The 115,343-nt window shown below is 49.8% G+C and carries 109 protein-coding genes, 1 tRNA gene, 1 pseudogene and 1 other annotated feature (1 of these 112 only partly in view); of the genes and pseudogenes, 19 read left to right on the top strand and 92 right to left on the bottom strand.

Going from position 1 to position 115,343, the window contains the following annotated elements; genetic code table 11:
* Nucleotides 1–384: 384 nt before the first annotated feature.
* From rpiB to rho, 13 genes are all read right to left on the bottom strand, one after another.
* Nucleotides 385–843 carry a ribose 5-phosphate isomerase B gene (gene rpiB / locus B5F29_RS00775; RefSeq protein ID WP_087152768.1) on the bottom strand — a complete coding sequence of 153 codons (459 nt, stop codon included), beginning with the start codon at nt 841–843 and terminating at the stop codon, nt 385–387.
* Between the two features lie 98 nt (nt 844–941).
* Nucleotides 942–3,026: a glutamine synthetase III family protein gene (locus tag B5F29_RS00770; RefSeq protein ID WP_087152767.1), complete on the bottom strand. Its 2,085-nt coding sequence runs from the start codon at nt 3,024–3,026 to the stop codon at nt 942–944.
* A 153-nt stretch (nt 3,027–3,179) separates the two neighbouring features.
* The gene (locus tag B5F29_RS00765; protein ID WP_087152766.1) at nt 3,180–4,076 is read right to left on the bottom strand and encodes a diacylglycerol/lipid kinase family protein; all 897 of its coding nucleotides are present in this window, start codon (nt 4,074–4,076) and stop codon (nt 3,180–3,182) included.
* A gap of 18 nt (nt 4,077–4,094) precedes the next feature.
* Complete coding sequence (locus tag B5F29_RS00760) at nt 4,095–4,595, bottom strand: COG2426 family protein (RefSeq protein ID WP_087152765.1); 501 nt, start codon at nt 4,593–4,595, stop codon at nt 4,095–4,097.
* Between the two features lie 48 nt (nt 4,596–4,643).
* On the bottom strand, nt 4,644–5,711 hold the full coding sequence (gene hisC / locus B5F29_RS00755; protein WP_087152764.1) for a histidinol-phosphate transaminase: 1,068 nt from the start codon (nt 5,709–5,711) through the stop codon (nt 4,644–4,646).
* A gap of 27 nt (nt 5,712–5,738) precedes the next feature.
* Nucleotides 5,739–6,632 carry a DUF2156 domain-containing protein gene (locus tag B5F29_RS00750; RefSeq protein WP_087152763.1) on the bottom strand — a complete coding sequence of 298 codons (894 nt, stop codon included), beginning with the start codon at nt 6,630–6,632 and terminating at the stop codon, nt 5,739–5,741.
* Nucleotides 6,633–6,650: 18 nt separating this feature from the next.
* Nucleotides 6,651–7,568 carry a nucleotidyltransferase family protein gene (locus B5F29_RS00745; RefSeq protein WP_087152762.1) on the bottom strand — a complete coding sequence of 306 codons (918 nt, stop codon included), beginning with the start codon at nt 7,566–7,568 and terminating at the stop codon, nt 6,651–6,653.
* 22 nt (nt 7,569–7,590) lie between these two features.
* Nucleotides 7,591–8,925, bottom strand: a complete 1,335-nt coding sequence (glmM, locus tag B5F29_RS00740; protein ID WP_087152761.1) for a phosphoglucosamine mutase — start codon at nt 8,923–8,925, stop codon at nt 7,591–7,593.
* A 13-nt stretch (nt 8,926–8,938) separates the two neighbouring features.
* Nucleotides 8,939–10,012, bottom strand: a complete 1,074-nt coding sequence (gene prfA / locus B5F29_RS00735; protein ID WP_087152760.1) for a peptide chain release factor 1 — start codon at nt 10,010–10,012, stop codon at nt 8,939–8,941.
* Nucleotides 10,013–10,032: 20 nt separating this feature from the next.
* The gene (gene prmC, locus B5F29_RS00730; RefSeq protein ID WP_087152759.1) at nt 10,033–10,863 is read right to left on the bottom strand and encodes a peptide chain release factor N(5)-glutamine methyltransferase; all 831 of its coding nucleotides are present in this window, start codon (nt 10,861–10,863) and stop codon (nt 10,033–10,035) included.
* Nucleotides 10,860–11,792 (bottom strand): DUF1385 domain-containing protein, encoded by a 933-nt coding sequence (locus B5F29_RS00725; RefSeq protein ID WP_087152758.1) that lies wholly within the window; start codon nt 11,790–11,792, stop codon nt 10,860–10,862. The genes prmC and B5F29_RS00725 overlap by 4 nt, the downstream gene beginning before the upstream one ends.
* A gap of 124 nt (nt 11,793–11,916) precedes the next feature.
* Nucleotides 11,917–12,120 carry a 50S ribosomal protein L31 gene (gene rpmE, locus B5F29_RS00720; protein ID WP_087152757.1) on the bottom strand — a complete coding sequence of 68 codons (204 nt, stop codon included), beginning with the start codon at nt 12,118–12,120 and terminating at the stop codon, nt 11,917–11,919.
* Nucleotides 12,121–12,352: 232 nt separating this feature from the next.
* Nucleotides 12,353–13,681: a transcription termination factor Rho gene (gene rho, locus B5F29_RS00715; protein ID WP_087153053.1), complete on the bottom strand. Its 1,329-nt coding sequence runs from the start codon at nt 13,679–13,681 to the stop codon at nt 12,353–12,355.
* Between the two features lie 264 nt (nt 13,682–13,945).
* Here rho and B5F29_RS00710 point away from each other — a divergent pair, with 264 nt between their 5' ends.
* The gene (locus tag B5F29_RS00710; protein WP_087152756.1) at nt 13,946–14,878 is read left to right on the top strand and encodes a TIGR01212 family radical SAM protein; all 933 of its coding nucleotides are present in this window, start codon (nt 13,946–13,948) and stop codon (nt 14,876–14,878) included.
* A gap of 16 nt (nt 14,879–14,894) precedes the next feature.
* Nucleotides 14,895–15,407, top strand: coding sequence for a DUF4364 family protein (locus B5F29_RS00705; protein WP_087152755.1), 513 nt, complete (start codon nt 14,895–14,897; stop codon nt 15,405–15,407).
* Here B5F29_RS00705 and ytvI read toward each other — a convergent pair.
* From ytvI to B5F29_RS00665, 8 genes are all read right to left on the bottom strand, one after another.
* On the bottom strand, nt 15,402–16,559 hold the full coding sequence (gene ytvI, locus B5F29_RS00700; protein WP_162608323.1) for a sporulation integral membrane protein YtvI: 1,158 nt from the start codon (nt 16,557–16,559) through the stop codon (nt 15,402–15,404). The genes B5F29_RS00705 and ytvI overlap by 6 nt on opposite strands.
* Before the next feature lie 2 nt (nt 16,560–16,561).
* Complete coding sequence (yihA, locus tag B5F29_RS00695) at nt 16,562–17,152, bottom strand: ribosome biogenesis GTP-binding protein YihA/YsxC (protein WP_087152753.1); 591 nt, start codon at nt 17,150–17,152, stop codon at nt 16,562–16,564.
* 12 nt (nt 17,153–17,164) lie between these two features.
* Nucleotides 17,165–19,480, bottom strand: coding sequence for an endopeptidase La (lon, locus tag B5F29_RS00690; RefSeq protein ID WP_087152752.1), 2,316 nt, complete (start codon nt 19,478–19,480; stop codon nt 17,165–17,167).
* Between the two features lie 46 nt (nt 19,481–19,526).
* The gene (clpX, locus tag B5F29_RS00685; protein WP_087152751.1) at nt 19,527–20,750 is read right to left on the bottom strand and encodes an ATP-dependent Clp protease ATP-binding subunit ClpX; all 1,224 of its coding nucleotides are present in this window, start codon (nt 20,748–20,750) and stop codon (nt 19,527–19,529) included.
* A gap of 18 nt (nt 20,751–20,768) precedes the next feature.
* Nucleotides 20,769–21,350 carry an ATP-dependent Clp endopeptidase proteolytic subunit ClpP gene (gene clpP, locus B5F29_RS00680; RefSeq protein ID WP_087152750.1) on the bottom strand — a complete coding sequence of 194 codons (582 nt, stop codon included), beginning with the start codon at nt 21,348–21,350 and terminating at the stop codon, nt 20,769–20,771.
* Nucleotides 21,351–21,424: 74 nt separating this feature from the next.
* Nucleotides 21,425–22,711 carry a trigger factor gene (gene tig, locus B5F29_RS00675; RefSeq protein WP_087152749.1) on the bottom strand — a complete coding sequence of 429 codons (1,287 nt, stop codon included), beginning with the start codon at nt 22,709–22,711 and terminating at the stop codon, nt 21,425–21,427.
* 171 nt (nt 22,712–22,882) lie between these two features.
* Nucleotides 22,883–23,104, bottom strand: coding sequence for an alpha/beta-type small acid-soluble spore protein (locus B5F29_RS00670; RefSeq protein WP_242955543.1), 222 nt, complete (start codon nt 23,102–23,104; stop codon nt 22,883–22,885).
* A gap of 75 nt (nt 23,105–23,179) precedes the next feature.
* Nucleotides 23,180–23,737 carry a DJ-1 family glyoxalase III gene (locus B5F29_RS00665; protein ID WP_087152748.1) on the bottom strand — a complete coding sequence of 186 codons (558 nt, stop codon included), beginning with the start codon at nt 23,735–23,737 and terminating at the stop codon, nt 23,180–23,182.
* Between the two features lie 144 nt (nt 23,738–23,881).
* Between B5F29_RS00665 and B5F29_RS00660 the strand changes: the two genes are divergently transcribed.
* Nucleotides 23,882–24,331 carry a CYTH domain-containing protein gene (locus B5F29_RS00660; protein WP_087152747.1) on the top strand — a complete coding sequence of 150 codons (450 nt, stop codon included), beginning with the start codon at nt 23,882–23,884 and terminating at the stop codon, nt 24,329–24,331.
* Here the strand turns inward: B5F29_RS00660 and B5F29_RS16375 are convergent.
* Entirely contained in the window at nt 24,317–24,466 is a 150-nt protein-coding gene (locus B5F29_RS16375) for a hypothetical protein (RefSeq protein WP_162608322.1), read from the bottom strand. The two genes, B5F29_RS00660 and B5F29_RS16375, sit on opposite strands and share 15 nt — an antisense overlap.
* Nucleotides 24,467–24,623: 157 nt before the next feature.
* On the opposite strand from B5F29_RS16375, the gene B5F29_RS00655 reads away from it, so the two are divergent.
* Nucleotides 24,624–24,968 carry an XRE family transcriptional regulator gene (locus tag B5F29_RS00655; RefSeq protein WP_087152746.1) on the top strand — a complete coding sequence of 115 codons (345 nt, stop codon included), beginning with the start codon at nt 24,624–24,626 and terminating at the stop codon, nt 24,966–24,968.
* A gap of 34 nt (nt 24,969–25,002) precedes the next feature.
* On the opposite strand, the gene B5F29_RS00650 is transcribed toward B5F29_RS00655, so the two are convergent.
* From B5F29_RS00650 to B5F29_RS00625, 7 genes are all read right to left on the bottom strand, one after another.
* Entirely contained in the window at nt 25,003–26,472 is a 1,470-nt protein-coding gene (locus B5F29_RS00650) for an alpha-amylase (protein WP_087152745.1), read from the bottom strand.
* Nucleotides 26,465–27,541 carry an HD domain-containing phosphohydrolase gene (locus tag B5F29_RS00645; RefSeq protein WP_330397502.1) on the bottom strand — a complete coding sequence of 359 codons (1,077 nt, stop codon included), beginning with the start codon at nt 27,539–27,541 and terminating at the stop codon, nt 26,465–26,467. The genes B5F29_RS00650 and B5F29_RS00645 overlap by 8 nt, the downstream gene beginning before the upstream one ends.
* A 29-nt stretch (nt 27,542–27,570) precedes the next feature.
* A complete protein-coding gene (locus B5F29_RS00640) occupies nt 27,571–27,819 on the bottom strand; it encodes a kinase (RefSeq protein WP_087152744.1) in 249 nt (82 codons plus the stop codon).
* A 34-nt stretch (nt 27,820–27,853) separates the two neighbouring features.
* Nucleotides 27,854–28,696, bottom strand: coding sequence for a DUF368 domain-containing protein (locus tag B5F29_RS00635; RefSeq protein ID WP_242955542.1), 843 nt, complete (start codon nt 28,694–28,696; stop codon nt 27,854–27,856).
* Nucleotides 28,697–28,865: 169 nt separating this feature from the next.
* Nucleotides 28,866–29,558, bottom strand: coding sequence for a carboxymuconolactone decarboxylase family protein (locus B5F29_RS00630; protein WP_087152743.1), 693 nt, complete (start codon nt 29,556–29,558; stop codon nt 28,866–28,868).
* A gap of 152 nt (nt 29,559–29,710) precedes the next feature.
* Nucleotides 29,711–29,869 (bottom strand): hypothetical protein, encoded by a 159-nt coding sequence (locus B5F29_RS16370; RefSeq protein ID WP_162608321.1) that lies wholly within the window; start codon nt 29,867–29,869, stop codon nt 29,711–29,713.
* A gap of 3 nt (nt 29,870–29,872) precedes the next feature.
* Nucleotides 29,873–30,361: a hypothetical protein gene (locus B5F29_RS00625; RefSeq protein WP_275532910.1), complete on the bottom strand. Its 489-nt coding sequence runs from the start codon at nt 30,359–30,361 to the stop codon at nt 29,873–29,875.
* A 123-nt stretch (nt 30,362–30,484) separates the two neighbouring features.
* Here B5F29_RS00625 and B5F29_RS00620 point away from each other — a divergent pair, with 123 nt between their 5' ends.
* From B5F29_RS00620 to B5F29_RS00605, 3 genes are all read left to right on the top strand, one after another.
* On the top strand, nt 30,485–30,934 hold the full coding sequence (locus tag B5F29_RS00620; protein WP_087152741.1) for a helix-turn-helix transcriptional regulator: 450 nt from the start codon (nt 30,485–30,487) through the stop codon (nt 30,932–30,934).
* A gap of 295 nt (nt 30,935–31,229) precedes the next feature.
* Nucleotides 31,230–32,276, top strand: a complete 1,047-nt coding sequence (locus B5F29_RS00610; protein ID WP_087152740.1) for a Fic family protein — start codon at nt 31,230–31,232, stop codon at nt 32,274–32,276.
* Between the two features lie 286 nt (nt 32,277–32,562).
* Complete coding sequence (locus tag B5F29_RS00605) at nt 32,563–33,729, top strand: protein kinase family protein (RefSeq protein ID WP_087152739.1); 1,167 nt, start codon at nt 32,563–32,565, stop codon at nt 33,727–33,729.
* 48 nt (nt 33,730–33,777) lie between these two features.
* On the opposite strand, the pseudogene B5F29_RS00600 reads toward B5F29_RS00605, so the two are convergent.
* The 4 genes and pseudogenes from B5F29_RS00600 to B5F29_RS00580 form a co-directional block, all read right to left on the bottom strand.
* Nucleotides 33,778–34,329: pseudogene (locus B5F29_RS00600) on the bottom strand (helix-turn-helix domain-containing protein); the annotation flags it as partial.
* Nucleotides 34,330–34,816: 487 nt separating this feature from the next.
* Nucleotides 34,817–35,974 carry a 23S rRNA (uracil(1939)-C(5))-methyltransferase RlmD gene (rlmD, locus tag B5F29_RS00590; protein ID WP_087152737.1) on the bottom strand — a complete coding sequence of 386 codons (1,158 nt, stop codon included), beginning with the start codon at nt 35,972–35,974 and terminating at the stop codon, nt 34,817–34,819.
* Nucleotides 35,975–37,195, bottom strand: coding sequence for a tyrosine--tRNA ligase (gene tyrS / locus B5F29_RS00585; protein WP_087152736.1), 1,221 nt, complete (start codon nt 37,193–37,195; stop codon nt 35,975–35,977). It lies immediately after the preceding gene.
* Between the two features lie 74 nt (nt 37,196–37,269).
* Nucleotides 37,270–37,523 (bottom strand) — a binding site (T-box leader).
* Between the two features lie 51 nt (nt 37,524–37,574).
* Nucleotides 37,575–38,615, bottom strand: coding sequence for a dipeptidase (locus tag B5F29_RS00580; RefSeq protein ID WP_162608320.1), 1,041 nt, complete (start codon nt 38,613–38,615; stop codon nt 37,575–37,577).
* 93 nt (nt 38,616–38,708) lie between these two features.
* Here B5F29_RS00580 and B5F29_RS00575 point away from each other — a divergent pair, with 93 nt between their 5' ends.
* Nucleotides 38,709–39,347 (top strand): gamma-glutamyl-gamma-aminobutyrate hydrolase family protein, encoded by a 639-nt coding sequence (locus B5F29_RS00575; RefSeq protein ID WP_087152734.1) that lies wholly within the window; start codon nt 38,709–38,711, stop codon nt 39,345–39,347.
* Here the strand turns inward: B5F29_RS00575 and B5F29_RS00570 are convergent.
* The 4 genes from B5F29_RS00570 to B5F29_RS00555 form a co-directional block, all read right to left on the bottom strand.
* Nucleotides 39,319–39,828 carry a shikimate kinase gene (locus B5F29_RS00570; RefSeq protein WP_242955541.1) on the bottom strand — a complete coding sequence of 170 codons (510 nt, stop codon included), beginning with the start codon at nt 39,826–39,828 and terminating at the stop codon, nt 39,319–39,321. The two genes, B5F29_RS00575 and B5F29_RS00570, sit on opposite strands and share 29 nt — an antisense overlap.
* Entirely contained in the window at nt 39,821–40,537 is a 717-nt protein-coding gene (deoD, locus tag B5F29_RS00565) for a purine-nucleoside phosphorylase (protein WP_087153048.1), read from the bottom strand. The genes B5F29_RS00570 and deoD overlap by 8 nt, the downstream gene beginning before the upstream one ends.
* Before the next feature lie 73 nt (nt 40,538–40,610).
* Nucleotides 40,611–41,789, bottom strand: coding sequence for an aldo/keto reductase (locus tag B5F29_RS00560; protein WP_087152733.1), 1,179 nt, complete (start codon nt 41,787–41,789; stop codon nt 40,611–40,613).
* Nucleotides 41,790–42,369: 580 nt separating this feature from the next.
* Nucleotides 42,370–43,893 carry an ASKHA domain-containing protein gene (locus tag B5F29_RS00555; protein WP_087152732.1) on the bottom strand — a complete coding sequence of 508 codons (1,524 nt, stop codon included), beginning with the start codon at nt 43,891–43,893 and terminating at the stop codon, nt 42,370–42,372.
* Nucleotides 43,894–44,016: 123 nt separating this feature from the next.
* On the opposite strand from B5F29_RS00555, the gene B5F29_RS00550 reads away from it, so the two are divergent.
* Nucleotides 44,017–44,931 carry an AAA family ATPase gene (locus B5F29_RS00550; RefSeq protein WP_087152731.1) on the top strand — a complete coding sequence of 305 codons (915 nt, stop codon included), beginning with the start codon at nt 44,017–44,019 and terminating at the stop codon, nt 44,929–44,931.
* A 5-nt stretch (nt 44,932–44,936) separates the two neighbouring features.
* Nucleotides 44,937–46,634 carry a hypothetical protein gene (locus B5F29_RS00545; protein ID WP_087152730.1) on the top strand — a complete coding sequence of 566 codons (1,698 nt, stop codon included), beginning with the start codon at nt 44,937–44,939 and terminating at the stop codon, nt 46,632–46,634.
* On the opposite strand, the gene B5F29_RS00540 is transcribed toward B5F29_RS00545, so the two are convergent.
* The 9 genes from B5F29_RS00540 to B5F29_RS00500 form a co-directional block, all read right to left on the bottom strand.
* Nucleotides 46,631–49,177, bottom strand: a complete 2,547-nt coding sequence (locus B5F29_RS00540; protein WP_162608319.1) for a hybrid sensor histidine kinase/response regulator — start codon at nt 49,175–49,177, stop codon at nt 46,631–46,633. The two genes, B5F29_RS00545 and B5F29_RS00540, sit on opposite strands and share 4 nt — an antisense overlap.
* 19 nt (nt 49,178–49,196) lie before the next feature.
* Nucleotides 49,197–50,246: a galactose ABC transporter substrate-binding protein gene (locus tag B5F29_RS00535; protein ID WP_442911265.1), complete on the bottom strand. Its 1,050-nt coding sequence runs from the start codon at nt 50,244–50,246 to the stop codon at nt 49,197–49,199.
* 4 nt (nt 50,247–50,250) lie between these two features.
* Nucleotides 50,251–51,225 carry a sugar ABC transporter substrate-binding protein gene (locus B5F29_RS00530; protein WP_087152727.1) on the bottom strand — a complete coding sequence of 325 codons (975 nt, stop codon included), beginning with the start codon at nt 51,223–51,225 and terminating at the stop codon, nt 50,251–50,253.
* Between the two features lies 1 nt (nt 51,226).
* Nucleotides 51,227–53,062 carry a histidine kinase gene (locus B5F29_RS00525; RefSeq protein WP_242955540.1) on the bottom strand — a complete coding sequence of 612 codons (1,836 nt, stop codon included), beginning with the start codon at nt 53,060–53,062 and terminating at the stop codon, nt 51,227–51,229.
* Entirely contained in the window at nt 53,043–54,653 is a 1,611-nt protein-coding gene (locus B5F29_RS00520) for a response regulator transcription factor (RefSeq protein ID WP_087152725.1), read from the bottom strand. Before B5F29_RS00520 ends, B5F29_RS00525 begins: the two co-directional genes overlap by 20 nt.
* A gap of 113 nt (nt 54,654–54,766) precedes the next feature.
* Nucleotides 54,767–56,422 carry a galactose/methyl galactoside ABC transporter permease MglC gene (locus B5F29_RS00515; RefSeq protein ID WP_087152724.1) on the bottom strand — a complete coding sequence of 552 codons (1,656 nt, stop codon included), beginning with the start codon at nt 56,420–56,422 and terminating at the stop codon, nt 54,767–54,769.
* An 18-nt stretch (nt 56,423–56,440) separates the two neighbouring features.
* Complete coding sequence (locus tag B5F29_RS00510; RefSeq protein WP_087152723.1) at nt 56,441–57,949, bottom strand: sugar ABC transporter ATP-binding protein; 1,509 nt, start codon at nt 57,947–57,949, stop codon at nt 56,441–56,443.
* A gap of 109 nt (nt 57,950–58,058) precedes the next feature.
* The gene (locus B5F29_RS00505) at nt 58,059–59,390 is read right to left on the bottom strand and encodes a substrate-binding domain-containing protein (RefSeq protein WP_087152722.1); all 1,332 of its coding nucleotides are present in this window, start codon (nt 59,388–59,390) and stop codon (nt 58,059–58,061) included.
* Between the two features lie 132 nt (nt 59,391–59,522).
* A complete protein-coding gene (locus B5F29_RS00500; protein ID WP_087152721.1) occupies nt 59,523–61,019 on the bottom strand; it encodes a WD40/YVTN/BNR-like repeat-containing protein in 1,497 nt (498 codons plus the stop codon).
* A 133-nt stretch (nt 61,020–61,152) separates the two neighbouring features.
* On the opposite strand from B5F29_RS00500, the gene B5F29_RS16945 reads away from it, so the two are divergent.
* On the top strand, nt 61,153–61,278 hold the full coding sequence (locus B5F29_RS16945; RefSeq protein WP_275532903.1) for a hypothetical protein: 126 nt from the start codon (nt 61,153–61,155) through the stop codon (nt 61,276–61,278).
* Nucleotides 61,279–61,408: 130 nt separating this feature from the next.
* Here B5F29_RS16945 and B5F29_RS00490 read toward each other — a convergent pair whose 3' ends face one another.
* The 7 genes from B5F29_RS00490 to B5F29_RS00460 all read right to left on the bottom strand — a co-directional run bounded on the left by B5F29_RS00490 (nt 61,409) and on the right by B5F29_RS00460 (nt 69,210).
* Nucleotides 61,409–61,867 carry a nucleotidyl transferase AbiEii/AbiGii toxin family protein gene (locus B5F29_RS00490; protein WP_191429498.1) on the bottom strand — a complete coding sequence of 153 codons (459 nt, stop codon included), beginning with the start codon at nt 61,865–61,867 and terminating at the stop codon, nt 61,409–61,411.
* A complete protein-coding gene (locus B5F29_RS00485; protein ID WP_087152719.1) occupies nt 61,864–62,511 on the bottom strand; it encodes a type IV toxin-antitoxin system AbiEi family antitoxin domain-containing protein in 648 nt (215 codons plus the stop codon). The genes B5F29_RS00490 and B5F29_RS00485 overlap by 4 nt, the downstream gene beginning before the upstream one ends.
* A gap of 66 nt (nt 62,512–62,577) precedes the next feature.
* On the bottom strand, nt 62,578–63,972 hold the full coding sequence (rlmD, locus tag B5F29_RS00480) for a 23S rRNA (uracil(1939)-C(5))-methyltransferase RlmD (RefSeq protein WP_087152718.1): 1,395 nt from the start codon (nt 63,970–63,972) through the stop codon (nt 62,578–62,580).
* A 107-nt stretch (nt 63,973–64,079) separates the two neighbouring features.
* The gene (locus tag B5F29_RS00475) at nt 64,080–64,367 is read right to left on the bottom strand and encodes a DUF4366 domain-containing protein (RefSeq protein WP_087152717.1); all 288 of its coding nucleotides are present in this window, start codon (nt 64,365–64,367) and stop codon (nt 64,080–64,082) included.
* Nucleotides 64,368–64,428: 61 nt separating this feature from the next.
* Nucleotides 64,429–66,654 (bottom strand): DNA helicase PcrA, encoded by a 2,226-nt coding sequence (pcrA, locus tag B5F29_RS00470; RefSeq protein ID WP_087152716.1) that lies wholly within the window; start codon nt 66,652–66,654, stop codon nt 64,429–64,431.
* Between the two features lie 106 nt (nt 66,655–66,760).
* On the bottom strand, nt 66,761–68,149 hold the full coding sequence (locus tag B5F29_RS00465; protein ID WP_087152715.1) for an MFS transporter: 1,389 nt from the start codon (nt 68,147–68,149) through the stop codon (nt 66,761–66,763).
* A gap of 50 nt (nt 68,150–68,199) precedes the next feature.
* A complete protein-coding gene (locus B5F29_RS00460) occupies nt 68,200–69,210 on the bottom strand; it encodes a uroporphyrinogen decarboxylase family protein (RefSeq protein ID WP_087152714.1) in 1,011 nt (336 codons plus the stop codon).
* 275 nt (nt 69,211–69,485) lie between these two features.
* Here B5F29_RS00460 and B5F29_RS00455 point away from each other — a divergent pair, with 275 nt between their 5' ends.
* On the top strand, nt 69,486–69,716 hold the full coding sequence (locus tag B5F29_RS00455; RefSeq protein WP_087152713.1) for a hypothetical protein: 231 nt from the start codon (nt 69,486–69,488) through the stop codon (nt 69,714–69,716).
* 41 nt (nt 69,717–69,757) lie between these two features.
* Here the strand turns inward: B5F29_RS00455 and B5F29_RS00450 are convergent, their stop codons facing one another.
* Nucleotides 69,758–71,497 carry an aryl-sulfate sulfotransferase gene (locus tag B5F29_RS00450; RefSeq protein WP_087152712.1) on the bottom strand — a complete coding sequence of 580 codons (1,740 nt, stop codon included), beginning with the start codon at nt 71,495–71,497 and terminating at the stop codon, nt 69,758–69,760.
* Between the two features lie 246 nt (nt 71,498–71,743).
* Here B5F29_RS00450 and B5F29_RS00445 point away from each other — a divergent pair, with 246 nt between their 5' ends.
* Nucleotides 71,744–72,760, top strand: a complete 1,017-nt coding sequence (locus B5F29_RS00445) for an ABC transporter substrate-binding protein (protein WP_087152711.1) — start codon at nt 71,744–71,746, stop codon at nt 72,758–72,760.
* A gap of 138 nt (nt 72,761–72,898) precedes the next feature.
* Complete coding sequence (locus B5F29_RS00440; protein WP_087152710.1) at nt 72,899–73,984, top strand: NAD(P)H-dependent flavin oxidoreductase; 1,086 nt, start codon at nt 72,899–72,901, stop codon at nt 73,982–73,984.
* A 4-nt stretch (nt 73,985–73,988) separates the two neighbouring features.
* Here B5F29_RS00440 and B5F29_RS00435 read toward each other — a convergent pair whose 3' ends face one another.
* The 5 genes from B5F29_RS00435 to B5F29_RS00415 all read right to left on the bottom strand — a co-directional run bounded on the left by B5F29_RS00435 (nt 73,989) and on the right by B5F29_RS00415 (nt 79,783).
* Complete coding sequence (locus B5F29_RS00435; RefSeq protein WP_087152709.1) at nt 73,989–75,785, bottom strand: ABC-F family ATP-binding cassette domain-containing protein; 1,797 nt, start codon at nt 75,783–75,785, stop codon at nt 73,989–73,991.
* On the bottom strand, nt 75,782–78,277 hold the full coding sequence (locus B5F29_RS00430; protein ID WP_087152708.1) for a hypothetical protein: 2,496 nt from the start codon (nt 78,275–78,277) through the stop codon (nt 75,782–75,784). Before B5F29_RS00430 ends, B5F29_RS00435 begins: the two co-directional genes overlap by 4 nt.
* 13 nt (nt 78,278–78,290) lie before the next feature.
* Nucleotides 78,291–79,148 (bottom strand): DegV family protein, encoded by an 858-nt coding sequence (locus tag B5F29_RS00425; RefSeq protein WP_087152707.1) that lies wholly within the window; start codon nt 79,146–79,148, stop codon nt 78,291–78,293.
* A gap of 15 nt (nt 79,149–79,163) precedes the next feature.
* Entirely contained in the window at nt 79,164–79,577 is a 414-nt protein-coding gene (locus B5F29_RS00420) for a hypothetical protein (protein ID WP_087152706.1), read from the bottom strand.
* 134 nt (nt 79,578–79,711) lie between these two features.
* Nucleotides 79,712–79,783: transfer RNA gene (locus tag B5F29_RS00415), tRNA-Glu, on the bottom strand.
* Nucleotides 79,784–79,911: 128 nt separating this feature from the next.
* Between B5F29_RS00415 and B5F29_RS00410 the strand changes: the two genes are divergently transcribed.
* Nucleotides 79,912–80,268, top strand: a complete 357-nt coding sequence (locus tag B5F29_RS00410) for a SpoVA/SpoVAEb family sporulation membrane protein (protein WP_087152705.1) — start codon at nt 79,912–79,914, stop codon at nt 80,266–80,268.
* Between the two features lie 101 nt (nt 80,269–80,369).
* Here B5F29_RS00410 and B5F29_RS00405 read toward each other — a convergent pair whose 3' ends face one another.
* Nucleotides 80,370–80,870 carry a QueT transporter family protein gene (locus B5F29_RS00405; RefSeq protein WP_087152704.1) on the bottom strand — a complete coding sequence of 167 codons (501 nt, stop codon included), beginning with the start codon at nt 80,868–80,870 and terminating at the stop codon, nt 80,370–80,372.
* A 295-nt stretch (nt 80,871–81,165) separates the two neighbouring features.
* Here B5F29_RS00405 and B5F29_RS00400 point away from each other — a divergent pair, with 295 nt between their 5' ends.
* Nucleotides 81,166–81,900 carry a phosphatase PAP2 family protein gene (locus B5F29_RS00400; RefSeq protein ID WP_143449096.1) on the top strand — a complete coding sequence of 245 codons (735 nt, stop codon included), beginning with the start codon at nt 81,166–81,168 and terminating at the stop codon, nt 81,898–81,900.
* Here B5F29_RS00400 and B5F29_RS00395 read toward each other — a convergent pair.
* Genes B5F29_RS00395 through sfsA form a run of 4 tightly spaced genes read right to left on the bottom strand, consistent with a single transcriptional unit; the run spans nt 81,793 to nt 85,735 of the window.
* Nucleotides 81,793–82,812, bottom strand: a complete 1,020-nt coding sequence (locus B5F29_RS00395) for a glycosyltransferase family 2 protein (protein WP_087152703.1) — start codon at nt 82,810–82,812, stop codon at nt 81,793–81,795. The genes B5F29_RS00400 and B5F29_RS00395 overlap by 108 nt on opposite strands.
* A 1-nt stretch (nt 82,813) precedes the next feature.
* Nucleotides 82,814–83,980, bottom strand: coding sequence for a UDP-galactopyranose mutase (gene glf / locus B5F29_RS00390; RefSeq protein WP_242955538.1), 1,167 nt, complete (start codon nt 83,978–83,980; stop codon nt 82,814–82,816).
* Entirely contained in the window at nt 83,955–85,043 is a 1,089-nt protein-coding gene (mutY, locus tag B5F29_RS00385; protein ID WP_087152701.1) for an A/G-specific adenine glycosylase, read from the bottom strand. The genes glf and mutY overlap by 26 nt, the downstream gene beginning before the upstream one ends.
* Nucleotides 85,040–85,735, bottom strand: a complete 696-nt coding sequence (gene sfsA / locus B5F29_RS00380) for a DNA/RNA nuclease SfsA (RefSeq protein WP_087152700.1) — start codon at nt 85,733–85,735, stop codon at nt 85,040–85,042. The genes mutY and sfsA overlap by 4 nt, the downstream gene beginning before the upstream one ends.
* A 100-nt stretch (nt 85,736–85,835) precedes the next feature.
* Between sfsA and B5F29_RS00375 the strand changes: the two genes are divergently transcribed.
* On the top strand, nt 85,836–86,462 hold the full coding sequence (locus B5F29_RS00375) for an HAD family hydrolase (RefSeq protein WP_087152699.1): 627 nt from the start codon (nt 85,836–85,838) through the stop codon (nt 86,460–86,462).
* Here B5F29_RS00375 and B5F29_RS00370 read toward each other — a convergent pair.
* Nucleotides 86,449–87,324, bottom strand: a complete 876-nt coding sequence (locus B5F29_RS00370) for an amidohydrolase family protein (protein ID WP_242955537.1) — start codon at nt 87,322–87,324, stop codon at nt 86,449–86,451. The two genes, B5F29_RS00375 and B5F29_RS00370, sit on opposite strands and share 14 nt — an antisense overlap.
* Nucleotides 87,325–87,365: 41 nt before the next feature.
* On the bottom strand, nt 87,366–88,487 hold the full coding sequence (locus B5F29_RS00365) for a M23 family metallopeptidase (protein ID WP_242955536.1): 1,122 nt from the start codon (nt 88,485–88,487) through the stop codon (nt 87,366–87,368).
* 174 nt (nt 88,488–88,661) lie between these two features.
* Between B5F29_RS00365 and B5F29_RS00360 the strand changes: the two genes are divergently transcribed.
* Nucleotides 88,662–88,862, top strand: a complete 201-nt coding sequence (locus B5F29_RS00360; protein WP_087152698.1) for a cold-shock protein — start codon at nt 88,662–88,664, stop codon at nt 88,860–88,862.
* A 142-nt stretch (nt 88,863–89,004) separates the two neighbouring features.
* Here B5F29_RS00360 and B5F29_RS00355 read toward each other — a convergent pair whose 3' ends face one another.
* From B5F29_RS00355 to B5F29_RS00235, 25 genes are all read right to left on the bottom strand, one after another.
* On the bottom strand, nt 89,005–90,294 hold the full coding sequence (locus tag B5F29_RS00355) for a sensor histidine kinase (RefSeq protein ID WP_087152697.1): 1,290 nt from the start codon (nt 90,292–90,294) through the stop codon (nt 89,005–89,007).
* Entirely contained in the window at nt 90,284–90,997 is a 714-nt protein-coding gene (locus tag B5F29_RS00350; RefSeq protein ID WP_087152696.1) for a response regulator transcription factor, read from the bottom strand. Before B5F29_RS00350 ends, B5F29_RS00355 begins: the two co-directional genes overlap by 11 nt.
* Before the next feature lie 65 nt (nt 90,998–91,062).
* Nucleotides 91,063–92,355 carry an ABC transporter permease gene (locus B5F29_RS00345; protein ID WP_087152695.1) on the bottom strand — a complete coding sequence of 431 codons (1,293 nt, stop codon included), beginning with the start codon at nt 92,353–92,355 and terminating at the stop codon, nt 91,063–91,065.
* Nucleotides 92,349–93,056: an ABC transporter ATP-binding protein gene (locus B5F29_RS00340; protein WP_330397500.1), complete on the bottom strand. Its 708-nt coding sequence runs from the start codon at nt 93,054–93,056 to the stop codon at nt 92,349–92,351. Before B5F29_RS00340 ends, B5F29_RS00345 begins: the two co-directional genes overlap by 7 nt.
* Complete coding sequence (locus B5F29_RS00335; protein WP_087152694.1) at nt 93,053–94,510, bottom strand: efflux RND transporter periplasmic adaptor subunit; 1,458 nt, start codon at nt 94,508–94,510, stop codon at nt 93,053–93,055. The genes B5F29_RS00340 and B5F29_RS00335 overlap by 4 nt, the downstream gene beginning before the upstream one ends.
* Nucleotides 94,511–94,675: 165 nt before the next feature.
* The gene (locus B5F29_RS00330) at nt 94,676–95,806 is read right to left on the bottom strand and encodes an N-acetylmuramoyl-L-alanine amidase (RefSeq protein ID WP_242955535.1); all 1,131 of its coding nucleotides are present in this window, start codon (nt 95,804–95,806) and stop codon (nt 94,676–94,678) included.
* A gap of 5 nt (nt 95,807–95,811) precedes the next feature.
* A complete protein-coding gene (locus B5F29_RS00325) occupies nt 95,812–96,231 on the bottom strand; it encodes a DUF3783 domain-containing protein (protein ID WP_087152693.1) in 420 nt (139 codons plus the stop codon).
* 412 nt (nt 96,232–96,643) lie between these two features.
* On the bottom strand, nt 96,644–98,074 hold the full coding sequence (gene gatB, locus B5F29_RS00320; RefSeq protein WP_087152692.1) for an Asp-tRNA(Asn)/Glu-tRNA(Gln) amidotransferase subunit GatB: 1,431 nt from the start codon (nt 98,072–98,074) through the stop codon (nt 96,644–96,646).
* Between the two features lie 15 nt (nt 98,075–98,089).
* A complete protein-coding gene (gatA, locus tag B5F29_RS00315; protein WP_087152691.1) occupies nt 98,090–99,559 on the bottom strand; it encodes an Asp-tRNA(Asn)/Glu-tRNA(Gln) amidotransferase subunit GatA in 1,470 nt (489 codons plus the stop codon).
* A gap of 13 nt (nt 99,560–99,572) precedes the next feature.
* The gene (gene gatC, locus B5F29_RS00310; protein WP_087152690.1) at nt 99,573–99,866 is read right to left on the bottom strand and encodes an Asp-tRNA(Asn)/Glu-tRNA(Gln) amidotransferase subunit GatC; all 294 of its coding nucleotides are present in this window, start codon (nt 99,864–99,866) and stop codon (nt 99,573–99,575) included.
* A 65-nt stretch (nt 99,867–99,931) separates the two neighbouring features.
* Nucleotides 99,932–101,263: an aspartate--tRNA(Asn) ligase gene (gene aspS / locus B5F29_RS00305; RefSeq protein ID WP_087152689.1), complete on the bottom strand. Its 1,332-nt coding sequence runs from the start codon at nt 101,261–101,263 to the stop codon at nt 99,932–99,934.
* 64 nt (nt 101,264–101,327) lie between these two features.
* Entirely contained in the window at nt 101,328–101,525 is a 198-nt protein-coding gene (locus tag B5F29_RS00300) for a hypothetical protein (RefSeq protein WP_087152688.1), read from the bottom strand.
* A gap of 120 nt (nt 101,526–101,645) precedes the next feature.
* The gene (tagD, locus tag B5F29_RS00295; RefSeq protein ID WP_087152687.1) at nt 101,646–102,041 is read right to left on the bottom strand and encodes a glycerol-3-phosphate cytidylyltransferase; all 396 of its coding nucleotides are present in this window, start codon (nt 102,039–102,041) and stop codon (nt 101,646–101,648) included.
* A 15-nt stretch (nt 102,042–102,056) separates the two neighbouring features.
* A complete protein-coding gene (locus B5F29_RS00290) occupies nt 102,057–104,108 on the bottom strand; it encodes a glycosyltransferase family 39 protein (RefSeq protein ID WP_087152686.1) in 2,052 nt (683 codons plus the stop codon).
* Between the two features lie 10 nt (nt 104,109–104,118).
* On the bottom strand, nt 104,119–104,970 hold the full coding sequence (dapF, locus tag B5F29_RS00285) for a diaminopimelate epimerase (protein ID WP_087152685.1): 852 nt from the start codon (nt 104,968–104,970) through the stop codon (nt 104,119–104,121).
* A gap of 79 nt (nt 104,971–105,049) precedes the next feature.
* Nucleotides 105,050–105,598 carry an ANTAR domain-containing response regulator gene (locus B5F29_RS00280; RefSeq protein ID WP_087152684.1) on the bottom strand — a complete coding sequence of 183 codons (549 nt, stop codon included), beginning with the start codon at nt 105,596–105,598 and terminating at the stop codon, nt 105,050–105,052.
* A 42-nt stretch (nt 105,599–105,640) separates the two neighbouring features.
* Nucleotides 105,641–106,972: a type I glutamate--ammonia ligase gene (gene glnA / locus B5F29_RS00275; RefSeq protein WP_087152683.1), complete on the bottom strand. Its 1,332-nt coding sequence runs from the start codon at nt 106,970–106,972 to the stop codon at nt 105,641–105,643.
* Between the two features lie 364 nt (nt 106,973–107,336).
* The gene (locus B5F29_RS00270; RefSeq protein WP_087152682.1) at nt 107,337–108,974 is read right to left on the bottom strand and encodes a DUF6020 family protein; all 1,638 of its coding nucleotides are present in this window, start codon (nt 108,972–108,974) and stop codon (nt 107,337–107,339) included.
* Complete coding sequence (locus tag B5F29_RS00265; protein WP_087152681.1) at nt 108,946–109,911, bottom strand: glycosyltransferase family 2 protein; 966 nt, start codon at nt 109,909–109,911, stop codon at nt 108,946–108,948. The genes B5F29_RS00270 and B5F29_RS00265 overlap by 29 nt, the downstream gene beginning before the upstream one ends.
* 64 nt (nt 109,912–109,975) lie before the next feature.
* Entirely contained in the window at nt 109,976–110,836 is an 861-nt protein-coding gene (locus B5F29_RS00260; protein ID WP_087152680.1) for a YitT family protein, read from the bottom strand.
* A gap of 59 nt (nt 110,837–110,895) precedes the next feature.
* Nucleotides 110,896–111,588, bottom strand: a complete 693-nt coding sequence (locus tag B5F29_RS00255; RefSeq protein WP_087152679.1) for an LrgB family protein — start codon at nt 111,586–111,588, stop codon at nt 110,896–110,898.
* Complete coding sequence (locus B5F29_RS00250) at nt 111,585–111,944, bottom strand: CidA/LrgA family protein (protein ID WP_087152678.1); 360 nt, start codon at nt 111,942–111,944, stop codon at nt 111,585–111,587. Before B5F29_RS00250 ends, B5F29_RS00255 begins: the two co-directional genes overlap by 4 nt.
* On the bottom strand, nt 111,941–112,396 hold the full coding sequence (locus B5F29_RS00245; RefSeq protein WP_242955534.1) for a threonine/serine exporter family protein: 456 nt from the start codon (nt 112,394–112,396) through the stop codon (nt 111,941–111,943). The genes B5F29_RS00250 and B5F29_RS00245 overlap by 4 nt, the downstream gene beginning before the upstream one ends.
* Nucleotides 112,393–113,175, bottom strand: coding sequence for a threonine/serine exporter family protein (locus B5F29_RS00240; protein ID WP_087152677.1), 783 nt, complete (start codon nt 113,173–113,175; stop codon nt 112,393–112,395). The genes B5F29_RS00245 and B5F29_RS00240 overlap by 4 nt, the downstream gene beginning before the upstream one ends.
* 139 nt (nt 113,176–113,314) lie before the next feature.
* Complete coding sequence (locus B5F29_RS00235) at nt 113,315–114,310, bottom strand: LCP family protein (protein ID WP_087152676.1); 996 nt, start codon at nt 114,308–114,310, stop codon at nt 113,315–113,317.
* Between the two features lie 156 nt (nt 114,311–114,466).
* Here B5F29_RS00235 and B5F29_RS00230 point away from each other — a divergent pair, with 156 nt between their 5' ends.
* Nucleotides 114,467–115,234, top strand: coding sequence for a polysaccharide deacetylase family protein (locus B5F29_RS00230; RefSeq protein ID WP_087152675.1), 768 nt, complete (start codon nt 114,467–114,469; stop codon nt 115,232–115,234).
* Nucleotide 115,235: 1 nt separating this feature from the next.
* Here the strand turns inward: B5F29_RS00230 and B5F29_RS00225 are convergent, their stop codons facing one another.
* Nucleotides 115,236–115,343, bottom strand: the end of a protein-coding gene (locus tag B5F29_RS00225; RefSeq protein WP_087152674.1) for a DUF6020 family protein. The gene runs 1,794 nt beyond the window's last position; 108 of the gene's 1,902 nt are visible here — the last part of the coding sequence; the start codon falls outside the window, past its right edge; the stop codon is at nt 115,236–115,238.

The raw sequence follows: 115,343 nt of genomic DNA, 5'->3' as shown, positions 1-115,343 counted from the left end.
ATACTCATTCCGGGATCATTGTCAACTCTTTTCCAGGATTCCGTAAAATATTCGGTTTTTTCTTTATTTCCTTTATATTTTTCACTTTTCGGCGTTCATAATTTGTTCATGTATCTTTTAAAAAAGGTTCACCGACTGCACAAAATTCCTTCAAATCTCTTTCATATAATAATATCATCAAGAAGCCAATCAGTTATATTTCAATAAACTTTTTCATAATAATGCCGGGTGGGCAGCACCCGGCATCCTCCCTTTCTAATCATATAACCGCCTTTGAATTATCAAAGGAACCACATGCCGGGGCAAATGCCCCGGCATGCTGACTTTTCAGTGATTTACCAACAACAGTCCAGGGCGGCACGCCGTCCTGGACTGTTAAGATCTTTATTCTGTCCTGCTGTATTTCGCTTCGATGTCGCAGATCTTCTGCACACGCTCCGCGTGCCGGCCTCCCTCGAACTCAGTATTGAAGAAAGCGTCCAGAATCATCTTCGCGAGTTCATTGCCCACTACGCGCGCTCCCATGGCAATAATCTGGGATGCGTTGTGCTTCGCCGTCATCATGGCTGAATAAGGCTCGCTGCACACGGCCGCACGGATTCCCGGCACTTTATTGGCCGCCAGGGAAATGCCGATTCCTGTCCCGCAGAGAAGCACACCTTTTTCCACTTCTCCGGCTTTGATCGCCTCCGCCACTTTCAGCCCCTGATCCGGATAATCCACTCGTTTCGCAGCGTCATACGCGCCGTAGTCCACGCACTCATATCCTTTGGACTCCATATACTCCATCAGTTCCTTTTTCAGTTCGATCGCTGTATGATCGCAGCCAAAACCAACTTTCATGTCATTACCCTCCGAAAATTCACCGTTCGTTTGTTACAGTATAGCAAATCAGGGCAATAAGTGCAAGAGAGGTCCGGTTCCATAATATACGGCTGCGATTAAACCTCAAACATCAGCTCGCCGTAGGTCGGCACCGGCCAGAACTCTCTGTCCACGATGGTTTCCAGTTTATCCACCGGGGTTCTTAGTTTCGCCATAGCCGGAAGCACTTTCTCATGGTAATCTTTCGCGGTCTCGGCTTCGTCGGTGATTTTCTTCAGATCTTCCATCGCTTTCTGAGTCTCGGCCAGCAGGGCGCTGGACTCCATCAGAATCGCTTCCTGCGCGGAAGTGTCCGCGGACGGGCATGCGCTTTTAACCGTACTCATGGAAGACGCCACGCGGTTTACGAAGGAGATGACCGACGGAATATAAAGTTTTGCCGCCATATCAACCATGGTGCGTGCTTCGATATTGATCAGGCCCGCATACTCATCCAGCTTGATTTCTTTTCTGGCTTCCAGTTCTCTTCTGGTCATAACGCCCAGTTTTTCGAACATTTCTACTGTAGAATCGCTCACATATGCAGGAATGGCATCTACCACGCTCTTTACATTGGGAAGTCCTCTTCTGGCGGCTTCTTCCACCCATTCGTCCGAATATCCGTTGCCGTTGAAGACGATATCCTTGTTCTCTTTCATAGTCTTATAGATATAATCAACCGCCGCTTTCTCAAAATCTTCCGCCCCTTCCAGCACATCGCAGGCTTTGTTGAAGGCTTCGGCCATCATGGAGTTCATCACGGTGTTGGCGTCTCCGATGGACACGGAAGAAGCCACCATGCGGAATTCAAAACGGTTTCCGGTAAACGCGAACGGCGACGTACGGTTCCGGTCTGTAGGATCCTTCGGGATCACCGGCAGCGTGCTCACACCCAGATCCAGAGGCTCTACTTTGGCGCAGGGCAGCTCATCGAAAGGCACGCCGTTCACGATCGCGTCCACGATTTCTCCTACCTGGTCGCCCATATAGATCGAAATGATTGCGGGCGGAGCCTCGTTGGCTCCCAGACGATGGTCGTTGCCGGCATTGGACGCCGCCGCGCGCAGCAGCAGGGAATGTTTCTTCACCGCTTCCATCAGGCAGGCCAGCACGCACAGGAACTGCAGGTTCTTATTTGGTTCTTTGCCCGGCTTGAACAGGTTCACGCCGTCATCCGTTCCCAGAGACCAGTTGTTATGTTTTCCGGAACCGTTGACGCCCGCGAACGGCTTCTCATTAAGCAGGCATGCGAGGCCGTGCTTGGTCGCTGTACTCTTCAGCACATCCATCACCAGATAGTTGCTGTCCAGAGCCGCGTCGGACGGGGCAAAAATCGGGGCGATCTCATGCTGGGCCGGCGCCACCTCGTTATGCTGTGTTTTCACCGTGATGCCCAATTTCCAGAGCTGCTCATCCACATCCGCCATAAAGTCTGCCACATTGGTTTTCAGCGGCCCGAAATACTGGTCTTCCATCTCCTGACCTTTCGGAGCAGGAGCGCCGAACAGGGTGCGTCCCGCATAGATCAGGTCCGGTCTCTCCAGGTACTTTTCACGGCTGACAATAAAGTATTCCTGCTCGGGACCCACGTAGGATCTTACTTTTTTCGCCTTGTCGTTGCCGAACATCTTTACGAAGCGGACCCCCGCCTTACTCACCGCATCCACGGATTTCAGCAGAGGAGTCTTGGTGTCCAGAGAATCACCGGTATAAGAACAGAATGCGGTCGGGATACAGAGGATACCGTCCTTCACATAAGCCGGCGATCCCACATCCCACGCGGTATAGCCTCTGGCGCTGCAGGTGGCCCGAAGTCCTCCGGACGGGAAAGAGGAGGCGTCCGGCTCGCCCATCATCAGATCTTTTCCCGAAAAGCTGTTCTCGATCTTGCCCCCCTGAGGGATATCCGCGAAAGAATCATGCTTCTCCGCGCCGATGCTCACAATATACGGCTGAAAAATATGGGTATAATGGGTTGCTCCTTTTTCGATGGCCCACTCTTTCATTGCTTTCGCCACAATGTCTGCCAGTTCCAGCGTGATCTCGCCGCCGTCCTCCATCAGCTTCAGCATCTGCTTGTAGGTAACCTCCGGAAGGCGTTCTTTCATGACCGCTTCATTAAACACGTCTTGTCCGAATACTTCTGCTACGTTTACACTCATAAACCATTCCATCCTTTCCCCGAAAAATAAGAAGGCGCTCCACCTGTCAGTGGAACGCCTTCGTTCTTCGCTAATATAAATATGAAATTGATGTATATAAAATACACGATCATTGCAAAAAATGCAAGCATTTTAAAAATTTTCGTGATTTTTTCAAGGATTCACGCGAATTTCCAGAGCTTTTTGATGATTCTGTATAACTGCTTCCTGCCAGTCGCCTCCGTATTCTCCGTCCAGCGTCCAGGGCACCGGTTCCTCGGCCGTCACTTCCAGACAGGCTGTGCGGAACGAGCACATGTATTTCAGATTCATTTCTTTTAAAAGAATCGCCCCCAGAATCTCCTGCAGCTCTGCCGCATTCTGCGGCCTGCGGATAAAAGTCACCTCAAATACACCGTCGTCAAAATGCACTCTCCTGCCTATAATATTTTTGAAACCGCCCACAGATCGGGAATTAGTCACCATACCGAAGATAAAATCTCCCTCCTCAGTGACTTCCTGACTTTTCAGCCGAATATGGTAAGAAGGGATGTTAGTCAGCCGCTTTACCCCTTCCAGCAGATAAGCCATATGCCCGAGGACGTTTTTCATATCCTGCGAAGTCGAATAGGATACATCCGTAAAGACACCGAACGCCGCAATATAGACAAAATACTCGCTGTTGAAAGTCCCGATATCCACCGGATAGTTCTGCCCTTCCACAGCGATCCTGGCCGCGCTCTCCATGTTTCTGGGGATCCTCAGGCTGCGGGCAAAATCATTGACTGTTCCCGCGGGAATATAGCCGACAGGAATCTTTTTCTCCCTCTGCATCATTCCCTGAACCACCTCGTCCAATGTACCGTCCCCGCCGCTGCAGACTACCAGGTCATATCCGTCCGGCAGCCCGCGGATCTGTTCCACCGCGTCTCTGCACGCGCGCGTAGGATGCACCGTCATCTCATATCCCGCGTCCGAAAACACCTGCAGAATTCCGAAGAGCTTTGTTCGGATCAGCCCTCTTCCGGAACAGGGATTATAGATGAAAAACAGCCTTTTTGTCTGTCCCATAAGAAACACCTCGTCTGATTAATGAATCAGCGCCCCCAAAAGTCCGTATGATACAATCGACATGATAATTGTCGCGATAAAAATTCCCAGTATGATCGCAGGGAATGCTTTACGGAAACGAATGCCCAGAAGAGACGCTATCAGCGCCCCCGTCCACGCTCCGGTTCCCGGAAGCGGCACACCTACGAACAGCGCCAGGCCCCAGAACTCATACCTTTCAATCTGCTCGCTCTTACCCAGAGCGCGTGACTCCAGCTTTTCCACCATAGGACGAAACAGCCTCATCTTTTTGAGCCGATTAAAAATCGGGGTGATCAGCAGCAGAATAAAGGGCACCGGTATAATATTGCCAATTACACAGTACCAGATGGCCCTGACAATCGGGATGTTCAGAAGAGACGCCGCCAGAAGCCCTCCTCTCAGTTCCAGAATAGGCACCATGGAGATGACAAAGACAATCATCTCCTTGGAGATCTTTCCTCCCAGAACCTCCATAAACCATGTAACTAAACCTTCCATATATTCTTCCTTTCTTCTGTATATCCGGCCGCCATGACGGCGCCGTTTCTATTTTCCTCTGTGAGACAGATAATTTCGCAGAAAGCCGTATAAAACTTCCATCTGCTGGTCTGTTCCCACCGTAATCCTCAGATAATCATCGATTCGCGGCTTTGCGAAGTAACGCACATAGATCCCTGCTTCTTTCAACGCCTGAAAAAGATCCGCAGCCCTGTGTTCCGGATGGGCTGCAAACAGAAAATTCGCCATGGAATCTGTACAGACGAATCCCATCTCCCCCAGGATCTTTTTTGCGCGTTCTCTTGTCTCCCGGATGCGTGCCGTGGTTTCCTCAAAATACGCCCTGTCCCTGACCGCCTCCGCGCCGCACCTCAGGGCAAGACGGCTCATTGTATAGGAATTAAAAGAATATTTCACATCTTCCAGATACCGGATCAGCTTCGGCGAGCCCACCGCGAATCCGATCCTCATACCGGCCATAGAACGGGATTTTGAAAAGGTCTGCACTACCAGCAGGTTTTCATATTTCTCTGTTAAAGGCATCGCCGATTCTGCGCCAAAGTCCACATAGGCTTCATCCACGATCACCACCGCGTCCTGATTGTGACGTATAATATCCTCCACATCTTCAAGACCCATGAAAAGTCCGGTAGGCGCATTAGGATTAGGAAAAACAACGCCTCCATTTTCCCCGTAATAATCTTCCTTCACAATACGGAACCTCTCGTCCAGAGGGCACACCTCATAGGGAATCCGAAATTCTTCCGCCCACACCGGATAGAAAGAATAGGTAATATCCGGGAAAAGAATCGGTTTTTCCGAATTAAAGAAAGCCAGAAACGCCATGGCCAGCACATCATCTGATCCTACGCCCACAAAAATCTGTTCTGTTTTTACCCGATATGTTTCCGCCAGTGCTTCTTTCAGTGTACACGCCGCAGGATCCGGATAGAGCCGCAGTTCTTCCGGATCGAACCTCTCCAGAATCCGGCCCACTCCGGGAGCCGGCGGGTACGGATTTTCATTGGTGTTCAGCTTGATGATATCCTGTCTCTTCGGCTGCTCCCCCGGAGTATACGGGGTCACTTTCCGCACGTTCTCTTCCCATGCTCCCATATTCTTTTCTCTCCTTTATCCTCGCCGTCACGCCAGCGTGACGATCCCTTTCTCCACCATAAATACCGGCCGGTAAGACAGCTTTGCCTTGCGAAGGCCCTCGTCTCCCGTATCATCCTCCCGGTTCACATACGGATACGCCGATACCTCATGCTCCAGGAACTGCTGATTAATCATCGTATAGGCGCCTCTTATATCCGAGTACGCCTTCTCGATATGCACCACAAATGTATCGCTGCAGACAGGCTCGCCCATGGTAAACGCCACGATCTCCCCTCCTGCCCGCAGCGCGCCGCCTTTCAGCTCCAGTTCTTTGAACAGGCGAAGAGAATTCAGCGCCACGCACATTTCTTTGTTTTTATTCGGATCGCCTTCACAGCCGTTGAACTCTCTCCATCTCAACGCCATCTGAAAACATTCCTCCACATTGTCATCCGTAATCGGCTCGTAAGACCAGTCCGGATATAATGCCTTAAACTGATTCAGATGGTTTTTCTTTCCATGATATTTCTTCCCGGACAGATTGATCAGCTTTTCCGTCTCATACACGTAATCTGCATCGTTTCTGGAATACTCAACTTTAAATTTCCCCGGAAAAAGAGACTCGATCTCCTGAAATTCCGCTTCGCTCACTGCATGGAGCTGGAAAGGATATCCTTTTTCCCGGCTGTCCTCCAGTAAAAGTTCCATCACCGCCCCGGGATCCCCTTTCCCTATAGGATACGTGTAAGAATATCTTCCATCAAATTCACTGCGGAACACCGCGGTATCCAGGATCTCGGCCCAGGTCAGATTGTAAAATCTGGCCCAGAGATAGATGTTCGCGAACGTACGCTCGCATCCCCTGGATTTTCTCGCCTGAAAATGGCGCAGGATCGTTTCCCGGTCTTCAAGTTCCGGTCTCTTAAACGGAATCTCCATGTTCTCCTCTTTCCTCTTTTAACCAAACAGTTTCTCTCTGTAGACGCCGGCGTCAATCAGCTCACGGAAAGACCGTACGACCGCGGGTTTGTCTTCCTTATAAGTCACGCCGAACCATTTGTCCCGGGATTCCAGAACCGTCACATTCGCTTTCTGTTCCTGGATCAGTCCGTCCACGATGGTCGGGATCAGATACTCTCCCTTCATCGGATCTGACAGATTTTTCAGGAACTCTGCAAATCCGTTTTCCAGCACTTCGAAAATTTCCGGAGTAAATCCCCACATGTTCATGGATACCGGACAGTCTGCCGCCACAGAGGTCAGACGCCCGTCTTCCCCCTTCACTGCCGCCCCTTCCGGGGTCTTTACAATATTTTTCGTCTCAGTTACTTTCGTCAGATGGCCGTCTTCATTCACGCTGCAGATTCCCCGGGTCACGCCGCCGTTCTCACTGAGAGTATTGCCCAGCTGGAACCCCGCCATGCAGAAATCCATCTTCCCGCAGGCCGGATGTTCCCCGGCAAGATAATCGTGCACTTTTACAAAAGCTTCTTTTCCGTAATAATCATCCGCATTGATCACTGCAAACGGCTCCTGAACCAGATCTTTGCAGCAGAGAATCGCCTGACCGGTTCCCCAGGGTTTGGTCCTTCCCTCCGGTCTTTGGAAACCTGCCGGAAGATCGTCCAGCTCCTGAAATGCGTATGCGGTCTCGACGATCTTCTCCATCCGGTTTCCGATGATCTCCCGGAAATCTTTTTCCAGATCCTTTCGAATAATGAACACAACTTTGTCAAATCCGGCCTGAATTGCGTCATATACCGAATAATCCATAATGATCTCGCCGGAAGGTCCTACCGGCTCCAGCTGTTTGATGCCGCCGCCAAAACGGCTTCCGATCCCGGCCGCCATGACGACCAATGTAGTTTTTCTCATGGTTTCCTCCTGATTATCTCTTTTACATCACGCTTTTCATTACGTTGATGACTTCAGATACATATTCTTTGCAGAGTTTCTGAGTCGTTGCCTCTACCATCACTCTGAGCAGAGGTTCTGTACCGCTCTCCCGCACCAGAATCCGGCCGTCCGTGCCCAGTGCTTCTTCTACTTTATGGATGGCTTCGACCACTGCCGGGTGCTCCAGAACTGCTTTTTTGTCCGTCACGCGCAGATTTTCCAGCAGCTGGGGATATATAGTCACTTCTGACGCCAGGGTCCCAAGAGTCGTCTTTTTCTCCAGCAGCACCTCCATGATCTTAAGAGACGTCAGGATGCCGTCTCCCGTCGTGGCATGTTTGCTGAAAATAATATGCCCGGACTGCTCGCCTCCCAGCAGATAACCATTCTCCATCATATTTTCAAATACGTATTTATCTCCCACCCTGGTCTTCTGATAACTCAGTCCTTCCCGGTCGCAGGCTTTGTAAAGACCGATGTTGGACATGACCGTCGTCACGATCATATTGTCCTTCAGCTGGCCCAGTTCTTTCATGTATTTTCCGCAGATATACAGGATCAGATCGCCGTCTACCACATTGCCGTGTTCATCCACGGCCAGGCAGCGGTCCGCGTCTCCGTCATAGGCAAATCCCACGTCCAGACCTTTTTCTTTCACCAGCTGCTGCAGCGCCCCGATATGGGTAGAACCGCAGTTCAGATTGATATTGGTTCCGTCCGGTTCGTTGTGAATCACATACGTTTTTGCCCCCAGAGCGTCAAACACACTTTTGGCGATGGACGAAGCGCTGCCGTTGGAACAGTCCAGACCAACTCTCATGTTCTTGAAAGAACGTGTAGGCAATGAGATCAGATAACCGATGTAACGGTTTCTTCCCGCCGAAAAATCCACGGTACGCCCGATGTTCTCGCGCACTGCCAGAGGCAGTTCTTCTGTCTTCCCGTCGATATAGGCCTCGATCTGCTCCTCCACGGAGGCCTCCAGCTTGTAGCCCATGCTGTTGATCACCTTGATGCCATTGTCATAAAACGGATTATGGCTGGCGGAAATCATGATCCCGCAGTCAAATCCTTCCGTGCGCACTACATAGGATACGCTGGGGGTCGTCGTCACATGCAGCAGATACACGTCTGCCCCGGATGCGGTAAGTCCCGCCACCAGAGAATACTCAAACATATAGCTGGATCTTCTGGTGTCTTTGCCGATAACGACCTGCGCTTTGTGATCCCGTCCATAGTACCATCCCAGGAACCGTCCCACTTTAAAAGCATGTTCCACGGTCAGCGATACATTGGCTTCTCCCCGGAAGCCGTCCGTTCCAAAATACTTTCCCATCTTTCCAATCCTCTCAATTCTCTCCCATTTTTGCCAGCTTCGCCGCCTGATCCGCCGCAATGCAGGCGTCAATAATTTCCTGAATATCTCCGTCCATAATCTTGTCCAGTTTATACAGGGTAAGATTAATCCGGTGATCCGTCACCCGTCCCTGCGGGAAATTGTAAGTACGGATCTTCTCGGAGCGGTCGCCCGTGCCGATCTGACTTCTCCTGGCTTCCGCCTCCGCATCGTGCGCCTTCTGGCACTCGATATCATAGAGTTTTGCCCTCAGCAGGGCAAATGCCTTTGCCTTGTTCTGCAGCTGGGACTTTTCCGTCTGACTGTATACTACAATCCCCGTAGGGTAATGAGTCAGACGCACAGCCGAATCAGTGGTGTTGACGCACTGGCCGCCGTTTCCGGAAGCACGCATCACATCGATCCGGATGTCCTTTTCATCAATATGCACATCTACTTCTTCCGCCTCCGGCATCACTGCCACCGTGATCGTGGATGTATGGATCCGTCCGCCGGACTCTGTCTCCGGCACACGCTGTACGCGGTGCACGCCGGACTCATATTTCATCACCGAGTACGCTCCCTGGCCGCTGATCATAAAAGTCACGCTCTTCATCCCGCCGATCCCGATCTCATCCGCTTCCATCAGTTCCACTTTCCAGCGTCTGGACTCGGCATAATGAACATACATCCGGTAGATCTCCGCCGCAAAAAGAGCCGCCTCGTCGCCGCCAGCCCCGGCGCGTATCTCCACGATGACGTTTTTGTCGTCGTTTGGATCCTTGGGAAGCAGCAGAATCTTCAGTTTCTGCTCCAGATCGGCCATCCGCTTCTTCGCGTCGGAGAGTTCTTCTTTCAGCATCTCTCTCATTTCTTCCTCGGATTCTTCCTCCAGCATGGCCAGACTGTCGCTCTCTGTCTCCCTGCATTTTTTATATTCTGTATAAGTATCCACCAGCGGCTGCAGATCCGACTGTTCTTTCATCAATGTCCGGAAACGCTTCTGGTCATTGACTACGGACGGTTCTGTCAGCTCGTTCGTAATCTCCTCGTACCTGCGTACCAGGTCTTCCAGTTTATCAAACATGTGTTACTCCTCCATCTATTCTATGAACGCAGGATGCCGCATACCACACGGTCCAGACCGGCAAGATCCTGCACGATTCTAACCTCGTCAAAAGCCGGAACCAGAAGCCCGGCCACCGCTTCTCCCTGATCAAAGCCGATCTCCAGGAAAATCCGCCCTCTGTCTTTCAGATACTTCGGACTCTGTGCGGCAATCTTTCTGTAAAAATACAGCCCGTCTTCTCCGCCGTCCAGAGCCATACGGGGTTCATGGTCCCTGACTTCTTCCATCAAAACATCCACTTCCCGACTGGCAATATAGGGCGGATTCGAGACAATACAATCGTATTTTCCCGAAACCGGTTCAAACAGGTCTCCCTGCACAAAGGAAGCTTCCACCCCCAGCCGGCGGGCATTCTCTCCCGCCACCTGAAGCGCTTTCTCCGACAGATCTGTTCCGGTGCCTTCCAGACCGGCGCACAGCTTCAGAAGGCTCAGCAGGATACACCCGGATCCGGTGCACACATCCAGCACGCGCATGCCGGAGCCAAGCGCCCGAAGCGCCTCTTCCACAAGGATTTCCGTATCCTGCCGGGGGATCAGTACATTTTCATCTACAAAAAAGGAGAGCCCCATAAATTCCTGGCTGCCGGTCAGATACTGCAGCGGGATATGGGCGCTTCTCTTCCGGATCAAGGTCCGGTATAACTGTTTCTCCTGCGGCAGCACCTCCTTTTCCGGGCGGAGAAAGTACTCATTCTTTGTACAGTGCGCCGCGTATTCCAACAGATACCAGGCGTCCAGGTCCCACTCCGGGATTCCCGCCGCCTGAAGAGCCTCCCGCCCTTCTCTTAACAGCCCGGATAACGTCATACCGTTTCATCCTCTCCCAGAAAACTCTTCCAGTCGAATACCGCTTCCACGGCGGCGATCGCCACCTGGATCATGGAATCATCCGGCTCACGGGTCGTCAGCATCTGCATCCCCTTCCCGGGCAGGCTCAAAAGTTTCACCAGCGGATTTTCACTCTTTCCCGCCAGACGGATAAATTCGTAAGACACTCCCGCGATCACCGGCACCAGCAGGATACGGAAAACCACGCGCAGCACCGGTGAATCCACACGGATAAAGATAAAGAAAATAATGCTGATAATCATAACGATAAACAGAAAACTGGTCCCGCATCTGGCATGATAGCGGGAACTCTTCCGTACGTTTTCCACATTCAGCTCCAGGCCATGCTCAATACAGTTGATGCTTTTGTGTTCCGCCCCATGATACATGTATACTCTGCGTATATCCTTCATCGAAGAGATCAGCACCACATAGAGCACAAAAATTCCCAGCCGGATCACACCCTCCAGCACAGCCAGAAGAGTATCGGAAGGCACATACCTTCGAAAAAAATCAGAAATAAAATAGGGAAGCAGCATAAATATCGCCACCGCCATCACGATGGAGAAAGCCACAGTGCATCCCATCACCACTTTTTCCGCTTTTTCACCAAATGTTTTCTGGAGAAATTCTTCGAATTTTCCCGGTTCCTGATCCTCGTCGTCATCATAAAAGCCGGCAGAGAACGTCAGAGTCTGCATGCCGAGGACCAGGGAATCTATAAAATTGACCACACCCCGAATCAGTGGCAGCTTCGCCCAATGCCTGCCGCCGGCGATACCTTCATACTCGTCCGTATGCACCTCGATTTCCCCGTCCGGTTTACGGACAGCCACCGAGTAACGGCTCTGGTTCTTCATCATGATTCCTTCCAGTACCGCCTGACCGCCGATTCCTGATGGTTTCAAATTCTCACATCCTTTTATACAGTTCAGGGCGGCGCATCTTCCTTTCCCGCCGTCCTGAACTGTTAATCTTTATTGTAAAAATAGGTTGAGATTAGTCCTAACCTCAACCTTACTTTTAGCAAGCCTATTTGCTGACACCGTATTTACGATTGAATTTATCAATACGTCCGCGGGCAGTTGCAACCTTCTGCTGTCCTGTATAGAACGGATGACACTTGGAGCAGATCTCCACGTGGATGTCCTGCTTCGTGGATCCGGTTACAAACGTGTTGCCACAGTTGCAGGTCACAGTTGCCTGATAATAATTCGGATGGATTCCTTCTTTCATATTCTATTCACCTCTCTCATATATTGTGAACTTCCGGCTCTTTGCCGATTTCCGGCCAATGCCGCTCCGATGTTTCCACGGCAAGATATCCCGGACTATCCCTGCAAGTCCCTGCAGTTCTTTTGACAGATACTCTTAAAAAGTCTGTCCGGCACCTTCGCGCCCAGTTTCAACGTTAGCTTCATGATTATACCACAGGGCAATCATGGATGCAAGATATTTTAGAAATTCTTTAGAAAAAGCGCATACGTTTCACACTCTGTATAAACTCTTCGTTGGTTTTGGTCTTGGTGAACAGATTCAGAATATTTTCCACAGCCTCATCCGCCTTCATTCCGTTCAGGGCTTTTCGTATGTTATCCATGGCCTGCTGCTCTTCCGGCGTCAGCAAAAGATCATCCCGGCGGGTGCTGGATTTCTGAATGTCAATGGCGGGAAACACCCTTTTCTCTGACAGTTTCCGGTCGAGAACCAGTTCCATATTACCCGTTCCTTTAAATTCCTCGAAGATCACGTCGTCCATCTTGCTTCCTGTATCCACCAGCGCCGTAGCCAGCACGGTCAGACTGCCGCCTTCTCTCATCTTCCTGGCCGCGCCGAAGAAGCGTTTGGGCATATGCAGCGCCGCCGGATCCAGACCTCCGGACAAAGTACGTCCGCTGGGCGGCACCGTAAGATTGTATGCCCGCGCCAGACGCGTGATGCTGTCCAGAAGGATCACCACGTCTTTTCCGCCTTCCACCAGACGTTTTGCCCTCTCGATGACCATCTCGGAGACTCTCTTGTGGTGTTCCGGCAGTTCATCGAAGGTAGAATAGATGACTTCTACATGCTTTCCTTCGATGGCCTCCCTGATATCCGTTACTTCTTCCGGTCTCTCGTCAATCAGCAGGATAATCAGATACATATCCGGATGATTCCTCGTAATGGACTTGGCCACATCCTTCAGAAGCGTGGTCTTTCCGGCCTTGGGCGGCGATACGATCATGCCTCTCTGTCCTTTTCCCACCGGTGAAATCTCGTCCACAATACGCATGGCGATGCTCCCGCCCGGCCGCTCCAGACGAATTCTTTCATTGGGAAAAATCGGCGTCAGATCTTCAAAATTAGGTCTTCGGGTATTGGCTTCCGGATGTTGTCCGTTGATGCTTTTCACATAGAGCAGCGCGCTGAATTTTTCCTTCTCCGTCTTGACCTTTGTATTTCCCGTCACAATATCCCCGGTCTTCAGATTAAACCGGCGGATCTGTGACGGCGATACATATACGTCATTTTCTCCCGGCAGATAATTGGCGCTCCGGATAAATCCAAATCCGTCCGCCATGACCTCAATAATTCCATGAGCCGTCTGTCCGCTGTCCAGCTGTTCCATATCGGACACGCTTTTTCCATTCTCACTGGCCTGGGCCTTGATCGTCTCCGCCGCGGCCGTCTTCTCGTCTTCCGCGAGCATTGCCTGAATCACCGCCTCTTTACGCATGGCGGAGGTCCCTTTTATTCCCCTGCTCTTTGCCACGTCGCGCAGCACCGCCAGGGACAAGGACTCATACTTTTCTTTCATGTTTTCGCTCATATTTCCTCCTGTTACTGTTTCCTCTGGATGGACACGTCCGCCGCCTGTGCAGACATTTCTGTTCTGATATTTGCCTGTCCGCCCGGCAGTTGTCCGTACTTTTGATATAAATCACTGGGGAATCTCTGCCGGATCCGGCAGAATGCTCTCTGATTTGTCTATAGTATACACGCTTTCCCCCTAATTGAAAAGCAGAATTTTGCAAAAAAGCCTCTGCTTGATTTTCCGCCTTCACTATGATAGATTGAAGATATGAAATTCTGGAATGACAAACCTTACCATTCACTGGACTATGAACTGAAAAATCGTTTTGGAGAAAAGGTATACCGCCTCGCGCTGAACGGCGGCATGACCTGCCCCAACCGTGACGGCCGCGTAGGATACGGCGGCTGCATCTTCTGCAGCGGCGGCGGTTCCGGAGAATTTGCCGCCGATCCGGCTCTGTCTGTTCGCGAACAGATCGAAGAAGGAAAAAAACGGCTGGCGAAGAAACGGCCTGTTCAGACTTATATCGCCTATTTTCAGGCTTTCACCAACACATACGCCCCCGTTCCCTATCTGCGCGCTTTATTTACCGAAGCGATCTCCTGCCCGGAAATCGCCGTACTGTCTGCGGCCACCCGTCCGGACTGCCTGCCCGATGATGTGATGGATCTGCTCGCAGAATTAAACCAGGTCAAACCGGTATGGATCGAGCTGGGACTGCAGACCATGCATGAAGATACCGCGAAACGCATCCGGCGCGGGTATAGTCTCTCCGTCTTTGAAGACGCCGTGCACCGGCTGCGCCGGACCGGAATCGAGGTGATCGTTCACGTTATCCTGGGGCTCCCCGGCGAGGATGTCTCACAGATGCTGGAAACTATAGATTACCTGAACCGCCTGGACATCCAGGGTATAAAACTTCATCTGCTGCATATTCTGAAAGGAACAGATCTGGCAGAACAGTATATACAGAAACCATTTCCGGTCTTTACCATGGATGAATATGTAAAAATGACAGTGGCCTGCGTGGAAAGACTGCGCCAGGATATCGTCATCCACCGGCTGACCGGGGACGGACCGAAAGATCTGCTGATCGCTCCCCTGTGGAGCAGCGCCAAACGCCAGGTACTCAACAACATCCACCGGGAATTCCGCCTGCAGGACACCTGGCAGGGCAAAAAATACGGTCAAGACTTATAAAGGAGGCAGAAGTTTTATGGCTGACACACAGACACTTTACAAACTGATTGTCCTGAAAATGTTGGATCAGGCGGACGCGCCGCTTTCCAACTCTCAGATCTCCGAGTTTATCCTGGGGAAAGAGTACACCAATTATTTTACACTCCAGCAGATCCTTTCCGAGCTGGACGAGTCCGGACTGGTCACCGTCTCATCTATGCGCAACACGTCTCTTTACCGGATCACGGATCCGGGACGGGATACCCTGGAATATTTCGGTGACAAGATTTCCGGAGCCATCTGCCAGGAGATCCGGTCTTATCTGAAAGAAAAAGAGGTGGAGATCCGTGATTCTCTCTCCACCACTGCAGATTATTTTCCCGGCGCCCACAGCGGCTATCTGGCCAGATGCCAGGTGCGGGAACAGGATTCTACTCTGATCGACCTGACTCTCTCCGTTCCTTCCGAAGAACAGGCGCAGGCTGTATGCGCCCACTGGAAGGATAAAAGCCAGGAGATCTATGCTTACGTTATGCAGAATCTTCTATGAAGAACGATCCCTTCTCCATTCGCAGACGGTCTCCAGAAGTTCTTTGAAGTTGCGGATCACATTTTCAAACGCCCCCGCTTCATATAACTGGATCAGTATCAGCCCTACCGGGATCGCTATAATCATACCTATGATTCCGTATATCCGGTATCCGATAAAAATCAGGAACAGCGTGGTCAGCGTATCGATGCCCACACTGTCACCTACCATCTTGGGCTGAATCAGCTGTCTGGTGAACTGAGTCACCCCGTATAGGATCAGCAGTCCTGCCGCTCGCGGAAGCCCTCCGCTGAGCGCGCAGTAAAGCGCCCAGGGCAGCAATACCGTTCCCGTCCCCAGCATGGGCAGAAAGTCCAGCAAGGAAATGGCCAGAGCCAGAAGCACGGCATAATCCACTCTCAGAATCAAAAGTCCCGCCAGCATCAATATAAATACTACGCCCATGATCTTAAACTGCGCGCGGAAATAACCTCCCACTGCCGATTTCAAGTTACTCCAGATCATGCACAGATGTTTCCGGTCCTCTTCCGAGACGAGGATACGCCCGATTTTCTGGATCCGTTCTCTTTCCGCAATGAAAAAATACGCGAACAGGAGAACAAATATAAAGGATATCAACAGAGACGGAATGTTTCTGGCGGCATTTCCCGCCGCTTCCACAGTGCCTCCGCCCAGACTCCCCGCGAACCGGCTCAGACTTTCAGAAAGACTTCCCATGACGCTTTCAATATTCTGCTGTGTTTCCGGCGACAGTCTTCCCGCAAACTTCTCCAGATTTTCACCGATCCGCCCGAACCCTTCCATCATTGCCTGATAATACTGCGGCAGACGTTTTATCAGGGCGGCGGATTCCCTGACCAGCCAGCGCGCCGCTCCGTAGCAGGCCAGGACGATCAGAAAAATAGATCCTGCCATAATCGCCATGGAACTGTGTCTCCGTACAATATGCAGCCGTTTCTCCAGAAACTGCACCAGCGGATTGGCGATCTGCGCGATGATCCACCCCACGATCACCGGCATGAAAAAGCGTATCGCCGGCGGTCCCGCAAAGACCAACAGTAATACTTTAACCAGGAAAAAACCGATATTTACCAGATTTCTGCGGATTCTCGCGCCTGGCGGTTCCTGACTTTCCCGCAGGTTTTCGCTCATGGCTATGCCTCCTTTGTCACATCTTCGATCAGTTCCCATATCTCATCACGCCCCTGCCTGGTCTCCGCAGAAAACGGAATCATTTTCGTACCCGGTTTCACTTCCAGCCCTTCTTTCAGAATCTTCAGCTGTCTGGACACCTGACTCCGCTTGATCTTGTCCAGCTTCGTGGCTATAATAACCGGCTCGTATCCCTGATACAGTATCCACTGATACATGGTGCGGTCATTTTCCGACGGAGCATGGCGGATGTCCACCAGCAGGAAGACTGCCTTCAGCTGACGCGATCCATGAAGGTAGCGTTCGATCATCCTGCCCCATTTTTCCCGGACCTCTTCGCTTACCTTGGCGTAGCCGTACCCGGGAAGATCCACCAGATACAGCATATCGTTGACATTATAATAATTGATCGTCTGCGTCTTCCCCGGCTGGGAAGAAGTCCTGGCCAGAGATTTCCGGTTCAAAAGCCCGTTGATCAGAGAAGACTTTCCCACGTTGGACTTCCCTGCGAACGCCACTTCCGGGCTGGACGATTCCGGTATCCTGCTGCTGATTCCGCATACCGTCTCCAGTTCCGCTTTCTTTATGATCATATTGTATCTCCTTTATTCTGCAAATGCATTGGCTATCACTTCATCCATCGTCTCTGCATAAACCAGTTCCAGGCCTCCCGTGATCTCTCTGGATAATTCCTCGATATCCCGGCGGTTTTTTTTCGGCACAATAACTTTTTTCATGCCGGCGTTTTTTGCGGCCAGAAGTTTTTCTTTCAATCCTCCGACCGGGAGTACGCGTCCCCTGAGAGTCACTTCTCCCGTCATGGCCACATCGGCCCTCACCGGTTTTTCCAGCATAGCCGAGAGCATGGCCGTCGCCATGGTGATTCCCGCGGACGGCCCGTCTTTCGGCACCGCTCCCTCCGGAATATGAATATGGATATCATGCTCCTGGAAGAATTCTCTGCCCAGATCATATCGGTCCGCGATGGAACGGATATAACTGATTCCGGCTTTTGCCGATTCCTGCATCACGTCTCCCAGCTGTCCGGTCAGCTCAAAATTCCCTTTCCCGGGCATCAGATTCACTTCGATCTCCAGAGTATCTCCTCCTACGCTGGTCCAGGCCAGGCCTCGCACGATACCGATCTCATCATTCTCATTGCGCTCCTGATAGTCATAAAGCGGCTTTCCCAGGTACTTCCCCAGATTGCGTTCTGTCACACGCACCTTCCGGCGTCCTTTTTCCAGGATCTCCCGGTCTGCCTTCCGGCACAGGGCGGCCAGGCGCCGTTCCAGGCCGCGCACGCCGGCCTCTCTGGTATACTGGCGGATCAGGATCCCCATGGCCTTGTCGCTGATCTGAAACTGTTCTTTTTTCAGGCCATGTCTTTCTCTCTGTTTGGGAAGCAGATGGTCTTTGGCTATATGCATCTTTTCATTTTCCGTATAACTGCTGATCTCAATCACTTCCATGCGGTCCAGGAGAGGACGCGGGATCGTCTGAATATCGTTGGCAGTGGTCAGGAACAGGACTTCCGACAGATCTACCGGCAGTTCCACATAATGGTCCCTGAAATGTGAATTCTGTTCGCTGTCCAGCACCTCCAGAAGAGCTGAAAAAGTGTCGCCCCGGTAATCCGTGCTGATCTTGTCAATCTCGTCCAGCACCATCAGAGGGTTTTTCACTCCCGCCTGACGGATGCCAGCCACAATCCTTCCCGGCATGGCGCCGATATATGTGCGGCGGTGTCCGCGGATCTCCGCCTCGTCGCGGACTCCGCCCAGACAGATGCGGATATATTTTTTATTCATCGCATGAGCGATGGAGCGGGCGATCGATGTCTTGCCGGTACCAGGCGGGCCCACCAGGCACAAAATCGGACTTTCTCCCCGGTTCAGCATTCCCCGCACAGCCAGAAATTCCAGTACGCGTTCCTTCACCTTCTCCAGACCGTAATGCTCTGATTCCAGAATTTCTCTGGCCTTTTCCAGATCCAGACAGTCCTCGCTGCGCTTATCCCACGGCAGTTCCAGAAGCGTCTCAATATACCCGCGGATCACCGAAGCCTCTGCAGAATTCATCCCGGCGTTCACAAACCTCCGGATCTCCTTCTCGATCCGGTCTTTCACCTCCTGGGATGCTTCCAGTTCCGAGACTGCTTTGCGGAACTGGGCAGCCTCCGCTCCGGGACCGTCTTCTCCCAGTTCCTCCCGGATCACTTTCATCTGCTCTCTCAGCAAATACTCTTTCTGTTGTTTGTCGACCCGCGCCTTGACTTTTTCCTGAATCCCTCTCCGGAAATGCTCGATCTCTATCTCGTTGTTCAGCATGATGCAGAGCGCTTCATAGCAGGCAGAAAGATCCGATGTCTCCAGAAGTTTCTGCTGCTGCTCCCAGCCAAACGGGGTATGTATCATCACCTGTACCATAAGGCGTTCCAGGTTCGGCGCATCCAGCACCTGCCGTGCCAGATCCTTTCCGACTTTCCCGCTGGTTTCGCAGTATTTTTGAAAGATCTCTTTCAGGTTGCGGTACATAGCTTCTTTTCCTTCCGGGGGAAGGTCTCCGAATCCTTCCGTTTCCACGCCGGCCACATCCGCTTCCAGGTAGTCTCCCTCTTCCAGAGACACAAGTTTCGCCCGTTCCAGTCCTTCCACCAGTACGCGGAGGATGTTGTGGGGCATCTTGACAATCTGTTTTACTTCCGCGACAGTGCCCATGACAAACAGATCCTCCCTGGCGGGATTCTCGGTCTCCGGACTTTTCTGCGTGACGATGAAGAGCCTCTGTCCCTGTTTCAGCGCCTGTTCCACCGCTTTCACAGAACGGGAACGGCTGACGTCAAAATGTGTGATCATTTCCGGAAGAATCGTCATTCCCCGCAGCGCCACCGCGGGGATTCTCTGTTCTGCTTTTTCCATTCTCTCTCCTGTCTGAAAAAGGGGCCGTCAACAGGCCCCTTTTCTCTTACTTTCTTGTTATCACTGGTTCGCCGGTACCTTCCACAGCTTCTCGCGTAATGGTACAATTTTTGATACTGTTGTCTGACGGAATCGTAAACATCAGATCCATCATAGTCTCTTCCATAATCGAACGAAGCCCTCTCGCCCCGGTCTTTCTCTTCAGGGTCTTTTCCGCTATGGCTTCCACAGCTTCCCTGTCGAATTTCAGATCCACGCCGTCAAGCTCGAACAGTTTCTGATACTGGCGCACGATGGAGTTCTTCGGTTCCAGCAGGATCCTTACCATGTCATCCCGCGTCAGAGGATCCAGCGATACGGAAATCGGAACGCGTCCCATGAACTCCGGAATCATACCATATTTGATGAAGTCTTCCGGCAGCGCGTTGCGGAGCAGTTCTCCGACATTTTCTCTGCGCCGTTCCCTGATATCCGCATTGAACCCGATGGACTTGCGGTCCATGCGTGTCTCAATAATCTTATCCAGCCCCTCAAAGGCCCCTCCGCAGATAAACAGGATATTTGTCGTATCGATCTGAAGAAGTTCCTGATGAGGATGCTTTCTGCCTCCCTGCGGCGGCACAGAAGCCACCGTTCCCTCCAGAATCTTTAAAAGAGCCTGCTGTACTCCTTCTCCTGACACATCCCTTGTAATAGACGGATTTTCTGATTTACGGGTAATCTTGTCAATCTCATCGATATAAATGATACCCTTCTGCGCCCGTTCAATATCGTAATCGGCCGCCTGGATGATCTTGAGCAGGATGTTCTCCACATCCTCCCCCACATATCCTGCTTCCGTCAGTGTCGTCGCATCCGCGATGGCAAACGGCACATTCAGAATCTTGGCCAAAGTCTGGGCCAGCAGCGTCTTTCCCGAACCGGTAGGTCCCAGAAGCAGGATGTTGCTCTTCTGGAGTTCCACATCCAGATCCTGGCCTGCCAGAATTCTTTTATAATGATTATATACCGCTACGGACAATACCTTCTTGGCATTCTCCTGTCCGATCACATAGTCATCCAGAAACCGCTTAATCTCCTCCGGTTTCAAAAGATTGATCTCTTCCGGCTCGCTCTCTTCTTCCTCCGTGCCCAGCTCCTCTTCAATAATCTCCGAGCAGAGTTCCACGCACTCGTCGCAGATATAGACTCCATTCGGACCTTTCAGAAGTTTCAGAACCTGACTTTCTGATTTGCCGCAAAAAGAACATCTGATTTCATTTCTTGCCATGCTGTTTTCTTTTCTCCCTTAATGTCCTGCGATCACCTGATCGATCAGCCCATAAGCCATCGCCTCTTCCGCAGTCATATAATTGTCGCGGTCCGTATCTTTCTCGATCACTTCCAGGGGCTGCCCGGTCCGCTCTGCCAGTATACTGTTCAGTTTCTCTTTTGTTCGCAGGATATGCTTCGCGGCAATCTCGATCTCCGTAGCCTGCCCCTGGGCTCCTCCCAGCGGCTGATGGATCATAATCTCCGCGTTGGGGAGCGCGAAACGCTTTCCCTTTGCTCCTCCTGCCAGCAGGAACGCGCCCATGCTGGCCGCCATGCCGATACAGATCGTGGATACATCGCATTTAATATAATTCATAGTGTCAAAAATCGCCATCCCGGCAGTCACGGAGCCGCCCGGACTGTTGATATACAGATGGATATCTTTTCCCGGATCCTCAGACTCCAGGAAAAGCAGCTGAGCCACTACCAGACTCGCCGTCGTCTCATTCACCTCTTCCCCGAGGAAAATGATCCTCTCTTTCAACAGTCGGGAATAAATATCGTAACTTCTCTCTCCTCTGCTCGTCTGCTCGATGACGTAAGGTACTAATGCCATATATGTTCTCCTCCTTCCGGGAATAAAAGGGCACAGCCAACCCGCCATGCCCTCAAATACTGCCTTCGCGTGAATTAAGCCTCTGCTGCCGCTTCTGTCACCAGGTCAATCGCTTTCTGGATCGCGAGATCTTTCTTGATTTCTTCCTTCTGGGAATCATCAAGAAGCTCTTTTACCTTCTCGATTTCCATCTTGTAGGTTTCTGCCATCCGATTCATCTCGGCTTCCATATCTTCTTCCGTTATCTCGATATTTTCCGCATCCGCCACTGCTTCCAGAACCAGTCTGCTCTGAATGTTCTTCAGCGCTCTCGGCTTCATCTGCTCCAGATACTGCTCCTCGGTCATACCCGTATACTGGAAATAAACCGGAAGAGACAGGCCCTGCGCCTGCAGTCTGCGCGCGAAATCATCCATCAGCTGTTCTGCCTGATACTCTACCATGGCGTCCGGGATCTCCATCTGAGCATTCTCAATGATCTTCTCGATCACTGCGTCTTCTTTCACCCGTTTTGCCTCTTCTTCTTTATCTTTCAGAAGTCTTGCCCGGATATCATCCTTATATTCGTCCAGAGTATCAAATTCAGATACTTCCTGTGCAAATTCATCGTCTGCTTCCGGAAGCTCTTTTACCTTGATACCGTTTACTCTGCATTTAAATACGGCAGCTTTACCGGCAAGATCCGCCTGACCGTATTCTTCGGGGAAGGTTACGTTCACATCCAGTTCTTTGCCGATCTCCGCGCCGACCAGCTGGTCTTCAAATCCCGGAATAAAGGTATTGGAACCGATGGTCAGATCATAGTTCTCTCCCTTGCCGCCTTCAAACGCCTCTCCATCCACAAATCCTTCAAAATCCAGAGAGACAATATCTCCTTTCTCCACCGGGCGGTCGTCTACCGTGATGGTTCTGGAATTTGCTTCTCTCTCTTTATTGATCTCTGCGCTGATCTCTTCGTCCGTCACTTCTACGGGAGCCTTCTCCACCTGCACTCCTTTATATTCTCCCAGCGTCACAGCCGGTTTCACCGCAACCGTCGCTGCGAAAATGAAAGGTTTTCCGCTCTCCATCTGCACGACTTCCAGCTGCGGGCGGGATACGATCTCCTCGCCGCACTCTTCTACTGCCTGCGCGTATTCTCCCGGAAGCATCTCGTCGATCGCGTCATTGTAAAAAATTTCTTTTCCATACATCTTCTCGATCAGCTGACGCGGCGCTTTGCCCTTCCGGAACCCAGGAATATTGATGCTTTTTCTGTTTTTCTGATATGCGGTCTGAATCGCTTTCTCTACTTTTTCGGCGGGAACTTCCACCGTAAGTTTTGCCATGTTCTTTTCCAGTTTTTCTACCTGTACACTCATTGTCTCGAAAATATCCTCCTTGTATTTATATATAAGTATATCCTTATTTACATACTCGTAGACATTTTGAAAGTATAACACAAAAAACCAAGGCTGTCTAGGCTTTTCCCGCAAATATACCGCGTTCCCGGCCCAGACAGCCCTTGGATGAAATTTCTTCTTATCTTATCTTTACTGACCGGAAGACATCTGCTGTTCCTGCTTCATGATCATCTTTTTGACCATCTCTCCGCCGATGGAACCTGCCTGCTTGCTGGTCAGATCGCCGTTGTAACCGTCTTTTAACGGAACGCCCAGTTCGCTGGCGACTTCCTCTTTAAAACGGTTCATGGCAGCTTTTGCTTCCGGCACAGCCATGCTGCTGCTTCCGGAACTGCTGTTCTGATTCGTCATGCTGTTCACCTCCATGCTCCTATTATCCGCTAAAACGCAGAGAACATGCTGGAAGTTTCTGCCTGAAACAAATCTTCAGTTTTCATGGCCGTAAATAATACTCTTTTTCACTTCCGCCGCTTTTTCTTTCGATACCAGCTGCTCCACCAGCGCCAGCGCAAACGGGATCGCTGTTCCCATCCCCCGGCTGGTAGTCACGCCGCCGTCAGCAGCCACTTTTGCCCGGGTCACATTAGCGCCCTCCAAACGGTCTTCAAATCCAGGATAGCAGACGGCGTCTCTTCCTTTCAGGATACCCAGATCTCCCAGGATGCTGGGCGCGGCGCAGATCGCAGCCACTTTTTTCCCGGATTCATGGAACCGGAGAAGCAGATCTGTCAGTTCTTTGCATTCGCCCAGATGGAGCGTGCCCGGCATGCCTCCCGGCAGCACCAGCATCTCTGTGTTTTTGAAATCCAGCTCCTTCATGCGCGCATCCGCTTCCACACGGATGCCATGGCTTCCCGTCACCATCTTCTCATCCGTAATCGACACCGCAGACACTTCCACTCCTGCTCTGCGCAGTATGTCTACCACTGTCAGCCCCTCAATCTCTTCAAATCCGTCTGCAAGAAACACACATACACGGCTCATATTCTACGCCTCCTTTTCTGCTTTGCGTTCCATTCTTTGCCTATGCGTACAGTGTATCACTTTTAAAAAAGTTGTGCTATACTAATTGCGGAATATGATACTAAAAAATTTTGTTTTTTCAGCCAGTCATATAAGGAGGCCTTTATGAAATCTTATGAAATCGAACGCAAATTTCTGGTAAAAGCACTGCCGGAAAATCTGGATTCTTTCCCTTCCAGCCAGATCGAACAGGGATATCTGTGCACGGAACCCGTTGTCCGCATCCGCAGACAGGACGAGGAATACTGGCTCACTTATAAATCGAAAGGACTTATGGTCCGCGAAGAATACAATCTCCCTCTGACCGGAGAGGCTTATGAACACCTGAAGTCCAAGACCGACGGAAAACTGATTTCCAAACAGCGTTACCGGATTCCTTATCAGGGATATATGATCGAACTGGATCTTTTTTCTTCTCCCCTTCCGGATCTGATCCTGGCGGAAGTGGAATTTCCTTCTGAAGAGGAAGCGCTTCAATTCCGGAAACCGGACTGGTTCGGAGATGACGTAACTTCTTCCCCCGAATATCACAACAGCAATCTAAGTAAACTTTGACTTCTTTTTGATCTCTTCCAGCATCTCTTCCGGACTTTTCGCATCCGGCGGTCTTCTGACACGTACGAACTTCAGGCGCAGAAGCCGCAGCCGGATGCGCATTTCAAAATATATGCCTTTCCACCGGTGTTTCATATAATCCCCCTTGCACTTGTGTCTTCATATATTGACATTTCATTATCTATTTTATACTTTTATCCTAACTATATGCAATAAAATTCTCCTATTTGTTTCATCCTAACATAAAAAACTGAGTAATTGTTATAATAAAGCGACATTGGAGGGGTGAAACATGGGGGACAATAAGATTCCGGAGGCCTTGAAAGAGCTTCGTATCCAGAATGGCATGACTCAGGCTCAGTTCAGCAAAAAACTAAATATTGCCCGCCAGACGTATTCCGCATACGAACGCGGCGTCCGCACCCCTGACCTGGATCTGGTCAAAAATGTGGCAGAATTGTACGATGTCTCTCTGGACTGGCTGGTTTTAGGCAAAAGAGATACGGATCCCTTCGCGTCTCTTCCGGAGGACGCCGGCAGACTGTGCCGTACATTTTATGCGCTTCCTCCGGAAAGCCAGAGAGAAGCGCTGGATTTTATAGATTTCCTGGAGCAGAAAAGCAGGACGGAACCGTAAGCACCCGGCATTCCATCCTGCTTTTTCTATTTTTCTATGTTTCTATACATAATGTCTTCCATGCGTTTTCAAACACCCATACAGACACAGAACCGTCTCCCACACAGAATTCTGCCCAGCCGTCCGTTCCCACCGTCACAGTTCCGGAGATTCTGCCCGCCGCGTCAGCCATGTGTTTTCCCGCATGCTGTATTCCCATATACATGCGTTTCTTTCCGGCCGTACTGTCTGTAAGCAGCACGGCAATACCGGAGTCCGGATAGTCCGTATCTCCTTCCCTGGTAAAGCCCACAACCGAAGGATGGTCGAAATACAGGTTCTCTTTTCCGTAAGCATATTTCTCCCGTATCTTTATAAAGCGCGCCAGTCCGGGAACCGCTCCTATACCGTCACGAGCGATGCCGTAATAGTCTCCGTAAAACACACAGGGCGTTCCCGCGGCACGCAGCAGGATCAGCGCATAGGCAGCCGGCTTAAACCATGCCGGGATGAAAGAATACAGAGCCTGCCCCGGCTGCGTATCATGATTGTCCACAAAAGTCACTGCATGTTCAGGATCCGTTCCGGTCAGCGTATTCTCATACAACCTGCTCATATCGTAATTTCCATTGGAAGCAGCGGCTTCCAGGAAATGAAAATGCAGCGGCACATCGAACAGACTGAGACTGTGCTCCAGGACTTCCAGATATTCCGTCAGCTTTTTCAGATCCCTGGACCAGTATTCCCCCACGGCAAACAAGTCTCTCCCCGCATGCGCGCGCATACATTTCAGCCATTCCCGGTAAAAATCAAAACCGATGTGTTTTACGGCGTCCAGCCGAAAACCATCCATATGTACCGTATCCAGATACCATTTTCCCCAGTCTGCTGTCTCCTTCACCACTTCCGGCTGGTCCGTATCCAGGTCTGCTCCCATAAGGTAATCATAATTGCCGTTCTCATCGTCAATCTTGCGTTCCCAGTTTTTTCCCGCAAAGCGAAAGATTCCTTTGCGTTTCGCGCCTTCATCCCAGTCTGTTCCGCTGAAATGGGAAGCGTTCCACCGAAAAGCGGAATATTTTCCTGCCCTGCCCGGGAAATCAAAGCGGGTCCAGGCTGTGATCTGCCGTTCTTCTCCTATGTCTTTATTCCGGTCTGTATTCAGGCATTCCTCCGCCATCACCGTCTCCGTCCCGTCCGCTCCCATCCGATGATTCAGGACAATGTCGGCTAAGACCTGAATTCCCTGATTCTGCAGCGCCCGAACAGCTTCCAGGTACTCGTCCTTAGTCCCATATTTTGTTCGGGCGGATCCCTTCTGGTCAAATTCACCCAAGTCATAGACGTCGTATACATCGTAACCGACACTTCCGGAGCCTGCGGCGCCCTTGTAAGCCGGAGGCAGCCATACCATGTTGATTCCCGCTTTCTTCAGGCTTTCCGCCCGGGTTGAGCATCTTTTCCAGAGCGTACCGTTTTCCGGCAGATACCATTCAAAATACTGCATCATCGTCACATTATCCATTTTCTGTCACGTCCTTTACATACAAAGCGCGAAGATCTTTTTCCACACTCATAAACTGTTCTAAAAGAAGCGGATTAAAGGCTCCGCATTCTCCGTTTTGTATCATCCGGACGGCGGTATCCGCGCCATAGGCGTCTTTGTATACTCTGCGGCTTACCAGCGCGTCGTACACATCCGCGATGGAGACGATCTGGGCCCATATAGTATTCTCATCTCCTTTCAGTCCGTCCGGATAACCGTTCCCGTCCCATCTTTCATGATGATGACGGGCTATATCGTAAGCATATTGATACGCTTCCTGATCCTTCAGCTGCGGGATCCGCTCCAGGAGCTCCGCCCCTCTCAGAGTATGCGTCTTCATAATCTCATACTCCTCCGGCGTCAGTTTCCCCGGCTTATTCAAAATCGCGTCCGGTATAGCCACTTTTCCCACATCATGCATGATTGATGCCAGCGCTATCTGCTCTACAGTTTCTTCCGACAGTCCCTGTCCCAGTTCTGTATAGAGCAGCAAATGCCTGGTAATATCATGAATCCGGCGTACATGGGAGCCGGACTCGCCGCTCCGGAATTCAATGGTGGTAGCCAGAGCCTCGATGAGCCCCACATTCAGATCAATAATTCTTCTTGCCTGAGCCAGTATCTCTGTCTGCTGTTCTTCTACTTTATGTTTCAGTCTCTTTCTTGCCTGGAACAATTCGATGACAGAATTGATTCGTCTTTCTACTATATACGGAACCACCGGCTTATGGATCACATCCATAACTCCCAGAGAATAGGCCCGCTGAAGCGTACTGCCTTCTGTCTCCGCCGTAATGAGAAATACAGGCATCCACTCTGTCCACCCCATCATCTTTAATTTTTCCAGAACTTCCATCCCGTCCATAACCGGCATGACCACATCCAGCAAGACCGCGCAGATACTGTCTTTATACCTGATCAGCTTCTCCATGGCCTCCTGTCCGTTCTCTGCCTCCAGGATCCGGTAGTCCCCGGAAAAAATATTGTCCAGAAGCATCCGGTTGATCTCATTGTCATCTACGATCAACATCATCTCTGTTTTATTCACTTTCCTGCCTCCTGTTCTGGGTCTTGTCTTTAATGCCAGTCTTTCATAATTTCCAGCATTTCCGACTCATAATCCCCCAGAATCTCCTCCTGACGGCCTCCGTGCCGCAGATTGGTCTCCACTCCCCACTCGCCGTCATAAAACTCCCAGATATGGTATGGAACTCCGCGGTATTCAAAATCGATGCTGCCGCATCCGTCCTCTTCGGACATTGTATAACGCCATCCCCGCTCTTTTACAAACGCGAGGACCCTGGACAGACGTCCGTTCTCTTCCATAAAATATTTCCTCCTTTGCACAACACGCAGGGCATCAGCCCTGCGTGGAAATTTTACTGTTAAAATGATCCAGCGCCAGCGCGGCCGCAAATCCCGCCGCGATGCACACGGTATTCACCGCAGCTGCGGCAAAAGAGCCGGCGAAACCGGAAAACGGCACCGTCATAACCGTAGCGCCGATCACAATACCGATGATCCCATGAAACACCAGCGCATAATGCTTCTTCATCATAGTATCAACAAACTTTGCCAGAGCGACCACTGTGAGCACAGCCCCGATACCCGCAGGGATCAGGATTGTCAGATTCAGACTCCCCAGTCCGTCCACAAAGGGAGCGTACAGTCCCATCGGCATCAGAAGCGTGGAAAAACTCATCCCCGGCACGATAACGCTGAGCGCCATGCAAAATCCGCAGAAAAGGTACCATCTTTTACTGGGTACAATCGACACGGAAAAAATCTCCAAAGACGCCAGCAGAAAAACAATCCCTGCGAAACACGCCAGAAGCGCCGTCATACACCCTTTCGGTTTTCCTTTCTCTCCCGCTTCACGGAACAAAGACGGAAGCATCCCTGCGATCAGTCCCACAAAGAGACAGACTGACTGGTTCGGATATGCTTCCAGGAAAAAGGACAGTATCCTGGCCACTCCGAGGAAACCTGCCGCAGCTCCTGCCAGAATCGGCACCAGCAGAGGAAGATGGGTTTTAAACTTTCCAAACGGATCAGACAGAACCTCCATGACCGGTTTATAAATTCCAAACGCCACACACAGCACGCCGCCCGAAATCCCCGGCAGTACCGCTCCCACTCCCAGCAGCACGCCCTGCAGGACACGGAGAGCAAACATCAAAGTTCCTGTTTTATTTTCTCTCATATAGATTCCTTTCTTCATTTTATGCAGAAATAACACGCCTATTATAGCCTGAAACCTTTGGAAGCGCAACCGGAGGATCCTTAATAATGTGTTAAAAAAGCATAAAAATCCCTCTGCGTCTACTAATCTATATCCATAGTATTCCGCAGAGGGCTTTTTTCATGTTATTTTATTTTTGTGTTTCCGCCGCTTTATTGACGCAGGCGATGGCATTCAGACTGCGGGGATATCCTATGTACGGCAGACACTGGGACACGACGCGGATAAGGAAATCCTTATCGTTCCCGACCTTCATATTTCCTCCCGCATGGGAGGTAAGCTGCGGCTCGCATCCGCCCTGCGCGGCCAGGAAGCAGAAAGTAATCATCTCCCTCTGCGCATAGCTGAGCCCGGTCCTGGTATAATAATCTCCGAAACAGTTCGCCGCAAGCCAGCGGTTGATATGGCCTTTTTTCCATGCGTCTTTCATGACGTCGCCAAAAATGTCTACCTGCGCCTGGGCGCCTTTTTCCAGCCGGTTCTCCATGGTAGTGGTCGTCTGTCCTTCCAGCGGCAGCTTCACGCCCCGTTCTGTCAGGATCTCGTTCGTCGCGTTCAGGAACGGAAGCACCCTGCCGATTCCCAGATAATCAACAGCCTGGTAGACAATCTCTTTTACCATCACCGGGGTCAAGCCCTGATCCAGCGCGCGCGGAAGCGCCAGACGGAATTCATCCACTCCCTGGCACCCTAAAAGAGCAGCCAGGATCGCCATATTGCGGGTCACGTCATCCAGCTGCTGCCCTTCCTCATTCACGACTTCTTCAAATGCAAAGTGTTCAAACCGTTCTGCAAATTCCGGGTCTGTCTCACGATAGTTCATACTAAATACCTCCTGATGTTCTCATTTACTGGTTTTAGTATACTACCACGTCTTCTGCCTGTAAAATACCCATATTTCATCGTTTATCATGCCTGGACAGTATTTTTACCCGGATATTTTACAAAGAGTATCCGGTCCGCTCATGATGTTTATTATAGGGGAATTTCGCCACAGCAGCACGGATGCGTTTGCAGCGCGCCCTTCAGCGTCTTCGTATATTTGGGCGGCGTATAGGACATATCGTCAATCGGGAAATACGGTTCCTCGTCAAGATCCCACTGGGAACGGTACACATCGATAATATCCTCCACATTTCACTCGAGAGTCACTATATTGCGGGTATGGCCGGACGCCTTATAGTCAATCAGCGCCTGTTTGCCGCGGAAGTCATGATTCCAGTTAATGCAATATCCCAGTCCCAGCTCAATAGGATTAAAATAATAGTGTTCGATATTGAACTCGTCATAGGCTGTTCCGCAGAAATCAAACGATTCCAGCTGGCCTTCAAATCCTCCGCCGTCAAAGGCAGAGTTATACTCGTTTTCAAAGGTTTTGCGCTGCCATTCCTGGAAACCTTTATCCGTCATGGACGCGCTCATAAAGTGCTCGGAAGCCTGCGGATAGCCGCCTTCGTTGTGATTCATGCAGTAGCAGTGGAAGCCGATTTCCCGGATGCCGTATTTGTTGCCTACTTCGATCAGCTTTTTATAGACGTCCAGCATGTCTTCCACCTCGCCCTGGACCTCAAAGCCCAGATTCCCGGCCATACCGGACCGCAGGATACGTACATCATGCCCTGCGATAGACAGCAGCCCCTACTATTCCTGGAAAATGTTAAGAAAACGGGCAAAAATGAAAGCTTACTTTGCTAGATTTAGTTTCATCTTCCGGTTATAATTATTTAAAAAATGAAGGAGATGAAAATTATGAGTTTAGGAAGCGGTCTTTATAACGCCCGTAAAAAGAGCGGATTATCACAGGAAGCTGTTGCCGAAAAGCTGGGCGTAAGCAGACAAACAATTTCAAAATGGGAGCTTGATGAAACACTTCCAGACATACGCCAATCAAAAAAATTATCTCAACTTTATCATCTCACGCTGGATGAATTGATAGATTTTGATATTGACCAAAAAGAAATTGAAGAAGCTATCGAAAATATTAGTGATGAAAAACAGCAGAAAATTGATTGGACAAGTGTTTGGGGAAAGAAGTACCCAGTTCTTACAACCTATCAAAAAACAGTAGCAATTAGTGATTATGCAACTAAAATACAAAACCTGCTTGATAGTTTGAAAATGCAGTATGGCTACAATGATTTAGACGCTATGTTAGTATTAAAAGACATTTTAGCGCATACGTGGAACAGCAAAAAATAGCAGAGCCAGCTGCGTCAGTCAACTGTCAAGATTTATCTGTGTTCACAACTCCTGTCAGAATCAGATTGCAGATATCAGTCCCGGCCGTACTTTTCGTACTGCTGGTTTTCCAGCTTCTGATGTTCCTCACAGAAACTGTCGTCCGTCGCCTTGAGACAGCCGGGGCCTTTTGTTTATATAATGCCAGAATATTTTTCCTTAATAGTGCAATACTAATAAGGGAACTTCCCCTTACCCGATTGAATTTTCCCTTATTTTGTGATATATTTTAAGGGAAAATCTCGGAGGTGAGGTTATGCGAACATTTAATTATTCTGAGATAAAAAACCAAAAGTGGGATTCTGATATTCTCGGCCTGATTGCAGCAATCTATAAAGAAGCAGGCAAACAGGAACTGTATCTGAAACAGTGCCCGCAGGAACTGGAAAAACTCGTTGAAATTGCCAAGATACAGAGTACTGAGGCCTCCAATGCCATAGAAGGCATTGTGACCACGAATACACGAATCAAGCAGCTTGTTGAGGAAAAAACAATGCCCAGGAACCGCGATGAACAGGAAATCGCAGGTTATCGTGATGTGCTGAATATCATCCATGAAGGTTTTGATGCTATTCCAATCACGCAGAACTATATCCTGCAGCTTCATAAAATTCTCTACAGTCATATGAATAACCCTATGGCGGGCAGAACCAAGAGTGTGCAGAACTATATCAGCGCCACCTACCCGGATGGTCATGTAGAAACCCTCTTTACGCCTCTCGCACCCTACGAAACACCGGAGGCACTGGACAGAATCTGCGAGGAATATAATCGTGTCATTGGCAATATGGAAGTTGAACCGCTGATTGTTATTCCGATTTTCATTCACGATTTCCTGTGCATCCATCCGTTTAATGACGGCAACGGCAGAATGAGCCGCCTGTTGACCACGCTTCTGCTCTATAGAAATGGATTCTATGTGGGAAAATACATCTCCCTGGAGGCGAAAATCGCAAAGAACAAAGATTTGTATTACGATGCTCTCGGTCAAACGCAGATCGGATGGCGCGAAGGAACGGATGACCCTATTCCGTTTATCAAATATCTGCTGGGCACTATCCTTGCTGCATACCATGACTTCGAAGACCGCTTTGCTCTGGTAGAAACAAAACTGTCGGCACTGGAAACGGTACGCCGAGCTTCAATGAATAAAATCGGGCGTTTTACGAAGCAGGATATCCGTGAACTTTGTCCTTCTCTGAGCGTCAGTTCCGTAGAGGGGGCGCTACGTAAACTGGTAGCATCCGGTGAACTGAAACGAGAAGGCAAGGGAAAGAATATCTGCTATTACAGATTGAAGTGATTCCCTCAATAAAACCTATATTCCCTTAAATATAGAGAGTGTTTAAGGAAATTTGTATGATAATAAGATTAAGCATCTATCACAAGGTAGGTGCTTTTCTTATACCCATTTTTAGTTTTCTTTGGCGGAAGCCCTGACGAATTCTCCGATGGAGCAGTCATAAAGACAAAACAGCGCCGGACGCAGAGGCTATACAACCCCCGCGCCCGGCGTTTTGGAGTAATTGTCGATTATTAAGTTGCATGATATAATACTGCAAAACAAGGTTGGAAGCGGTGAAACTCACATGAATATTGAAAATTATATTGAATCACAGTATAGAGAATTATTAGCATGTAGTCAAATAAATGCGGAATACTCCGATTTATATAAACCATTTAAGAATCAAAAACTTCGAGAAATCCTTATGACCTTACATCATGATTTGATCGGGCTTTTTAGAACAATGAATGAAAGGTTGCCAACAGGGGAATATGAAGCTCACTTTTGGGCAGAACCAAGCAGAGATTTAATTAAGAGAATTGATATAATATTTAGCTTATTTAGTTCACTAAAAGGAACTCCTTTAGCATTTCAAATTGACTCATACTATTTAGATTTACTTACACGTTGTCGAGATTTTCTTAGTTCCAGTGGCGGAAGTTCATTACCACCCCATATGGCAAAAGTGGACTTATACTATACACTTCCCATTTTTATGCCACTTAACAGCATAACAATTTCACATAAACAACAAGACTTTACATTTGAGTTGAAACTGATTGGAAGCGGTTCTTATGCCAATGTTTACAAATATAAGGACACATTTTATAATCGCCCTTTCATTTTGAAACGTGCAAAAAAGGAACTTACCAATAAAGAGATCGCTCGTTTCAAACGAGAATTTGATGTAATGAATGAACTATCTTCTCCATACATACTTGAGGTTTATTGCTACAATCCAGACAAAAATGAATATATTATGGAATATATGGATTATACACTGGATGAATATGTTACTGCTCATAACTCGAAACTGACAATTATACAACGAAAAGGTATTGCTCAACAAATATTACGCGCTTTTGATTATCTTCATTCAAAAGGACATCTGCATCGTGATATAAGCCCTAAAAATATTTTAATAAAGGAATATGACGATACCCTTGTGGTTAAACTTTCAGATTTTGGGCTTGTAAAAATTCCGGATAGTACATTAACAACAGTTAATACGGAGTTCAAGGGATATTTTAACGATCCTGCACTTGTCGTAGAGGGGTTTGATACTTATGGCATCGTTCACGAAACTTATGCCCTTACCAGAGTTATTTATTTTGTGATGACAGGCAAAACTAATACAGAAAAAATTTCCAATCCGAATTTACGAACTTTTGTTGAGAGGGGGTTGAACCCGGATAAAACAAAAAGATTTCAAAATATTCGTGACATGATTTTAGCCTTTAAAGCTATATAAAAACAACGCCGCAAAGTCAGCGTCGGTCATGGTGTCCAGCTTGGCAAGGGTCTGGCGGGTCATTTCCTTTCGCTTCCGTTCCGGTTGCTGTGCCGCCTTGCCCTCCGCAGGGGGTGGGGGAATGGATAGGAATGGAATGGGTATTTGATGGATCAGTAATTGATTTTTCTTTACTTGATATATCTTTATTTATTTGCATTGGATTTCCCGATACCAGGTTTTCCGACGTTGGATTATCCGATGTTGGATTTTCCAACACCGGGTTTCCAATCCCAGCTGTTCTTTCTCCGCTGCCTCTGGCCGGAGTCGCGGCTGTTCGTAGATGGTATAAACCATGTCGGCCATCTTGCCCTTGCCGTCCCGGTTCTGCTGGCGGGTGATATACCCGGCCTTTTCCAGTTCCCACACCGCCGTCCGTATGGCGTCGATGCTTTCCCGGTTGATAAGGGACAAACCTTTCAGCGTATAGTCCCAATCTTCCGGCAGGGACAGCATTTGCGAAAGCAGGCCCTTGGCTTTCAGGGACAGGTCTTTGTTCCGCAGGTGATGGTTGGACATCACCGCGTAGCCCCGGTTTTTCTCCACACGAAAAACTGCCATCTCGTCGTCAACTCCTTTCACTTGGAATAGAACCACGTCATAAGCGGTGAGCTTGCCCGGCTGGTAGGGACACTCTGAATACACGCAAAACTGATACTTCCAGTCGGGACGGTAGAAACGGCAATCGCCGCAACCCTCCGACGCTCCGGCGTCGCCGCTGTCGTAGTGGTCGAAGCCGGGCTTGCCTTGCATGAAGCTTTTAAAGGCGCGATCGCTGCCGGATGTAAAATACATGGCATCGCCTCCTTTCTGGTTTTGGGCGCAAAAAAAGCCGCAGACTTTTTCAAAATCTGCGGCTGGGCCTATGAGAAAAGGACACCGCTTGCACGATGTCCTTTCTCGTCAACTATTCAATTTTTTGTGTTCCCACACTCCATATCAATGACTACCGAAACGGTGATATAGTCCTCAATACGCTTATTACGGTATTTATCACCCTCTGCGTCAAACACCACATGACGGGAAAAGTGCCTAAATCTAAGGATTTCTACAAGGTTTCTCTTTGTAGCAACACTATCGTCTCCACATGCCCGCAAAAAGGAAACATATCCACCGGCTGGATCGTTTCCACCCGGTAATCTCCTTTCAGCATTTTCAGATCCCTGGCCTGGGTCTCCGGATTACAGGAGATATAGATGATCTTTTTCGGCTTCAGGACCAGCAGCGATTTTAAAAACGCTTCGCTGCTCCCGCTCCGGGGCGGATCCATGAATACCACATCCACCGGCTCTTCCCGGTCCGCCATGCCTTCCAGGAACATGCCCGCGTCGCCCTGCACAAAACGGATATTGTCCATATGATTGCGCACGGCATTCCGGGCGGCGTCCCGGACTGCCTCTTTGTTCAGCTCCACTCCGATAACTTCTCTGGCGGTCTTCGCCGCCACCATGCCGATGGTCCCGATCCCGCAATAGGCGTCCACAACCCGGTCTCTCTTGTTCAGTCTCGCCAGCGTCATGGCCGTCTTATACAGTCTTTCCGTCTGCGCGGCGTTCACCTGGTAAAATGAAGTCGGCGAAATGCGGAAACTGCAGCCGCAGAGCACATCCTCGATATACCCTTTCCCGTAGATCGGTATATTGCGCTCACCAAGCACCATACTCGTCCGCCTTTCATTGACGTTCAGCACCACGGTAGTGATCTCCGGATGTACGGCGCGCAGAGCTTTCACAAAATTATTCTTGGACGGGAACACCGGTGTGCGCACTACCAGAACCACCATAATCTGTCCGGTAGCCGCGGCAGTGCGCACCATTACATGGCGCAGCAGCCCAAAATCCGTATCCTCGTCATAAACCCGAATCCGGAAAGATTTCAGCAGTCCCCGGATCGTGACTATGATCTCGTCCGCTTTTTCATTTTCAATCTGACAGGCATTCACAGGGACAACCCGGTGCGTTCCTTCCTGATAAATACCGGAGATAACTTCGCCGTTTCTCTTTCTGGAAAATACTGCATGAACTTTATTCCGGTAATGGTACGGCGTTTCCGCTCCCAGGATCGGGCGCACCTCGCCCATGTTGCCCAGCAGCTTCTTCACCAGCTTTTCCTTTTCGCGAAGCTGCTGTTCATAGGGCATCCCCTGATAATCGCATCCGCCGCATTTCTTTGCGAGAGGACATGGCGGTATTTTTTCAGAAGGCATCTATTTTACAACCACTTTCTTGAAATTTTTCTTTCCGCGTTTTACCACAATACCTGCTTTCAGCTGATCCAGCGTGTAACTTGCTGCAATGTCTGTCACTTTCTCCCCGTCCACGCTCACGCCGCCCTGCTGCACATTTCTGCGGGCCTCCGAACGGGACGCGCAGAGACCGGATTTGTGTACGATCGTCAGGATATCCGCCTTTCCGTCCTGGAGATCATCCATAGAAAGTTCAGCGGTCGGCATCTCTGCCGCGTCTCCGCTTCCGAACAGAGCGCGCGCGCTGTCCTGAGCTTTCTTCGCTTCTTCTTCGCTGTGCACCAGCTTGGTCAGTTCATAAGCCAGGATCTCTTTTGCCTGGTTCAGCTGGCTGCCTTCCCAGTGAGACATTTCGTCGATCTGCTCCAGCGGAAGAAAGGTGAGCATGCGCAGGCACTTGATCACATCCGCGTCGTCCACATTTCTCCAGTACTGGTAAAAATCATACGGACTCGTCTTTTCCGGGTCCAGCCACACGGCGCCCTTGGCCGTCTTGCCCATCTTGCTCCCTTCCGAATTCAGAAGCAGCGTGATCGTCATGGCGTGCGCGTCTTTGCCCAGCTTCCTGCGGATCAGCTCCGTACCGCCCAGCATGTTCGCCCACTGGTCGTCCCCGCCGAACTGCATATTGCAGCCGTATTTTTCATACAGCATCAGGAAATCATAGCTCTGCATGATCATATAGTTGAATTCCAGGAACGTAAGTCCGCGTTCCATACGTTTCTTATAGCACTCATGGGTAAGCATCCGGTTCACGCTGAAGTGCACTCCTACATCCCTGAGCATTTCAATATAATTCAGATTCATCAGCCAGTCCGCATTGTTGACCATCAGCGCTTTGCCGTCGGAGAAATCAATGAATTTGCTCATCTGCTTTTTGAAACACTCGCAGTTGTGCTGAATCGTCTCCACCGTCATCATCTGCCGCAGATCGCTTCTGCCGGAAGGATCTCCCACCATCGCGGTACCGCCTCCGATCAGCGCAATCGGTTTGTTTCCCGCCATCTGCAGACGCTTCATCAGACAGAGCGCCATAAAATGTCCTACATGAAGGCTGTCCGCCGTAGGATCAAACCCGATATAGAAAGTGGCTTTCCCTTCGTTTACCATTTTCCGGATCTCTTCTTCGTTGGTCACCTGGGCGATCAGGCCCCGGGCTACCAGTTCGTCATATACCTGCATCTTCTCTGCTCCTTTTCTTTCTAAAAACTGCTGGCCGGGGCTTCCACGCAATCACAAAAAAGCTCCCATCCTCTTAAAAGGACGAGAGCCAGATCCCGTGTTACCACCTTTTTTCACGGCACGCTCACGCCTGCCGCCTTACCAGGTACGCCATGATACCCTGCACGATAACGGGTGCGTCCGTCTCCTCCTACTTGCCGCACGCGCGCTGCGGTTTCAGAGGGAAGCTCCAAGAGGTATTCATGATTCCTTTTCTCCGCGCCTCTCATCGACCGGCTGCTTTCTGTGGATTCCGGGAATCACTACTTATTCTTTTCATCGCCTGTAGGTCATAGAGCCATTGTAAAGAAAACAAATCTGAATGTCAAGACTTTTCTGATTATTTTGGAAGCACCTGACGAAAATACCGGATCCAGTTTCCTCCTATCACTCCTTTGACATCCTCTTCCGACATGCCCCTCTGCAGGAGCGCCGCGGTCAGTTCCGGCACATGGCAGTGGCTGACCAGACAGTCATTGTGGTTTTTTTTCTGCGTTCCGCCGTCTCTCGCGTCGTCATACGCGTCGCAGAAGTCAAATCCGTATCCCACTTTGTCCGCTCCTACCAGTCCCGCCATATATTCCAGATGGCTGCAGAGCCAGTCCAGAGCTTCCTCTCCCTGTCCCTTTCCCACCAGAAAACGGCAGCCGTTCAGACCTATCACGCCTCTCTGCGCCGCCAGTTTTTTCATCTGCTCATCAGTCAGATTCCGATAATTGAAGTAAATGGTCCGGCTGTTGGAATGCGTCGCCGCGAACGGCTTTGACGCCACTGCGCATACATCTTCAAAACCGTCGTCGTTCAGATGACTGATGTCCAGAAACATACCCAGATCTTCCATCCGGCGCACGGCTTCCACTCCTTCATCCGTCAGGCCTCCCGGAACAGGGATTCTTTTTGACGCCACGCAGCATCCGCTGGCCAGCGCGTTTCTCCTGCTCCAGGTCAGGGAAGCGCCTCTTACTCCGGCTTCCCACAGTGTCCGGAGCAAATGAAAATCTGTCCCGACAAAATCCATTCCCTCCAGATATAACAACACTCCGATCCGGTCTTCTTCCAGAGCCCGATCCAGATCCCTTACATTTTTCACCAGCAGAAATTCTTCATTCTGATCCAGTTCCTCCAGCAGGACGCCGATCTGATCCATGGCCTTCCTGAGTCCCATTTCGGGCAAATATTCATTTTCCAGGTATACCGATGAAACGACCAGATTGAATCCGCCTTCTCTCAGTTCATCCAGATAATGGCGCCGGAGCGCCTCCCTTTCTCCGTTATTCACGTGGAGCAGCAGTTCTCCTGCCAGGTCCAGATGCGCATCTGCGACCGGGCAGGCCTGATGAAGTTTTCTGGCCTGTTCCATATACTGTTCCTGAATCTGCATATCCATCCTCCTCCATGGCGGCGCACATTTTTTCTGCGGCCGGAATACAATACTTTAAGTTCACATTTCAGACCGGTAGGTCCATGAAAATATATGCGTGTTCTGATAGCGGGTATCCCCGATCTTACGAAAAATTATGAAAATGCGCTTCGCCTGGCGGGCGTCGAAACACAGGTAAGCCTTTCCCCCGTCTCTGTATCTCTGTTCGATGCTCTGCTGCTGCCCGGAGGCGGGGATGTGGATCCGGCATTCTTCGGAGAAGAGAACCGGGGCTCGCTCCACATCGATCCTGCCCTGGATCAGGCGCAGTTCACTTTGCTGGACGCATTCATCCGCCTGAATCGTCCGGTGCTCGGCATCTGCCGGGGCATGCAGCTTCTGAATGTTTATTTCGGCGGCACAATTCAGCAGGATCTGCCCTCATCTGCCCTCCATGCCTGGAACAGTGAGGACCGCCGACATACGGTGACCTGTCTGCCCGGTTCCGCGCTTTACCGGCTCTATGGACCATCCTGTCTGGTCAACAGTGCCCATCATCAGGGCCTGGGACGCACGGGAAGCAATCTGAGGATTACCCAGACGGCGCCTGACGGAGTGGCGGAAGCCGTGGAGCATATGAAAAAACCCGTCCTCGGCGTGCAATGGCATCCCGAGAGGACGGGGTTCTCTTTCCGGCAGCCGGGCCTGGCCGACGGCGAACTGCTCATTCGCTATTTTTTAACGCTGTCGTGATCTTTTTTACGATTCCACGAATGTCCAGATCTTCTTCGTCAACGATGATGTGCGCGTATTTCTCATAAAACGGAGCCCTCATCTGCATCAGATCCTGCAGCGTCTGTCCCGGTTTCAGTACCACGCCTCTCTGGTGAAGATCCCCCAGGCGATCCTGGAGCTGTTCACAGGGCAGACGCAGATAAACGACGGTGGAGATGTCCCTGAGATGTTCCATGGCCTCTTTCCCGAAAACCGCGCTGCCGCCGGTGGCAATCACTGACCGGCTGACCTCAAGTCCGGCATTGACCCGATTCTCTATTTCCAGAAATCCGTCGCCGCCGTATTCCTCGATCAGCTCGTGAAGCAGTTTTCCGGTCTGTTCCTGAATCTCCAGATCGGAATCCAGGAAACGGTAACCCAGCACCTTCGCCAGCACCACGCCCACGGTGCTTTTCCCCACTCCCGGCATCCCGATCAGCGTAATATTATCTTTACTCACGGACAGCTGCCTCCAGAGCAACTTTCATCATGTTGGTAAACGCGTTCTGCCTCTCTTTCGCGGTAGTCTCTTCCTTCGTGACAGCAGAATCGGAGATGGTCAGCAGGCAGGCAGCCTTCTTGCCCAGCACCTTCGCATTGTGGAACAGAGCAAAGCTTTCCATTTCCACGCAGAGACAGTTCTTTTCTTTCCGGTAGAACTCATATCCCGGCTGTCCCGGTTCACAGTAAAACGCGTCGCTGGAATGGATTCTTCCCAGAGTCACCGGAATCCCCAGACGCTTTCCCGCATCCTGGATCGAATAGTTCAGTCCCGCATCCGGATACTGTATCTCCTCTGTGTCTCCGCTCTGGCAGAGCGCATAGGAGGAACGGCTGTAGGCGCTGTCTGCCAGAATCAGATCGTAAAGCTTCAGCTTTTCATCGTACGCGCCGGCTGAGCCGATCCGGATAATGCTGTCTACATCATAGAATTTGTAAAGCTCATAGGAATAAATCCCGATGGACGGCATCCCCATGCCGCTGGCCATGACGCTGACCGGCCTCCCCTGATAAGTTCCAGTATAAGCAAGCATATTCCGCACCTGGTTTACCAGCTTGATATCTTCCAGAAAATGCTCTGCTACGAATTTTGCCCGAAGCGGATCTCCCGGCATCAGGACGCATTTGGCAAACTGCCCTTTTTCCGCTGAATTGTGTGGTGTCGACATATCCATTACCTCTCTTCCCTTTTGTATTTTGATTTTATTTTCAGGGATAACCCCGTTTCTGTCAATGTATTTTTCACCAGATTTTCAGAATACGTACCAGCGCAGACAACGCTTTGTAGCGCAGATCTTCCAGTTCCGCAGCGGCGGCTTTCAGCTCCTTCCGTATCTCGATCTTCTGGGGACAATGCCTTTCGCATTTCCCGCACCGGATACACTTGGACGCCGGATTCTGATTTTTACGGAATGCCGTGGTCATCAGATATTCCTTTTTCCCCACCCTGGGCCTCTCGGTATACATTTCGTTATAACAGCGGAAGGTTCCCGGGATATCGATCCCCTGCGGACACGGCATGCAATAGCCGCACGCGGTACAGCCCACTTTGATCTTACGGTTAATTTCCCTTTTAACTTCCTCCAGAAATTTGCGGTCTTCTTCTGTCATCATCCCGACTCTGGCCTCATCGGCGGTTTTTATATTCTCGCGCACCATTCCCAGAGAATTCATGCCGGACAGCACCACTGTCACTTCCCTCTGATCCCAGAGCCACCGGAACGCCCACTGGGCCGGTGTACTGTCCGGAGACTTTTCCCGGAAAAGCTTCTTTGCTTCTTCCGGAAGAAGTTCCACCAGTTTTCCTCCCCTCAGCGGTTCCATGATTATCACCGGTATCCCCTTGGTTCCGGCATATTCAAGGCCTGCTCTTCCCGCCTGGGTATGCTCGTCCATATAATTGTATTGTATCTGGCAGAAATCCCAGTCATAGGCGTCCAGAACTTCTTTAAAATGTTCCGTATTTCCATGATACGAAAATCCGATATTGCGAATCTGTCCCGCCGCCCTTTTCTCGGCGATCCATTCCTCTACGCCCTTCTCTTTCAGACGTTCCCAGGTATCCGCGTCATTCAGCATGTGCATCAGATAATAATCCACATAGTCCGTCTGCAGACGGGACAGCTGTTCCTGAAAGCAGCGCTCCAGCCCGGCCTTCGACTTGATCAGATAATGAGGCAGTTTTGTGGCAATGTATACCTGCTCCCGGCAATTATTTCTTTTCAGGATCTCCCCCAGCGCCGCTTCACTTCCTCCGTAGACGTAGGCAGTATCGAAATAATTCACGCCGCTTCGGATCGCTTCCATGATCTCAGCTTCTGTTTTGTCCAGGTCAATTTTCCCGTTCTTTTTCGTAAAACGTAAGCATCCGTATCCCAGGACAGACAGCCTGGTTCCCTTCCGGTCGGTTCTGTACTGCATGGCAGCCCCCTTTCCGCAGTTTCTTTTCTGGAATTCAGTGTATCAAATGCGCCTTCATCCGTCAAATTTCAGATAATTAATTTTTTTTCAAAAAATATGTTGACAAATATAATTATCATGCTATAATAAACTCATAAAACAAAGAGAAAACAAAAAAGAAAAATCCCGAGGATGAGGAGCATGTAAAGGAGGAGAGTCCAATCAAAACTTAACGTTCCACCCCATAGTATATCAGAAAGGAAGGTACAGACCACCGAACATATTTACTTATCCATAAAAAACTAAATATAGATAAAAATATAATATAAGAATATTACCACATAGGATGTTGGTAAAACAGAAGATGTTTTTGAGAAGGTAAAGGAACAATACCTTGTTAATAAAAAACCACATGGACCGGTATACAAACCGGAGAACGCCTTATATCCATCGCGGATGGACAGAAGGGCAAAAAGAAATCCGTAAGGATTCATAAAATATAGATGAAAGATTATGAGGTTTAAAGTCCATTGGAAATAACAGTACAATAGGCGGTATAAGAATTTTTAGAACAGATTCTTGTACCGCCTTTTTCATATGCTTAAACCCCCGGAATACCATTTTTTCTCAGTTTTTCAACCACAGACGGGTATCTGGAGAGGTCCGTATGCGGCAAAGCCCGCGCGGCTCCCATCAGTTGGATAAAATCTTCCACTTCCCCGAACTGCACATATTCCATCCTGTCCAGAATATCTGCCGCCTCTGCCAGATACTCTTTATGGAGAAGCATTTCATACGCTCCTTTCAGAGAGGTATTTCCGGCCGAGATCAGGCGGCTGCGGTCCAGATCCGGGTAAAGACCGATCGCGACTGCCGACTCTTTGTCAATATATGCCCCGAAAGCACCTGCCACCTGGAACTCTCCCACGTCCTGCATGGACAGTCCTATCAGGTTCATCATATATTCCACCATGGTGGCGGCAGCAGCCTTGGTACTCAGGAATTCATCCAGGTCACACTGATAGAAATACAGCGACGGAGCATACTCCACCGCGTATTCGCCCTCTCTTTCCACAATCCGGTCCGAGGCCTCCGGCACAAAACGTCCCCGGATATCCACCCAGCCATGCAGGAAAAGCTCCGCGATCAGGTCCACGATCCCCGAACCGCAGATCCCTTTCGCTTCTCCGCCGCCGATCACGTCGCATATAAACTGCCGGCCGTCCATCCGTACATGCTGTACCGCGCCTGTCCGGGCGCACATGCCCGTCTTCACGCTTCCGCCTTCCAGGGCCGGTCCGGCCGCTCCGGCTCCGCAGAGAAGAAATTCCCGGTTGCCGACGACCAGCTCTCCGTTGGTACCAATATCCAGAAAGACGCAGATCTCCTCCTTCCGCGCAATCCCGGACGCGATAATCCCGCTGATAATATCTCCTCCCAGATAATTTGCCCTGCCGGGATAGCAGTAAACATATCCGTGAAACGGAAAACCCAATTCCTCTGCCGGGAGAAAATCCGGACGATCCGCCCGCACCGCATAAGGCGCAGAGAAGACTCCAAACGGATCCATGCCGATCAGGAAATGAATCATGGTCATGTTTCCCGCCACAGTCATAGCCGTACAGGCTTCCGGAGGAATTCCGGTCTGTCTTTGCAGATCTGCGAACGCATCCGTAAAAGTGTCTATCGTGGCCTGACGGATCTCGTCCAGATGCTCCGGATGGTCTTTCGTATAGAAAATTCTCGTCAGAATGTCTCCCCCAAATGCCGTCTGCCGGTTATACACGCTGGATGAGGCCAGAATCTCACCTGTGCAGAGGTCTATCATCTGCACGGCCACAGTGGTGCTGCCCAGATCTGCACACATACCGTAATGAGCTGCGGAAGTATCTCCTTTTTCCATCTTTATCACTTCCCAGCGGCCGCCATTCCATCCAAGAGACACCGTAAGCCTCCAGTCTGCTTCTTCACATATGGGATACAGCATACGCAGGATTCTGCACGGCATATACACTTCCCCATAATCCGCACGCAGCGCGCGCAGGATCCGTTCCTGAGAAGACGCCGCATCCTCTCTGGAAGGCTCTTTCAGTTCCAGATATATCTTTCTGCTCAATCCGTCCATAGGCTTCCTCCTGTATATTATGCTACCATTATAAAGGAAAATATGCCGCGGCAAAAGTTTTTCTTTTGTTTTCTCCTGCGGGTGCTATAATATTTTCAGAATTACCGTGAAGGAGGGTTCATCTTGCTGGATTTTCTGAAAGAGGAAGGAGTATCCCCGACGCTGATCCGGGAACTGTCAGAATTTCGCGCTTCCTATGACGTACCGGAGGAAGCGCGCCGTCGACTGTCTCCTCCCCGTTATTTTTATTACGGTCCCGATCTCTGGGAAGAGGCTTTATCAGCCCTGCTCTGCGGCGAAAATCTGCTCCTGACCGGTCCAAAGGCCACCGGGAAAAATGTATTCGCGGAAAATCTGGCGGCGGCATTCGGACGCCCCGTGTGGAATATTTCTCTGAGCATCCATTCGGACGCCGCTTCCCTGGTAGGCTCTGATACTTTCCGAAACGGAGAAGTAGTTTTCCGGGAAGGTCCGGTGAGCAGATGCGCCCGTCTTGGCGGTTTCGGGGTATTGGATGAAATCAATATGGCGAAAAATGAAGCCCTGGCAGTTCTTCACGAAACGCTGGATTACCGCAGGTGCATCGATATTCCCGGATACGACCAGATACGGCTTCACCCGGCTTCGCGTTTTATCGCTACCATGAACTACGGCTATGCCGGAACGAGAGAACTGAACGAGGCTCTGGCTTCCCGCTTTGTCGTGATCGAGATGCCTCTTATCTCCGATGAATATCTGCAAAAGCTCCTGCGCCGGGAATTCCCTTCTCTCTCCGATCTCTGGAACCGGCAGTTCTCCGAGCTTTTCCAGGAGCTTCAGAAAAAATGCGCCAGCGGGGAAATCTCTGCCAAAGCGCTGGATCTGAGGGGGCTTATCGCTTCTGTCCGCCTGATCCGGAAAGGTCTGCCCGCCGTAAGGGCCTTGCGCCTTGGCATTGTAAACAAAATCTTTGATTCTTATGAACGTCAGCTGGTCAGCGACCTGATCCGGTCAAGAATTCCTCAGGATCTGGACAAAACCTCAGTTTTCATGGAGTGAGTATCATGCTGCATGCTTCAGAAGCCGAAGAACGAAGAGCGAAAAACATCATATGGAACGCGGCCGGAGACTATGATTTTACTCCGGATTTTCTTTCCTTCACACCGGAAGGAGCGGCAGACCTCTATCTGAACTGTATCATCGGAGCGGTTCACCGCTATTATGATTATCGTCCGCTTAAGGATCTCTTCGTGCGGATCGGACAGCTGCCGGATGCGGCCCTGTATGAAGGGCTTTTGTGGTTCGGGCTTGCCCACAGCGTTTATCCCGCCGCGAAAGAGGACCGTCCCGTACTGGAGACGCTGCGGCTGGAATACGCCAGAGACGTCGTATCCCATTCCCGTCCTTACTGGGACCAGGAGCTTTTGGAACGTCTCCAGACCGCATACTGCGCGGGACTGCTGGGACAGACTGCCAGACTCCGTCGCCGGGAAAAGCGCATTATGGAAGCGGTACTTTTCAGTCCCTCTCTGGACTCCCGCGCCATAGCGGATCAGATGGTTCATATTCTTAAGGAATTCTTCCGCTGCCGTCTTCCGGAACTGCACGAAGCGAGATCGCACCGCGTCCTTCCCTTCCGCCTGGTCATAGCGGCGCTGCATGGCCGCCCGGCCTTCGTCACCCGCGTCCATTCTGAGGAAGATGGCGGCGGTATGCATGCTCCTGTCACGCTGACTCTTCCGGTGCTCCTGGTCAGATCCGGAAAGCAGACCCTTCGCTCCTGGCTGGAAACAAACTTCGGCATATCTGTCTATACTTCACAGGAGCAGGAAGAACTGGAGCGCATGCTCTGTACAGAAGGCCACCGTTCCTGCCATCTGCATGTAACCCGCGGGGAATACCGGCGCACCTCCTCGAAAGCTCAGAATTCCTTCCGCCAGGCCATGCTGTTCCAGAAGGAGAGAAATCTTTCCTTCCACCATGCGCATCTGGCAGATCACATGACCGCCATATCCCGCATGACCGACCAGATCCGCAATGTGCTGCTGTTTGACGACGGAGAACAGCTTTACCGGGCGCGCAGCGGACGGTTAATAGCCGCACGGGTGTGGCGCGGTATCCGACTTCACGATGAAAAGATCTTCGCCGGTACAACTCCCTGTGAAAAAGGGAATCTCTCCATAGATATCCTGCTGGATGCATCCGCTTCGCAGATGGACCGCCAGGAACGCATTGCCGCACAGGGGTTTATCATCGCGGAAAGCCTGACCCGGTGCCGTCTGCCTGTCCGTGTCTGTTCATACTGCTCTGTGAACGGCTGTACAGTCCTCCGTATTTTCCGGGATTATGAGAATCCCCAGGATAACAAAAGAATTTTCGAATATTGTTCCGCAGGATGGAACCGGGACGGTCTCGCTATCCGGATTACGGGATACCGGCTGCTGAATTCTGGTTATGAAAACCGGCTGCTGATCGTTCTGTCGGACTGCAGTCCCAATGACGACCACCGGTACTCTTCCCGAAAAGGACCGATTCCTTTTTCGTACGACTATGGGGGAACGCACGGCATCCGGGACGCCGCCGCGGAAGTCAGCCGGCTGCGCCGTCAGAATGTAGGTGTTCTCGCCGTCTGTACCGGGCATGAAAAAGATCTCCCCGCTGCCAGAGAGATCTATGGCAATGACGTGGCATGGGCCGGAACAGAAGAACAGATGGCCGATGCAGTGACTTACCTGATCCGCGAAAAACTGCGCAGGCTCTAATTCCGCCCTCTCTGTTCCAGATCCACATAAACCGCCAGTACTTTCTGTAATTCCTGAAAATCTATAGGTTTCGCAATATGCGCGTTCATACCGGCTTCTGTAGTTCTGGCGATATCTTCGGCAAATACATTGGCTGTGACGGCAATAATCGGTACCGTCCCGGCGTCCTCTCTGTCCATGGAGCGGATCGTCCTGGCCGCTTCGCAGCCGTCCATAACCGGCATCTGCATATCCATCAGGACCGCGTCGATCCTGCCCGGTTCCTGAGCCGCAAAGACATCTACGGCTTCCTGTCCGTTCCACGCTTCCAGCACTTTTGCTCCAAGCATTTTCAGGCACTCTCCGGCCACTTCCATGTTAATCTCGTTGTCTTCCGCCAGCAGAATCGTTTTTCCCTCCAGGCTGAATGTTCCTCCTTCTTCCTGTTTTTCTTCCGCCGGTCTTTCTTCCTCGTCCAGATTCTGCAGCGGAATCGTCACCGTAAATGTGCTCCCCTCTCCCAGGGCGCTCTGTACCGTGATCTCTCCGCTCATCTGCTGGACAATCGTCTTCACGATAGGCATTCCAAGCCCGGTTCCGGACACTTTTCGGGAAAAGAAAGAGGCTTCGCGGGCAAACGGCTCGAAGATACGTTCCTGAAACTCCTCCGACATGCCGATCCCCGTATCGCTGACTACGATCTGGTATTTGCTGTGTCCGGTCTTGTGATTGATCTCTTTGACCGACAGACATATCTTCGCCCCTTCACTGCTGTATTTCAAAGCGTTGGATATAAGGTTGTTGACGATCTGTCCCAGACGCGCCGCGTCGCAAAGCACCATCCTGCGTTCCACCTGGTACTCTTCTGCCAGCGTCTTGTTTTCTTCTCTTGCCTGATCACGGAAAATGGCTGCCGTCTCCCGGATACATGAGCAGATGTCCATAGGCGCATAGTCCAGGACGCCGCCCTTTCCATGCTCCAGACGTGACATATCCAGAACATCATTGACCAGAGTAAGCATCTGCTTTCCGGATCTTTCGATCTTCTCCAGATATTCTTCCACCGTTTCCCGGTCATTATCTTCTCTTCTGGCCAGCTTCGCCAGACCGATGATCGCATTCAGCGGCGTGCGCATATCGTGGGAAGCGTTGCTGAAAAACATGGTTTTCTGCTGTACCGTCTGTCTGGACGCGGCCAGTGCGTTCTGAAGCAGCGCATGCTGCTGAAGTTCCCGGCGTTTGTCGCGGTCAATTTCGCGAAAAGCCAGAATCACTTCATTTACGTGCGCTCCTTCATTGTAAAGTACCTGAATATTTACCCATTTATATTCACCTCCGAAATTTCTCTGATAATCCCCGCCAAAATCATAGACTCCATCCCGGATCAGCCTGCGGATATTATCGATGGAAAGGTTTTCCTCAAATTTTTCATGTGTCGTTTCATCTACCACCTCTTTTACCACATCCAGAAGATGCCGGTAAGAGCCGGAGTCCCCCAGGGCTTCTTTTACATCGGCTGATCCTTTTACCGTTATATAAGTCTCATTATTCAGGTCAATCCGATAAATCGCGTAATACGAATCTCCAAGAATCTGAAGCGTCTGAGCGATCTGATCCGCCTTCCTGTCGCTGAAATAACCGCTGAGCATGATAGAACCGGCGATCACCGCGAGAACCGCGCAGATCACCCCCAGCGCCAGAACAATACCGTCCCATCCATCCTGAAGAATCACCGCAAGAGGCATGGAAATCACAGAAAGCCATCCATTGCTCATCTCATAATAGTATACGCTCCATTTTCTTCCATCCGGTCCGGTGATCGTCGCATCATGAGACACCATTTCCCCCTGACGGATACTGGTGACCAGCTCCCCAAGATATGTCCCTCCGGCCTCCTCTACTATATCTTCTTCTCCGGAAATGTACATAAGATGATTCTGTGAATCGAACAGCAGGTAGATACTTGACTCCGGAAGCGACGCCTTGTTTTTATGAGTATGAAAATTTTCCATCAGAATGTCAAACGCCAGCACATCTCCTTTTTCATTCAGCGCTTTCGCCAGAGTGACGATCTTTTTGCCTGTGATAGCGTCCTCGTAGACATCCGTATAGACTACATGCTCTTTTTCTTCCTCTGCTTTCCGGTACCACTGGGTATCCCGGTAATCATACTCTTCGTCTCCCTCCCAGGAAACAGCCGCAACGATCTTTCCGTCCACCACCGCATAGGGATCGATAATAAAAGCGCCCAGGGTTTCTTCTACCTGCTCGGAATATCCTTCCATCCAGCGTTGAATCTCTTCTTCGGACGCTCCTTTTGTCATGCTCTCCCGCAGAGAAGAAGCTCCTACCGAAAGCAGCATGGAATATACGCTGATGCGGTTCTCTTCCTCTGCCGCATAACTCTCCGCCAGGTTCATTCCCATCTCATTGGCATTCTTCAGCAGTTTTTCTCTTACAAGGAAGATCCCCCACCCCAGCAGCAGCACGAACGACAGGAAAAGCAGCAGTTTCAGAAAAAACGGCACCTTTTTCCGGTAAATAATTCCCGTATATTGTTTCATACTTTCCCTCCGTGGCCCGTCATGGGGTATTGCTGCGGGCAATAAATTCGTCTGCATTTTCTTCCGTTACTTTGGCGTACGGCAGATAAATACAGCGTTCTTTCTGAAATTCCAGCTCTTCCATGCCGTCTCCGGTAATCAGCGCCCAGCAAAGTTCCGCCATGGCCTTTGCCTGCCCTTCTTTGTCATTATACACAGTTCCGGCCAGTTCCGAATCCATGACCGCCTCCAGCCCCGCATCCGTGCCGTCTATCCCGAAGAAAACCGGAAGCGCGGTTTCTGTATAATTCAGCTTTTTATAAGCGTCCATTGCCCCCAGCGCCATATCATCATTGTTGGAAAGAACAAGTTCTATCTGATTGGGATACTGCCCGATCAGCTGTTCCATCCGGTTCTCTGCCTGGGCGCGGTTCCAGTTGGCGATCTGGTAACTCAGTTTTTCCAGTTCAATACCGCTGTCAGTCAAGGTCTTCACCGCAGTCTCCGTACGGATGATGGCATCCTGGTGGCCGGGCTCCCCTTCCAGCACTACATACTGGATTTTTCCGTCTCTGTTCCGGTCTGTCTGGCTGTTATTCTTTATCATATCGGCCGCCAGTTCTCCCTGCATGACCCCGGATTCTTCCGCGTCCGCGCCGACATAATAAATCTGGTCCCACTGCATCAGATCTTCCGCCACAGGTTCTCTGTTAAAAAATATGATGGGCACTTCATGTTCCCTGGCCATATCAATAATCTCCGAAGGATCCGCCCGGTCCACCAGATTCACGCAGAGCACATCACAGCCTGCATTGATAAGCTCTTTCACCTGATCGTCCTGAGTGCGCTGTACTCCCGCCGCGTCCCGTACCATAACCACCGTGTCCATATCCTCATTCTGCATCTCTTTAAGCTGCTCCTTAAAGCTGTCCAGAAGTTCATTAAGAAATGTATCGCTCTGATTATAATACGCCACCCCAATATAACTTTTGTCCGGAACGTCCGGCTGCTCTTCCCCGCAGGCGCAAAGCAAAAATGCGCTTCCCAGCAAAACGGTCCAGACCGCGCCCAATTTATTCATACTCGCCATCCCCCTACTGACTCATTGTAAAAAGAATTTCCTGATTTTCTTCCGAAAACAGTGTTTCTCTGCGAATCACCGTATAGAGAACCTCTCTGCTCTCCTCCTTGTGGAAAAAATGCTCCAGACTATCCGCAATTTCACTCATGCTCTGATAGCCTACGTTAAATTCATCCGGCACCACCAGACATTCTACCACACCGGTATCCAGATAATACGCAGCCTGAGTCGAATGTGCGATTCCATACACGACCGCCCCATGCAGCCCATGTTCGGAAGCGCGCTCCCCGGCCGCTGTCAGGCTGCCGTCATCAAGCGCTGCCACAAAATCCACTCTTGCCTGGGATTCCAGATAATCTGCTCCTCCGTCGTCAAAGTTCCCGGACACAAACCACTCAAGATTTATCCCTGTATTTTTTAAAGTATCACAGAATCCGTCGACGCGAAGAGCCGTCATCTCCGCATCCATGGTCTGAGAGAGGATTCCTACCGTCTTTCCTTCCAGATTTCCGCTGTAATCCTCCAGTATCTTTTCCGCCAGAGCCGCTCCCATAGCATAGTTGTCCGGCCCCGTCACAGGAAGAGCAGAGCCCTCGCCGGTTCCGGACAGCGGGCTCTCCACCAGCATAACCGGAACACGTTTTCTCACTCTTTTCAGCATCTCTTCCGCCCCGCTGTCCGGAACCGGCTGTACAATGACCGCGTCCGCCCCGCTGTCTATCTCATTTTTGATCAGCGCTTCCTCTTCCTCCAGCGAGAGCACGCTTTCTGTAGCGGCAATCACAACTTCAATTCCCCGGTCCTCCGCGGCCATCCTGACCCCATACTTGAATGCCGCCCATCCTGAATTATCCGAGTCACAGACGATCACAGACACTTTTGCCCTCGCGTCCCGGTTCCGTTCGCCCAGCATAAGTGCCGCCAGGACAAGAACCATGAACCCCATGACTACTTCCGAGGCAATAAAAAATTTATTATTGTTTTTCATCCTAATCTTCCCCGCCAAACGAATGTCCCCTTTCCAGCGCCAGCGTGTCTTCCTCTGTATACGGCACCGCCGGAATACGAATGGTAACTTTGGTTCCCTCATCCGGCTCGCTCTCCACGGTCAGGCCATATTCTTTTCCAAAATAGATCTGGATCCGCCGGTTGACATTCACAAGTCCTACGCCTGATCCCCGTTTGCGGATGCGGTTGCTGTCGGTAAGCACAAGGCCGGCTTCTTCTTTCGACATGCCGATGCCGTTGTCTGTCACGGAAAGCAGGATCTCGCCGCCCTCCATTTTTCCTTCCACTCTTATCTCTCCGCAGTCATCCATCTCTCCGACGCCGTAACTTATGGAATTCTCCAGAATCGGCTGCAAAATCAATTTCACGGTACAGTAAGCGTACAGTTCAGGAGCCACGTCAAATTCCACGGAAAAGGTATTCTTATACCGAATTTTCTGTATATTCATATAGCTCTGCGCATGCTGAAGTTCGTCTTTGATACTGATAATCGTGCGTCCCTTGGAAAGACTGATCCGGAACAGACGGGCCAGCTGAGAGATCATAAATACCGCGTCGTCGTTGCGTTCTCCCTCTATCATCCAGGTGATAGATTCCAGTGTGTTGTACAGAAAATGCGGGTTAATCTGACTCTGCAGCGCATCCAGTTCGCTTTTTCTCCTTTCGTTCTGTTCCAGAACAATTTTCTTCATGAGATTTTCTATCTGCTCATAAGATTTCTGGATGGACAGACCCAGATGCCGGATCTCCTGCGGCCCTCCGATGTAGATCTCCGGTTTCTCTCCGGCTTCATACTCTTTTACCGAATCATTCAATTTCAGGATAGGCCTGGAGATTCCCACGGAAACAATGCGGTTGACGACCGCCAGCATCATGGCCATCAGCAGCATCAGCATAATGATGAAATATCTCATATTAATCATTCCGTAGGTAAACGCCGAATACGGAATCACTCCCACCAGCTTCCAGCCGGTATAACTGATCGTGTTCACCACGACTTTCCTGGCTTCTCCCTCAAAGGTCTCGTCATAAATGCCATCTCTGTATCCCGCCGCCGCGGCGCTGTTCTCGCTGCTGATTCCGTCGCTGATCTGTATCCTGCGCGGATGATAGATAATCTCGCCATTGCTGTCGCAGAGATAATAATACTGGCCGTTGTCAAAATTATTGATCTGATCCAGCATCCGTGAAATGACAGAATAGTCCATATCAACCAGGAGAACACCCAGTTCTGTTTTTCCTCCATTTGTGATCTCCACCGCGCGGCTCAGGGAGATCACCCAATAATAACGAAAAGTATTATCATCAAACAAATTCTGTATATGAGGCGTGGAAAAATGCATATTCTCCACCTCGTCCATCGCCTGTATATACCAGCCCTGTCCGGTAACATTCAGATTCTTTTTCTGTGTCGCGACCGGTTCTGCCGCCACCAGATTCCCGGACTGATCATAAAGGGCAATACTTTGCAGGTTATCCTGATTAGCCTCATAAAGGAGATTGATCCTGCTCTGGATATCCTCTCCATAACTGGAAAAATCATTCTCCTTGATCAGATGGTAATATGCCGTATCCGATATCTGCCGCATATCTACCAGATAGTCTTCCAGTGTCTCCCCGGTCTGCTCCAGCATCCTCTGCGTGCTCTGGACCGTCTCCTGCCGTGTGGACGTTGAGAAACGGATATACAGCGCAATTCCCAGAATCAGCATGATGGAAATCGAGATCACCGAAAAACTGATCGTAATCGTGGATAATATTCCTCTTGGGCCCGGGGTTTTGAAATATTTCAGATATTTAACTTTCACTTGCCGCATGCTCCGTTCTATATTTTGAAGGGGATACTCCAAAACGCCTTTTGAACACATAACTGAAATAATTAGGGTCTGTATAACCGACTTCTTTCGCTATCATATAGCTTTTTTCATTGGTTTCCAGCAGCCGTCTGGCCGCCTGATCCATTCGGTAATCTGTCAGGTAACTGATAAATGAGTTCCCGGTTTCCTTCTTGAATATCGTAGAAAAATACGAATTGGACACTCCCAGTTCCTCACACATGCTGTCCAGCGACAATTCTGCCTCCATATAATGGCTGCGGACATATTCCTGCGCCTTCTGTACGAATGTTTTCGTCGACTTGTTCCGTGTGCTGATCAAATATTCCCGGAAAGAAAGACAGAGTTCCGTAAACCATTTTCTCAGAGAGTCCGGCTCCATCTCCAGCAGCTTTCCGTATAATTCCCGCATATCCCCGGAAAACGCGCTTACAGTAATATCATGGTTAGAAGCAAAACGGTACATCACGCTCACCAGCTCCATTACAGCGATATGATGCTGCTGCAGAGATTTGGCGGCCTGGAACAGACGGCTTATATATCTGTCGGCTTCCTGCTTCACCTCTTCTTCAGAATTGAAGCGGATCATCTTAAGCAGCCGGGACAGTTCCGCATCATTAGGCATCTCAAACTCCCCCATCTCCTGAGGCGCTATTTCTTTGATGTTAATGGCTCTGACCGCCCCGTAAAGCGCCCGGTAAGAGACTGCCTCCCTGGCGCTGTTATAGGACTGGGACAAATCCAGGACATCAGAACAGACACAGCCGACTCCCACTGTAACCACCGCGTCAATCATACGGCGGGCATATCTGCAGAACCGGTCGCATTCGTCTGTCAGTTCGGATATCTCGTTTTCATTGGAAAGCTGCGCGATCATGACTGTATTTCCAAGATAGGAAAAACATTTCACCTTCCATCTCTCAGCCAGATATTCTTTCGCCTGCTTCTGCACTGAAATAGCGAGCAGCACCGGATTCATATTCTTCGACACCTGCGTGGAAGATGTATGAATAACCAGGCAGCAGTAAAACGGGCCTGTAAAAGTAATCTGATAATCTGCCAGATATTTTTCAACTTCGTTTTCGTGAATCCTGCCCTCTATCAAAGTAGAATAAAAATTGGTCTTTAAAAACGGCAGAGATTCCATATAATAGTTCTTCAAAATCTCCGCGTTTCTTTTTTCGCTGATCTCCTGGTCTAGTTTTATCTTCAACTGTGTAAATACATTGGTCAGTTCCACAGAATTGACCGGTTTCAGTATATATTCCTCAACCTCCAGGTGAACAGCTTCTTTCGCGTATTCAAATTCGTCAAACCCGGTAAAAATCAATATCTTTGTAGCCGGATATCCGGACTTTATACGTTTCGCCAGTTCCATGCCGTCCATATACGGCATCTTAATATCTGTCATGACCACATCCGGCTGATACTCTTCCATCATCTCCAGAGCCTTTACTCCGTTATCCGCATAACCTATTACGGAAAATCCAAGTCCTTCCCAGTTTATTTTCTTTTTGATGACCTGAAGCACCTCTTCTTCATCATCCACCAAAAGAACTGTATATTTTTCCATCTCTTGTCTCCATACTTCATGCTGTACGATTTTTGGCTTTTCTGCTATTATAACAAAAAAAATCCACTCTGTCTGCTTTCCGGCAGAACAGAAGTGGATTTTCTGATACAGTCTTATTTCTTCTGAACGTATTTCAGACAGTCAAGCGTTACGGCTACCAGGATGATGATACCGGAGAATACGAACTGCAGGTTCGTATCGATACCAAGGATGGTCAGGGAGTAGGTCAGTGCGGTGAAGATCAGCACGCCGACTACCACGCCGGAGATCTTACCGATACCACCGGTAAAGGATACGCCGCCTACCACGCAGGCTGCAATCGCGTCCGTCTCCCAGCCCTGTCCATATGCGGCAGAACCGGAACCAACCATTCTCGCGCACTCCAGCCAGGAACCGAAACCGTACAGGATACCTGCCAGAACGAAAGCGCCTACCGTCACTGCGAATACAGAGATACCGGAAACCGCCGCCGCTTCCGCATTGCCGCCCACTGCGTACAGGTTCTTTCCGAATGTGGTCTTGTTCCAGATGAACCATACGATCGCGACTGCAGCTACCGCCCAGAGAATGATCGTCGGGAATCCGTTTACTCTCGGAATAATCATCGACGGAATCGATGTCTCGATCGCACCGAAGGACACACCTTTCGTCGCATAGGTGATCAGACCGAAGATCATCAGCATGTTTGCCATCGTGGAGATGAACGGATGCATCTTGAACTTGGCCGTAAAGAACCCGGCAATGGATGTAAAGAATGTACACAGTACAATACACATAAACAGAGCAAAGGCCATTCTCAGCGGGATGGGCCATCCGGTGAAATCAAAGATATGCCCGAAGACGCCGCCGGTATTGACGCCCTGATGCATGATGATCGTAGCTGTCGTCATACCCATACCTACCATACGGCCGATGGAAAGGTCCGTACCTGCAAGCAGGATCAGGCCCGCCACACCGAGAGCCAGGAACATTCTCGGCGATGCCTGCTGAAGGATATTCAGCACATTGTTGTAGGTCAGAAGCGGAGTACCCTTCACCACCGGAGTAATGATACACAGAGCGATGAAGATAAGGATAATCGCTATGTACAGACCGTTCTGCAGAAGGAAACTTCTGCGGTTAAAGGTATATTTATAGTTCTCCCATTTCTGGGACATAGTCTGGCCAAAAGTGAATTTTGACATCCGGAGCAGGTCAATCAGGTGATATTTATGGGCAAATGCCGCATGCCTTCTGTCTTTGATCTCCTGAAAATCTTTCTGAAGTTCCATCTTGGCATCAAACTGACGATTTTTATATACATAATTTTCGTCTTTGATCTCCTGATGATCCGAAAGTTTGGAAAGCGCAGCCTGATGCTCTTTCTGGAGATCCGCCATACTCTTCTGGTATTTTTGTCTGGCCAGTTCTTTCTCGTATTTGGCGCTTTCATTTACCGGTTCATAGTATTCTTTGTCAAAGTGTTCTTTGATATAATTCTCTGCATCTGCAATCAGCTTGGAGATTTCTTCTTTATTTTTGCTTTCAACCTCTTTTGCTTTTGCAAGTTCTCCCTGAAGTTTTGCAATCGCCGCGCTGTTCTCTTCCTTGCTCCGGCTTTTGTCACGTTTCAGAGAATCAATTTTGTTCTGAAGGGAAACGACTTTATCCGTACCGTCCACCCTCAGGGCATTGATTTTTTCCTGGATTCCACCTACATAATCGTCTATCGGCTTACGCAGTTCCATCTCCCGCTCGGCCGTAAGAATCTTTTCATTTCCTATTGCCATATCTATCGTTCTCCCTCATTATAGGTATTTTGCACTGAGTCTTAAAAGCTCTTCCTGATTGGTTTCTTTTGTATTTACGATTCCGGAAAGATGCCCGTTGGACATGACGCCGATACGGTTCGTGATTCCCAGTATCTCCGGCATCTCGGAAGACACAACGATAATGGTCTTCCCCTGCTTTGCCATTTCAATAATCAGTTCATAGATCTCGTACTTGGCCCCCACGTCGATTCCTCGCGTCGGTTCATCCATCATAAAGATCTGCGGCTCACGCTCCAGCCATTTTCCAAAGATCACTTTCTGCTGATTTCCTCCGGAAAGACTGGTAATCATGTCCTCCGGCCCCATACATTTGGTGTGCATAACTTTGATCTCTTTTGTCGTTGCCTTTGTCATCTTTGTATCAGAGAGGGCCGGACCGGTTTTATAATGATTCAGATTGGCAATCGTCGTATTAAAAGTAAGATTGCCTTTCAGGAAAAGACCGTTTGCCTTCCGTTCCTCCGTAATCATGGCAAATCCATGTTCCATGGCTTCTTTGGCGCTGTTGAAATTCATCAGCCGGTTATTAAAATACACACGGCCGGCCGCTCTGGTACGCACGCCGAAGATCGTCTCCAGAAGCTCGGTACGTCCGGCTCCTACCAGACCGTAAAGGCCGAAAATCTCGCCTTCCCTTACATCGAAGGAAATATCCTGCAAATGAGGCTCGAACTTTGTGGACAAATGCTGAACGGACAGAACCACATCGCCGGGCTTGTTGTCTACCGGCGGGAAACGGTTTTCAAGAGAACGGCCTACCATGGCGGCGATCAGTTCGTTCATATTTGTGTCTTTCGCACTCTTTGTCATGACCAGATTACCGTCACGGAGCACGGAAATCTCATCGCAGATCTCGAAAATCTCATCCATCTTATGAGAAATGTAGATCAGCGCAATTCCCTGGTCTTTCAGCATTCTCATCATTTCGAAGAGCTTGTTTACCTCCTGGACGGTCAGAGATGAAGTCGGCTCATCGAGAACGATCACCTTTGAATTATAAGAGATTGCCTTTGCGATCTCACACATCTGACGCTGCGATACAGACATTTTCCGCATGGGCTGTGTCAGATCCACCGTCATTCCAAGCCTTCTGAAAAGCTCGGAAGCTTCTTTTTTCATTCTGCCCTCGTCCACGATCCCCAGTGAATTCTTCGGATAACGTCCGAGAAACAGGTTGTCAATTACATTCCGTTCCAGACACTGGTTCAGTTCCTGATGCACCATGGCAATACCGTTCTCCAGGGCATCTTTTGGTCCGGAAAAGTTCACTTCCTTCCCGTCAAGGAAGATCGTACCCTCGTCTTTCTGGTAGGTTCCAAAAAGACATTTCATCATCGTTGATTTGCCGGCGCCGTTCTCACCCATCAGCCCCATAACCGTGCCTTTTTTCACATCCAGGTTGATGTGGTCCAGCACCCGGTTCCGGCCGAAGGACTTACACATACCGCGTATCGACAAGACAACGTCATCCCTCTTATCTGCCATTCTATCTACTCCTGTATTAAAGATTAAAACTCCGAATAGATTATTAGGGAGAATTTCTTCTCCCCAATAATCCGTCATTATATATGTGTCTTTCTGTTATAAACTGATTTTACTGGCTAAGAAGTGTCGTATAAGAAGTTGCATTGTCTGTCTTAACCATGTTGATCGCGAATGCATCATACTGGCTCGGATTTCCAAGACGGTTGGTAATGTTGGACTCGGTCTGTCCGTCACCGCCGATGTATTCTACATTCAGGTTCAGAAGATCGTCGTAGTTCTGCAGAAGCGGCTGATAGGTAGCGCTCAGGAAGTTATCTGCTGCATTGTAGATGTTCAGCCATACGTTCTTGGTCGGATGAGCCTCTGCATCCAGCTGGTTGGATACCGGAGCGTAAACCACTGTGGAATCCAGGAAATCCTGATAGTTGTCAGCGGTAACTGCTACGTTCAGTGCGTAGTAGGAGCGCTCGTCTGCGTTGTAGGTAAACACATCGCTGCTCAGCACGTTGCCTGCTTCGTCCGGAGTGCCGATACCGGTATCGATATCAACGCCGTCCAGCGCATTACGAAGTACACGAAGGGTCAGGTAAGCCTGTACGTCTGCATGCTGGCTGATAGTTCCGCCGTAGCCTTCTGCGATTGCTGCCACTGCGTCGCTGTTTGCGTCATAACCAAAGGTCGGCACGCTGTTGTCTTTGGACCATGCGTTGAACATGGACATTCCCATACCATCATTGTTAGATACGACTACATCGATCTGATCGCCGAAGGATGCAGACCAGGTATTGATTGCGTTACCTGCGGTAGCCGCGTCCCAGGTAGCTCCCGCGGAGTTCTTCATCTCCTGAGAAGCAAGCTCACGAACCGTATAAGTCTGTCCGTTCACTTCAATCGTTCCATCCTGTACGACAGAAGAAGATCCGTCTGTGTTGGTTCCAACCGGCTCGCTGTTGATGCTTCCATCTGCGTCTACGCCGGTGCCAAGTGCGGAACGAACGCCTCTGGTACGTGCGATGGAATCGTTGTGTCCGATATCGCCGATCGCCAGAACATAGCCGATGATGCCGTCGCCGTTGCGGTCGATGCTGTCAATGTTTGCCTCAATATAATCCAGTACCATGGTTCCCTGAAGTTCTGCACCCTGATTTGCGTCAAATCCTACATAATAGGTGTTCTCGTTGAAATTCAGAGCAGCCATATCCAGTTCGCCGGTAGAGCTGTTGGACGGCTGGCGGTTAAACCATACCAGCGGCTTGTCCGCATTTGCCACCTCTCCGCTGGATGCGCTGTCGGCTGCCGCCGCGTCAGTGCTCTCTTCTGCAGCATCCGTACTCTCCGTAGCGGTATCTGCACTGTCTGTAGAAGTAGTGCTGGATCCGCAGGCAACTGCTGATACTGCAAGTACGCCTGCCATAGCCATTACTGCAAGTTTCCTTTTCATAATTCCTTATCCTCCTTTTGTCTCCTTTTTTGTGGATATAGACAGTATAAGGGATGCCCCCTAAATAATATATAGAATATTTTTCTTTTTTCATTGAAATTTTAAAGATAATTTTATATATATTAACCAAGATTATCCTGTTGTTGTCCCTGCATAATTCCACGTTTTTCCAAAATCCGACGACCGGAACAGGACGCCGTCCTTTCCTCCCGCGTCCGGCACTGCCAGGACTGTCAGCACATCTCCTGCCTTTTCAGGCATATAAAGATAATCATAGTCTTCCGTGCCATAACCATATTCTTCCGCGATCTTGGGAAGTTCTTCTTCAGAGAGTCCTGGCATCTGCATTTGTGTATAGGTAACTCCTCCGTCCGTAGTCACATACAGTCTGGAATACGACTGGGACGCGCCGGTCAGACCGGCGACGCCGAACTCTTCATCATAGAATATCAGCCCTTCCGTCACCCCGAGCTGTCCGCCGAAAGGATCCGCGTTGACAGTCGTCCAGGATGCCCCGCCGTCTTTGGACCCTTCCAGGGCATATGTCCTGCTGCCCAGGGCCGCGTCCGTCACGACCAGACGCCACCCGACGGTATCGTTCAGGAAGAAATACATGGATCCGTCCGTATTGTCTGTGATCCAGCTGTCCGATGCGATGGCGTTCTCTGCCTGTTCCTGCGCCTGCTGCGCGTTCAGTTCCTCCTGGCCGGTGTATTCAGGTTCCATCATATAGCGGACCGGCGTCACCTCACCTGCCTCGGGAATATGCAGAGACACCTCATATCCTGTCACTTCGCCGCCGTCCCACATGGGAGGGGTTTCCCCTGTTCCGCTTTCCTGCCCGTCTCCATCCGCGTCTCCCGGAAGATACTCAAGCCCTTCTGATGAGGAGAAGGACCGCCGCCCCAAATATAATATTTCATAGTTCTCACCGCCGCGTTCTGACGTCCACGCTTTTACCTGTTCCTCCCAGGGCGCCTTCTGCAGGATTCTCAGCATCGGATCCAGACGCATGCCGTCTTCATAAGACGCGTCTGCCCGGCCGTCCGTCCAGACAGTCATGTTCCCGCTTCCGCTGTAATCCACCAGATAGGTCCTGGTCTCACCATTGTCGTCTCTTCCATATAAGAAAGCGTAGATGGATGTGACCGTCCCTGTTTCGTCAAAAGACATCTGATATTCATTGGAAATGTACAATTCCTCCGGAAGATCCAGAGCCGAATCCAGATCCGCAAGAATTCCTTCCACGCCATCCTGGAAAACATTATTGTGTTCCAGCGTCACTGTCTTTCTCCGCATCCATTCGTCTACTTTCCAGGACAGCGCTCCGTTATAAGGAATCGCCGAGTAGATGATGCCTCCTCCAAACAGCGCCGCAGCCGCAACAGCAAAAATAACTTCCGCCCACAGAATACCCTTTCTGCAGCCAGCATCCGGGGATTCTTTTCTGACACGCCTCCGGGCAATCAGCCATAACACGATACATGCCAGGAACACCAGCGCCGCCGGAAACATCAGCAGAAAATGTCTTCTGATGCCGCCGTACCGGCACAGATGCCAGGTCTGATACAATAAAAACACATAGCAAACCAGACTGATCTTTCCACAGATCCTGTATATATTTTTCATATGTCCTCCTTTTCCATTTATTTTACTTTTTCTGCTGAAAGAATACAACCGTCTTATTATTCATTGATATCATTAACCATTCCTTAACAAATTCTTGCTATTCTCTAAAAAAAGTAGCAGGAGGCGCATTACAATGATCCGTATTTTAATTGCGGAAGATGATAAAGATCTGAATCAGACAGTCTGCCGCCATCTGAATGCCGGGGCTATCATCTGGGCATCGACGACTAGCCTATGGAATATCAATGCACACTGGTAAGGGGAAAACGTAAAGAACGCTGGCAGGGTGAGATCCGGCTCATCCACTATTCCGGCACCTGTTATGAAGCAGAGATCACAGGCCGCGGCACGTATTTCCATGTGATCGCGGGGAAACACCGCTATGGGAACTATAATTTATACTCAATTTCGCGAGGTGTAATCTTATCGCCAGTTGTAATATCCAGCTTTAAAGGCACTGCCATAGGAGGATAATTTGCAGACAACGCAACTCGATAGCCCGCATATTCATCACCTTCTCGTATTTTTCCAATACTTTTGAAGGTAAATACGACATCATCCTCAAGATCAATTTCAATAATCTCCTTTACCATCTTTTGAATCGTTTCTTCACTCACGGGATAGCGCTTAATCGTTGCATCCATATCCATAGTTGCTCTGGAAGCCAAACCTACCATTGATGCAATCAGGAAGCCTCCTTTAATGATGAAATTATTCTGATACGCGGAGACGGATACCCGTTCCAAAAATCTCTCCAGCATATAATTTTGCAGCACAAGCTGTGCAGATATGTTCTTCTCTTTCGCAATCTTTTTTATCACTGATTTTAACTGCATTGCATTCTTCACAGCAGCACCTCCAGATAAGCTCTAAGCCTTTCTTCCACTCTCAGCAAGCGCGCATATTCAGAAAGCAGCGGAATATTTTTCTTTTTACCTGCCGTATATCGCTTAAATGCTTCTGAAATCACTTGTATATCGGTATGATTCCTTGGTCTCAAAATATCACATAATGTTTTTTCCGCGCCATACGCTCTTACCGTATTGCCTCCTGGTGTCTTTAAGGCCTCTATTCCAAGGCTGTATAATGATTCCTTGGCACTGCTGCACAAAATTCCTTCTGATTTAGGGCCAGAGAGATTATAGGTTTGTGGAAACGTCATATGATAATTCCCTGGTGTCCTATCTGTTAAATCACATAAAAACAGTGCCGTATTAAGTGAAAAAATTCCTTTCTTATAACGGCTCTGAAGATTAACAAATTCATCTTCCCAGCATTCCGGCAGAATATAAACACCGCGTGACACACGCTCCAAACTGCCTTTATCAGCTAAATATTTCAAACATCCTCGTGAAATACCGGCATTGGTAATCATCTCTGTTGTTACAACACCATTATTTTTCTGTGCCAATCGCAAAATCTCCTGTGAAACTCCCGTATGAATCACCTCTTTTTTGACTTTTATGCTTATTATTTTATAAAATCCAAGCATAAAAGTCAATATTGATCACCACAGTTTGCAAGTGACAAATTTTTGTTCACTTAATCTATCCCAAACCTATGAAGCATCTGCGTTTTCCTCTCCAATGCCGCAGCGCGTCAAAAGCGCCACCACCTCGCAGTTCCCTGTCCATGGAAACATGTCCACGCAGCACGCTCTCTCCATCCGGTACCCGTTTTCCTGCAGCAGTTCCAGATCCCGTGCCAGGCTGGTGGGCTTGCAGGAGATGTAGACCATACGGTCCACACCGTAATCAACGATCTTTTTCAAAGCTTTCGGGTGAACGCCGTCCCGGGGAGGATCCAGTACGATAAAGTCAGGACGTTCTTCGATGGAATCCAGCATCTTCAGCACATCCCCGGCGATAAATTCACAGTTTGACAGTCCGTTCAGGCGGGCGTTCTCCTTCGCCGCCTCCACCGCCTCTTCCACAATCTCCACTCCGATCACTTTTTTTGCCACCGGCGCCAGGATCTGGGCAATGGTGCCCGTTCCGCTGTACAGGTCAAAGATGGTCTGGTTCTTTGTATCGCCGATATAGGATCTGGCTGTCTCATAGAGCACTTCCGCCCCCAGAGAGTTGGTCTGAAAGAAAGAAAACGGAGTGATCCGGAAACGGAGTCCCAACAGCTCTTCGTAAAAGAAATCCTGTCCCCAGAGTATCTCCGTACCGTCGTTCTGGATCACGTCGGCAAGGCTGTCATTTTTCGTGTGCAGGAGTCCGGCCAATTTCCCTTTCAGAGGCAAAGAAAGCATCCGTTCTTTCCACCCTTCCAGGTCTGCCTGTATCTGTGTGCTGGTCACCAGATCTGCCAGAATCTCGCCGGTCCGCGCCGCCTTCCGCACCAGCAGGTGGCGCAGATACCCTTCATGCCGCATCTTGTGATAATACGGCAGGCCCTGCTCCTGAAAATATGCCAGCGTCCCCGACAGGATCTTTCGGAAATCTTCGTCCACGATCTGACAGCCGTCCACTGTCACAATATCATAGAAACTGCCTTTTTTATGCATCCCCAAAGCCAGCGATCCGTCTTTGTACGCGTCCCCGAAAGAAAATTCCATCTTATTGCGGTATTCATATTTTCGGGGACTGCCTTTGATCGCTTCAAACACATACTCATATTCATATGCCTGCACCGCGTCGTCCAGCAGTTCTTTAACCTGCCCTGCTTTCAGTCTTAGCTGTTCTTCATAAGAAAGCGTCTGCCAGACACATCCTCCGCACTCTGTGAAATGTTTGCAGAAAGGTTCACATTCCACAGAAGAACGCTCCAGAACTTCCAGAACGCGCGCTTCCGCCTTTCCTCCACGGATCTTTGTGATCTGGCAGCGGAGTCTCTGTCCCGGGATGCCGTTTTTTACGGTCACGGTCTTTCCTTCCGCTTCTATCCTTCCTTTGTTGGGAAATGTGGTTTTCTTCACCACTCCTTCAATAATCTGCCCTTTTTTCATATACTCTCCTCAGCTTGCTGTAAAAAAACAGCGGAGCCCGGCACGCAGCCCTGGTTCCGCTGTCTTTCACAGTCCCTTACTCTGCTCTGATTCCTTTCCTGCGGAAATTACTCTGCAGTCTTGTCCTCTTCTTCGTCTTCTGCTTCTTCCTCATCGTCAAAGAAGTCATCGTCAAAATCATCGTCGAACTCTTCATCAAAGTCCTCCAGATAATCCGGAGTAAAGAAGCGGTATACGGCATATGCGATACCCGCCACTGCAAGTACGGCGCCGATCGCGATGAGAACCCACATCAGTACGTTCTGCTTTTTCTCCTCTTCCTTCTTGATATGAAGCAATTCTCCCAGCATCTCATTCGTCTTCGCTGCGTTTAAAAAGTCTTCTACACGGTTCATAGCGGATACCTCTTTTCTGTATAAAATCTTATTTTAGTATACCATATTTCATGATAAATTACTATAGCGTTTCAATTTTTTTCAATTTTGCAAAGGAAGCGAACATCCTTTTGATCCCTGCCTTGTCAAAATCCACTTTGACCTCGTAGTCGCGTCCTCCTTCGACAATCTCCAGAACAGTCCCCTGACCGAATTTTATATGGCTCACCCGGTCTCCCACTCCATAGTCCAGGCTGTCCGCCTTGACTACTTTGAACTGTCTGGGATCGAAGGTCTTCGTCCGGAATGCTTCCCTCGCTTTCTCGTAGACCTGGTCCCGTTTGTCGACCGGAGCCTGCTCTTTGTGCTTTTCCGGAAGGCTGCCTCTCTCCAGCAGATTTTCCGGAATCTCTCTGACAAACCGGGATACCGCATTACAGTGATTCTCTCCGCGCACCATCCGGAATCTGGCGGAAGTCAAAATCAGGTCTTTCATGGCGCGGGTAATCCCCACATAACAGAGTCTCCGTTCTTCCTCGATCTCTTCTTCCGTATCTGCCGCGATAGACATGTAGCTGGGGAAGATACCGTCTTCCATACCCGCCAGATAAACTCTGGGAAATTCCAGCCCTTTCGCGCTGTGCAGCGTCATCAGGAGCACCCGGTTGTCATCCGCTTCCAGACTGTCAATATCCGCCACCAGCGCCACCTCTTCCAGAAATCCGCTGAGTTCGGGATGTTCGGTGCCTTCTTCATATGTAACGATCTTGGTAATCAGCTCATCGATGTTTTCCAGCCGCGCGTCCGCCTCTTCTGTATCTTCCATCTCCAGTTCTCTGGCATATCCGGTTTTATCCAGGATCTCTTCCATCAGCTCTTTCAGTGAAAGATCCCCCAGCTTCAGACGCATTTCATGGATCAGATGAACAAAAGGCTGGATCTTCAAAAGCGCGCGTCCTATCCCGGGTATCTCCGGCGCTTCTTCCAGAGCCTCAAAAAAGCTGATCCCGCGGCTCTGGGCAAACGCGTCCACTTTATTTAAAGTCGCCGCTCCGATCCCCCGCTTCGGCACATTGATGATCCTGCGCACGGCAAGATCGTCCCTGCCATTATCGATGGTCTTTAAGTAAGCCAGCAAGTCCTTGATCTCCTTGCGGGAGTAGAAATTGATCCCGCCCACCAGGCGGTAGGGAATATTGGCCATAAGAAATTTTTCCTCAAAAAGGCGCGACTGGGCGTTGGTACGGTACAGGATGGCAAAATCCCGGTATTCCGTCCCCGGCTCCTGCATTTTTCTGCGTATATCGCCTGCTATGAACTCGGCTTCATCATAGGCGGTGTTAAACTGATGAAACTCGACAGGCGTTCCTTTCTCATTTTCGGTCCAGAGCGTTTTCTCTTTTCTTCCCTTGTTATGCGAAATCACGCCGTTGGCCGCGTCCAGAATGGTGCCCGTGGAACGGTAATTCTGCTCCAGGCGGATCACCGCGGCGTCCGGGAACGTCTTTTCAAAACTCAGGATATTTTCTATATTCGCCCCGCGGAACTTATAGATGGACTGGTCGTCATCGCCCACCACGCACAGATTCCGGTATTTTCCGGCCAGAATACTGATCAGTTTAAACTGTACCGTATTGGTATCCTGATACTCGTCCACCATAATATAACGGAAACGGTTCTGATAGTATTCCAGCACATCCGGGCACACGGTAAACAGATCTACCGTCTTTACAATCAGGTCGTCAAAATCCAGCGCGTTATTTTTCTGCAGTTCTTTCTGATACTCCAGATACACCTGCGCGATCTTCTCCCGGCGGAAATCTCCCCTGGCATCCATTTCTACTTCCTTCGGCGACAGATATTCGTCCTTCGCGCGGGAAATCACGTTCAGGAGCATCCGCTCCTTGTACATCTTCGGATCCAGTTCCAGGCGGCGGCACACATCTTTTACCACCGACTTCTGGTCTTCCGTATCATAGATCGTGAAATTATTGGAAAATCCCAGACGGTCAATATATCTGCGGAGGATGCGTACACAGGCAGAGTGAAACGTGCTCACCCAGACGCTCTCCGAACCGAAACCTACTATTTTGTCCACTCTCTCCCTCATCTCGCCGGCCGCCTTGTTGGTAAACGTGATCGCCAGGATATTCCAGGGGTTGACCCCGCAGTCCTCGATCAAATGGGCAATGCGGTGGGTCAGCACCCTTGTCTTGCCCGATCCGGCCCCTGCCAGGATCAAAAGCGGTCCCTCTGTGCAGAGTACCGCTTCCTGCTGCTCTTTATTCAAAAGTTCCAGACTGTTCATCCAGATTCTCCTTCTCCATGATTTTAAAAGCCCCGGAAAAGCTTCGCTTCTCCGAGGCTGCTACTCATGGAATTATATCACAGGAACAAATGTTTGACAACTCGTTTTACGCGCGGCGCGCGTCAATCTCCGCACGATACTGTTCTACCTTTTCTCTGGTAATCTTGAATCCGAAAAGCAGAATTACCGCCGACAGGAGCAGCGCACAGGCCGGGATGATCATGAAGCCTAAGCAGATGCCTTTCTGCAGTTCCACCGTCGCCTGGGACGCGTCCATACCGGGCGTAAAATGTGCGATGGCCAGGCAGGCAGAAATACTGATGCCGCGAAGCATGACACCCACCTTCAAAGGCACATTCTGGAGTCCGCTGATCCAGCCGGTAGCGTTCTTCCCGGTCTTCCATTCAGAGTAGATGATCGTATCTGAGTACAGGGCCGGCGTACATGCGTACGCGATGCCGTATCCCAGCTGCGCCAGGGACATCAGGAACACCACCAGCCATACGTTCGTATAGAGGAAATTTGCCGCAATCATGACTGCCGCCATCAGGATAAAGGTACCGATCGTGCCGGTCCTGGTAGAGAATTTCTTTGCCACAGATTTCGCCAGATAAGATCCCACCACGCAGAAAATGTTTGAGATCAGGATATAAGTGGTAAGAAGTCCCGCGTCTTTTGCAACATAGGTGAAATAATACATGGCGATACCGGATACGATAAAGTTAAACGCCCATTTGGACAGATCCGCGATCATCAGCGCGATCAGCGGCGGATTCTGCAGAAGCGCCCGCACCAGGTCCATACCGCTGGTCTTCGTCGTATCTTTTTTCGTCTCCTGGACATCCTCGGTGCTGACTTCTTCATATCCGTCAAACATCTTGAAATGAGCAAAATACAGAACCACCATTACCCAGGCCAGCACGAAAGCCACCGCCCCGTACTGGTTTGTCTCTCCGACGATACCGGCAAATACCGATGCCAGCGGAACACCTACATATGAGAAAATGATCTTGGAAAAGTTCGCCCATGCCGCTCTGGTGGAAGACAGCTGCGCACGGTCATCCGGCGTGGCTCCTGCCACGGAAATCATGGACACATTGGCGACATATGGAAAATTCCACACCACATGGCTTGCGATCGCCGCAACGGTGACAATCACCGCGGAAACAATCCCATTTCCGATCTTGATAAACTGGAACGCGTACAGGAACGGCACAATCCACGGCAGCAGAACCAGCCAGGAGCGGTAACGTCCCCATTTCTTCGGCTTGATACTGTTCAGGATCGCCCCGTAGATCCAGGACAGGCAGGCATCCACCGTACTGGATATGGTCGTGATCGCCGTAACGATTCCCAGATCGAACGACGCCAGATTCGTAAGGAAGAAATTGAAGAAGTAACTCTCCACATTGCTCATCAGAGTAAATCCGCAGTCCCCGACTCCGTAGAACAGCTTCAATGCTTTGCTCAACGGTTTTTTACTATTATTGCTCATAACCCTCTCCTTCTTTTGGTACGGGGCCCCCGCAGGAGCCCCCGATCATTTTAAACCCCGTATACTTTCTTGTTGTACTTGTCGATCTCATCATTGATGATGGGATCCACGTGTTTGTACAGGCATCCCGGTCCGCCGTAAGTGATGCACGGGATAAAATGTCCGCCCGGCGCATAGGTCTCGCAGACTCTTCTTGCCTCCGTACGGATCTCTTCTTCTGTAGAATCCGCTCTGTCAACAACAGACGCATCGATGCCGCCCATCAGCGTCATCTTGCCGTTCACCTGCTTCTGGATCTTTACAATATCATTCTCCGGAAGCGCCCCCTGCCAGATGTTGATGCCGATTTCCACCATATCGTCAATAATCGGCTCCAGGAAAGAGTCCGCATGGTGCATGACAAGAACGCCTTTCTCATTCATATAACTGTACATTTTCTGATAATGCGGTTTGATAAACTCTCTCCAGGTATCCGGGCTGATAAACATCGACCTCTTGGAGCCCCAGTCATCATGAGAAATAACCACATCCGGCTTCAGATAATCTACGGACATTTTCATAAACTGATAACGATATTCACCGATCGCATCGATCAATTCGTGCATAGCCTCCGGCTCCAGCAGAAAATTCATCAGCATATCTTCAAATCCCATCAGGAAATGCAGACGCTCAAACAGGCCTGTCGGAAGATATCCCATCAGAATCTTGCCCTCCGCTCTGTACTCTTCCGCCTGTTTGATATATGGCTCCCACAGAGCCGGATCGGAGCATTCTTTTACAATATCCGGAATTTTCAGATAATCCTTCCATTCTGTGATGTCCGGAATTACCTTGTTGGCTTCAGTTACATGAGGCATAGCCGCAACCTGTCCTTCCGGCCAGAGAATCTCCGTGCCAAAACGGTCCTTTGTAGGCGGCATACCCGGATGCCGGTCTCCTCTGATGTATTTCAGAACCGGGTTCATGTTCAGAAACGCCAGTCCCTCATACTGCTTCATCAGTCTGTCCGGATGTCCATCCGGTTTTACGGTCTCAAAAAAATTCTCTTTTACAGATAACATACCTCTCTCCTCCTTTTCGGGCATGGCTGTCCTCTTCCTACCTTTTGTAGCGGTTTCCATGCCTCTTTGTATTTCAGTATAATTCTATTTTCTGTCCTTGTAAATCCGGCAGTGAATTCCATTCTCTTCTATTCAATTTCTACTTTTTGTACAGGTATGAATAGTCAGAATTAACAAAAGAAGTTATCTGTAGTATAATGGTTTTCAGAACAGACTCAGACCATTTAAACAATTCAGCCCGCCGCCTGCGGGAATAAAAAGAAAGGAAAAAATTTATGCATCAAAAACTCAAACGCATCCTGGCACTTTCCGCTGTCCTGATCATCGCCGTTCTCTATCTGATCACTTTTATTCTGGCATTTACCGGACAGGACGGCTCGAGAAAAATGCTGACCGCGGCCTTCGCAGCCACTGTTATTCTCCCTGTTCTGCTGTATATATACATGTGGCTGTACCGCACTTTTGGCAAACAGGACAATCAAAAAGACGATGATACCCCGGCATAACAATAGGGCCGCTGCAAAACTGCAGCGGCCCCGCTGTATCTTTACTCCGCAAACCAGAAGCCTATAAAATCTCCTTTCATCACCCGATAGGTCTGCAGTGTACATTCATATGAATATTCACGAATTAATGTTCCATCCTGGGTATATTCGCCAAACACCATGCTGCAGCCGCTGTTGACCACATAATTATCTCCCACAGGCGTTACATTTGATACGATACTGGAGTACGGCACGTCGAAGCTGTCCACCAGCTCATAAGTACGGGCATTCTCATCTACCAGATAAAAATATACGTGTGAGTATTTAGAATCATCCAGCAGAGCAGTTCCCACACTGTCCGGAAGATCCGGCTCATAACTGTCTCTGGTACTCAAGCTCCAGTAATTGTTGTCGAACAGCCTGAGATAATACTGTCCTTCCTCGAGCCCTTCATTCCCGGCGTACTCAACGGTATGCTGTCCATACTGGGGAGTGAAATCGCCCACCTTTGTGTAACTGTACGATTCGTATGGCGTATCTTTCCAGAAATTCTCATCTCCGATCAGATAGTCCAGTTCCTTGCTCCCATGGATATCACGGACTTTGATAATTGTGGACGTCTCTCTGGAACTGACGATCACACTGTCGTCTTCTTCCATATACTGCACGGTATTCAGATGAATCCAGTCTTTTTTCCCCGCCAGCCATTTAAACTCATCGTCCAGCCCGATTACATGGGCATAATTCTCGTAATATTCCGGAAGAACATCTTTGAAATCAATCAGCTCCGTCACTTCTCCTGTCACCAGATCCACTTCCAGCAGCAGATCTTCCACATCTGTACTTTCATATTCGCTGGCCAGCACTACCAGGCTGTTATCCCCCGAAAACACCATATCATGATGCATTTCATAACCATCCAGCGCATAAGTCTGCGTCACCTGTCCCAGACGATTAAAGCGGGCGATCTTATAAGCAGACGCACAGGTCAGCATCTCCCCTTCGTACCAGAGCATCCGGTCCAGTCCATATCCCTCCAGCACCATCTCATACCGCATGATACCGGAATTATCATAGAAAAAGGCATATCCTGTATAACCGCCCGTACGGATCGTATAGAAAAGGCCTTCCGTCTGTCCGCCTGCCGCTTCCCCGTCCGTATACTCCAGTTTTGTAGCATATCCCGACTGAGGCTCCGGCATTGTAATCGTAAACTCTGCCGTATTCTGCACCCTTCCGTATTTTCCGAGCACTTCCAGCGTCACATGGTTCGTCTCTCCCGGCACCAGACCGATCATCAGGAATTCATGCATCCGGGAAAATTCCCTGTCCCCGTTATTTGCCACTGCCGTATAATCCGGTATACTTTCGTCATCCACATGAATCGTATATCGGATCTGGCTGGCCCAGTCCGTGGTAAAATACAGATACAGACCATTGCTCCCGGTTCCGAAAGGATTCAGCACGGCCAGAGGGCTTTCCAGCGTAAAGCTGCCATTCTCCCCCGCCTGTACCAGGGCTGCCGCAATTCTTTGCTGCACTGTTTCCTCATAGTATGTAAATCCCTCGTCTTCAATCTCATCCGGCAGCAAGCTGATCACATTTATATCAGATTCCACATCCGCTTCGTAGGCAGACACCCCGTACTCTTCATCAGACATCAGCAAATCCCCGGTCTCCACTTCCCAGGAATCCCTGATACTTGTTTCCGCTGACAAAAAATAATGTGTAAACGCCGCCACTCCTGCCGCAATTGCCAGCAGGATCACCAGAAGTCCAATCAATACATACCTTTTTTTCATAAGTTCCTCCATTTACATATGGTATATTTAGATTTCAGGTCTTCCAAATCTCAGGAACCATTTTATAGCATCCTTTTCTTTCTGTCCATCCATAGTTCTCATTTTTCTTAAATTTTATTAAAAATTAATTAAGTTTGTTTACATGCGTTTATATTTCGGTAATATTTACAGTTTGTCATCTCATTCTCACTCTTCCCTGCTTTTCGCATATAGTATAAGGAACACAGCAAACGCAGGGAGAATCATATGAAAAAGCGAATCACCGCATGTATAGGCACAGCGGTTCTAGGTCTGTGCCTCCTGACAGGCTGTTCAGACAGCAATGGAAACGTTTCGGTTTCCTCAGGGCTCACGAAAGTCACGCTTAACGAAGTAGCTCACTCCATCTTCTACGCCCCCCAGTATGTAGCCATTGAAAACGGATATTTTGAAGAAGAAGGAATCGACCTGGATCTGGTCACCGGTTTCGGCGCGGATAAAGTAGCGACCGCTGTCATCTCCGGAGAAGCCGATATCGGTTTCATGGGCAGCGAATCCTCCATTTACATTTACGGACAGAGCCCCGACGACTATATCGTCAATTTCGCGCAGCTTACTCAGCGGGCCGGCAATTTTCTCGTGTCCCGGGAACCTATGGATGACTTCCGGTGGGAAGACCTGAAAGGGGCCTATGTACTTGGGGGAAGAAAAGGCGGAATGCCTCAGATGGTCTTCGAATTTATCCTGAAAAAGAACGGCATCGACCCGGCCGCGGACCTGACTATCGACCAGGGTATTGATTTCGGCTCCACGGCAGCGGCTTTCTCCGGCGGACAGGGTGAATTTACCGTAGAATTCGAGCCCTCCGCGACCGCGCTGGAACAGGAAGGGGCCGGATATGTAGTGGCCTCTCTGGGCGAAGCCTCCGGATACGTTCCCTACACCGCTTACAGCGCAAAACAGAGCTATATAGACGAACATCCGGAAATCCTGCAGGCATTTACCAACGCACTCCAGAAGGGGATGGAATATGTGCAGACGCATACTCCTGAGGAGATCGCCAAAGTGATCCAGCCGCAGTTTGAAGAAACGGACCTGGAAACCATCACCACCATTGTCACCAGGTACTACGATCAGGATACCTGGAAAGACAATCTGATCTTCGAAAAAGACAGCTTTGACCTTCTGCAGAACATCCTTCAGGAAGCCGGAGAACTTCCGGAATGGACGCCTTACGAGGACCTGGTCACGACACAGTTTGCCGAAGAAGCCGTGTCGGATTAGATTACGTCATTTTTCTCACCATTTTATGTAGTTTTTTATACTAGATATATTGACATTTCCCATACGGCACCCTATAATTATTTTGATTTTCAAAATAATTATAGGGTGTTTGCCCGGAAAGGGACTGGATTTTACTATATGAATATCAAACCTTTGCAGATAGGAGAAAAAACCGCTGCTCTCCCCCTGATTCAGGGCGGCATGGGAGTGGGTGTCAGTCTGTCCGGCCTGGCCGGAGCAGTCGCGCGCGAAGGCGGCATAGGCGTCATCTCCACCGCGCAGATCGGATTCCGAGAACCGGATTTTCCCGATAATTCAAAAGAAGCGAATCTCAGAGCCATGGTCAGCGAACTGAAACAGGCAAAAAAAATTGCCGCAAAAGCAGACGGCTCCTGCGACGGACTGATCGGCTATAATATCATGACAGCCACCAGGGATTATCCTGACTATGTAAAGGCGGCGGCAAAGGCGGGCGCCGATGTGATCATCTCCGGCGCCGGCCTTCCGGTGGATATGCCGGAATATGTAAAAGGGACCGATACAAAGATCGCTCCCATCGTTTCTTCCGAAAAAGCCGCCCGCATTATCCTCAAAATGTGGGACCGCCATTATAAGCGCACCGCGGATTTTCTGATCATCGAGGGGCCCCACGCCGGCGGACATCTGGGCTTCTCCAATGAAGAATTAAGTCATATAGGCGAAAAGGGATTCGACTTCTCTTATGACCTGGAGATTCAGAAAATCATCGCCTGCGTACGAGGATATGAGGAAAAATTTCAGACCTCGATTCCTGTCATCCTGGCCGGCGGCATCATGAACGCTCCGCAGGTCCGTCACGCCTTTTCTCTGGGCGCAGACGGCGTTCAGGTGGCGACGCCTTTCGTGACCACAGAAGAATGCGATGCCTCTGAAGCGTTTAAACAGGCGTACGTAAATGCGCGCGCGGAGGATATCGAGATCATCAAAAGTCCCGTAGGCATGCCCGCCAGAGCCATCCGCAACGCTTTTCTGGAAAAGATGAAACTGGGCCGGGAAAACATTACCAAATGCTACCGCTGTCTGGAAAAATGCAATCCCAAAGAAGCACCATACTGCATCACCCAGGCTCTGATCCGTTCCGTACAGGGCGATGTGGAAAACGGCCTGATATTCTGCGGAGACAATGTTCAGTATCTGGACCGGATCTCCACGGTATCCCAGGTGATCCGGGGACTCTTCGCCTGACAAATTAAGACTGCTCTGCGATCCGGTCCGCCAGATCGCAGAGATATACATACCGTTCCATTTTTTCTTCCAAAAGACGCTCCTGTTCTTCTTTCTCCTCCGTAAGCTGATTGAGTCTCACAAAATCTGTGGCAGACGCTTCCATCTGTTTTTCCAGCTCCGCAATCTTTTCCTCAATGCCGGCGATCACTTCTTCGATCGTTTCATAATCCTTCTGTTCCTGCCAGGTGAATTTCAGCTTTCTGGTTCTTACTTTTTCCGTCTTTTCCCCGACGGCTTTCACCTTTTTCCCTGCTGAAACTTCAGAACCAGCCTCCGCTCGGCGGCTTTCCAGATAATCCGAATAACCGCCTTCGTACTGCCGAAGTTTTCCCCGGCCCTCAAAGGCGAACAGACGGTCTGCTGTTTTGTCCAGGAAATACCGGTCATGGGATACCACGATCAGAATCCCCGGAAAATGCTCCAGATATTCTTCCAGAATTGCCAGCGTCTGAATATCCAGGTCATTGGTGGGTTCGTCCAGAATCAGGATATTCGGCGCTTCCATCAATACCTTCAGCAGATACAGGCGCCTTTTCTCTCCTCCGGACAATTTCCCGATCAGAGAATGCTGCAGCGCTCCGTCAAAAAGAAACCGTTCCAGCATTCCCGACGCAGAAACCATTCCCTCTTCCGTACGCACGTACTCCGCCGTATCGCGAATATAATCAATTACTTTCTGCCGGGAATCCAGAGTCTCATTTTCCTGTGAAAAATATCCGATCCTGACCGTCGGTCCCAGAATCACTTCTCCCTGATCCGGCTTTTCCAGACCCATGATCATCTTCATCAAGGTCGTCTTGCCGCATCCGTTCGGCCCCACAAAACCGATCCGATCCTGTTTCCGGAATGCGTAGCTGAAATCGTCTATCAGAGTTTTCTCTCCGAAGCTCTTGAAAATATGCTTCAGCTCCAGTGTCTTTTTCCCCAGCCGGGAAGCCACGGTGCCGATCTGCACTTTCCCGTCCTTCTCCGGCGCCTTTGTATTTTCTTTCAGTTCCTCATACCGCTGGATATGTGCCTTCTGTTTGGTAGAACGGGCCCTGGCTCCCCTGCGCATCCATTCCAGCTCCATGCGGAGGATATTTTTATTCTTGCGGTAGGTAGCCAGCTCCAGATCCTCCCTCGCCGCCTTGGCCTCCAGAAATCCCGCAAAATTGGTCTGATAATTATATAATTTCCCTTTATCAATCTCCACAATCCGACTGCACACCCGGTCAAGGAAATACCGGTCGTGCGTCACCATGACCAGAGCTCCTTTTCTCTGTGCCAGCATACGTTCCAGCCAGAGCACCATATCAATATTCAGATGGTTCGTGGGCTCGTCCAGAAGCAGAATATCGCTGGGAGCCAGCAGCGCCGCCGCCAGTGCCGCCGTCTTGCGCTGTCCGCCGGACAGATGATCCAGAAGTTCCTCTCCGTTTCCGAATCCCAGACGTTCCAGAACAGATTTGATATCGCCCTCTGCGCTCCACCCGTTTTTCTCCTCTCCGTATTTCTGCATATATTCATACACAGTCATCCCGGAAGGATATTCCGGATTCTGAGGCAGGAAACGGATACAGATCCGATTCCCTTTTATCACCTCTCCCTCGTCCGGTTCTTCTGTTCCGGCCAGGACACGCAAAAGGGTGGACTTGCCGGTACCGTTGATACCGACAATGCCCACCTTGTCTGTGTCCTCCAGACTGAAATCTGCCTCTTCCAGCAATTTCCTGTCCGTAAAAGTTTTACTGATTCCTTTTGCTGTCAATATATTCATGATACTTCAAAATCTTCTTCCCGTAAAATACGATTGCCGAACTCATCCACATTTTTCTTGGCTATCTTCTCAAACAAATGCCGTACATTCCGTTTCTCCGCATGGGAGATCGCCCCGTCCACAATATCCTTGACTTCCGCCACAGACACCATATGATCCAGAGTCTGACGGCTGCCGATCCGGTCATAAAGTGCCAGCACGCCAAATTCGTCAAACGTGCAGTTAAGCTCCAGCGCATAAGACTTCGCAAACGCGATCAGTTCGTCATTGGTAAAGACCGGGATGTCAATGGTATGATCGAACTTCGACGAAAAATTCTTATTCTTATAGAAGATCTTCTGAATTGCCTCTGCCGAATCTTCCAGGATAATCAAGAGCCCGCCGGTGTCTCCTTCCATGGCAAGGCTCAGAGCCACCAGCGCCGAATCCGAAAGAGCCCCCGCATTTTCAATAATCAGCGCCCCTCCCTTTACTTTTCCGAGAACTTCCTGTACGTCTTTGGTATTCAGATTCCGTCCGCTGATCTTGGCGAGTTTCTTTCCTTCGATCCGGTTCTGCTTCTGCAGGGCTTTCACGATATCGATAGCCAGCGTCGTCTTGCCGTTTCCTCTCTTTCCGGTAATCACCAGATTGCCGTTAGATGAATTTTTCCGGTTCGGTCGTACATTGCCTTTAAAGAGTTCTGCCAGCTGGCCGCTCATGCCTTTCACTGAAGTGAAATAGGCGAACAGCCGGGCCTGCTCTTTTGTCAGGTGTCCTGCGTTCACTGCCATTTCCGACACTTCTGTAGCCAGAGACTTTTCCAGTTCCTGAATCATATTCATGGCCGCGGTATCGCCGGACACTCTGTTTTTTTTATGTCTGGCATAACTGTCTCCATCCGGACGGCGCGTTTTCGTTTCCTCCGGCAGCTTCAGTTCTTCCAGGGTAATTCCCTCTTCTTCCAGCGACGGTTCTATCTGCGGCAGAGGCTCTTCCGGTTTTCCCGATCCTTCTTTCTTCTGCCGGCTCTCTTCATCGATTTCGTCCAGAATTTCTTTCACATCCCGGGGCAGACGGCTGGTATCTCCCGCTATCAATTTCATCAGTTCGGCAGTTTCCTGTCTCACCTTTTCTCTGCGGGCTTTGACCAGACCGGCTTCCGCCTCGATCTTCGCCTCTGTCTCCGCTTTTTTATTTTCCCACTCCGCAAGAACGTCCTCAATGGTCATCTGTCCGGCCGGCTGCTCCGGTTCCGGTTTCTCTATCGGTTCCACTTCCGGCGCTTCCAGATCCGGCACTATGAGGTCTTCCGGCTCTTGTGTTTCCGGCTCCGCAGGCGATGTCTCCAGGGTCAGTTCCTCCAGCTTGATCTCCGGCTCCGCAGGCGGTGTCTCCAGGGTCAACTCTTCCAGTTCGATCTCCGGCTCTGCAGGCGGTGTCTCCAGGGTCAACTCTTCCAGTTCGATCTCCGGCTCTGCTTCCTCTACCTCTGTCTGCAGCTCTCCCTCGGGTTCTTCCCGTTCCGGCTCCACAGGCAGCGCTTCCAGGGTCAGTTCCTCCAGTTCGATCTCCGGTTCCGCTTCCTCCTCTGCCTTCAGCTCCCCCTCGGCTTCTTCCGTTTCTGGCCCAACAGGCTCTTCCAAAATCAGTTCCTCCAGCCTGATCTCCGGCTCCGCTTCCTCTCTCTCTGTCTGCGGTACCTCTTCTTTCTTCGAAGGCGTCTCCGGCTCCGGAAGAGTCAGCGGCGGGATCTCTATCGTCGAATCCGACTGCAGCAGCTCATCCAGATTTGCCGCCAGCTCTGCCTGCAGATTAACGGTGCTGAATTTATCTGTATTATAAGTAGGCACCCCCTGCTCCTCAAAATCATCCTCGTGGATATCCGCCGCTCCCGAATTGCCCAGCATGCGGTCATACTGAGCCTGCTGGGCAGCCGTCAGAGGTTCAAACTGCATCTTCAGTTCCATGGCTTTTGCAACGTATTCGCCTTCACTGAACCAGAGTATCAGTTCATCGCATTCCCTGACGCATTCTTCTGTCATGCCTGCCTTGGCATAGCACTCTGCCAGTTCGTAGGCCCATTTTTCCTGATACTCATGCGCCTTGTATTCGCGGAGAATCTTGATCTGGTCCTCAATCTTGGAGCCTCTCTCCCGGTATATCTGATATTTCAGGATATACCGGCTCTGATCGTGAGGCGCCAGCTTGACAAATTCCCGATATAAGGAAATCGCGTCTTCAAAGTTGTGCATCTTCGTAGCGGTCTCTGTCATCTTATAGAGCAGCATACGTCCTACCGGGGCACGGTCATACGCGATATTCAGGATCTCCATGCAGTCCTCGTATCGTTCCAGCTCTTCATAAATCTCAGCCACAATGTAGAGCATGCTCAGATTCTTTACTCTGCGCCAGTCAATAGTGTCAGCGATCTTCGCCGCTGTTTTATAATCTTTCTTTTTAACCAGTTTCTCAATCTGTTCCGCCTTCAGACGGTATTCGTATTTATCCAATGGAATCCATCCCCTATTCTACAACTTTTGAACAGGCGATGGCTAAAGAACCATCACCAATATGACATGCCACGCTCAGAGACAGTTCGTCAACAAGAATCTCTCCGACTCCCGGGAACTCAGCCTCCACTTCCTTTTTAAATTCCATGGCTGCCTCCTGATTATTTGTATGCGCGATCGCGAGACGCATACGGCACCCTGTAAAACGGGTATCCATGTCTTTGTGCATCGCGTCCAGCATTACCTGCTTTGCCGCATGCATCGTCCTTACTTTTGCAAAACTGTCCAGACGCTCTCCCTGAATCTGCAGTACAGGCTTAAGGCGCAGCACTGTACCCAGTGCGGCCACTGCCGGCGTGATCCTTCCGCCTTTTCTCAAATATTTCAGAGTAGTCACCGTAATGTAGATACTGGACTGGAGCGCTTCCTCTTCCAGGATCTGCCGGACCTGCGCCGCGCTCTTTCCATCGGCGATCAATTTCTGCGCATCCATGACGGCATGCACCATCGTCACGGATACTCTCTGGTTATTCACCACTTCTACTTTACCGTCATAATCCTCTGCGAGCATCTTCGCCGTCTGGCAGCTTCCGCTCAAGCCGCTGGACATAGGAATATGAACAATCTCATCGTACTCTCCCAGCACTTTGTCCCACAATGCCGTAACCGATTCCGGAGACGGCTGTGAAGTGGACACATCCGCGTCCTGTTTTAAATATTCATAAAACTCTGGCGGAAAGAGATCTATCCCGTCCAGATGTTCTTTCCCGTTGATTAAAAAAGGCATGGGAAGCACAAAGATCCCCATCTCTTTTGCTCTTTCCTGACTGATTCCGCTGTTGCTGTCCGTCACAATCGCTATCTTACTCAATGTCATTCCCTCATCTTATAATTTTTCCCAGCAAAAAAAGCAGTGATAATGTTCATGGCTCTCTGCCGGTACAAAGTTTTCCGCGCCGCAGTAGGAGCATATCACTCTTTTCATGCCTGACGGAATACTCGTCTCATAATCTCCCCTCATTCCTATGCGGGAAGGTTTTCCTTTTGAGTACGCAGCCTCATAGGTACAGGACTTTCTCCTTGTATCCGGCTGCAGCTCCGGAACTTCCGGTTCCTGTTTCTTACGTTTTACTCTGGGCCTATTAGGAATCGCCGATGCTTTCGGCTTTCTCCTGCCCGCCGCACGTTCTCTGGCCGCCATTCTTTTTGCCGGGTCCTGTTCCCTGCTCTTTTTTCTGTCCGCATTTTTTACATAAAACACTACGTATAATACCAGAACAATGATAATAATCTCAATCATAAACGGCCTCTTTTGTATCGGATTTACAGGTTTACATATTCTGTCTCATTATAGCAAAACAATACTCAGAAAACAAGAGTGCGGACATACGAAAAAGCCAGAAAACTTTTGGAAAGCTTTCTGGCTCTGTTCAGCAGTCGATAGGGGAATCGAACCCCTGTTTCCGCCGTGAGAGGGCGGCGTCTTAACCGCTTGACCAATCGACCGTATTTTGTGTGCTCGCGCCGAGCACTTTTATAAAATACCATAGCTCTTTGGAAATTGCAAGCACTTTTTTTATTTTTTGCATATTTTTTTTCCGGCAGGGGATTCTGTTAATGTAAGGGGGTATTTTATGGATTATATCAACACATTCTGGATCGGCGGACTGATCTGCGCCCTGGTACAGATTCTTATGGAGAAAACCAAACTCATGCCTGGCAGGATCATGGTTCTTCTCGTATGCAGCGGTGTCGTGCTGAGTGCCGCGGGAATCTACGCTCCTTTTCAGGAATATGCGAAAGCGGGCGCCAGCGTGCCCCTGCTCGGCTTTGGAAACATTTTATGGGAAGGCGTCAAAAAAGCCATAGACGCGGAAGGTTTTCTGGGGATCTTCAAAGGCGGCTTTACTGCCGGCGCAGCCGGCATCTGCGCCGCTCTTGTTTTTTCTTATCTGTCCAGTTTCCTTTTTGAGTCGAAGATGAAGCGCTGACAGATCCGGCAAATGTCAAAAAACGCCCGTGTGAAATCCATTCCTGTGATTCCACACGGGCGGCCGCTGTTTTCAGCGGATCCATTCTCCGCATACGTTCATCAATATGCGCCCTGATTCTTCTTAAAAATCATGGTGCCGGATTTTTCCAGCGCTCTGAGAAGCACGCTTCCCAGCACGCCTACCGCTATGATCTCTCCGATCCCCACTGTCAGCATCATAAATGGGATGGGAAGATTGGTGCCATATCCGTAACGCAGGACAAAAGGCACGATCAACACATTGGCCAGAATCGGCGGGATCAATATGAGAACTTTATTTCTCCTCAGATAATATGATCCGACTGCTCCGATCAACGTGGCGATACTTCCTCCGATCACATCCAGCAGGACAGATCCTCCAAGGATGTTAGAAAGCAGGCATCCCGCGAATAGTCCCGGCACTGCTGCCGGCGTGAAAAACGGCAGGATCACCAGCGCCTCCGCAATACGAACCTGAATCTCTCCATAGCTGATCGGTGCGAAAGCGATGCAGAGCACCGTGTAAGCGGCTGCGATCACCGCTGCCTGAGCGAGGAATAGTGTCTTGTTTCTTGTTTTCATATGCAATTGTCTCCTTTAGTTTTGTTTTACGAGTGGAAGGTCTCGAACACTCGATTCATTTAACGCCGGGAATCGGCGGCGCAAGCCCGGAAAGACCTTGGTTTTGTGGGTTTTGCAGCGTGGTAGAGTATATCACAGCCATTTTGGCAAGTCAACTGTATTTTACATATATTGAAAGTCAATATTGTATCCATATTCAGAATTTTTTAAGAATTCTTCGGATTTCTCCCTATTGTATTCCTGAAAATCCTGTGCTATTATGGCGCAGAAATAAGAAAACAGAAGGAGGGTAACTATGCGTCAGAAACTCAGAATATTTTTATCTCGCCATCCGCATATATGGACAACTCTCTATCTTCCTCTCTATCTGGGATGTTTTATGTATCTGGAAGGGAAGGAAGCCCGCCCATACCATGTTATCCATTTTCCGCTGGATCAGATGATTCCGTTTTGTGAATACTTCATCATCCCGTATTTCCTGTGGTTTTTGTATGTTGCGGTCGTATTCGTCTGGCTTTTTTTCAAAGACCGGAAAAACTATTATAAATATATCGTATTTCTTTATACAGGCATGACTGTTTTCCTGATCGCCTCCGCCCTGTATCCGAACGGCCATCTGCTCAGGCCCACGGAATTCGACCGGGACAACATTTTTATCCGGATGGTATGCTTCCTTTATCAGGCAGATACATCGACCAATATTCTGCCCAGCATCCACGTATTCAATTCCATTGCCGCTCATCTGGCAGTCGTGCATACGCCGGGGCTGGCAAAAAACAAATGGACAGTCCGAGGGTCACGGTTTTTAGCCGTAACCATCATCCTGTCCACGGTATTTTTAAAACAGCATTCCTGCATCGACGTCTTTACCGGTATCCTGCTTGGAATGTTTATGAACGATCTTGTCTATCGTTCCGGCATGTTAGTTAAAGCCCATGACTTTATTGGCAAGCTTATAGGCAAAGACCGAAACCTTTCTCCCACCTTTTCCGGGAAGATTCATGGCGCGGCCGAAGATGCCGAAATATAATTTGTAATAAAGACCTGCATCCTTATTCTTAAGGTACTGCCACAGGTCTTTTTTCTTTTGCAGACTTTCCTCTGTACCGGAACGGATCAGCATGATGGACGAAACAGTCATCATGATATCCAGATAACTCACCATATATTTACGCAGCTTAGTATTCTGGATCGCCCGCAGATCATACTGGTCAATCATAATTTTATTGACCTTGATCTGCTGGTCCACCCTGCCGATCATAACCTGCTCATTGACAGACTGGTCCGCGCGGCCGATAAAATAATGGTACAGATCCGTGTCCATATAATATAAAGTCTTGACGTAAGGCAGCGGATAATACACAAAAATATTGTCTACATAAAAAGTATGTTTCGGAAGTTCCAGCCCGCAGCTCTGAAGCATCTCTGTACGATAGATTACGGAATGCATCAGAATGTACTGTCCCAGATGGAAATGTTTTACATCTCCCCAGGTAAACACCTGTTCCACCGGAAAAGCTGTCGTATAACGTATCGTACGCTTGTGTTTAACGCCTTGTTTATCATAGACATAATTACAGATCACCATATCGACGGCATCTCCGGCCCGCACCAGTTCTCCCAGCTTTTTCAGCACTTTCTGGTAGCTCTCTGCGTCCAGCCAGTCGTCGCTGTCCACCACCTTGAAATACACGCCGGTAGAATTTTTAAGTCCTGTATTGACCGCCTCCCCGTGGCCGCCGTTCTCCTGATGCACCACTTTGACGATAGTGGGATATTTGGCGGCGTATTCGTCCGCGATCTGGGGCGTGCGGTCTTTCGTGGAGCCGTCGTCCACGATGATAATCTCCACTTCTTCTCCGCCCGGGAGCAGGGATTCAATACAGTTTCTCATATATGCTTCCGAATTGTAGCAGGGGACCGCTATCGATAATAACTTCATCTTACACCTCTTGTTTTATTTTCTCTGTTAGTTCCAGCGCTTTCATCACCATGGCATCGATGTTGTAATACTTATATTCTGCCAGACGTCCCAACAGCCATACGTTAGGAATCTTTTCCGTCAGCGCGCGGTATTTTTCATACAATGCCTGGTTCGCTTCATTGGCAATGGAGTAATAAGGGATCTCGCCCTCCGCCCCGGTATACGCAAACGGATACTCTCTCACAATCGTCGTTCCCGGAGCTTTCTGTCCGGTCAGATACTTGAACTCTGTAATGCGGGTGAAATCTTCGCTTACTGTATAGTTTACCACACTATGTCCCTGATAATCCTTCTGATCCAGATACTCGAAATCAAATCTCAAAGACCGATAAGGAAGGCGTCCAAAGCAGCAATTAAACAATTCATCCACCGGACCGGTATAGATCACTTCTCCGCAGAACGGCTCTCCATCCAGAATCACCTGGTCCTCTTCGAACCGGATGCGGCTGCGGGCGTCCACGCCGGTCTCCACCCTGATCTTCGGATGGTCCAGCATCTTTTCAAACATGGGAGTATACCCATGCAGAGGCATTCCCTGCCATGGTTCCTGAAAATACCGGTTATCATAAGAGATCACCACCGGCACCCGTCCGGTCACGGCCGGATCGATCTCTTCCGGAGTCTGCCCCCACTGTTTCATCGTATAATGCAGGAAGATGTTTTCATAGACATAATCCGCGATCTGACGGATCTCGGGATCTTCCTGCTCCCGAAGCTTTAAGATCGGCACACGGCTTCCCATGCCGAAAGTCTCTATCAGCTTTTTCTCCAGGGTGTCCGCTTTTTCTTTTTCATATACCATATGAAGCGTATTCAGATTAAAGGGCACCGGAATCAGCTTTCCATATACATTCGCCACCACTTCATGGCCAAATGCATACCAGTCGGTAAATCTGGACAGATAATCATATGCCTTCTTTTCTTTCGTATGGAATATGTGGGGACCATATTTATGGATCAGTATTCCATGCTCGTCCGGCTCGTCGTAGCAGTTTCCTCCGATATGGTCTCTCTGTTCCAGCACCAGCACGCTGCGTCCGCTTTCTGCCAGCTCTCTGGCAGCTACACTGCCGGCAACGCCGGCTCCTATGATCACACTGTCAAACATCTTTTCTTCCTTCCTCATATTTTTCCTGTCCCAGCACAATGTCCATATACCGCACATATGCGGCAAACGCTGCCGGGATCGGATATTTTTCTTCTGTCTCTCCGGCATCTATAAAGAACAGGCCGTTTTTATCCATATTCTCCGACTCTTCCAGACTGACCGCGTATCCGGTCATCCTCCATTCCACATGACTGAAGATATGTTTCTCCGGAGCCAGGGGAAGGATCCGGATAGGAGAAAATCCCCACTCCCTAAGTTTTAAGAGTACTTCTTCGTCATTAAGAGCGCCTTCCAGATTCGGAAGTTCATAAAGACCTGCCAGCAGACCTTTTCCGGGACGTTTCCGGATCGCTACCCGGTTCCCTTCCCTTAAGACCAGCACCGTCCTGTTCTCCACACGACGCTCTTTCTTTGCCTTCTTCCTGGGAAGCTCGTCCACGATTCCTTTTTCTTTTGCCTTGCAGCAAAAGCTCAGCGGGCATTCGCCGCACTTTGCCTTCCCGTTGGGGACGCAGACAATGGCGCCAATCTCTATAAGCGCCTGATTAAAGTCTCCGGCCCGGTCTTCAGGAATGATCTTCCGCAATTCTTCTTCAAAAGCATGCTTCACGCTCTGGCTTAAAATGTCGTCATAACTGGCCTGAAGCCGGGACAACACCCGAAGCACATTTCCGTCCACCGCAGGCGTGCAGATGCCGAAAGCAATGGAGCTGACCGCGCCCGCCGTATAGTGCCCGATTCCAGGAAGTTCCAGCAGTTTCTTATAATCTGCCGGGAATTCTCCATCGTATTTATCTGCGACCACACGCGCCGCTTTCTGCATATTGCGGACACGGTTGTAATATCCCAGTCCTTCCCACAGCTTCAGCAGCTCATCCTCCGGACACTCTGCAAGAGCATGCACATCCGGCAAAGCCTTTACAAACCGTTCAAAATATGGTTTTACCGCTTCCACGCGGGTCTGCTGCAGCATAATCTCTGATACCCAGACCCGGTAAGGACTGATCTCCTCCCTCCAGGGAAGAATACGGGCATGTTCATCATACCATGAAAGCAGCGGTTTTACAATGTATTCCATCATTCGTTTTTCTCTCCAAGCCTTACTTCCACCGGCCGGTCCGCCTGTATGGACTCCGGCGTCACCAGACAGTCCACTGCACGTATCTCTACACCGGCATTCCCGGCCGCCCGAAGCGCCTCCCCGAACTCCGGATGGGTCCGGTCATTCGGTTCCAGATATCGGATTCCCTTCATCTGGACGACAAATAAAATCCCTGCCCGGTATCCTTCTTCCCGACAGCGGATCAGTTCTTCCACATGTTTCACACCTCTTTCAGTCGGCGCGTCAGGGAAGCGGGCCACGCCTTCCTCCTCCAGAGTCACTCCTTTCACCTCCAGAAACATGCTGCTGTTTTCATTCTCCAGATAAAGGTCAAAACGGGAATTCCCGTAACGGGTTTCCGGACGGATCACCTGCGGATTTTCAAACAAATGCCCGGAACGGATCCATTCTTCCGCCACTTTATTGGGGATCTGGGAATCTATATTCACGACCCGGCCTTCTTTTTCCACCGCGATCAGATCCAGCGCCGTCTTCCGGGACGGGCTTTCATTTCTCTGCACCCAGATACGCGTCTCCGGTATCAGCAGCTCCCGGCATCGCCCGGTATTCTTTACATGGCAGACTTCTTCGCCCTGTTCTGTCCTCACCCGAGCCACAAACCGGTTGGGCCGGGACAGAAATACTGCCTCTTCTATTCTATCATATCTCATATTTTATCCTTTTCTCTTGCGTCAGATTCACGGCCGTGCTATGTTAGATAAAGCGGTTCCGTCCGCATTCTATTTTTACATTCAGGAGGATCATACAAATATGAAACCAGACGGTATTATCTTGGATATAGACGGTACTCTGTGGAATTCCACCGGGATTGTGGCAGACGCCTGGAACGATGTGGTGGATCCCCGTCCCGATGTCCCGGTCCATTTCACCCCGCAGCAGCTTCAGCAGCTCTTCGGAAAGACGCTGCCCCATATTGCCGATCTTTGTTTTCCTTTCCTGGAGCCGGAGCAGCGCTATCCGCTGATCGAGGCCTGCTGCGAAAGAGAACATGAATTTCTCCGGGAGTCCCGTCAGAATATTCTCTATCCGGACGTGGCCGAGACCATACGCAGCCTGTCAAAAACCACGTCTCTTTTTATCGTCAGCAACTGTCAGTCCGGCTATATTGAGCTGTTTCTGGAAAAGACCGGCCTGGGCCCCTGTATCCGGGATTTTGAATGCCCCGGCCATACCGGCCTGGAAAAAGGTCCGAATATCCGTCTTGTAGCCGACCGCAATCATCTGGAACACCCTGTATATGTAGGCGACACTTCCGGGGATCAGCAGGCGTGCGCCGCGGCCGGGGTTCCGTTCTGCTACGCATCCTATGGATTCGGACAGGTTGAAGATCCGGACTATACCATCGACCGGTTCTCAGATCTGCTTACGATCTTTTAAATCTCAGACGAATCTGCTCTTCCGCTTCACACAGCAGTCCGTCCGGCACACCGGCCTGGTGCAGATAAGCATGCTCATCCAGGGTTCCAGTTCCATGGGGCACCAGGTATGCTCCTGCGTCACTGCCCAGGCCGATACACGCGCCCAGTTCTGCAGCTTTTCTGACCCGTTTCATCTGTCCGTCCAGATTTTTCCTTATCTCTTCATCCGGAAACCGGCCGCATCCCAGCAGATTTCCTATAGGCGAAAAAGTAGGAATCCATACCGTACGGCTTTCTGACAGCAGCAAAAGCGTCTCATCCTCCATAAAAGCACCGTGCTCCAGGCTGTCCACCTCTGCGCGGATCGCGTACCGGCAGGTCTCATTCCCATTGCAGTGGGCCATAACCGCCATTCCCGCGTCATGAGCCGTTCCGATCATATATTGTATCTCTTCCTCAGTCAGTCCTTCTTCCGTCAATGTGCCTGCATGGGCAAAATCCAGAAGTCCGCTGACCATAATTTTGATAAAATCAGCGCCCTCTTCTTTTGCTTTTCCGACCAGTTCCCGGTACTCCCGGCGGCTGTCAAAAGGGAAACCCACAATCCCGCCGTAATGTCCTCTTTTATGAATCGCGAAAAGAGGCGTCCGATAGTCGATCCCGTACTCTCCCGCAAGTTCTTTTGCCAATGCAGACGCGCCGCGCGCGTCGCCTCCGTCGCGTACAAATGTTATCCCTGCGTCCTGATACGCTTTGAGATGTTTTCGGACCGCCTCCTCACATACTCCGTCTTTATGGAGCGCCACCGCATTTTTATAATTGACGCCGTCCATGATCACATGGGCATGACATTCTCCCAGCATATCTATCACCTCTGCCATTCAATATAACACTTCCGGCAGGAAAAGTAAAACTTTCACATTCAGGGATACATGGAAAAATCCACCGTCCGCTCATAAGCTGCCGCGTCCGGGTCTTTAAAAAGATAGATCCGCCTCCATTCTTTTGTTTCCGCGTTGCGCTCTGTCTCTGAACGGTTCCGGTACAGGAACCGCACGATCTGATAGCAGTCGATCCAGATCTCGTTGTTCCCCTCCTTTTGAGATTCATCAAAAATCAGCTGCATTCCAAAATGCAGATGCGTCGTATCGATATTATTGGTATCTTCTTCGGTGCTGTACCCTGTATGTCCCATATATCCGATCACATCTCCTGCCAGCACCACAGAGCCCTCTTTCAGTTCCGGCTGATAGGGAAATCCCTGTCGCAGATGGGCATAATAATAGTACCGTTTTTTATCAAAACTGCGGATTCCGATCCTCCATCCTCCGTACTGGTTCCAGCCCAATGCCTCCACATAACCGGACTCCACATTAATAATCGGAGTTCCTGTCTGCCCCATCATGTCATGTCCCAGGTGATTTCTTTTGTATCCGTAGGTTCTGGACACTCCGAAATCGTCATAGTCGCTGTACGGAAATCCTTTCGCGATGGGATGAAAGGCCTTCAATCCGTATTTTTTCACCCAGTTCTTTTTCCCGTCTTTTCCTTCTGCCGGTTCTTCGATCTCAAACTCCCCGACCATGCCGCCCAGGACGGCTTCATACGCTTCTTTATAATATGGAAAATACTCCAGTCCCGACGTCATCTGTTCCAGCGACTCTCCCCGACTGATCTTATCTTCCAGTTCCGTCAGCAGACTCAGGACTTTTCGGTCGTCATCAAAATTTCCCCCTGTGTGCGCCGCGGTCCATGCCAGAAGGTCCACCCATCCCACATGCGCGTCCGTACCGTAAGTGTCCCTGTCGTATTCGTAGGCCTCGGACATGGCGAACTCCGACACCTGGAAATCCACCCAGCGTATGTAATCTTCTTCCTTCTCTTCGGTATCCTCTTCCTCGTCCGTATTCTCCGATCGTTCTTCCTGCGTCTCTGGAACAGCCTGCGCGGCAGTCTTTTGCATCCCCCGCCCCACTTCCGTCCAGTATGATGCTCCGGCGAATATCAACAGGATCATCAGATTGACAAAGAGGATTTTTTTCAATTCATATGCCCCCTGGTATTATTACCCAATCTATGTTCTTCCGGGCGTTTTCATACCTGTCGTTTCCACCGCGGCTGTCCGGTTGATCGTCCGATTTCATTTGACACTCCCGGTAAACTATGGTAGTCTTAGGATGTGCCAAAAAGCACGTATTTATTTTAAGGAGGTACCACAATGAACAGAGGTACAGTTAAGTGGTTCAACAACCAGAAAGGCTACGGTTTTATCTCCGATGAGAACGGCAACGATGTATTCGTTCACTATACCGGGCTGAATATGGAGGGCTTCAAATCTCTTGAGGAAGGCCAGGCCGTTGAATACGAAGTAGTAAACGGAGCCAAAGGACCGCAGGCCACCAACGTGACCAAACTTTAATCTGATTCGGACATTTCAACAAATTCTTACGTAAAAATAAATTAAGCATGAAAGCTTCATATGTTTTTTATCTTGAGAATTATGCAAGAATGCGAAAATGGAAGGGAAGCGGGAGACTGGAAAGTCTCCTGTTTTTCTTTTCTCATTTTCTGAATAATAATTCCATCTGAAATTTCTCTCCTTCCCCGTCCACCATACAACGCCCTCCCATCTTTTCCATCATACGCCGGATATTTCGAAGCCCTATGCCGCTGCTGTCTGCCTCTTCCGTCATTTCTCTGCGTTGATTCATGATCTGAAATCCTGCAGAATCAGCATCCTCAACCGTACGGATCACCACCAAAGACTCCGGCTCCGCGTACTTCTCCAGATTTGAAACCAGATTGTCCAATATACGGATCAGATACTCTTCACAGACCCAGATCGGATGCTCTGACCATTCCATCTTCACGGCTGTTCGGAATCCTTTTTGACTCAGATAAGATTCCATTTCAGAAAACAGATCATAAAAAGCCTCCTGTTCCGGAATATAATCCATCCGGAATTGTTCTTCCCGCTCTCCGGACAACGCATATTCTAAAATTCGATCAGACATCTGTTTCATCTGATGCGCCTTTTTACTAATCTTTTTTATATATGACCACATTTGTTCTTCACTTTGAAACCTCCGTTTATCCAACATTTCCGTATAAATCAGCAATGAAGTAAGCGGCGTCCTCAAATCATGCGACATTCCTGTAATCATGCCTCGATAAGCTTCCGTCAGTTCCGCCTCACGCCGGTTCTGTTCCCGGAATGCTTTGCGCATATCGTCCAGTTCTTTCGCCAAAGTTGCCAGTTCATCTTTTCCCTGTACTGTTATCGGATGATCCAGTTCTCCTGTCTCCAAGACGCGTATTTCCGTGTTCAGCAACCCGATATACCGGATCGTCCTGCGAATCCCCGCCATAACCGTCAGAAGAAATATGCCAAAAGAAGCCAGCAGCGCAGCCACCAGTACGCCCACGTAAAGCCGGTATCCATAGCTTCCGTAAACCATCAGTTCCGCTTCTCCATCCGCGAACACCAATGTTCTGCCGCCCTCCGGCATTTCCCACCCTTCTGCTGCCGCCGGCAGGCCTTCCGGATAATAAGAATCATACAGAAGAATCCCTTCTTTGAAAATCTGAATTTCTGCTTCCCAGTGCCTATCGGACCACCAGTTCAGTTTTTCTGTATCCGAAACCGACAGATTTTCTGTTTTTATATAGTCCTGCAGCCTGACGGCAAATTTCTCATCCATAAGTTTGACATAGTTATCATTTTCCACACACGCCCTTACCGCACGAATGCCCGCGGCATACAGCAGCTGAAAACTTGTGAATGCCAGTATCGCGGCCAACAGCAGCAGCTTTACAAGACGAAATCCAAGCGAATGTATTTTATTTTCCATGTCCCTCAAAGCGGTATCCCTTTCCCCATACGGTTTTTATCAGTTCCGGATTTTGAGGATCTTTCTCAATTTTAACCCGGAGCCTGCGAATATGCACCATCACCGTACTATTGCAACTGTAAAAATACGGTTCTTGCCAGACGCTTTCATACAGATTCTGAGCGGAAAAAATCTTGCCGGGATATTTCATCATCAGCAGAAGTATCTGGTACTCGATCTCAGACAGTTCTACCTGCCGTCCCCGGACGATTACTTCATGAAATTCTTCTTCGATTTGTATTCCCGCCAGTTCCAGCTTCCGTGCATCTGCCCGTTCCAGTCCTTCCTTTCCATGATATATCCGGTAACGGCGCAGCAACGCTTTCACTCTTCCAAGAAGTTCTGCATAGGAAAACGGTTTTGAAAGATAATCATCTCCTCCTACCATCAAACCGATTAGGCGGTCGGACTCCTGCGCTTTTGCCGTCAGAAACAAGATAGGCACAAATGACGTCTTCCGTATCTCTTCACAGATTCTCAGGCCTGATTTTCCAGGAAGCATTACATCCAGTATGACAAGGTCCGTATCCTGATCCAGAAGCTTCAGTCCATCTCTCCCATTCCCTGCTTCTGCAACTCTGTAATCTTCACTTTCCAGCAGAATACGGATTCCCTCCCGGATATCCTCATCATCTTCTATCAGCAATATCTTTGGACGTTCCATCTCATTTTCTATCCTCCGCTGTTTTTTACAGTGTAAAATGACAACCAGTAAAAAGCAATCTTTTTTTATTCGTACCGAAGCGCTTCTATCGGGTCCATTTTGGCGGCGCGGTTCGCCGGATAGTATCCGAAGAAGATACCTATTAATGCAGAAAAACCTACAGATGCCGCGATTCCATATAGCGACGGACTGATCTGATATCCCATAGCCCTTGTGGCCGCAAAAGCGACTCCAATTCCCAGCAGGACGCCAAGCACGCCTCCGATCATACACAGGACAACCGACTCCATGATAAACTGAATCCGGATTGAGTTATTGTCTGCTCCCAGCGCTTTTCTCGTTCCGATCTCTCTGGTCCTCTCTGTAATCGATACCAGCATAATGTTCATGACGCCGATCCCTCCTACCAACAGAGAGATTCCTCCTATCGCGGCTATCACAAGAGAGATTCCCGAAACCATCCGAGTCACGCTTTTTACCATGGCTTCCATATTCATGGCAGAGATCTGAAAGCTTTCATTATTCCGGTAATATTGCTCATTCATATGCCTCTGAAGTTCTTTTGATACTTCCTCCACGTTTACTCCCGGAGCAGCCAGCGCCGTAAACCGAGTATATCCCGATGTATTATGCTTCTGTTCCCTTGCAGCCTTCAGCGGCAAATAAAGAACGGATCTCATATCATCCTCGGACGAAACTGTAAAATCCATAGCCGATTCTTCATATTGGTAGACTCCTACAATTGTATATTTCACGTATTGTTTATCCATCAGCACTTCTACCGTATTCCCCACGGCATCTGCAAGATGGTCCCCAAAAATTTTACGTACCATCTTTTCCGATGCCAGGACAACATTTCTGCCCTCTTCCTGATCTCTTTCAGTCAGTGTCCTTCCGGCCAGAAGCGTCAGCCTTTCATTCTCCAGACCGTCATAATTATATCCTGTTATTTCCACATACGCTCGTTTCTCCGCCGTCTGTATCTTTCCTTCTCCCACCTGCTCCGTCAAAGATATTCCCATGATCTCACGCGCAAATCGTTCTTTTATTTCATCCAGCATTTCCTGGGTAATCAAATCTGTTTCCGACGGCTTTTCCACCCGCGGTCCGTCCAGATAGGTCAACCCTTCCGAGCTTATTTTCTGACCTGTATTCTTTTTCTGTATACCTGCCACAATCTGATTTGCCCCCAGGGAATCCATCGATTGACGCACTGACATTCCAATCGAATTACCCAGTGTCATTATCGCGATCACCGACGCAATCCCGATCACAATTCCAATCATGGTTAAAAAGGATCTCATCTTATTGGCTATCAACCCGTTCAACGCAAGCTTCGTGTTTTCCCATATCAACATGCTTTTCCTCTTCTCTCTCCCACAATAACGCCGTCCTTCAATGTCACTATCCGCTCCGTCTCTTCCGCCAGTTCCTGAGAGTGAGTGATCAGTACAATCGTCTTTCCCTGCTCTTTGTGAAGGCGCCGGAAAATATCCATAATCATTCTCCCGGTCACTGAATCCAAGGCGCCGGTGGGTTCATCTGCCAGGATCACCGCCGGGTCATTCGCCATTGCTCTGGCGATCGCTACTCTCTGTTTCTGGCCTCCCGAGAGTTCATCCGGACGATGTCCTATCCGCTCTCCCATTCCCACCATATTCAGAAGTTCCTTCGCCCGGCGGTTTCTGGTCTTTCCATCCAGGCCAAAATAGAGCATGGGAAGTTCTACATTTTTCAGCGCGCTTGTACGGCTGATCAAATTGTAGGTCTGGAAAATAAATCCGATTTTTTTATTTCTGATTGCCGATAACTCTTTATCTTTCAGTTTTTCTGTCTCCATACCATCCAGAAGATATTTTCCTTCTGTCGGACGGTCCAGCATCCCTATAATATTCATCATTGTAGATTTTCCGGAACCTGACGCCCCGACAATTGAGACAAACTCTCCCTCCTGGATCTCTAAATCAATGCCATGAAGGATTTCCAGTTCATTTGGCTTCCCTATATAATAACGTTTTCTGACATCCGTAAATCTGATCATGGTCTTTCTCCGCATCATAATTCCTCCTCATAAAAACTGTCCCCAAAATTAAAATCTTCCTGTTCTTCTTCCGACGGCATATCGTCTTTCAATTCCGTCATATAATACACCATCGTATTTTCGTCCACGCCGTCTCCTGAAATCTCCACATAATAACCGCTTTTCTTCCCTTCTGTCACCGGAATCTTTGTTTTTTCTCCATTATCGTCCGCATAAATCACTGTATTTCCGTCCTCGTCCGTCGTCACGCAATCATAAGGAACCGTCAACACATCATAGACCGCCTCCCGAATAATACTTGCTTTCGCGGTCATTCCGGCCCTCAAACGATCCTGCTCCCCTTCCAGGGCAATCCGGACTTTGTAAGAAGCGTTTCCTTCCTCTGCTTTTTCCGCGGTAGGAGACACATAGGAAACTTCCGCCGGAATTTCTTCGCTTCCTGCGGCCTCCACCAAAACGGCTGCCTTCATTTCTCGGGAAATATTTGCCACCTCATATTCGCTGACTGCTGCCGATATCACAAAGTGGTCCTTATCCGCCACAGTAAAAAGAAGATTTGATTCCCCCATATAAGTATCTCCTTCCGCTACTTTCATTGCAGTAATCACTCCAGAGACAGGTGCGGCAACCATACAGCTGTCAATCTGATTTTTATAATCTTCTATTTGTTCCTGGCTGCTGTCATTGGAATATGCGTGTTCTTTTTTCGCCTGTTCCAGCTGGTCTGCCGCTGTCTTTATACTTCGGGCATTTTTTTCTTCCGCGCGCTTTAAAGCTTCAGATGCCGTTTGATAAGTCTCCTGCGCTCTTTTTTCTTCTTCCTCCAACGCCATGTACTCTTGATGCGCTTCTGTATAAGAAGCTTTTGCTTCCTGAAGTGCTGTTTCCATATCCGTTTTTTCTTCTTCACCAGCCTGCTTTAATGCTTTTTCCGCTTCTGCGACTCTCGCTTCCCGACGTTTCAGTGTTTCCGCCGCTTTGCTCAGTTTTCCGCCGCTTTCCTGAAGAGCCTCTTTTGCCGCGGTTTCCTGTTTTACTGCCTGATTATATTCTTCCGTGCCGTCTGACACCACATCCCGATAACCTTCTTCTGCGGTTTCAATCAGTTTGTTTTCTTTATACTCACTAAGTTTCTGATTATTTTCCTCCTGCTGAAGCCTGCGTTTCAGATCCGAGGAGTCTAAAACCACGACCACATCTCCTTTTTCCACGAAATCACCCTCCTGATACCGGACTTCCAGTACTTTTACATTTTTTGCTGTCGCTGATACATCTCTGGAATCAGCGCTTTCAACGGTTCCCGTGACGCCTATGGAATCGATCAGATTCTGCCGTGTCACCTGCACCGTTCTGACTGTTCCGGAATCTTCCTTTCTTTTTTTATCCTCTGTCTGTTTTCTGTATATCCCTGCCAGGAGAAAAGATACGCAAACCAGAGACATGGTTCCCGCTAATATCCATCTCTTCTTCATTCTGATTTTCCTCACTCTGTTTTCAAATGATCAAAAGCGCTTTTGTTAATATCAGCATAATTGACAGTTCTTAACAGATCCTGAACACTTTCTTAATAATAAAATCGGACGGCATTTCTGCCGCCCGATTCCTTGATCGCTCTTCTGCAACTATATCCGCTCTTTTTATTGTATAAACTCATCAATTCCATTCGCGATACCCTCAGCCATCAGATACTGGTAATCTTCCGAAGCCATATTCTGATCCTCCGTCGGGTTTGTCATATATCCCATCTCAATGATAGTCGCAGGAACTGACGCCCAGTTAATCCCGCTCATGGAATCCGTTTCCCATACATACTGCTTACTGGCTCCGGTACTGGCCACAAAACAGTCCAGCACCGCATCCGCAAGAGCTCTGCTCTCTTCATATAACGCTCCGTTATACGGATTGGAAGGAGTCTGGCAGATCGTCATGGCTCCATGTACGCTGCTGTCCTCCGAACCGTTTGCGTGAATCCGGATGAACGCATCCGCCCCCGCTTCATTCGCCACGGCCGCTCTTTCGCTGTTGCTGATATCCACATCATGGGATGTACGCACCATGATTACCTCGTATCCCCGCTCGAGAAGAATCTCTTCCAATTTCTGCGCCACCTGAAGATTCAATTCATATTCTTTCAGCCCGGTCGTCGTCCCGGTGGTTCCTCCGGTCACTTTTGCCTTCGTCTCTGAGGCTCCCGGTCCTACCGGTTCCTGCTCGGAGTTTCCCTGACTCTGATGCCCCGCATCGATGACGACCAGATAACCGTTGCTGTCGGCATTTTCCGCCTTTATCCGAAGGTATTCACTTGCCACATAATACACATTTCCATCGATCAGGATCTGGCTCCATTCCCCGTCATCGCTGATTCTTTCCGCCGTCTGACGCACACCCAGTTTGCCGAAAATTTCCGCATCTGTGCTCGGCGCGGTACGGATGTTCACCCGGTCCGTGGCATAAACGGTTTCTGTTTCCAGGCTGGCAGGATCCGGTGTTTCCTGCTGTACCGGTTCTTCTGCTGCGGACTCTGAAGTCTCCTGCACAATCTCTTCTGAGGCTGCGTCCGCGGTCTCCTGCCCAGTCTTTTCCGGGGCTGTGTCCGCGGTCTCCTGTGCAGTCTCTTCTGGGGCTGCGTCCGCGGTCTCCTGCCCAGTCTCTTCCGGGGCTATGTCCGCGGTCTCCTGTACAGTCCCCGCTGTTTCTTCTGCATTTCTCCCGCAGCCGCAAAACAGCAGCGTCAGGCAGACCAGGACAGTCATCATCCTTTTCTTCATCCTTTTCAGCCCTCCCTGTTCTGGCTCATCGCCTGCATAGCTGCCCTCTCCTGCTCCAGTTCCTCTGTCAATTCACAGACGGTCCAGAACAGATTGTGAGGCGTCGCGACGGCCTTCAGCCCGATGGGATCGATTCCCCGCCGCCGGTATTCCGCAAGGAACCGATCCAGGAGTCCGTCTTCCAGTCCGCAGAATACCAGCAGTTCCGGCATACGATATCCCTTCGGTACCTGTTTCGCCGTTTTAGGCGCCAGTTCCGGCGGAAATACTCCCGCCAGCACGCCGACGGACCTTCCTGCGTCTTCCTCTTTCAGTTTTCTGATCATGATCCCCATATCCCTGCAAAGATCCAAAACCTGTTTTTCCTTTTTTATCTCCTGTATAAAATAAAGCACCTGAGATGATGTCTTCGGCTCTGCTCTCATCTGCGATTCTCCTCCTGTCTTCGTGCTATTTGCATTTTAACACAATATTTTTGGGTATACAACAAAATGCCGCCTGCTATGGAGTCTGGTCGGTTCGGCTCTGTCTCCACAGCAGGCGGCTGAGTTTTCAGGAATTGTATATGTAAAAGCGTCCGGCATGCGGCAGCGCCGCCTGCCTTCCGCTATTGTTGTTAGTCGAGGTACGGCTCCCGCTTGCGCGCCGGCGAACAACCGCCCCCATTTTAAGATTCCCGAAGCCATCCATCTCTCTCCCGTTCTCCGGTTCGTAAATGAAAAACCCCGGTGGAATTTCTATGGTTTTACTATATCGGAAAAATGTGTACAAAATATGGGAAAATCGTTAAATAACCATAAATTCAAATAGAAAAACTTTACAATTCCTTCAGAACTTTTACAGCAGTTCTTTTAATATCTGATTCACCAGCCCCGGATTCGCTTTTCCTTTCATGGCTTTCATCGTCTGTCCGACCAGGAAGCCGATGGCTTTTTCTTTTCCATTACGATAATCCTCCACTGACTGAGGATTAGAGGCGATGACCTGTTCAATAACAGAGCGCAGTTCTCCTTCGTCGCTCACAGTCTTCAAACCATGCTCTTCCACATATTGATCCGGATCAATGTCATCCAGAAATACTTTCTCGAACACCTCTTTTGCCACCGAGCTGTTGATGGTTCCGGCATCTGCCAGCTCGATCAGTTTCGCCAGATTCTCCGGAGAGAATTTCAGATCATCTGCTTCCATATCATGTTCTTTCATCAAATGCATGGTCTCTACCATCAGCCAGTTGGATACCTTTTTGGGCTTCCCGCAGAGAGCCGTCGTCGCTTCGAACAAGTCTGCCATTTTCTTGGAAGAAGTAATAATCTGCGCGTCATAATCCGGGATATCAAATTCTTTTTTATAACGGATCAGTTTCTCTGTCCTGAGCTCCGGCTGTCTGGCTCTGATCTCTTCCAGCCATTCATCGCTGATGATCACCGGAGGCAGGTCCGGTTCCGGGAAATAACGGTAATCCTGCGCATCCTCCTTGGAACGCATGGCATGAGATGCTTCTTTGTTGTCATCCCATCTTCTGGTTTCCTGAATCACCGGCCGCCCCATCTCCAACAGTTCTATCTGACGTTCCTTTTCGCCCTCTATGGCTCTGGCGATCGCTTTGAAAGAGTTCAGGTTCTTCATCTCTGTACGGGTTCCCAGTTTCTCTGACCCAACCTCCCGCACTGACAGGTTCACATCCGCCCTCATGGAGCCTTCCTGCAGCTTGCAGTCAGATGCGCCCAGGTATTGGATGATCAGTCTCAGTTTATCCAGATATGCGATCACTTCGTCTGCATTTCTCATATCCGGTTCGGATACAATCTCGATCAGCGGAACTCCGCTTCGGTTGAAATCCACCAGTGAGCAGTCTTCCCACTCGTCATGAACCAGTTTGCCGGCGTCTTCTTCCATATGGATTTCATGGATACCGATCTTTTTCGTTCCGGACGGAGTATCGATCTCCACATATCCATTCCGGCAGATCGGCTCATAGAGCTGGGAAATCTGATAATTCTGGGGATTATCCGGATAAAAATAGTTCTTCCGGTCAAATTTACATTTTCTGGTAATCGAGCAGTTGGTGGCAAGACCTACTGCCGCCGCATATTCCACCACCTGCTTGTTCAGCACCGGCAGAGAACCCGGCATTCCCGTACAGACCGGGCATGTGTGCGTATTCGGCGCTCCGCCGAACTCCGTACTGCAGGAGCAGAAGATCTTCGTTTTGGTGGCCAGCTCCACATGGACTTCCAGGCCGATCACGGTCTCATACTGTTTGCTCATCTTCCTCTCTCCTCCCTATACCTGTTCTGCCGCCAAAGGGCAGTGTGCATATGCTCTGGTCTGTTCATAGGCGTGTGCCGCCCGAAGAATCTTTCTTTCCTGGAAACAGTCTCCGATCAGCTGCATGCCGATGGGAAGCCCTTTGCCGTCTGTGCCGCAGGGAACCGTAATGCCCGGAAGACCTGCCAGATTAACGGAAACCGTGTAAATGTCTCCCAGATACATCTTCAGCGGATCGCTTAAAGACTCTCCCAGCTTCGGAGCCGTCCCAGGCGCGGCCGGTCCCAGGATCACATCGTATTTCTCAAACGCCCGGTCAAAGGCCTGCCTGATCAGCGCTTTTGTTTTCAGCGCCTTCAGATAATACGCGTCATAATAGCCTGAACTCAGCACAAAAGAACCGAGCATGATTCTCCGCTTCACTTCTGCCCCGAAGCCCTCGCTTCTGGATTTCTTATACATATTATGAAGTCCCTCGTACTCAGGCGTACGGTATCCGTATTTTACTCCGTCAAATCTGGCCAGATTGGAGCTTGCTTCCGCCGACGCGATGACATAGTAAGCAGGAATCGCATATTCCACCAGGCTCAGGTCAAATTCTTCCAGCACGGCTCCCTTGCTTTCCAGCACCTTCGCCGCCTCCAGAATATGGCTTTTTACTTCTTCATCCAGACCGTCTCCGAAATAATCTCTCGGGATACCGATCCGAAGTCCTCTGACGCCTTCGTCCAACGCAGACAGGAAATCATAGGAATCCCTTTTCATCGAGGTGCTGTCTTTCGGATCATGAGACGCGATCGCTTCCAGCACGGCGGCACAGTCCGCGGCATCCTTCCCGACAGGCCCGATCTGATCCAGCGAAGATCCGTAAGCGATCAATCCATATCTGGATACTGTCCCGTACGTAGGTTTCAGTCCGGTTACGCCGCAGAAAGAGCTGGGCTGACGGATAGAGCCTCCCGTATCGGATCCCAGCGCAAAGGAGCATTCCTCGGCTGCCACTGCCGCACAGCTTCCTCCGGAAGATCCCCCGGGTACATGTTCAGGCGCCCAGGGGTTCCTGGTAGGACCAAAATAAGAAGTCTCGGTCGTGCTTCCCATGGCAAATTCGTCCATATTGGTCTTCCCGATCACCACAACGCCTGCCTGCTCCAGATTTTTTACCGCTTCCGCTGTGTATGTGGGCACAAAATTTTCCAGCATTCTGGAACTGCAGGTCGTCCGTACCCCTTCTGTGCACATATTATCCTTGATTGCCGCCGGGACGCCTGCCAGCGGGCCGGCAAGCTCTCCTGCATCTATCTTTTTCTGTACTTCCTCTGCTTTTTTCAGTACGCTGTCTTCCTCTACGGTCACGAAACAGTTCAGTGATCCGTCCAGCTTTTTTATCTGCCCCAGGGCTTCCTTCGCCGCTTCCACGGCGCTTACTTCTTTTGCCTGTATCTTCTTTCCAAGTTCCAGGGCCGTCAAACTCATCAGACTCATCGACATACCCCTCCTATTCTACCGTCTTCGGCACTTTGAATGCCCCGTCTTTCGCAGCCGGCGCATTGGCCAGTATCTTCTCATGCTCGTCGTCATTTTCTACCACGTCTTCCCGAAATACGTTATGGATCGGGAATATATGGGACATGGGTTCCACGCCTTCTGTATCCAGAGTATTCAGCATATCGATATAATCCAGCATCTGCTCCATATCTTTCTTCGCCTGCTCCCGTTCCTCGGCCGAGAGTTCCAGTTTCGCCAGGATTCCCACATATTCCATCGTTTCATCGGAAATCATATTTGCCATTTTTCATATTCTCCTTTTCTGCTCTTTGCCCCGGGGAGGTTCCCGCCGCGTGCTTGTTTCTGACATTAAGGCTCCAGCCTGCTCAGATCTCTCGGATACAGCGTAGTCTCTCGTACGTTATCTTCTCCCGCCAGTTTCATGGTCAGGCGTTCCAGTCCGATGCCCAGGCCTCCATGAGGCGGCATCCCATAGCGGAAAGTATCCAGATACTGTTCCAGGCCTTCTTCTGTCATTCCTCTGGCCGCGATCTTCTCCGTCAGCATCCGGTAATCATGGATACGCTGGCCTCCTGTCGTGATCTCCAGGCCGTGATACAACAGGTCAAAGCTCAGAGTATAGCGGCTGTCCTCCGGATCATCCATGGCATAAAACGGACGTTTCTTGGACGGATAATGGGTGACAAACACAAAATCCGCTCCGTATTCTTCCTGGAAGTACCTTCCGATCAGGCTCTCTTCCTCCGGCTCCAGATCGAAAGGATTGCGGATCTTGCGGTCGTATTTCTCCGCGACCAGTTCTTTCGCCCGGTCAAACCGTACTGCCGGGATCTGATCCGTCTTCGGAAGCGTAATGCCGAGAATCTTCAGTTCCTTCGCATATTCCGTCTCCAGAAGTTTCATGGTGTACTGCAGAAAACCGGTTTCCATGGCCATGATATCTTCAAAGCCGTCGATATAACCCATCTCAAAATCCAGAGAAGTATATTCGTTCAGATGACGTTTTGTATTGTGTTTCTCCGCCCGGAATACCGGCCCGGTCTCAAACACCCGGTCAAAGACTCCTACCATCATCTGTTTATAGAGCTGCGGCGACTGCTGCAGCACTGCCGGACGATGGAAATAATCCAATTTAAAGAGGTTGGAGCCTCCTTCCGCGCTCCTGGCTCCGATCTTAGGCGTATGAATCTCCGTAAATCCCTGCTCATACAGAAAATCCCGGAAGCCTCTTACGATGCCTTCCTGAAGTTTGAACTTCGCTCTCTCCCGGATATTGCGCAGCGACACAGAGCGCATATTCAGTTTTGCCTCCAGGGAAGTATTCAGTTTCCATTTGGCAACAGGCAGCGGCATAGGCGCGTCGGGAAGAGAAAGAATTTTTATTCCGGTCAGCCGGATCTCAATTCCGCCCGGAGCGCGCTCCTCTTTTTCCAGAATACCTTCCGCCTCTACAGTGGCGGCTTCTTTCAGATCTTTCAGGTCGAATCCCGCAGTCTCTTCCTCATAGACACACTGCAGAAGTCCGTCCCGTTTGCGAAGGATCATGAACGCCACCTCTCCCATATCGCGGATCGTATGGACAGCTCCGTTTACCCGGACAGTCTTTCCCACCATACTTTCCTCATACAGTTCCTGCAGTTCCAATGTGTCTGGTTTTTTTACTCCTGTCATAAACTCCATTTTCCATTCCTCCTGTTTTCTCCGGGACGGAATTTTTTATACACAAAAAACCGTCCCGGAATTTTTACATTCCGGGACGGGACAGATCATTCATCTCCCGCGGTACCACCCGCATTGAACCGCCTGCCTGCTTGTCTCCGGCGAACCAGAAGTACCAGACATATACGGTTCCACTCTTTTGCACATAACGCATGCCTGCGGACTGACCTACTCTTCTTTCAGACAGCCGGCTCCCAGGTGTTCCCTTCGCCTGCTCTTCCAAACGGCGCTCTCAGTCGGTGACGCCATATTCCTGTCGGCCTCTGCAGGCAAGAGTCCTGTTCTCTGCTTTTTCTTTGTGCTGTATCTTATCATATTCAGTTTTTAAATGCAACTTTAAAATTTACGGTTTTTTCAGATCTTGCTTAATTTGGGAGGAACTGATCTCCGGAGTTCTGGGAAGATAAATCACCTCCGCTCCTTCTTCTTCCAGAAAGTCAAATTTTCCTGCCCAGTCGTCGCCCATCACGAACGTATCTACATGGTACTCATGAATATCTGTGCGTTTCTGCTCCCAACAAGTCTCCGGAATCACCAGATCCACATAACGGATAGCCTCCAATAACATTTTCCGTTCCTCATAAGAAAAATAACAACGTTTCTGTTTTTCTTTCCAGTTAAACTCATCAGTAGACAAGGCTACGATCAGATAATCTCCCTGCGCTCTGGCTCTGCGCAGCAGATTGATATGTCCATAATGGAGTAAGTCAAAAGTTCCGTAAGTAATCACTCGTTTCATGAAAGCTATCTCCTTTTATCTTTCTTCGTAAACCGCAAACGCCAGGTCCACGTTCGGAATTTCTTCCGGTGCGTACAGCGCGCCGTCACCATACATATCCCAGGCTCCCGTACCATAATAGAGGAAATCAGTCTTTACGGCGCAGTCCGGATTAGACAGACTCACTTGTATGGTGTATGTCTGCTCCCTCTCAGGGATCACCTTCTCAAAAGCGACCGTATAGGCATCAATACAAGGCATCTGCGCGCCGGGCATCTGCGCTCTCGCCACTTCCGTCCCTGCCTCGTCCAGTATCCTGAGCTCGTAAATAGAATCATTGGCAGCGCCATCCCAGTTAGCCACCCAGAGATCTATGTGATCAAACGCCTTTCCTGTACGGAAAGTCTGGGAGAATTCTGTCTGCAGCAGCAGATCTTTGCTGGTTTCCTGATCCTGCAGGACAGAGTAGTTCCTCACCGGCGCACCGGTCCGGCTTACAACCCACACCAGCCCCGCTGCGATCATCAGAAGGCCGCATGCCGCGGCCGCCGGGGCAAGCCGCAATGCCGGAAGTTTTTCTCTTGCTTTTGTAAAACCGCCGTCCAGCTTCTCCATTCCTGCAGCCTCAAGCATCAGGAGCATCAGCATAAACGGAATACTGTATGCCTCGTCCACTTCCCAGATCAGATAAAACAGATACGCGCCGCAGACATTCAGGGCAATCACGTCCAGAAATCCCCGTTTCCCCCGAAAAGCCCTCCAGACCAGGGCCAGCAGTATAAGTCCGCACAGCAGACTGTGGTAGCTGTGCAGATAAACCGCCAGGTAGTCACTCCTGCTGCCGTTTATATATTTCTGTACCGGTGACGCTTCCCTCATAGTCTGGAACAGAGATGCATAATCATCATCCCCGTCTGAAAATGCCACCCTCAGTTTATTGCGGAACAGCGTCAGAAGACCTCCCGAACCCATCTGCTCCAGACGTTCTTTCAGTCTGTCCAGATCCGCTCTTGTACGCTCCTCTTTCGTAGAAAAAGAACCCGTATAGGCGTCATCCGCGCTGTTATACTGCCCTTCTCCCTGAGCGCTCATCATAACCCAGTGCACCGCAGGATATCCGGTCTGCGAAGGATCAAATCCGGCATAATGTCTCTCTGCCGTCTTATATGCCCCCAGCATCAGGACCGCTCCGAACAATACTGCCAGCACGCTGAACGCTTCTCTGGAACGCCGGAACGACCGGATCCGCAGGACCGCATAGATCAGCAGCGCCGCCGCTGTGATAATGACCGTCGCGCGGATCTGGTATCCGGCCGCCAGTAAAATACCCGCCAGCGCATACTGCGTATACTTTTTCCACAGAGTCTCCTGACGCCCCGCGCTGTCAAAAAGCCATATGGCCCCCATGGAAAACGCAAGCGATATTGTAGAAGTATAATACATCTCCCCCAGCAGATACCAGAGCGGATTTACCAGTATCAGCATGAGATACCGGAGAGCGGCGGATGCGGACTGATGACGGCGCAGAATACGATAGCCGCACCACATGCCAAAGTTCATAAACAGCAGATTCACCAGTTTAATATACTCCATCCAGACTTCCCGGGGGATGCGGAACAGCTCCGCCAGTCTCAGCCAGAAGTACGTAAACAGGCATATGGGTATGTTATTGGGATATTTCATAAAATACGAGCTGAAATGGGTATCCGAGATTACTCCCTGCTCCAGCAAGGATACGGCTGTGTCGAAAATTTTCAGATGATCGTATCTCAGAGAAGTCCGTACACAGATGACGGTCAGCACCTGGAGAAGGACCATCACTCCGAAAAGAACCGGTACTGCTTTTTTTTCATGCTTTTCCAGTATCGGAATCAGGCGCCGGAATAATCCAAGCAAAAGAAAGCCCAGCAGAAAAGAGGTCCCCAGCAAAAATACGGGAACCATTTTTCCATGCAGGACTTCCTGAAGCGCATCCGCTCCGTCCAATGTGTCAAGCGCTCCGTAAAAAATATATGCACTCAGCAGGATCAGGACGGTGAACAGTACGGCATATATACATTTTACGCATCCATTCCAGACTTTTATCATATCCGCTCCACTACTCCAGTCCGCCCGGGAGGATCATCTCGCCTTCAAAGACCGTAACAGCCGGCCCGGTCATATAGACGCAGCCGTCCTTTTCATCCCATTCAATCTCCAGATCTCCGCCTGCCAGGTGAACCAGTACTTTTCTCTCACAGAGTCCGTTCAGCACAGCCGCCACCGTCGCCGCGCACGCTCCGGTTCCGCAGGCAAGCGTCTCGCCGCTGCCCCTCTCCCACACGCGCATCTCCATACTGCGGCGGTCCAGAATCCGGATAAACTCTGTATTAATCCGTCTGGGAAAGCGCTCATGATTTTCAAAATACGGGCCATATTTTTCCAACGGGAATTCTTTCACCGGCGTATCAATAAAAACCACCGCATGGGGATTTCCCATGGAGACACAGGTCATCTCCCAGCGCCGTCCGCATGCTTCAACCGGCTCTCTCACCACCGGAGACTTTTCAGCTCTTACCGGGATCTTTTCAGCCTCCAGTATCGGCGCTCCCATATTCACACGCACCCGGGATACCTTTCCATCTTCCACCGCCAATTTCAGATATTTGATCCCTGCCAGCGTTTCCACGGAAATCTCGTCTTTATCCGTCAGGCCGCAGTCGTATACATATTTTGCCACGCAGCGGATCCCGTTCCCGCACATCTCTCCCCGGGAGCCATCCGCATTATACATATCCATACAGAAATCCGCCTGTTCAGACGGCCGGATCAGGATCAGCCCGTCCGCTCCGATTCCGAAATGGCGGTCGCTGACCAGACGCGAGACCTCCGATGGATTTTTCAAATCCTGACGGGTACAGTCAACGTAGACATAATCATTTCCGATCCCCTGCATTTTCGTAAATCTCATCCTGCATCCTCCTTGAGCTCAGCCATCTGTTCTTTCTCACACTATATCAAAAAAACGCCTCCCACACAAGGGACATCCCTTATATTTTTATCATGCTGATCACCATCTGCGCGGTCTCCATCAGGGAATTCCCGCTGTCCATACTGCATTTCTGGATATATCTGTGAGCTTCTTCCTCTGTCATGTGATTCCGCTCCATCAGGACCGCCTTGGCCTCCCACAGGATTTTCTGCTCTTCTTCTGATCTTTGCCTGGGTTTTCCTTTCTTTTTCTTTCTCTTCCTTGCCTGATTTGCGCACATCATTTCCAGCGTGCTCATCAAATCCTGCACCTTAAGCGGCATGGACACCCGTATAATATCCTGATCGCGGCACTCTTCGCAGACCCTCGGAGAAGCCAGCAGCAGCATATCAAAGTCCGGAGGCAGAGAATTTTTCAGATCGAAATAGTACATATCCGGAAACTTGTATCCGCTGATCACAATTCCTCCGTTTACCATATCGGCGTAATTCAGCGCCTGTGCTCCCTGCGTGCAAACTGCAGCCACATCGTATCCGTGGCGGGCAAGCAGGTTGCGGATACTTTTCCCATCCTCCGGCTTTGGAAACACAATTATTACACTGATCATACACATTTCTCCCTATGTCTTACTGCAGCTGTCAGGAGAATGTCAATATCTCAGCAGATAATTATCCAGTTCCCATTCAGATATCTGAGCGTTATAGTCCTCCCACTCCTGGAGCTTTGCCTCCACATATTTTCTGCAGACTTCTTCTCCCAGAACTTCTCTCATCAGAGGATCTTTTTCAAATTCGTGCACTGCGTCCATGAGGTTGCGGGGAAGACACTCGATCCCCATATCCTTCAGTTCCTCCATACTCAGCTGATGCATGTTCATATCCTGCCGTTTCGGAGGGTCAATTTTATTGCAGATCCCATCCAGTCCTGCCGCCAGACAGACTGCCAGCGCCAGATAGGGATTGCATGCAGGATCCGGAGAGCGAAGTTCAATCCTTACTTCTTCGCCTTTTGTGGCCGGAATACGCACCAGCGGCGTTCTGTTTTTTGCGGACCAGGCGATATATGCAGGCGCTTCATAGCCGGGCACCAGACGCTTATAAGAATTGACAATCGGATTCAGTATCAAAGTCATACCCTTAACATGTTTTAACAGGCCGCCGAGGAACCAGTATGCCTCCCGGCTCAGCCGCAACGAGTCGTTCGGGTCATAAAACGCGTTTTTTCCGTTTTTTTCCAGCGACATGTTGATATGCATGCCGGAACCGTCCTCTCCGTTCCTGGGCTTGGGCATGAACGTGGCGTGCAGTCCATGTCGCTTGGCAATTGTTTTAACCGCCAGTTTAAATGTCATAATATTGTCAGCGGTAGTCAGCGCATCATCGTATCTGAAATCAATTTCGTGCTGGGCCGGCGCATTCTCGTGATGAGACGCCTCTACCTCGAATCCCATTTCCTCCAGAGACAGCACGATATCTCTCCGGGCATTTTCTCCAAAGTCCAACGGACTCATATCAAAATAACCGGCCTGCTCATGGGTGATATTGGTAGGCAGACCATCGTCATCCAGGTGGTAAAGGAAAAATTCGCATTCCGGACCTACCTGGAATGTGTATCCCATGCCTTCTGCCTCGGAGACAATCTTTTTCAGGATATAACGCGGATCTCCCTCATAACACGATCCGTCAGGCCTGTATACATCACAGATCAGGCGCGCCACCCGTCCCTGCTGGGGTCTCCATGGGAACATTGCCAGCGTGTTGTAATCAGGGTAAAGATACAGGTCGCTTTCTTCTACATCCACAAATCCCTTGATAGAAGATCCGTCAAAAGTCACCCGATTGTCCAAAGCTTTTCTGAGGTGATTTGCCGTAATCGCCAGATTTTTCATTCCTCCAAACAGGTCTGTAAACTGCAGCCGGATAAACTCCACATCCTCTTCCTCTACCAGTTCCAGGATATCTTTCTTCGTATATCTGCTCATCTTGCTCTCCTTTTGCATGTTCAATATGAAAAAAAGGCGTCATTCTCTCCCGAAAAACGCCCTTGTTTCTGCATTCAATATAACAACTGATTTCTTCTTTGTCAAGAAAAGAGTCCTCTGCATAGTCTATAACAGAAAGGAGTTGAAACTATGAACAGTTGTATCTGGATTTTACTGCTCTTATGCTGCTGCGGTCAAAACCGCGGCTGCGGAAATTCCTGTCAGAATACCTGCTGTGATATGCCCACCGGCAGATCCTGCTCCGGTTGTGAACAGAACGCACGGACGGCGCCGCCTCCGCCGCCCCGTCCTCCGCGGCCCCCTTATGAGGACTGTGGATGTAATAACTGACTCTGTCCGGCGTTTACTGCTGCTTTTCCAACATCCAGAAGAGCAGCAGCGGCGCCGCCAGCATAATCGGATACGCGTATCTGAGAAGCGCCGCCGGCCCAAGAAGATTCGTAGCCATATAGGTCCAGAGGGGCAGCATCCATAAAAGCTTGCGGTATTCTTTTCTGTAAATTACATAAAGAGCGGCAAAAACCATCAGCCAGAAGTATCCGCCCATGGATAAAATCTCTCTGAGCACCGGAATCTGCCGGAATACCGCTTCTGTCCCCACAGCCGTAAAATAGCGGTTAAATAATTCACTGACCGGTTCCATATGCACATGAGGATAATCGGGGTTGCCTTCTTCAATATCAAAGCAGACAAACTCCAGATATTCGTTTTCAGCACCCGGATACCAGAACGCGTACGTGGTATTCAGGAAAGCATCTGCGTATATTTTCTTATTCCTTAAACCAATCTGCAGCCAGGTCTCTAAAAACTCTCCGGCATTTTCCTGAAACGCCTCTGTATGAAAATAATTTTTAATGGAATCAGACAAGTCCGGCGTATACAAAGCCAGAGTTTCTTCATCCAGTACCGGTCGGATCACATCCATCTCTTCCGGTCGGATATCTCCGCCCGCCGCATAAGTCCGTCCCAGCGTCTGCATAATCACGCTCAGCGCTTCGCGGGGATTTCCCTCTTCCGCACCGATCATCTTCAGGAACGGACCATTATATGCCTGATAGACCAGAAAGATTCCCGCCAGCAGAAGCAGGAGCTTTTTCCAGTACTTTCTTAAAAATACCAGTAAAAACGGAGCACATAAAATGATCGTATGGAATCCGTTGTTTCTGAACAACAGGAGGAGGCTGAAACAGATTCCGCCGCAAAGCAGGCGACGCCATCCGCTGAAATACTCCTCCGGACGAACACACATCCGCCACACCTGCATAATACTTAATACAAAAATACCCGCGAATAAGGTATCCTTCGTCGTATAGATCGCCATCATTCCGTGGAATGGAAAAAGGCACAAGAACAGAACTGTGCCGGCCTGCAGCCAGACCGGGGCATGTTCCCGGTTCAGAAACCGGCTGATCCAGGCAAAAATTCCCGACATTGCCAGCATCTGCAGAATTGTGTAAACAGCCGCCGCCAGATTGTCGCTTCCGCCCAAAGCCCGCACCGCAGAAAAGATTCCGCATAAGATTCCTGTGTGCAGCAACGGGTGATGGGCTGTCAGCCATCCTGAAAATGTCCACCCTATCTGATTCGGCGCGTCTGCCGCAAATAATCCCGGAAATCCGCCCAGAAAGGCAGGCAGAAAACTGATAAAATAGATTGTCCACATCAGGAAAAACCAGTATCTGCGTTTGGTCATCTCCTGCCATGCCTGTGCGATCCGTCCGCCGGTTTCTTTCCTTGTCCGCAGCCATTGTACTGCCAACAAAAGCAAAAGCACTGCCAGCGTATATGCAGGAAGACGGCAGAGAATCCTCATCCATATGGTCCGGTGCCATGGGTTTTCAGATACGGCCCAGATACTCCCATAATTTTTCAGCATATAGCCGCAACGGTCAAAGGCGGCAAATAGTATGCCGCCTCCCAGTGAAAAGATCCCCAGCCGGATCCATTTTCTTTTATCGATCGTCAGAATCCTGTCCTTCATTCTTCAAAAGCTCCTTATACTGCATCCTGGTCCGGATCAGATTCATCTCAAAATCCTGGCGGTTCCTCTGCGCGCCCGCAGACAGGATCAGTCCCGCGAACAAGGACTGGAGCGCCGCGATCAGCCCAAAACCGCAGGCAATCAGCGTCGGGAATTTAGGTACAAGTCCCGTTTCCAAATACTCTGCCAGTACGGGAATAAAAAATACGATACTTACGACCGCCAGAGCCAGGGCCAGCAGCCCGAAAAAATTCATCGGCTTATAATTGCGGTACAATTTCGCGATGCTCATCAGCACTTTTGCTCCGTCAGAATAGGTATTCAGTTTGGACTTGCTACCCTCCGGACGGTCGCGGTACTCGATCACCACATTCTCCACCTGCATATTTTTATCCGCAGCATGAATCGTCATCTCTGTCTCAATCTCAAAACCTTTGGAGAGAACCGGGAACGTTTTCACAAACTGGTAGCTGAATGCACGGTAACCGGTCATAATGTCTTTGATCTCTGTATGAAACAGGCGGTTGATCGTACTGCGCACCAGCGTATTGCCAAAATTGTGGAACGGCCGTTTATTTTCTGTAAAATACGTAGAAGAAAGCCGGTCTCCCACGACCATATCCGCCTGGTGATGAAGAACCTTGTCCGCCATCTCTCTCGCGAACTCCGCAGGATAAGTATCGTCTCCATCCGTCATCAGATACACTTCCGCATCCACCTCACGGAACATCCGGCGGATCACATTTCCCTTTCCCTGCTGGTACTCGTGGCGGACAACCGCTCCGGCTTCCCTGGCCAGCTGTGCTGTCCGGTCCGATGAATTATTATCATATACGTAGACGACCGCTTCCGGAAGTACGTTCCTGAAATCCCGGACCACCTTCGCCACCGTCTTTTCCTCATTATAACATGGGATCAATACTGCTATCTTATCCAAGTTTTTTCTCCCTCAAAATCTATAGTCGGTTCATTATAACATGTCCGCCCGCTTTTTCCAAGATTTATTCATTGGGTTTCTGATAAAAAAGACCTACCACCCGCTCCGTGCGGATAACGTTGATAAAAGAGTTGGGATCAACTTTTTTTACCGCTTTCAGCACTTCTTTCAGTTCTTCACTGGAAACCACGGAATACAGGATTTTGTGCTGCATATGTACATAAGAGCCTTCCCCCTGTATGATCGTCGCTCCATGATTCGTCAGGCTGTAAATCTGAAGATATACTTCTTTGGGGTGATCTGTCACAATAAAAAGCGTATTCTGCTGGTAGCGCTTATACAGCATGTGGAGAACCTGCGTGGAGGCAAACTGGAAAATGATGGAATAAAGCGCCTTGTCCCATCCGAACAACAGGCCTGCCGCCAGAAGGATCACCATATTCAGCCCAAGAATCAAGTTCCAGGTGTCCACACCTTTCTTCTTGGATAAATAGATGGATATCAGATCCGTTCCTCCGGTGGTGGCATTCTGATGCAGACAGATACTGATAACCGCGCCGTTGATGATGCCTCCGAAAATACAGATCAGCAAAATATCCGAGGTAATCGGAACCGAAGGCAGAATATCTGTCAGAATACTGGTCACCAGGATCGACAGACACGAATAAAGGGTAAATTTTTTCCCCAGGTACCGGTAACCGATGTAAAGCGGGCCAAAATTCAGCAGACAGGTCACCAGGGTATACGGAATCTCCCACCCGAAAAACATCTCGCACGCACGCTGAATCAGCAAAGTCAGTCCCGTCACTCCGCCCGGGTACAGTCCGCCGGTCCGCACAAAAGATTTAATGTTTACAGCTGAAATCGCCGCCGCCACAACAATAAGAATAATACGCCTTCCGTCTTCTTTCCATGTGAACTTCATATACTTCCCCTTTAGCAGTTAATACTTCTCTTTCAGTATATGGAGTTTGCAGACAGTTTTCAATAGAAACCTGCAAACAATGAAGCTCCGATTACGGTCAGCAGCCCCGCCACCGCAATAGACAGGCTGCTCATGGCTCCTTCCACTTCTCCCAGCTCCATAGCCTTCGCTGTCCCGATCGCATGTGCCGCGGAGCCAATCGCAATTCCTTTTGCCACCGGTTCCTCTATCCTGAAAAGCCGGAAGACAGCCTCCCCGATCATATTCCCCAATACTCCGGTAATTACAATGACTGCCACAGTAATCGTGACGATGCCTCCCAGTTCCTCCGAAACGCCCATTCCGATCGCCGTCGTAATGGATTTGGGCAGCAAGGTAACATACTCTTCATGAGAAAGCCCAAAAACGGCAGACATAGCCAGAATGCTCACAAGACTGGTCAGCACCCCGGATAAAATGCCCCCAAGAATCGCTTTAAAATGTTTTTTCAGAAGCGTAATCTGCTCATACAACGGGACTGCAAGACAGACCGTCGCCGGAGTCAGCAGATAGCTTAAATACTGCGCCCCGTTATAATAAGAATCATAATCCACCCGAAAAATCAGCAGCATTCCAATCACGGCGGCTACTGAAACGAGTAATGGGTTAAAAATCGCCAGATGAAACTTTCTTTTCAGAAAATTCCCCAGTTCATAAGTCAGCACACTGACCATCACGCCGAAAAACACAGAACTGCACAGCATCTCTTTCATTTTTCTTTCCTCCTTTCGGCCCGGATGATCCATTGGGTCACAATTCCGCTGATTCCCATGACCAGGACCGTAGATACCGCCGTAATCACTGCTACTTCCGCGAAAATGCCGCTTAAGGCCCCCCAGGACTCCAGAAGTCCCACTGCCGCGGGGATAAACATCAACGGCATAATTTCAATCAGAAAACAGGAAACTTCCTTTACCTGATCCAGCTTTATCACTCCGGCCAACAGCGCCCCCAATAACAGAAGAAGCCCGTAGATCGACGCCGGAACCGGCAGCGGAATCAAGTATCTGCATACCTCTCCAAGAAATGTTATCAAAAGTATAATCAAAAACTGCCTGATATATTTCATATCGTCTTTTTCTCCTTTCGAAATCTTACGCGGAATATTCCCTGAGGAAGCTCAAAAACGAGCAAAATACTCAATACAATCGCCACCGCGATTTTCAGCGTCTGGAATCCTCTCTGACCTGCCAGTTCCAGTTCATTGACTACAATATAATAAGCAGTCCAGTAAATCCCCGCTCCCGGAACCAGCGGAAAAATCCCCGAAATCAAGAAAACTGTAACCGGGCATTTTTCTCTCACGGCAAACAGACGGGAAAGAAATACCACGACCACATTGGCGAAAAACGCGGCCAATGGTTCCGAACATTCCGGAAGCAGGCATTTATAGCAGATCCACCCGCAGCCGCCGATCAGACCGCAATATCCGTAATATTTTTTCGGTACCTGGAACAGCAGGGCAAAAGCTGCCGTTCCCCCGAACGCCGCCAGAAATTCCCATATAATTCTTCCGTTCACAGCATCGTTCCCCCTGTCAGATAATGATAAAGAGTCATGACCAGTCCCACTCCCATGGCTATGCAAAAGGTCACAAGCAGCGCATCCAGCATCCTGACCGCGCCGGCAATGTAGTCCTCATCCGCGATATCGCGAATCGCCGTTGTAAATGCTACTCCCGGAACCAGGGGAATGATAGAACCGATAATCATCTGCCCCAACTGATGACCAATTCCACATTGATACAACAGAATACAACAAAAAGTCACCAGAGCTCCCCCGGAGATATTGGATGCAATTTTAGAAAGCCTTCCCCTCACCAGATACAAAAGAAACAAGTATAACAGGAGCCCCGAAGCAAATGCCGCCGCGCTGTCCAGCCAGTCTCCGCCAAACAGGAAACAAAAACAGGCGCTTCCCACGCCGGAAGCCAGTACCTGACACAGCTTTGATTTTCCCGGCATATTCTGGATCTCTAAAAGCCTCTCCCTGGCCTGAGCAGGCGTATGTTTTCCCTGAACAATCTCTCTGGAAAGCTGATTCACTTCAGTCACCCTGTCCAGCCGGGCCGCGCTGAGCGGAATATGAAGAACCCTTGCAAAGTCTGCTTCTCTGTCATTTCCCGCCGTCAGGAAAATGCCGCTGCTCAACACAAAGGCATCGCTGGATTCTACCCCATATGCCTGCGCAATACGAAAAATCGTCTCTTCCACGCGAAAAATCTCCGCTCCGCTGGCCAGGAGAATATCCCCTGCAAGAAAGGCTACATTTAAGGCTTCTCTTTTATCTTCTTTTCCCATTTTAGTTCTGATCCTTTCTCAAACGGTACCATTATACTCATAAACAAATGAATGCACAACCCACTTTTTAACCTCATGATTCCCGCAAAAGACCGGTGCGGACAACGCGCACCGGTCTTTTGCGGTACAGAGCAAAAATCTACTTTCCGTATATTTCCGTCTGTATGTATTCTTTATTCGCTTCAAAATCCACTTCCAGAACTGCCATGCCTCTGATCGTTGCGTTCGAGTACGTTCCTTCCTGCGGGATACTTCCCTGAACCATCTCATAGGTCATCATGGCCGGCGCCTGCAGCAACAGGCCTCTGAATTCTGAACTTGTCAGATTGGTAGTTATATTCGACATTACGCCGTCGATCAGTTCGCTTCCGTTTGTCGCCAGCGCCAGCGGAGCCTTTTTTACCGCGGCTGCTATGACCTTCCTTTGTCTCTCCGTCCTTGCAAAGTCCGTGCCGATATAGCGGTTACGGCAGTATGCCAGGGCCTGAGGCCCATTCAGATGAATATTCCCGCTGAGGGATGTATCCAGGTAATCTGTACCTTCCGGCCTGCCTTCCAGCTGATTATACTCTACCAGATATCCGTTAATATACTGAACTTCTTCATTTGTCACATCCAGTTCTATACCGCCAACGGCATCTATCAGATTCGCAAATGCCTGGAAATTCACAAGCATATAGCGGTTTACCTCAATATCAAAGTTTTCCTCCAGGGTTTCCATCAAAAGCTCCGGGCCGCCGTAGGCATATGCGGCGTTTAAACGATTGCCGTCATGTCCCGGAATGTCTACATACATATCTCTCAAAAATGAAGTCAGATGAATCGAATTGGTCCTGCTGCTGATGGAGACTAGAATCATCGCGTCGGAACGCCCGCTTTCGTCATCTGTTCTGGAGTCATTGCCGATCAGGAGAATATTTTTTACACCCTCTTCTTTAAACGGCTCGCTTGACAAAGAATCTATTTCCTGATAATTTAACCTCCCATACAAAAAGCCGCCCGCCAGAAAGCCGGCTGCGCCAAGCAGCAGTACAAGTACAACCATGCATCCCAGAAATCCCCTGACAAACGGGTGCATTTTTTTCTTTTTGCGTTTCTTCTTTTCCGTCCCTTTTTCTTCACTTTTTATTTTCATATTTACAATCTCCTCGTATAATGCTCAAAAAAATAATGATGTATTATTATACCTCATTCTTTTTCTGTTTTCAATGAAACACGAGCCGAACAATTTGTCATGATTTTCTTAAAAATCTCATACACATAGAAACAAGAAATATCCTGCGGAGTATCTATGAAACACTTGTTCCTCTCAAAAGCAGGTATCCTTGCGCTCTGCCTGACTGTTGTGCTGGTTGGCACAATTTTTTTCGGAGAAGACACCGTTCCCGCCTCCGCCCTGGTTGAAAGCCGCAGACTCCCAATCTACTGCGTGCAGACCGAAGCGCCGAAAGTCTCCTTGAGTTTTGACGCGGCGTGGGGAAATGAAGACACCAACGATCTTCTCTCCATCCTGGCAAAGCACAACATTAAAACTACATTTTTCATGACCGGAGGATGGGTAGAATCTTATCCGGAAGATGTAAAAGCGATTTCGGACGCAGGACATGATCTGGGAAATCACAGTGAAAATCACAAGCAGATGTCCCAGCTGAGTGCGGAAGAATGCAAAGACGAGATCCAGAAAGTACACGATAAAGTCAAAGAGCTGACCGGCAAAGACATGTTTTTGTTCCGTCCTCCTTACGGCGACTATAACGACACGCTGATCGAAGCCGCCAATGGACTGGGATACCATGTGATTCAATGGGACGTGGACAGTCTGGACTGGAAAGACTATGGTGCGGACGCCATCGTGTCCAAGGTAGTGGATCATCCGCATCTGGGCAATGGATCCATCATCCTGATGCACAATGGCGCCACCTATACAAAAGACGCGCTGGAACAGGTCATCACCGGCCTCACAGACAAAGGGTACGAGATCGTCCCCATTTCGGAACTGATCTACACTGAGAACTACGAAATGGACCACGAAGGCCGCCAATTTGTAAACGGGAGCTGATTTAGCGCTCCCGTTCTCTTTTCTCTGTCAGGCTCTGCAGCACCATCGGCAGCAAATACGGAACGCAGAACATCACCGGCATGATATACCGGACCTGATAATTGAACGT

This window comes from Lachnoclostridium sp. An196 (genome assembly GCF_002160135.1).
GTDB classification, from domain to species: Bacteria; Bacillota; Clostridia; order Lachnospirales; family Lachnospiraceae; genus Hominiventricola; species Hominiventricola avistercoris.
Note: the sequence above shows the minus strand (reverse complement) of the source record. Positions and strands in the feature narration are given on the sequence as shown.

What these genes read in the sequence shown, in the direction of transcription:
- B5F29_RS00375 (WP_087152699.1), top strand. Translation starts at nt 85,836, where the DNA reads ATGAAACCAGACGGTATTATCTTGGATATAGACGGTACTCTGTGGAAT.
- B5F29_RS00705 (WP_087152755.1), top strand. Translation starts at nt 14,895, where the DNA reads ATGGCTGACACACAGACACTTTACAAACTGATTGTCCTGAAAATGTTG.
- B5F29_RS00770 (WP_087152767.1), bottom strand. Translation starts at nt 3,026, where the DNA reads ATGAGTGTAAACGTAGCAGAAGTATTCGGACAAGACGTGTTTAATGAA.
- B5F29_RS00560 (WP_087152733.1), bottom strand. Translation starts at nt 41,789, where the DNA reads ATGCAGTACAGAACCGACCGGAAGGGAACCAGGCTGTCTGTCCTGGGA.
- B5F29_RS00255 (WP_087152679.1), bottom strand. Translation starts at nt 111,588, where the DNA reads ATGAAAGAGATGCTGTGCAGTTCTGTGTTTTTCGGCGTGATGGTCAGT.
- B5F29_RS00465 (WP_087152715.1), bottom strand. Translation starts at nt 68,149, where the DNA reads ATGAGCAATAATAGTAAAAAACCGTTGAGCAAAGCATTGAAGCTGTTC.
- B5F29_RS00605 (WP_087152739.1), top strand. Translation starts at nt 32,563, where the DNA reads ATGAATATTGAAAATTATATTGAATCACAGTATAGAGAATTATTAGCA.
- B5F29_RS00440 (WP_087152710.1), top strand. Translation starts at nt 72,899, where the DNA reads ATGAATATCAAACCTTTGCAGATAGGAGAAAAAACCGCTGCTCTCCCC.
- B5F29_RS00475 (WP_087152717.1), bottom strand. Translation starts at nt 64,367, where the DNA reads ATGAACCGTGTAGAAGACTTTTTAAACGCAGCGAAGACGAATGAGATG.
- B5F29_RS00760 (WP_087152765.1), bottom strand. Translation starts at nt 4,595, where the DNA reads ATGGAAGGTTTAGTTACATGGTTTATGGAGGTTCTGGGAGGAAAGATC.
- B5F29_RS00575 (WP_087152734.1), top strand. Translation starts at nt 38,709, where the DNA reads ATGCGTGTTCTGATAGCGGGTATCCCCGATCTTACGAAAAATTATGAA.
- B5F29_RS00250 (WP_087152678.1), bottom strand. Translation starts at nt 111,944, where the DNA reads ATGAAATATATCAGGCAGTTTTTGATTATACTTTTGATAACATTTCTT.
- B5F29_RS00510 (WP_087152723.1), bottom strand. Translation starts at nt 57,949, where the DNA reads ATGGCAGATAAGAGGGATGACGTTGTCTTGTCGATACGCGGTATGTGT.
- B5F29_RS00340 (WP_330397500.1), bottom strand. Translation starts at nt 93,056, where the DNA reads ATGATGCGGAGAAAGACCATGATCAGATTTACGGATGTCAGAAAACGT.
- glmM (WP_087152761.1), bottom strand. Translation starts at nt 8,925, where the DNA reads ATGGGAAAGTATTTTGGAACGGACGGCTTCCGGGGAGAAGCCAATGTA.
- B5F29_RS00765 (WP_087152766.1), bottom strand. Translation starts at nt 4,076, where the DNA reads ATGGGACAGACAAAAAGGCTGTTTTTCATCTATAATCCCTGTTCCGGA.
- B5F29_RS00360 (WP_087152698.1), top strand. Translation starts at nt 88,662, where the DNA reads ATGAACAGAGGTACAGTTAAGTGGTTCAACAACCAGAAAGGCTACGGT.
- mutY (WP_087152701.1), bottom strand. Translation starts at nt 85,043, where the DNA reads ATGATGGAATACATTGTAAAACCGCTGCTTTCATGGTATGATGAACAT.
- B5F29_RS16945 (WP_275532903.1), top strand. Translation starts at nt 61,153, where the DNA reads ATGATCCGTATTTTAATTGCGGAAGATGATAAAGATCTGAATCAGACA.
- rpmE (WP_087152757.1), bottom strand. Translation starts at nt 12,120, where the DNA reads ATGAAAGAAGGAATCCATCCGAATTATTATCAGGCAACTGTGACCTGC.
- rlmD (WP_087152737.1), bottom strand. Translation starts at nt 35,974, where the DNA reads ATGCCTTCTGAAAAAATACCGCCATGTCCTCTCGCAAAGAAATGCGGC.
- B5F29_RS00455 (WP_087152713.1), top strand. Translation starts at nt 69,486, where the DNA reads ATGCATCAAAAACTCAAACGCATCCTGGCACTTTCCGCTGTCCTGATC.
- prmC (WP_087152759.1), bottom strand. Translation starts at nt 10,863, where the DNA reads ATGACGTTATCCGGGCTGTTAAGAGAAGGGCGGGAGGCTCTTCAGGCG.
- B5F29_RS00355 (WP_087152697.1), bottom strand. Translation starts at nt 90,294, where the DNA reads ATGGAAAATAAAATACATTCGCTTGGATTTCGTCTTGTAAAGCTGCTG.
- B5F29_RS00670 (WP_242955543.1), bottom strand. Translation starts at nt 23,104, where the DNA reads ATGACGAATCAGAACAGCAGTTCCGGAAGCAGCAGCATGGCTGTGCCG.
- B5F29_RS00540 (WP_162608319.1), bottom strand. Translation starts at nt 49,177, where the DNA reads ATGAAACAATATACGGGAATTATTTACCGGAAAAAGGTGCCGTTTTTT.
- B5F29_RS00445 (WP_087152711.1), top strand. Translation starts at nt 71,744, where the DNA reads ATGAAAAAGCGAATCACCGCATGTATAGGCACAGCGGTTCTAGGTCTG.
- lon (WP_087152752.1), bottom strand. Translation starts at nt 19,480, where the DNA reads ATGGAAAAAGCAGAACAGAGAATCCCCGCGGTGGCGCTGCGGGGAATG.
- B5F29_RS00530 (WP_087152727.1), bottom strand. Translation starts at nt 51,225, where the DNA reads ATGAAAAACAATAATAAATTTTTTATTGCCTCGGAAGTAGTCATGGGG.
- B5F29_RS00580 (WP_162608320.1), bottom strand. Translation starts at nt 38,615, where the DNA reads ATGCAGATTCAGGAACAGTATATGGAACAGGCCAGAAAACTTCATCAG.
- gatC (WP_087152690.1), bottom strand. Translation starts at nt 99,866, where the DNA reads ATGGCAAATATGATTTCCGATGAAACGATGGAATATGTGGGAATCCTG.
- tagD (WP_087152687.1), bottom strand. Translation starts at nt 102,041, where the DNA reads ATGAAACGAGTGATTACTTACGGAACTTTTGACTTACTCCATTATGGA.
- B5F29_RS00240 (WP_087152677.1), bottom strand. Translation starts at nt 113,175, where the DNA reads ATGGGAAAAGAAGATAAAAGAGAAGCCTTAAATGTAGCCTTTCTTGCA.
- B5F29_RS00460 (WP_087152714.1), bottom strand. Translation starts at nt 69,210, where the DNA reads ATGTTATCTGTAAAAGAGAATTTTTTTGAGACCGTAAAACCGGATGGA.
- B5F29_RS16375 (WP_162608322.1), bottom strand. Translation starts at nt 24,466, where the DNA reads ATGAAACACCGGTGGAAAGGCATATATTTTGAAATGCGCATCCGGCTG.
- B5F29_RS00325 (WP_087152693.1), bottom strand. Translation starts at nt 96,231, where the DNA reads ATGAGAGCAGAGCCGAAGACATCATCTCAGGTGCTTTATTTTATACAG.
- B5F29_RS00370 (WP_242955537.1), bottom strand. Translation starts at nt 87,324, where the DNA reads ATGGCAGAGGTGATAGATATGCTGGGAGAATGTCATGCCCATGTGATC.
- B5F29_RS00525 (WP_242955540.1), bottom strand. Translation starts at nt 53,062, where the DNA reads ATGCGGCAAGTGAAAGTTAAATATCTGAAATATTTCAAAACCCCGGGC.
- B5F29_RS00610 (WP_087152740.1), top strand. Translation starts at nt 31,230, where the DNA reads ATGCGAACATTTAATTATTCTGAGATAAAAAACCAAAAGTGGGATTCT.
- B5F29_RS00420 (WP_087152706.1), bottom strand. Translation starts at nt 79,577, where the DNA reads ATGATTGAGATTATTATCATTGTTCTGGTATTATACGTAGTGTTTTAT.
- B5F29_RS00500 (WP_087152721.1), bottom strand. Translation starts at nt 61,019, where the DNA reads ATGAAAAATATATACAGGATCTGTGGAAAGATCAGTCTGGTTTGCTAT.
- B5F29_RS00290 (WP_087152686.1), bottom strand. Translation starts at nt 104,108, where the DNA reads ATGATAAAAGTCTGGAATGGATGCGTAAAATGTATATATGCCGTACTG.
- yihA (WP_087152753.1), bottom strand. Translation starts at nt 17,152, where the DNA reads ATGATCATAAAGAAAGCGGAACTGGAGACGGTATGCGGAATCAGCAGC.
- B5F29_RS00410 (WP_087152705.1), top strand. Translation starts at nt 79,912, where the DNA reads ATGGATTATATCAACACATTCTGGATCGGCGGACTGATCTGCGCCCTG.
- B5F29_RS00640 (WP_087152744.1), bottom strand. Translation starts at nt 27,819, where the DNA reads ATGGAAGAGAACGGACGTCTGTCCAGGGTCCTCGCGTTTGTAAAAGAG.
- B5F29_RS00270 (WP_087152682.1), bottom strand. Translation starts at nt 108,974, where the DNA reads ATGAAGGACAGGATTCTGACGATCGATAAAAGAAAATGGATCCGGCTG.
- B5F29_RS00485 (WP_087152719.1), bottom strand. Translation starts at nt 62,511, where the DNA reads ATGCTTGGATTTTATAAAATAATAAGCATAAAAGTCAAAAAAGAGGTG.
- glf (WP_242955538.1), bottom strand. Translation starts at nt 83,980, where the DNA reads ATGAGGAAGGAAGAAAAGATGTTTGACAGTGTGATCATAGGAGCCGGC.
- glnA (WP_087152683.1), bottom strand. Translation starts at nt 106,972, where the DNA reads ATGAGCAGATATACGAAGAAAGATATCCTGGAACTGGTAGAGGAAGAG.
- rlmD (WP_087152718.1), bottom strand. Translation starts at nt 63,972, where the DNA reads ATGAAAAAAGGGCAGATTATTGAAGGAGTGGTGAAGAAAACCACATTT.
- B5F29_RS00435 (WP_087152709.1), bottom strand. Translation starts at nt 75,785, where the DNA reads ATGAATATATTGACAGCAAAAGGAATCAGTAAAACTTTTACGGACAGG.
- B5F29_RS00450 (WP_087152712.1), bottom strand. Translation starts at nt 71,497, where the DNA reads ATGAAAAAAAGGTATGTATTGATTGGACTTCTGGTGATCCTGCTGGCA.
- rpiB (WP_087152768.1), bottom strand. Translation starts at nt 843, where the DNA reads ATGAAAGTTGGTTTTGGCTGCGATCATACAGCGATCGAACTGAAAAAG.
- B5F29_RS00660 (WP_087152747.1), top strand. Translation starts at nt 23,882, where the DNA reads ATGAAATCTTATGAAATCGAACGCAAATTTCTGGTAAAAGCACTGCCG.
- B5F29_RS00630 (WP_087152743.1), bottom strand. Translation starts at nt 29,558, where the DNA reads ATGAACTATCGTGAGACAGACCCGGAATTTGCAGAACGGTTTGAACAC.
- B5F29_RS00345 (WP_087152695.1), bottom strand. Translation starts at nt 92,355, where the DNA reads ATGTTGATATGGGAAAACACGAAGCTTGCGTTGAACGGGTTGATAGCC.
- clpX (WP_087152751.1), bottom strand. Translation starts at nt 20,750, where the DNA reads ATGGCAAGAAATGAAATCAGATGTTCTTTTTGCGGCAAATCAGAAAGT.
- gatA (WP_087152691.1), bottom strand. Translation starts at nt 99,559, where the DNA reads ATGAGTCTGATGAGTTTGACGGCCCTGGAACTTGGAAAGAAGATACAG.
- aspS (WP_087152689.1), bottom strand. Translation starts at nt 101,263, where the DNA reads ATGGAGTTTATGACAGGAGTAAAAAAACCAGACACATTGGAACTGCAG.
- B5F29_RS00515 (WP_087152724.1), bottom strand. Translation starts at nt 56,422, where the DNA reads ATGGCAATAGGAAATGAAAAGATTCTTACGGCCGAGCGGGAGATGGAA.
- B5F29_RS00710 (WP_087152756.1), top strand. Translation starts at nt 13,946, where the DNA reads ATGAAATTCTGGAATGACAAACCTTACCATTCACTGGACTATGAACTG.
- rho (WP_087153053.1), bottom strand. Translation starts at nt 13,681, where the DNA reads ATGAAAGAAAAGTATGAGTCCTTGTCCCTGGCGGTGCTGCGCGACGTG.
- B5F29_RS00395 (WP_087152703.1), bottom strand. Translation starts at nt 82,812, where the DNA reads ATGAAGTTATTATCGATAGCGGTCCCCTGCTACAATTCGGAAGCATAT.
- B5F29_RS00280 (WP_087152684.1), bottom strand. Translation starts at nt 105,598, where the DNA reads ATGATCAGTGTAATAATTGTGTTTCCAAAGCCGGAGGATGGGAAAAGT.
- gatB (WP_087152692.1), bottom strand. Translation starts at nt 98,074, where the DNA reads ATGAGCAAACAGTATGAGACCGTGATCGGCCTGGAAGTCCATGTGGAG.
- B5F29_RS00335 (WP_087152694.1), bottom strand. Translation starts at nt 94,510, where the DNA reads ATGAAGAAGAGATGGATATTAGCGGGAACCATGTCTCTGGTTTGCGTA.
- hisC (WP_087152764.1), bottom strand. Translation starts at nt 5,711, where the DNA reads ATGGGAGCATGGGAAGAGAACGTGCGGAAAGTGACCCCGTATACTCCG.
- B5F29_RS00230 (WP_087152675.1), top strand. Translation starts at nt 114,467, where the DNA reads ATGAAACACTTGTTCCTCTCAAAAGCAGGTATCCTTGCGCTCTGCCTG.
- B5F29_RS00520 (WP_087152725.1), bottom strand. Translation starts at nt 54,653, where the DNA reads ATGGAAAAATATACAGTTCTTTTGGTGGATGATGAAGAAGAGGTGCTT.
- B5F29_RS00505 (WP_087152722.1), bottom strand. Translation starts at nt 59,390, where the DNA reads ATGAAAAGGAAACTTGCAGTAATGGCTATGGCAGGCGTACTTGCAGTA.
- prfA (WP_087152760.1), bottom strand. Translation starts at nt 10,012, where the DNA reads ATGTTTGATAAACTGGAAGACCTGGTACGCAGGTACGAGGAGATTACG.
- dapF (WP_087152685.1), bottom strand. Translation starts at nt 104,970, where the DNA reads ATGAGATTTACGAAAATGCAGGGGATCGGAAATGATTATGTCTACGTT.
- ytvI (WP_162608323.1), bottom strand. Translation starts at nt 16,559, where the DNA reads ATGAGCGAAAACCTGCGGGAAAGTCAGGAACCGCCAGGCGCGAGAATC.
- B5F29_RS00260 (WP_087152680.1), bottom strand. Translation starts at nt 110,836, where the DNA reads ATGAAGTTCACATGGAAAGAAGACGGAAGGCGTATTATTCTTATTGTT.
- deoD (WP_087153048.1), bottom strand. Translation starts at nt 40,537, where the DNA reads ATGTCGACACCACACAATTCAGCGGAAAAAGGGCAGTTTGCCAAATGC.
- B5F29_RS00620 (WP_087152741.1), top strand. Translation starts at nt 30,485, where the DNA reads ATGAGTTTAGGAAGCGGTCTTTATAACGCCCGTAAAAAGAGCGGATTA.
- B5F29_RS00555 (WP_087152732.1), bottom strand. Translation starts at nt 43,893, where the DNA reads ATGGACGGATTGAGCAGAAAGATATATCTGGAACTGAAAGAGCCTTCC.
- B5F29_RS00405 (WP_087152704.1), bottom strand. Translation starts at nt 80,870, where the DNA reads ATGAAAACAAGAAACAAGACACTATTCCTCGCTCAGGCAGCGGTGATC.
- B5F29_RS00330 (WP_242955535.1), bottom strand. Translation starts at nt 95,806, where the DNA reads ATGAAGAAAAGGATGATGACTGTCCTGGTCTGCCTGACGCTGCTGTTT.
- B5F29_RS00650 (WP_087152745.1), bottom strand. Translation starts at nt 26,472, where the DNA reads ATGGATAATGTGACGATGATGCAGTATTTTGAATGGTATCTGCCGGAA.
- clpP (WP_087152750.1), bottom strand. Translation starts at nt 21,350, where the DNA reads ATGGCATTAGTACCTTACGTCATCGAGCAGACGAGCAGAGGAGAGAGA.
- B5F29_RS00745 (WP_087152762.1), bottom strand. Translation starts at nt 7,568, where the DNA reads ATGAGAAAAACTACATTGGTCGTCATGGCGGCCGGGATCGGAAGCCGT.
- B5F29_RS00655 (WP_087152746.1), top strand. Translation starts at nt 24,624, where the DNA reads ATGGGGGACAATAAGATTCCGGAGGCCTTGAAAGAGCTTCGTATCCAG.
- pcrA (WP_087152716.1), bottom strand. Translation starts at nt 66,654, where the DNA reads ATGAACAGTCTGGAACTTTTGAATAAAGAGCAGCAGGAAGCGGTACTC.
- B5F29_RS00750 (WP_087152763.1), bottom strand. Translation starts at nt 6,632, where the DNA reads ATGGAGATTCCGTTTAAGAGACCGGAACTTGAAGACCGGGAAACGATC.
- B5F29_RS00535 (WP_442911265.1), bottom strand. Translation starts at nt 50,246, where the DNA reads ATGGCGAGTATGAATAAATTGGGCGCGGTCTGGACCGTTTTGCTGGGA.
- B5F29_RS00665 (WP_087152748.1), bottom strand. Translation starts at nt 23,737, where the DNA reads ATGAGCCGTGTATGTGTGTTTCTTGCAGACGGATTTGAAGAGATTGAG.
- B5F29_RS00400 (WP_143449096.1), top strand. Translation starts at nt 81,166, where the DNA reads ATGCGTCAGAAACTCAGAATATTTTTATCTCGCCATCCGCATATATGG.
- sfsA (WP_087152700.1), bottom strand. Translation starts at nt 85,735, where the DNA reads ATGAGATATGATAGAATAGAAGAGGCAGTATTTCTGTCCCGGCCCAAC.
- tyrS (WP_087152736.1), bottom strand. Translation starts at nt 37,195, where the DNA reads ATGCAGGTATATGACGAACTGGTAGCCCGGGGCCTGATCGCCCAGGTG.
- tig (WP_087152749.1), bottom strand. Translation starts at nt 22,711, where the DNA reads ATGAGTGTACAGGTAGAAAAACTGGAAAAGAACATGGCAAAACTTACG.
- B5F29_RS00350 (WP_087152696.1), bottom strand. Translation starts at nt 90,997, where the DNA reads ATGGAACGTCCAAAGATATTGCTGATAGAAGATGATGAGGATATCCGG.
- B5F29_RS00635 (WP_242955542.1), bottom strand. Translation starts at nt 28,696, where the DNA reads ATGAGAGAAAATAAAACAGGAACTTTGATGTTTGCTCTCCGTGTCCTG.
- B5F29_RS00235 (WP_087152676.1), bottom strand. Translation starts at nt 114,310, where the DNA reads ATGAAAATAAAAAGTGAAGAAAAAGGGACGGAAAAGAAGAAACGCAAA.
- B5F29_RS00545 (WP_087152730.1), top strand. Translation starts at nt 44,937, where the DNA reads ATGCTGCATGCTTCAGAAGCCGAAGAACGAAGAGCGAAAAACATCATA.